We start from the raw sequence: 95821 nt of genomic DNA on the forward strand, positions 1-95821 counted from the left end.
CCTTGCCATTCGCTAGTAGTTAACGTTTAATAACAGCATGTTATTGAACGGTGACCTTCCTACAGAGGACTTTCACCTCATTAGTTCATGCCCATGCTGGGCGTACACAAGAATTTCAAGCGGGACAAAATACAGTTGGCTTTTTGTTCACTACGTTCACCTATTTTAGCCAACTGAATTTTGCCCCTTAAATGGGCGTTAGCGATATTGCAGGAGGCATAGTTGGGTAGATATCAATTTAAAAAGCATTATTATATTAGCCCCTTAAGTGAACCACTTTTATGTCTTCTTTTATGTATTCCATTTTTGTTTTTTAGAGAAAGTATTCCTGATAATCTCTGGGGAAAAGCTATTTTTCTTATAGGAGGTATACCGTTCCTATTAATTTGGCTAGTTGATCGTATTTATAAGGTAATTAAACACCCAAAATTATTTGTATTTGATTTAACTTCAAACAGTTTAATTATTGATGATGCTGTTTACTCCTTTGATGACTTAAAGTTTTTTTATATATCAGAAAATGATGATGCTTTTAAGATGGAGTTTGAGTTTCCTAGCCCTAAACAATTTGAAGCAGGATATAACCTTAAAACACTTGGTATGTATAAACTTGACTCATCACTACAAGAGTTTAATGATTCAATAAAAAACATGAAACATATAAAAACGTTCTCATAGGATTAAACATATTGCTAGAAAGGCAATTAAACGGAAAATTTACAGTTGGCTGTTTTTCGTTCACCAAACATTTTAACCAACTGTAATTTGCCCATTATTTGGGCGTTACCACATATCTGATTGCCATAGTTCCCTTAATAGCAGCAGTCATTTTCAGAGCTTTAACTCTAACCAATTTCTCTCCAAAACCGAGTTAGAGAACAATACTAGCACTGCAATAGCCATAGCCATAGCCATAGATAAGCTGCCATTGTTCATCCTCGTCTACAATATTTTCAACTTGGGTCGGTGACCCGCTTCAGGTTAAATCAATATGGGTAATATTGAGGGAATAGTCACTCTTAAAAGTAATCAAATACAGTACAATATCGACGGTTGTAGGCTACAAATTGTATTAGTGCCTACTAGGCTTTCTGTTAGTAAAATAACCTTTCTGTTAGCAACAGAATAGATGTGGCCGGTTAAATGTCTCCTTTGATGGCGAATACTTAAAGGCTGAGCAAACTCAATAGTCTGACAAATAACGATAATGTAAGCTAACGAAACCACAACCGACTAACTAGCTGATGATAAGCCAAGCAGTTTAAGCTTATGGTCACTTCCCTACTAAAACTATTCAATCAGAGTTGTAATATGCACGATATTCAAGAGTTAAGTGGACTTTATGAAAAGCAGGTAAGCCGATTAATTGAAGAAAATATCGAAGGCTTAACATTCTATGTTAAACAAGAAGCCTTCTCACACATGACTATCTCTGCAGCCTTTTGGCATGGCGATTTATACTGGAATATTTGGAATAAAGACGGCAGCAAGTTTGAGCCACACCCGAGACTCTCACATGATGAGTTTATTGTTGAAGACGTGTATTTTGATAACGATGAAGCAACGGTAAAGCTGCGAGCTGTTTATGCCAATTGGAATGAGGCCACTGCAAACGATGATGGTGAAGAAGACGATGAGGGTGAACATTTATTCTCACGGCTGATCAGACAGTCACATCAGGCATTGGCTACTGCATTTCAGAGCGATACTGTTACGCAGCAGCTAATGAGCATATTAGTGCAAAATCCATACTTTGAAGCGGCGCAGTTTAACCAAGCCGTCCGAGTTGAAGATCCAGATGGTCAATTTGAATTCAACTTTTTGGATGTAACCAATAAAGAGTAACGGATAAAAATAACAAATAACTATAAATAACTGTGACATCCATTTTTATTTACTTCAATACAGGCTAAAGCTCATCATTGAACTTGGTCGCTTCCGTCACATATAAACACCCCATGGATGTCGCATAAGCACGCTAGCAAGAACTGAACATGATTGACGAGGAAACTGTCGGTTACTAAAGGGAATTTCATACAGCTGAAATTCCAAACATTTGTTTGGTAATGTAAAAAGTGAACGAGAGTTTTAAATTAGACTAACTACAATCAAGCCAACGGTGACAATTCGCGACGCCCTGTCGTCGTTTACGTTCAAGGTGTTCACAATAAGTGGTTAACTCTTGTGTATTGCCCACTGGACCTTTGAATATTGTCGTGAACTCTGCAGTCATTTTAAGCCAATTTTGAGCGGGAATATTCAAACTATTTAACAATTGCTCTGAAGAGAGACTGATAGCCCCTCTTTTATCATGTCGTTGAATACAACCCGTATCATCAATCAGTTGAAGGTAACTTTTAGCATTAAACATCAGCTCTTCGGGCATGTCTTGATGTTCATTTCCCACAAAAGGCAGTAACGCTTCTGGTTGCTTCCCCTTAACCGCTGCTTTTATACGTAATTGAATATTCGTGAAGTCTGAGGATTCTGGTGAATTAGCCATCTTTGCTCAAATAGACCTCTCTACGAGTAAAGAATAATCAACATAGGCCATACAATCCAAGACTGCAGCCTCATCTAGCGATGCTGGAGACTTAAACCGACCTTCCCAAAACCGACCTTTACTCTGATCCTCCATATTAGCCTTTCGGGCTATGGGTTCGTTCAACGCCCACATAAACCATGATATATCCATCAATCTCAATCGGTACTCTTTTCTTCGTTTATTGATGATGGCTTGCAGATAGGACTCAAGTGGCTCGCCTTTAACAAAGTATTGATTCAAGCAGTCACCTTTAAACAGCTTTTGCCATTGCGCAACAACCTCGATATCAGACCAAGATTTCACTAATTCTGCATCAATCCGCAATACAAGATGCAAATGATTAATCATTACCGCAAACGCACAAATATCAATGGCAAACACCTTTTCAATCTTGGTATTGGCATAACAAACTCCTCTATTTAGCCTGAACTAAAGTCTAGTAAAGGAAACCTGCATTCACAATTCTGGGTGTCTCAATTAATTCTCCTAATTATCGAGGCTAGGTAATTCTTTATCCTTTTATTTACATACTTACTCACTCTGTTAAAGTTAACTCTTAGTATGGCCTTCGCAAAAAGAGTGTCTGTCATGTTATGTCAGCTCAACTTGCTACTCAAAATACTCCAGACGCAAAGAGGCTTCCGTGAACAAGGATGTAGAAGCAAAGAAAAGTAAGCAATTCGCTCATTACGTCGCCAGCATACTGTCCGGTATAGTGACTTATTTTGTAAAAAGCCGCTTAGAAACCGAACTTGCCATTTTGCAAGATTTAGCATTTTTGTTAGATTTAGGCTTTTACTTAACTCTATTTATCCCTTTTTACTTTTTCATATCTATGTTTACCCATTGGCTTTATTCTGGAAGTAGTAAACCCGATAGTTAACCCACACAAAAAACGATCAGCTTCAGCTGTTATCAATCATAAGGAAATGACATGAGAACATTTATTATCGCCGCAACACTCATATTTAGTGCAAGTACATTAGCTAACCCGTTTAAAAGTGAGGTTGTTGAAGTGTCAATTCTAGCCAACGACGAAACACGAACTTTTAAGTTAGTTTGCCAGCCTACAGTGCCTGTTGGAGAGCTTCCAAAAGACTGGGTTAATACTTGTAATGATATTGGTAAGAAGATCTTAGAATTGGCAGTCGATAAAGGAGTCAAGGTACCTAACATTGACAAAGCATTTGGTATGGCTGGCGAGTTCTCTCAAAATGCGACTGCAGCATTACCTGAAAACTTCATTCCTGAAAAAATTATTAGCCGTGAGTTTGGTGGTTAATGACTTCTAAAGAAGCCCTCAAACTAAAATGGATGATTAAAGGTTAGCTTGAAATAGCCTATACAGAGCCTGCTCACTTATACGAAAAACAAAGTTTATATGCTGAGAGCGAATATATTGATCGCGTAAACATTCCCCCTTAATGGTGCAATTGTGCAATTGTGCAATTGTGCAGCAAGTCAACTTTAATGACAGCGGTCTTAACCAAGGGCTATGTCAGAGTTTTTATAATAATGGTCAGCGGCCAAAAGAGTGTCATTACCTAGCAGACAAACCCCAAGGTGGAGTCTGGGTTGGTATCAACAAGATAGCAGCCCTTGATCAATCTTGGGAGATGCTTAAAAGTTAATCCCTGATAAACCCTAAACAAAAGCCATCAATAAATGATGGCTGTTTGCTTTATTAAATCTATTTTAAAAACAGCCTAAATCTGCAAAATACGCCTAAGAAAACGGCGCTAAGTCAGTGAGTTTACGCTATCCCCATCATCATTTTTCTGACTTTAACTATCTGGCTAAATTCACTCATCTCTTTTGAAGATAGCTTACTTGCCATTGGGATCTTAGCCTTCATAGAATCAACTGGGCGACCATTAATATGGAACTCATAATGTAAGTGAGGTCCAGTCACGCGACCAGTATTACCAGACAAACCAATCACTTGGCCACGAGAGACTCGCTGTCCTTTGTGAACAAGAAACTTAGATAAATGCAAGTAACGGGTACGATACTTATTACCATGGTCAATAACGATGTACTTGCCGGCAAATCGGTGGTTGGTCACCAAAGACACAACACCATCGCCCGGTGCCACAATTTTAGTACCGATAGGGATAGCAAAATCAGTACCGTTATGCGGTGAGTTTCGGCCTGTTACTGGATGGTGACGATGAGGATTAAAACGCGAACTAATACGGTAGTTTTTTTCTAAAGGAATACGCTGAAACGCTCTTGCTAAACTCTGACCTTGTTCATCATAAAAGTTACCATCAGAATGTTGGTAAGCATTAATACTGCTTGAGCCGCGATCGATAGTCACCCCAAGCACATGGCTGTTACCCGTTGCTTCACCATCAATATACTGATCGTTCATCAGTACTGAAAATTTATCGCCTGCACGCAGATCACGGGCAAAGTTAAGCTTCTCTTTTAATAACGATTCAACACGCTGGATTTCAGCAGCATTAAGCCCCATTTTTTGCGCTGATGAATAGAAAGAACCGTGGATCTGCCCCGATATTGCGCGGTCACGCCATATGCCTTCAATATTGATTTCATCGACATTAAACGAGCCATCGTCAAAACGACTAAAAATCACTTGCCTAGACGCATCAAAGTAAAGGCTAAGCTTTTGCAGTTCACCGGCATCATTTAACCAAAACTGAATGTTATTGCCCGGTTTTAGTGTATCAAGCGCGAGTACGTTTAAGTCAGCTTCTAACACCTTATACATGGTTTGTTGATCAACACCGCCTTGCTCGAATAAGCCGCTAAGCGTATCGCCTTTAACGATTCGTTTTTGAAAATCAGCAGCGGGTTCGAGTTTATCAGTGCTGGGAATGTCGATATTTTGAGAAAGAATGGCGTCAATATCGAGCTGAACCGGGATCCGTTGGGATAATAACTCGTGATTGTTAGGCATTAGCGTTGCAGCACCAATGATTAACACTGAGCCTATAAGCACTTTTCGATGAAAGGACGTTAACCCTACCAAACGGTTTTTCGACATATTTGAAAAAGAATATTTACTTGCGCGCAACCTATGCCTCGACTTTCATTATTATGATTATCTATTTGACTTAAAAACCCCATTAAAACGAGGTTTGATGCCAAGTTATATCAAAAATAATGCAATATACAAACTGATCTACGGCACAAAATAAGCAGATACTTGTAAATAAAAAGCCGTTTTAATGGCTAAGCCTCTTGTATCGACTCGCTTAATTAGCCAATACATTCGCCTTAGCCATTTTCAATACTAAGCTAACTTAAGGCAGCGTTATGCTTACTTCACTGCCATTAGCAGTTTTATTAATATCGATACGGGTGCCGATCTGCTCTTTCATCTCAGACACATGGGAGATAACACCAATCATGCGCCCAGAAGATTGCAAGTCCATCAAGGTTCTTACCGCTAGATCTAGCGAGTCTTGATCAAGACTACCAAAGCCTTCGTCTATAAACAGCGTATCAAGCTTAATGCCGCCCGCATAAGCCTGCACCACATCCGATAAACCCAGCGCCATCGACAGCGCCGCCATAAAGCTTTCACCACCACTAAGCGTTGCTACCGGGCGCACCTTAGAGGTGTAGGCATCTTCGACTTCTAACTCTAAACCTGAAGCCTTGTTGCCCTTCGCGCGTTCTTCTTTACGCTGCAACCGGTAACGGCCTTTACTCATCAACTGTAAACGGTGACTGGCTTCAAGTAACACATCATCAAGCAGCACACTGAGCACAAAGCGCTGTAGGCTGATTTTGTTACCCGTTTGCCCATTGGCAACGTCAGATAATGTGCCGATAACGGCGTATTCATCTTCAAGCTTTTTAGCTTTAGCATCAGCCTCTTTTAGTAGATTTTGGGTTTGAGTTAACTGCGTCACACGCCCTTGTAATGTTTGCCATTGATTATCTGCTGCCTGTTGCTGGCTCTGGATATTGTTAAGTTCGCTCTCTAGCCCTGCTAACTCAGGTTTAACTTGTTCGGCTAATTTTTCATTTAGCGCAGTTAATCGGGTGTCATTTGCGGTGCACGCTTGCTGATAATGACTAATTTCATCAGTTATCGCTTTAAGCTCGTCTTGAGATAACAAAGCTTGAGTCAGTGCTTGTTGGTCACTAAAGCCCGCGCTTAGCAACTGTTGAGTTAATTCTGTTAAGGCTGCATCGCTGTGGGCCGTTGCTTGAGTCAAACTCGCTTCACTTGCCGTCAAAGCCGAGGTATTAGCAGCATCTAACTCTGCCGCTTGGCTATGATGTTGACGCGTCGAATTAATCGTACTTTGCAAAGCAGCTATTTGCGCATTAACGTGTGCAATCGCGCCATTTAACGCATCCACGCTACGATATTGCTCTGGGATTGCCGCGAGTGCATGTTTAAGTTGACCTTGCAGCTCAGCAAGTTTGTTTTGTTGCTCAGAAAAATGCTCACGCTCTGTTTCAAGCTGCGTTTGTAACGCCTTTTCCTTCGTTTGCCATTCTTGCAGCTGGCCTCTAATTTGAGTTAATTGCTTAGCGGCATCATTCGCTTGCTGCAACTGTTGTTGCAGCAGAAGTAATTGTGATTGCAGATTTTCAAGCGATTGTTGGCTGGCCTCGCCAATTTTTTGCAATAGTTCAGCGGTACGCTTTAACTGCTCTTGATATTTAGTATTGAGGCTTGAGTATTCCGCCCTTGCTTGGTTAAGCGCCTCATTAGCCAACTCTTCAGCGTGCTGCGCCTGTTGCAGCTGCTCTTCTGTTGGCAGCGCTTCGGCGCTTTGCGCTGGATGAGGATGCTCTCCACTACCACATACTGGACAAGGCGAACCCGGGCTTAATTGCAAAGCTAAACTCGCCGCTTGGCCGCGGTGCCAAACTAACTGTAACTGCCTATGCTGAGTTTGCGCCTCGGTAAACTGATTACGTAGCTGGCCGCCCTTCTCTTTTGCCTGTGCTAACGCTTGCTCGGTGCGACTTGCGTCAAGGCTTGCTTGTTGCCAAAGCTGATAACGTTCAATCAAGTCGGTTTGAGTGCTCAATGCTTGCTGCGCGTTGACTTGCTCTGCAGCGAGTAACTCTAATTGCGGTAATTGCAGTTCAGCTTGCTGCTTTTGTGCTTGCAATGCCTGTAGCAGAGCTTTTTCGTTAATGCCTTTTTGTTTAGCTTGCTCTAACTGCACACTGGCTTGATTAACCTGATGTTGCAGTGCATCTAACCCTTGTAATTGCGGCAATAATTGATTTAATTGCTGCAATTCATTTTGAGCACTTTGCAGCTTTTGCTCATGTTCAGGCAAGGCATCGACTTTTGCTTGGCTCTGGGCTAACGCCTGCGTGCTTTGTGCTTTGGCCGCTTGTGCATTAACGCAGGCGCTTTGTGCTTGTGCAACTTCTGCGCTGCGGGCAAGCGACACATCTAACACAGGTTTGAGTTGCAGCGCCTGTTGACCACTTGCAAGCTTTGCTTGCTGCTGCGTGATGATTGGTTTTTTATCATCAAGTAATGCGGCGGTTTGCTTAAGCGTATCTAGGGCTGCAAAGTCGCTGTTGAGGAACTTAGCTGACTCAAACTGTTTATTCGCCTCAATTAGCGCCTGCTGACTTTGCTGCTTTAGTGCCGCGGCATCGTTAAGCTTAGGTTCTAGCTCGGTCAGCTCTTGAGCAAGTTGTTCATCAGATCCAAGACCTATGTTGGCGAGCATGCCGTCACGCTTATTACGATGGTCGCGCACTTCAGCTTTAATCGCCGAGGCTTGAAACTTGAGTTTATCTTCAATTTTGCGGTAAATTTGCGTCTGAAACAGCTGGCTAAAGATCTTTTCTCTGTCTTTAGAGTCTGCCATTAATAGCTCGCGGAATTTGCCTTGTGGCAACACCATAACCTGACGGAATTGATCGGCATCTAAACCGGTTAATGTTTCAATTTCAGCTGTCGCTTCTGAGACTTTACTCGCCACCAGCAAATGCTCTTCGCCATCGCTATCAATGTAATATAACTGGGCTTCTGGCTTTTGGACCGTGTAGCCGTCACCACTTTTTTTCGCCCGTTGCTGCTCAGGGACGCGGCGAATACGATACTGTTTATCGCCGAGGGCAAAGCTGAAAGTCACTTCCGTTAATAAGCTGTCTGGCGCTAAGTCGCAGCGCATTTGGCTGCCCTCACGCTCATCGCCTGTGGTTTTACCATACAGCGCAAAACAGATGGCATCTAACAGGCTGGTTTTACCCGCGCCAGTTGGACCATTGATTAAAAATAGTGGATTAGAGCCCAGCGCCGTAAAGTCGGTAACTTGGGTTGAGGCAAATGGGCCAAAAGCACACATCTCAAGCGTTAATGGTCTCATGCTGTGCGCTCCACTTTATGTAACTCTTCTATCGCAGCGGTCATTGCTTGTTGCTGCTCATCTGTCATCGGCTCACCTGAGACTTGAGCGAAAAAGTCGCTGAACATATCAAGCTCACCCTTTTTAATATGATCGCGGCTCAGCTCTACTTTAGTGTTGTCGCTCATCAGTCCGGTGCGCTCCAAATGCAAGACGTTGGGATATACATCCCTTAGCTTGCCCATAGCATCTAAAATAGCGTTTTTATCGGTCAGTCTAACCATCAAATAGTCTTGATTGTGAGCATCGGTTTTACCCTGCTCTAATAAGTCTGCCATTAACCCCTCGATAATGCGCACATCGCGCATGGCGGTTAACGGTAATAGTTCAAAACTGGCGGTGCAATCTTCAGCGATGTCCACTAAGGTGACCGACTTATTTTGGTGTTGCTCACTAAAGGAGTACTTGAGCATTGAGCCGCTGTAACGCACATGCTCTGCGCCCTTATATTGCGGCCCATGTAAATGTCCGAGTGCGGTGTAATTAAAGGGCGTAAATAACGTCGGGGAGATCTTATCTGCGCCGCCAATACTCAATGGCCTTTCAGATTCAGACTCACTACCACCATCGAGGAAACAATGGCTCACCACAATTTTGGGCAAGCCGTGACTATCGTGCTCATGCACTTGCTCTAGCAACTTCGCCATCGCCTCTTCATGGGTACTCACTTCACAGTCAAAGACATGGCGCACAGTCGCAGGGTCGGCATAAGGCAAACCGTAAAATACAGCATTTCCTTGTTTACCCTTTAGCTCAATGCTTCTAACATCTTTATTCAATGGTCCAATAATATGCAGACCACTGTCATTCATCTGCCTTGCAGCAAAACCTAAGCGCTCATGACCATCGTGATTACCCGCAATCATAATCAGCGCAATGTTTAACTCATTGACCAAGCGATTAACTACCTCATCCAATAGCGCTACCGCATTAGCGGGCGGAATTGAACGATCATATATATCACCGGCAACCACCACGGCATCAACATCATGCAGGGCTGCAAGTTCAACGATTTGATCTAAAACAAAGCGCTGATCATCAAGCAAGCTTTGATTATGCAGCTGCCTGCCAATATGCCAGTCAGAGGTATGGATAAATTTCATGTTGTCTCGTTTTACAATGAGGAGATATGGCAGTGCGTTAGTTAAGGCTTAGCGCGCTAACTTTCCGTTTGAACTGTTCATTTTAGTAAGGTAAATAGTAAGAAAACTCAGCCTATTACACAATAGGTCATTCGGTGCAGCGAAATCGACTGTATTATCCATCAGCAATCAAACCTATGTTCAACGGCACCCTGTTGATTAAAACTACGTAATTGAACAAAAAATTTACGATTTATTCAGCAAAACATGATGAATGCCAAATTAGTCACTAAAAATTAAAAAAATGAGTGCACTTTATTCTGACTCTTGTTACTACAAGCATACTTAGGCAATAGTGGTACGAGATAGATGCAGTTTTCAAAGTTTGGTGAAAAATTTAATCGTTACTCCGGCATTACCCAATTAATGGATGATCTTAATGATGGCTTGAACACACCTGGCGCTATCATGCTTGGTGGTGGTAACCCTGCAGCCATTCCAGCAATGCAGGATTATTTTCACCAAGCCGCTGCGGATATGCTTGCTAAAGGCGAGTTAGTCGCAGCACTCGGCAACTATGATGGGCCTCAAGGCAAAGACAGTTTTTTAAGCGCCTTGGCTAACTTGCTCAAACAAACCTATGGCTGGGATATCAGCGAAAAAAATATCAGTTTAACCAACGGCAGCCAAAGCGCCTTTTTTTATCTGTTTAACTTGTTAGCTGGTAAACAAACTGATGGTAGTCACAAGAAAATATTGCTGCCATTAGCACCTGAATATATCGGTTATAACGACGCTGGTCTTGATGATGATATTTTTGTCTCTTATCGTCCTGAAATTGAGATGCTCGATAACCGCATGTTTAAATATCATGTGGACTTTGACAAATTAGCTATTGATGACTCCGTGGCGGCAATTTGTGTGTCTCGGCCGACAAACCCAACAGGGAATGTGCTGACCGACGCCGAGGTAGCCAAGCTGGATGAACTCGCTCGCGCCAACAACATACCGCTTATCATTGATAACGCTTATGGTACGCCATTTCCTAATATCATTTTTGAAGAAGTCACGCCGTTTTGGAACAGCAATACGATTTTATGTATGAGCCTGTCGAAACTTGGTTTGCCGGGCGTGCGCTGCGGCATTGTGATTGCCAGCGAAGAAATCACCGCAGCACTATCTAACCTCAATGCGATTATCAGTTTAGCCCCAGGCGGATTTGGCCCTGCCATTGCCAAACATATGATTGAGTCCGGTGACTTACTTAAATTAAGCGAAACCGTCATTAAGCCGTTTTACCAGCAAAAATCTGCTTTTGCCGTTGAGCTGCTACAGCAATCGATTAGTGATAACCGCTTTAAGATCCACAAGCCTGAAGGCGCCATGTTCCTTTGGCTATGGTTTGATGAATTACCGATTACCACCATGGAGCTTTATCAGCGTTTAAAAGAGCGCGGGGTATTAATTGTGCCAGGTGAGTATTTCTTCTTTGGACTCGAAAATGATTGGGAGCATGCAAGCCAATGTTTGCGCATGAACTATGTGCAAGATGAAGCAAAAATGCGTGCGGGTATCGCCATAATCAGTGAAGAGGTCACTAAGGTTTACGCCGGTAAATAATCTATTATCAAGAGGCTGCTTAATAATATTGATATGCAGCCTCGACTTCTTTTATATCCTCAGCGCAAATTTCAAGTCTCGATGCTACCACTCACTAGAATATGCGTTTAATACCAAGCTAATTGAACTGACTTCTCATCAGCAAATCATCACGCTTAAACAAATACAGTAAGTTTAAGTGCTCAACCAAAGTACGACTAACAACCCACTTAATGGTCAAGAAACATACTTAATAAAAAATTATATTTTTAGTATTTTTATTGAGATAATAGAACCACTTATTTGTATATTTTTCAGCTAAAGATTTCATTTTGAAACCTTCCTGTCGCCTTTATTCATAATCCACATTGCTATTTATTAACGCTACAAACTGACTGTTAACACTTATTAAATTTTTAGATCCAAATTTACCGTTCCAAATTAAAAGCCATGTTCTCTAAGACCTAATTGCGGATAGGTTTTAAAGAAAGCACCTTTGCTTTTGGTAATGAGAATATAGAATGAAAAAACTAATACTTGCTGTAGTTATAGGCAATCTATTGACTGCTTGTGGAGACGGCTCAGATGGGGCAATAAGCCCTTCTCTCCCTTCTTTTGACATCATTAATGACAAACTTTGCGAAGATACTTTTAAGCAGACACTATCCACCAGTGAACACTTTTTCTGTAGCACTGAATCAAAAGAGCAAATTAGTGACAGTAATGCACTAAAAGCGAACGCTTACCCAAGTCTCGAAGCTTGCCAAGCTGCGCTCACCAACTTAGTTACGGAACAAGACACTTATACCAACAAGCAATGCTTTAGTGGAACGATTGAAACCATTCCACCGACAGAGATTTTACCTGCAATAAAGACCTATCAAGGCAGCTTATTACTTAATGGTAAAACCTTATCTGGTCACATTACCTGTAATGACCAAATCTTAGGTAATACTGGCCATTTTACTTTTAAAGATGGTGATAACGTTAGCTGCTCTTACGGTTCATTAGAATTGTTAGACCAGGATATTCCATTACCTGAAGGCTGGACTCGCGATACCCATAACGCAATGGCGTTAGACATGAAAGATGAATGGTCACACGCCATCAGCATATCTGATGGTGCAAAAGTCCTGTCAAAAATCAGCACCTGCCCAGCTATCACAACAGAGCTCTGTTTAGACGAATTAGATAGTTTTGATGTTGCACCGCTGTTCTCTAGCGGAAATAACCAAGACATTGATGCATTTTTAAATCCACCAGCGGCAGAAGAAACAGACGAAGTCGATAAAGCGCCGAGTTCCCATGTCGATAGCGCATTAACTCCTGAAGTTACACCAGGTGCTAAGCCAGATATTAATGCCGACTTTGTCTCAGCATCAGCAGAAGACGCTTATACCTATAAACCGAGTGCAGATGCTCAAGTCTTAACCGAAAGCGTATTGAGCGACGTAAACGGCAAACCTATTGCGGGTATCAACTACTACACCAAATCCTCGCGGGGGATCACTGACTCTACCGGCACAATATCTTATGTATGGGGAGAGACTATTACATTTGGCCTAGACACTTTTACCTTTGGTTCGGTCAAAGGTAATCAAGTTGAATACAAGCTATCTGATGTTTCTGAAAATGAAATCGTTAAACAAAACGTTGATGCACTAACCGCTCGTTATGCTAACACTACAAGTGACTCTGTGACTTTTAGTGACAACGTACACAGTGTTTTTGCTCAATACCCTAACGTTATTAACGAGATCATTAATCTTAATTTGCCAAATGGTGCAGAGATTGAAAACAGTGGCTATTTCGTACCTAACGAATTTAACGCCCAGTTTGCTACAGGTTTAGCACAAATTGTCGATAGCGAATTAAACCAGAACCCTAATGCAGCGCGTCTACAAGCATCGCCACTACTGCAAAAGGGGCAATATGTAACCAACACTCTGACTCAACTTTATACTGACGTTGACCAATTCCATGTATTCCATGACAACTCAGCATTCTACGGTGAAGTGGGTTATGCACGTTTTATGCGTTCAATGAATACATCAAACACCGCATTCCCGCTATTGATGCCGCGTAATGACGTGAACTATTGGTTACCATTTGGCTCAGAGCAAGCTTACCGACGTGATGACGGCTTCCCGCATGTAACCGACGCAACAATTATTGATGCAGAGTCTGACGTTACACTTAAGCGACCTGAGAAGGTAGGTAAAGACACCGCCACATATAATTTACCCGTGGTGACAGCAGGTGAAATTGGTCAAGGTAACGTAGTGTTTATGGGTAACAGCATGTACCCTAACATTTTAAGCACACCTGAAAGCTACTGGGCTGGTAAGGAAGATGCAGGCAAAGACAACGGCAGTATGCCGCGATTCTTTAGCAATATGTTTACTTGGTTTACACCTGAATATGCTAACGGTAAAACCAGCATAAATGTTGGTTCAAATATTGGTAAAGTTTGGCAGTCTAACGTTAACTCAAACAAACAATATGACTTTTATATTGATGAGTCATACCAACTCAATATGGAAGCTATTGCGTCTGGTAGTTACGATGCCATCGATCCAAAAACAACCCCAATCTTAATTCTACAAGCTTATGAAACAGGCCTTTTTGGCGACGGCATGAGTGTTAAGGTGCTTGCCGATATAACTAAGCCATTACTGACAGAAACAGATATCACAGCATTAATAAAGTACATTAACGCCGGTGGTAATGTTTTATTCATGGATGGTATTGAGCAACTAAACCCTGAGCCTATTGCACGTTTAGCCGATACAGCTGGTATATCATTGGGTGGTGCAAACCTTGCTCGTACCCGCCAAGCATACTGCGGTGAAAGTTATTATTGCCAGGCACCTTATCCTAATGCACGCTCTAGCTTTACCGATATGCTAGTGACCTATGAAAAGTTCGATGATATGTCTAAGTTCATAGTGAACCAAGATGGCACAGTGACTTTTCCATCCCCTATCGATAAGCCTGAGTTTGGTGTAGCCCAATACAAAACGACGAATTCTGAAGGTATTGAGCAAAATAATTTTGCCTTTTTTAGCGCCAAAACAGAAACTGAACGCTTAGAAGCCGTAGCCAAAATTAAGTCTGCTTTCCCGAAGGTTAAAGAGTGTACTGATCCTAACTACGATTATGAAATTGGCTGTATTGAAACGCGTAAAGGCCATGGTTTTACCACTGGACAAAGATATTACCGTCCTAGATTTACGCGTTATGAAATGAGCCCAGATGTTGTTGCAACTATGGTTAAGGCCGCTAATTTAGGCGCGAATGTTGAAAAGCTTTATCAACACGAAATCTATTACCGCAGTAAAGGCAAAGAAGGTAGCCGTTTATCACTTAATGAGCTAAACCAAACCTACGACAACTTATCAATCTGGTTCTGGAATGACGAGCAATATAGCTATAACGCTGATGTACAAGACGAGTTAGGCTTTAAAAAAGCCACCGAGTTTTTGAACTGTTATACCTCTGATGCACATCAACCTGACAATGCTTGTGCAGCAGACACTTTTGCAAAAATGCAAAGTTATAACATGCTGACAGAAACCGGAGAACTAAACCCAAGTTATCCGTTGAACTACCAAGAAAAGCCGCTTACTCGTATTATGCTTGGTCGCTCATACTGGGATAATGACATTAGCGTCGATACCAGTATCTACCCTGGTAATACAGCTGCAACTGGCAGTAACGCTAGCGTTAAAATTGAAACCTTTAATAATGCAGTAGTTGGCACAGCTAACAACATGCAATCAACGGGTTTATGGGCCATTAAGCGCACGCCAGTAACGGTAACGGGTGATCATGATGCCACGATAACCATTGCTCTTGTTGATGATGTTACAGGTAAGCACCAGCATGAACTCGCGTTAAAGCGTCCTTCTCGCGTGCAAAAATCGTGGACTCATAAAGCCGGAACAAGCACTGAAATTCTTGCACCATATGGTGGTCTGATTTATATCAAACCAGCTAAAACTGACAGCTTAAATACTGCTGAGTTTAGCTTTAATGGCGTTTTAGAAGCATCAATGTGGAAAGCTGGTCAGTGGGTAAACCAGGTGAATACAGGTGTACCACTTGCAGAAATCATAACTGGACACTTTGTTTATACAACCCCGGTTAACAACGTAAGTAACACTGATATGGCGACATTTAGCCAAGGCATGAATGACTTTGCAGAAAAAGCCAGTAACTTCCACGCACGCGACAACACAATCGGTAATATGCGCTTTACTGGAGATTTATTGCCTGAGCACAGCCACCGTTTTGTTAATGACGCGCAGATTTCAATTGGTGCAGCCCATTCTGGTTATCCAGTAATGAGCACCACCTACAACCGTAGCCACGACACTATTCCTACTAATCCAGTGAATGACTGGTTGTTATGGCATGAAGTGGGTCACAATCTAGCTGCTGCTCCTTTTAACGTAAAAGGTGCTACTGAAGTTGCTAACAATATCCTTGCACTTTATATGCAGGAACAACGTGATAACGGTATGGGCGAAATGGATAGAATTAAGACTGATATTCAAAAAGCGCCTATGATGATTAACCGCGAGCACGGCCATGTGTGGAGTCACGGTGATGCTGGTTCACGCTTAGTGATGTTTGCGCAATTAAAAATCTGGGGCGAAAGCCACTTTAAGGTTGCAGAGCACTTTAATACTGGAGAAGTACCATCGTATTTCGGCGCTGATGAAGGCTGGAACATGATTAAGATGATGCATCGTGAAGCGCGTAACATCGAAAACCAAGCTTGTTCAGCACAAAACTCTTTAGATCTACGTGAAGGTAATTTGCTAATGGCCTGCGCATCTCAAGTATCTGGTTATGATCTAACTAGCTTCTTTGAAGCATGGAACCCAAGCGAAGTATCTGTTGTAACTGCTGACGGCACACGTGATTATGAAGGTGGTATCACCACCAACGGCGTTGCTTATATTAAGTCGTTAAACCTAGCAACGCCTGCGATCAAGCCAGAAACCATTAGCTCAATTAACTAATTTGACAAAAAGCTGAACTGATACGAATAAGTAAATTAGCTTTCTATCTGAATAGAAAAAGCCCCTTAGATTAGCATTTAAGGGGCTTTTTTATGCCAAACCTAGTCAACACCTACCTCTGCTATTGAGGTAAATCAGCCTGATGAGCGCTGATAAATCGCGCCATTTCACTTTGTGCTCGTTGCTGAGCACTTGCCAAACTATCTTGGTCAGTCATTAATTCAACCACTTCGTAATAGCATTTAATTTTTGGCTCAGTACCTGATGGTCTAACAATCACTCGAGCACCATTTTGCAAACGATAAATTAATACATCACTCGCAGGCAGCGCTATCTCCTCGCTGGAACCGTCGGCAAACAGACGCTTGCCAATACTGATATCATCGGTCGAGACAACATCATGTCCGGCAATTTTTACGGGCGGGTTTTGACGTAAATAAGCACCAATATTCGGCGTTGTTGGTTTAAGTGCAATGCTAACCTGTGCGTTCAAATGGAAGCCATGCTCGCGATAAATCGCTTCTAAGCGGTCCCAAATAGTTTCGCCTTGACTGGCAAGTTCAGCTGTTAACTGAGCAAAGGCCACTAAAGCTGATAAACCGTCTTTATCCCACACCATTGAGCCCACTGTGTAGCCTAAAGCTTCTTCATAGGCAAACAAGAAACGATTGTCATCAGTCTCTTCGCTCATACCGACATTCGTTAGCCACTTAAATCCAGTAAGTGTGGTGCGGCAATTTGCCTGTAAGCTTTGAGCCACTTTTGACAATAAGCTCGACGAGACAATGGTAGTGCAAGTTAAGCGCTCATTTTCATTAGCGTGCGTCAATAAGTAATGGCCGAACAGCACACCGACCTGATCACCCGTTAGCATTTGGTAGTCGCCTATATCAGAACGCACAGCAACGGCAAAACGATCGGCATCAGGATCATTGGCACAAGCTAGCATAGCGCCGTGCTTTTTCGCTTCTGCAATCACCATATCCATGGCGCCCTTCTCTTCTGGATTAGGGAAATTCACCGTTGGAAAGTCGCCATCAGGCTGCGCTTGCTCGGCAACCGAGTAAACCTTGGTAAAACCAGCATCTTTTAGCACATTGAGCGCCATCTCATTACCCACACCATGCATTGCGGTATAAGCTAAACTGACCGAGTCTGGTTGGGTGTTATTTTGCAATACTGCCGCTTGATTAACGCCTTGCCGATAAGCTTGATAAAACTCATCGTCAAGCATCACTAGCAAATTTGCCGCTTGTGCTTTGCTTGCATCTAGTAAGGTAAGCGTTTCGGTCGCGGCTTTATCTATACAGGCGGCAATACCACTATCATGAGGCGGAATAATCTGCGCACCATTACCCCAATAAACTTTGTAACCGTTATATTGTGGTGGATTATGGCTTGCGGTCACCACAATGCCTGCCGCGGCGCCTAAGTGTAATACCCCAAAGGCCACCAGCGGTGTAGCAGCAACATTAGCGGTAAGATAAACCTTTATACCCATCGCAGTTAATACACCTGCTGCGTCCTGAGCAAACTGTTTTGAGTCATGGCGGCCGTCATAACCAATAATAACGCCTCGGGTGGAGACATCGCTAATTTGCCCTTTTAGATATGCGCCAAGACCTGCAGAGGTTTGTTGTACAACTAAACGGTTCATACGTGTAGGACCAGCCCCAACTACACCACGCAGCCCTGCGGTCCCAAATGCTAGCCTACCTGCAAAACGCGCTTCAAGTTCGTTGGTATTATCTGCGTCGACTAACTGCTGCAACTCATGCTGCATTAGGGGATCGGGGTCGCTTTCAATCCAATGCTTTACTCTCAATGCCAACTGCGTGTCCATAACTCACTCCATTTGCTATCTACTCGGTAACGCTTTACTCATCACTAGAATAATCAGCTGAATAACAAACTCAGCACAGCATCACCGCAACCTTAATTAACTAAACACTAAGCCTAGCAGCAACCTAGAACAAGACAATTTGCATTAAATTTTTATCATCACGACTTGTTAGGCTTTGATTTTGCTCAAACGATGCACTGCAATAAACATGTTTAGCCAGCGAGAGATAACTTACCCGCTTCAGAGGTAAGCAAATTCATAGATAATCATGTAAAATCGAGCTAAAGCTTACCTAATACCTTGTTGTCATAGTCAAACATGAACCCGTTGAAAATAGAAACCCATATCAAAGTCGAGTCGAACGAAGTTGATGCAGCGACTTTACTTGCTAATCAAACCCGTTTATCAAAGCAAGTGATTAAGCAGGCGATGCAAAAAGGCGCGGTATGGCATAGCCACGGTAAACAGACTAACCGCCTACGCCGAGCAAAAAAGCCATTAAAGGTCGGTGATGAACTGCACCTTTATTACAACCAAGCCGTGTTAGAAGAAACTATTACCGCACCCGAATTGTTATTTGATCAGGGGCAATACAGTATTTGGTATAAGCCATTTGGCGTACGTTGCCAAGGATCAAAATGGAGCGACCATACGACCATCAATCGCTTTGCAGAAACTCAACTTGAACCAGCACGCAGCGCTTATATCATTCATCGTCTTGATTTAGCAGCAACTGGACTTATCGTGCTCGGGCACAGTAAAAAGGTCACAGCTGCCATTGCACACTTATTTGAAACTCGCGCACTGGATAAATTTTACCAGGTCATTGTTGAGGGGCTGTTTCCTGAAGGCAATATCAGCATTGATAGTGATGTTGATAATAAATCGGCGTTATCCCATGCGCATATACTTGAGTACAACAGCGAGCTAAATCAGTCTAAGGTGCAAGTTAAAATCGAGTCTGGTCGTAAACACCAAATCCGCATTCATATGGCGAGTTTAGGCCACCCTGTTGTCGGTGATAGGCAACATGGTAATGGCGGCGACAACACGCCTAACCTGCAATTAACCTCATGCCATTTAAGTTTTATTTGCCCCTTAACTGGCGAGCACAAAGTCTTTGAACTACCGCAAAGCTATCGCCCTGAGTTTCAACTCAATTAAGTTCGATAGCTATTAGCGGTGTTACTCAAAGCCCACATAGTTTTGTGGGCTTTAAGTTGTAGCTTCAGACCTTATATACCGCCAAATACACTATCGCCATTACCCTCTAACCATAAAGGGTATTGCGCCATAACTTTGCTGAACATTGGGCTCTGTAAAAAGCCGTCCAGCCAGCTTCTTACTTTAGGGTAAGGTGATTGCAGGTACCATTGCCGCTCAACCCTAGCCATTTGTCGAATAAAAGGCATGATCGCAAGATCGGCAACACTAGCGGTATTGGCACATAAATATAGATTGCAGCTAAGTCTATCCTCTAGCATTTGCAAATAAACTTGGCACGAATTGCGATGCAGAACTAACTGGGTATCATGGTAGCGCTTAGCGCTACGGTATTGCTCTAAGCAAGTTTTAAACTCAGTATCAAACAGCGCCACTAGGCTATGCATGTCAGTCTGCTGACTATTATTTATAGCGTTGCTTTTATGTTGCTCGGTGTTAGCAACACTTAAAGCCTTAGCATTACGGCGAAGTAAATAATTACTTGAATCACTTTGCTCAAAAGACCACTGCATGATCTCCAAGCTTTGCTCTAATACCTGCTTATTTTCCAGAACTAAAACAGGTACCGTACCTTTGGGCGAAGCCCGCAGCATTTGCGCAGGTTTTTGGCTCAATACAACTTCACGTAATCGCACCTTTTGTCCTGATGCAGCAATAGCTAAACGCGCACGCATCGCATATGGACAGTTTCTAAGCGAATACAAAATGGGCAAAGCAGAGAGGTTATGCATAGAGGATTGACTCATTTATGAAAGTAATTGAGTTAACGGACTATTTATACCAAACCTTTACAAAATAAAGAAGTGTTCCGTTTGAAAGCTCATTCAACGTTCATCCATTTTACAAACAAGTTGTTTAAAAATAGCCATACTGCAAAAAAGAACATTGAGTAGAAATAAACAAGTTTAAGAGTTTAACGAACAAGGTCCGCGCTAATTAGGAGCTTGGCTTGTTTTTTGATTATGATAACTTTAGAGTGGCTTTACCCTGGTTAGCGCAGTAAACACCTTATGTCGTTAACCGGAAATTATAATAAGAGTTAGCAGAGGATTTTGTGGAACATCTAACCATTGCCGTCGATTTTTTATTAAACCATAAGCTATTGCTTACCGTGTTAATCATTGTTCTTATTTCGTTGATTAAACGCTTAGTGATCTCAAGAATTCGTGGTGATGTCGCTTTTTTAACTGAAGTGCAGCGTAAATGGATGTCGCGTACTAAAAACGGCACCTTTATTTTAATCATTGTGATTTTATTTATGCTCTGGCAAACAGAGATCAGTAAATTTGCTTTATCGGTAACGGCTATCGCCATCGCCTTTGTTGTTGCCTCGAAAGAAATCATCTTGTGCTTTACCGGCTCGATACAAAGAGCAAGCTCACGTTCATTTGTGATTGGAGACTGGATTGAGGTGGGTAAAATATGTGGCGAGGTGATTGAACACAACCTAATGGCAACGGTTATTCAAGAAATTGACTTACACCACGGCCAATACCACTTCACCGGTAAAACAGCCACCCTACCAAACAGCATGTTCTTTAGTTATGCGGTAAAAAACCTTAATTTTATGAAGCGCTATGTTTACCATGACTTCAACATCACAGTGGTTGAGTTTGTTAACTTGTATCCGCTATTTGCTGAGCTATATGAAAAAATAGAAGCACATTGTGAAGAGTTTAGTGAAGTTGCCAAGCGCTATAACAGCGTGATAGAAAAACATGCTGGTGTCGACTTACCAGGCGCAGAGCCGCACATCCACATTACCAGTGGCATTAACGGTGAGCAGTTTGTACATATTATGATTTTCTGCCCAACAGAACAGGCCATTCATTTAGAACAGTTGATCAGAGAAGACTTTATGATTGCCTACCATGAAGCTTTTGGCAAAGATGAGCGGGCTTAATTAGCTCGAATGAGTCACATCGAGCACTCGCTTGGGCATAACGGATATTATTCAAAAATGGAAACTCCAGAGTATGCCAAAGCCTTTCATAGCAGACTCTTATGAACCACCGAAGAGCTTCGACAATCCTGTTTTTCACTTTAGAGTGCTTGAAGAGCAAGTTGCTGAATTAGATTTTGAAGCCGTAATGTCTAGCCAACAAAGACTGCAAGGTATTTTTGGTTCAGGCTCACCATGGCCCAAAAGTGATATGACTCTTGAAGAAAATATCGCTAGCCGAAAAGTCCATAAGCAAGAATTTGCATTACGACAAGCTTTTGCTTATTCGGTGTTTAATAAGACAAAAAATAAATGCTTAGGCTCTGTTTATATTGACCCAAGCGATTCACCTAATTACCAATGTGTCGTCCATTTATGGATCCGTGATGATAGTATCGAGCTAGATCATGAGCTTTATCAAACGGTACGTAAATGGCTATTGGAGGAATGGCAATTTTCTAATGTAGCCTTTCCCGGACGATATTTTGAGTAGCAAAAATCAACTAAAAAGGTTAGATCAACTGTCAGGTGTTAGTTACCAAGGAAGGATTGGTTCATGTTTGCTAGTTTTATCAATAAGTTTGGTTCTACGCTATACGTCCAAATATGGGAGAATCGGATTAGAGTTATCGATGTAGAAACAAATAAGTGCTTTGATGAAAAACCGCTACTGCAAATTGACATTCAAAAAAATGGCAAAAGGCAGGTCACTGCTTTTGGCAATGATGCTTACGTTAATCCGCTAAATCCTTTTACTCATCCAAGAGCGTTACTCAATGATTTTTTTATTGGGGAGCGCTTGCTTCAAGAGATCGTTAAAAAGCTTATTGGTAAAAAGTTCATCTCACTCGCCCCCGCAATCATTATTCACCCAATGGAAAAAACGGAAGGAGGTCTCACCATGATTGAAATCAGAGCCTTTCGAGAAATGGCTTTGGGAGCTGGCGCAAGAGAAGTTGCAATCCACCAAGGTAAGGCGACATTAGCAGCAGGTTCAATAAATTTCAAAGATGTAGCAAAGCAAGAGCAAAACTTGGCTAGAAGTAGTTTGGTAATAAACAAACCTTTGCAGTAACAGACTTTTACAGTTTCAGTTGCCCCTATCAATTAGCAAGCTATTGACGAATTAAGTAGCGATGATAAAAAAACGCAGTGCTAAATTGGCACTGCGCTTTATCTGTTTTAAATCTAATGTATTAGTTTGACCACTTGATTTGAAACTCAATCTCTTCTTCTGAGTCGCCGCGTTCATGCTCGATACTGTAAACTGCACGCACTGGCACGTATATACGCTCACCAGCGATTTGAATTTCAAATTTTTCACCAGACTCAATCGTATCCGCTAGGCGCCTAAGCTTAGCCACGAACTCTTCATTACTATAAGTTTTCTCTATGTCTCTATCTGCTTTATCACTCATTTAAATATTCCCTATCGACTTGCTAATTAATACACTGAAAACAAAAAACACCCGCTTTCAATCCAGCTTCTGCCACACTTCAACCTCTTTAAGCTCACCCTCTTCAGTGCGCTCACTGTGCCACTTATCGCCCACAATACTATAGGTGAAAGCAAATGATACACCCGGTTTAACGCCAAAAGAATTGAGTTCAGGGTATTCGACATAGTCTTTAGCAGTAAAGGTATAACTCCCCGCCCCTGCGGCCCAAAATTCGCTAACAGGCTTAGCATCTGTGCCAGTATTTTTCACCGTAGTGAAACTAAAATGCTGCGCAGATATTACTTTGATGGCACTTAGCTTTAAATCACTGTAATCAACCCATTGACCTTTTCCATCTAAGTACTTACCTGAAATAAGCTGCCAACTTCCAATAAATGGGTTTTCGCTAGCAATAGCCATTACCGTCATGACTGACAGCAGTGAGAACCCAGCAATGATATTAATCAATATCCTGTTCAACAAAATGCAAATTCCTTTTAATTTTAAATAATTTAAAGCCCAAACTTTATCGCAGAGTCTAAGCTAATGGCAAATTAGTTTGACCTTAGTAAACCGCTTTTCCAATTAGCTGTTACCAACAACTCCACCACACAAATAACCTGTTGATTATGTTTAAATTCAATTCGATTATGCTATCTATGAACTTGACTCCAAGAGTTGTTCTAAATAAAAGTTGAATCATCTTTTTCTTTCTAGCTGTTATATCAATTGATATCACTACAGAAATAACACTTTTCATTATTTAATATTAGGATTAACGTAACTAACATTACTAAGCTATCTGAATAACACAATGGCTATTCGCTGGCGACGGCCATTTAAAGGAGTTCATTATGATGACACTGCTCTTTGTTTTGTTTTTAATTGCGATGATATTCGCAGTTAACAATAAACGTACCCTAGGATTTTATAGCTTTGCGATATCTCTCGTTGCCAGTATTTTTTGGTTTTTCCATCATGCTAGCGATACGTTAGCCATTTTATTATAGGTGATGACATGACAGAGCAACTATCAAGACAATTGAATGCACTCGGTGCCATTGCTATCTCTTTAGTTCTGGGGTTTGGATTTTATGCGCAATTTGCAGCTGGAGAGCTGCCCTGCCCACTATGTCTATTGCAGCGCGTAGGGTTTGTCGCAGTGATGTTTGGACTTATCTGTAATGTGATCTTTGGCCCTAGACCGGTTCATTATGCCATCATGATCTTTGCCGCTTTATTTGGCGCAGCTGTGGCGCTAAGGCAAGTGGCTTTGCATGTTATCCCAGGAACGCCTTTCTACGGCGATGCATTCTTCGCCTACCACTTTTACACTTGGGCTTTTATCACCTTTAGTATTATTGTCTTTGGTACAACGGTGATGTTGTCATTTTCATCTCAATATCAACCCACACGCTTTCAACCATTAAGATCTATGCCATTGTTAAACCGAATCGCCGTCTTTTCTGTATTGGCTGTAACGGCGCTTAATGCGGTGAGTACTTTTGCGGAATGTGGGCCATTTCAATGCCCCGATAACCCTGTGAGTTATTGGCTATTTAGTTAACTGTCACCACTATACCGGCATATATAAACGAAAAAGACAGCAATTAATTGCTGTCTTTTTTATCACAAGCCATCGTTAAGCCTGTGAAACTAAACCTCAGCTAATTCGGTTTGTTAAGGCTTGCCTTTAAATATTGCATCCCATCAGCAATACTCACTAACGCGCTATAACCAAGCTCTTGCTTAGCCGCGCTAATATCGAAATAGTGACTGGTTGACAGCTGACGCGCGACAAAGCGTGTCATGATTGGCTCATCTTTTTTACCTAATAAACGATATACCGACTCAAGCACACAACCTGCGATATACGCCACCTGAGTTGGCACGCGTTTGCTTACAGGTGGCAAATTCTTGCACCCGAGGATTTTATTTAGCATTGCCGCCATTGTTATAGGCTCATCATTACTGAGGTAATACGCTTTGCCCGCGCAAACCGCTTGAGTTGCCTTGTCACTTTCACTAAGCCTTAGTGCTGCCAATATGTGCGCATAAGCGGCGTTACCGACATAAATCGTGTCGACCAGCTTATCTTGCTTTCCCACAAGCTTTAACCTACCTTTTGCTGCTCGCTCTAACACTCGCGGCACAAGATGAGGATCATTCGGCCCCCAAATCAGATGCGGCCTTAATGCTGTAGTGCCAAGCTGCTTACCATTACTCAGTAAATCCCCATTAGCAGCTAACATCATTTGTTCAGCTATCGCTTTAGACTCACCATAAAAATTTAAAAAATTAGCGGCATAAGGCGCCGACTCATCATTGCCATTCTCGTCTACGCCAGCAAAGGTAACACTCGGTGTGCTGGTATAAACTAGATGAGCGATATTCGCTTGTTTACAAGCACTAATAATAAAGCGCGCGCCGTCAACATTGGGTGAATAATAGCTTTGCTTACAGCCCCACACTCCGGCTTTCGAAGCGACATGAAACACCAAATCGCAGCCTTGCATTGCGTTGCATAATGATTGCTCATCGGCGATATCACCTTTAAGCATATTAACGCCCATCGTGCTCAATGCAGGATAATCACCACGGGCAAAACCGGTGACCTTAATGCCGGCAGCCAGCAAGCGCTCACAAATAGCTTGCCCTAAAAAGCCGCCTGCACCGGTAACAAACGCATGACTGATATTTTGCTTAAGCGCGGTTAATGCCACTTGCTCTTGAGGTAGAAAGTCATTAAGCGCTTTAGGCATAATAACCTCATCGGTTTGAACTGAAGCAGACAAGATAATTTATTCCTTAATTTGCTTTTGCGCCCAAACTGCCAGTTTTTCTCTAAAAATCTTAGCGTTATGACGAATATCAACGGGAAAATCGGGGTGAATTAAGAATCGCTCAATCCCTTGGGTTTGCGGGTGTTGCTCGGCAATCGCTTTAAGTTCGCTATAAAGCACACCTGATAGTGAACAAGCAACTGACTGCTTAAGTTCAATGCAAATTAATGGCGTGACTTTGCCAGCAACCACCACACCAACTAATGCGCTGCGCTTAACATCGCTATGGGTATTAAAGATCCGCTCACAAGGAATGGAGTAGTAACGCTTTGGCTGGTTATAAGTAGTCGGTATCGCATCGGCATCAACCCTGTGAGCTTTACGGCCGCACATCCACAATAAACCGTTATTATCTAGGTAGCCTAGATCACCCATTCGATGTCGAACACTGCCATTATCTGCAATTTTAGCCACCTTAGTAGCACAATCACGTTGATAATAACTTGCACTCACCATCGGGCCTTTCACCACGATTTCGCCAATTTGATTAATGGGCAAACATAGCTCGCTCTGCCACGTATTAATGGCTTGCTCGTCGATATCAATGATAGCGATTTCAACGCCATTAATAGCTCGGCCTACACAAATACCGCCGCCGTTATCCGTTATCGCCGTGGTGTCGAACAGTTCACTACTGGCCATTTTACTGATAGGTAGCGATTCAGTCGCGCCGTAAGAGTTAAGCACTTCAACATCGGCATTTAGCATTTTGCTAAAGCGTTGAATTGACGAAATTGTTGCTGGTGCTCCGGCTGAAATAACCCGTTTTATAAAAGGTAGCTTGTGAGACTGTTGTTCACCCGCTTGGCCGAGACGCTCGATAAGCGCAGGGTTTACAAACATATTGCTGCATTGATATTTATCGATTGCGGCAAAGATAAACTCGGGGTTTGCGGTGATAGGCTTACTGGCATCCATATCTGGCACAATTGACGCCATGCCTAGTGCGGGGCCAAACAGTGAAAACAACGGGAATGTCGCTAAGTCGCGCTCGCCCGATCTGATTTGATAATCGTTTTTAAGCGCGCTAATTTGCGCTTCAAACATCTTATGTGAATACACCACACCTTTGGGTGTGCCAGTGCTACCGCTGGTAAATAAGATGGCTGCCATTGCATCGCTATCGAGCCATTGCATGGCAAATGCTTGATTATCACCAGCTGAATTGGCCGCCAATACGTGCTCTAAACTGGTTGCGCCAGTTAATGCGCCAACAAGTTTACCGCCACCGACATTAATCTGGAATTTAACGCTGGACTTACCCCAGCCAAATAAACGTCTAGCAATATGGGCTTTAGGGATCCCGATAAATGCATCGGGTTTAGCCCCAGCAAAACATTGCTTTAGGTTTTTAACTCCCATGCCGGGATCAACTAAAATGGGGATAATGCCAGCTTTAAACAATGCAAAGGTGAGACAGAAAAAGTCAATACTCGGCGTAACCATCAACACGGCTTTCATACCCGGTCTAAGACCATGATGCACCAGCGCTGCAGCAAGAGTGTCGCTCTTAGTATGCAGGGTTTGAAAGTCCATCTCTTGGTATTGCAGACTACTTACCGAATGGCCGTTCGATTGCTGGACAGCAACCGCGAGTGATGTAGGGATCGTTTCTGCGGCACTAACTAAATGACGGCACAAATTTGCGCCGTCATTTTTTATATTGCTCTGACTTACCATCGCGATTAGGCTACCGATTCTTGCTTAGCATCTGTCGTTGACGCTTCGGTTTCTGCGATAAAATCTTTGATATGACCAATCACTTCATCACTGGCATCTTCAAGAATGTAGTGACCGCAATCGCTAAACTCATGCACCTTGGCATGCGGCATTCTTTGTTTCCACTCGGTTAAGAAGTGCTTATCGAACACGAAGTCTTGTAAGCCCCAACAGATCACCGTTGGTACATCTTGAAACTCAACTAAGCTCGCCGCAATATCTGATACCAAATCATAATTACGGTCACCCGGCTTTAACGGAATATCTTGTACAAAACGTAATGTCGAAATACGATTTGCCCATGAGTTAAATGGTGCAACATAGGCTTCACGAATATCTTTATGCATAGCTTTACGTTTTACACCCACATAAGATGCAGCCGATGAAAATGCATTAAACCCACGCACTAAGAATGTACCTAGCAAGGTATTACGACAAATAGACAGCGCCCATGGGAATGGCTTGCTAACTGGCAAATGGAATGCGCCAGTATTCAGAATAACCAAACGCTTAATGCGATCAGGATAGCGCGCAGCGTAACCCATACCAATCATTCCGCCCCAATCGTGAACCACTAAAGTGATGTTTTGTTTAACATCTAGGTGCTCAAGTAGCGCTTCTAAATCGTCAATACGGTTTTTAAGGGTGTAATCATAACCACTGTCATCAGGCTTATCAGATAAACCACAGCCAATGTGATCAGGCACAATACATTGATGCTTATCGCTCAATTCGCTGATCAAATTGCGGTAATAGAAAGACCAGCTTGGATTGCCATGTACCATAACAACTGGCTCGCCTTGACCTTCGTTAACGTACTGAAGCTTATTGCCGTTTCTATCTAAATAATTGCGTTTAAAAGGGTGCAGAGTGTCTAGCATGACGTTTCCTATCTTTCTTATACTTGTCGTACGTTGTGTAAGCTCAGTGGCAAACCTAAGGTTTGAGGGAAATAACACGAGCATTTCTGCTCGCGTTAAACATGCCTTACCACTTAAGGCCTAACATCATGCAGTTCAAACCACTGCCTATACCTAAAAAGCTCACTTGATCGCCGCTCTTTAAGAAGCCTTGATCGTGTGCCATAGCTGCTGTCACAGGTAATGAAACCGTGCCCATGTTGCCCAGCAACTTATAGGTTGGAAACTCTTTTTCTTCCGGAATATTTAATGCACTAAGTACGTTACGACGGTTTGATGCACCTACTTGATGACAAATCACTTTATCGACTTGTTCAACTAGCCAGTTGCGTTGCTCTAGGAAATGACTCCAAGTATGACGAGCGAGCTCAACACCTTCTTTAAGCAGTGCAACACCGTTAGTACGCATAAATTCGCGGTACAACTGAGGACCCGCTTCTTCAAGACCCCATTGGCATAAATCATAATGTTCTGGCGCCGATAGATGGCTAGCACCTAATAGCTGGTGTTGACGATTGCCTTTAAGGTTTAAACTGCCGTCGGTCAACAAGACTGCCACGGCGCCTGAGCCACCAGTTAGCGTTGCTAATGACTGCGCATAATTTTGCATTGTCGGTTCAGCCAGCATTTTATCGATAGTGATATCGACAATATGACGCGCTGATTCACAAGACACCACAAGGCCGGCTTTAATTTGACCAAGCTCAATGCGGTTAGCGATATCTAAAATGCCCGAAAGCACGCCCAAACAAGCATTACTGATATCGTAAATAGCCGTGTCTTTAGAGACGCCAAGCTCGGCAGCAATACGGCATGCTGTTGCAGGCTCATGTTGATCGCGGCAAACACCGGTATAAACCACTGCGCCTAAATCGCTAATCTGTACGCCTGTTTCAGCAATGGTCTTATGAGCCGCTGCTAACGCTCCATCAGATAAACGATGGCCCTTTGGCCACCAGCGTCTTTCATGTATTCCGGTTAACGTGGCAAGTTGCCCCATTGGAATACGAAACTTTTGGTATAACGGCGCTAAACGAGACTCAAGCTCTGAAGTCGACACAACTTCTGGCGCTAGCTCGTAGGCCATACTATTAATAAAAACGCGGGAATATTTCATGAAACTGCTTTTAGTCGCTCACAAGATTGGCGGATAAACAGCCTATCAAGATTGTTATTTATTATTAACCAGCCATTTGAGCAAGAAAATCCCAATGATTCAATAAAAAACCGCATTACTGAGATCTTTTAATCAGATTATTCTTAGCCTTCACTGTATAAATGGCATCACTTTTCGCGCGGATTCAATCACAGCTAACTTAATTACAACTTAATAAACAATTTGTTACAGCAAGATTAAATTAAGCCAGCCCGATTTTTCTATTTAAATGCGTGAATTAACGCATTTCGTGGTGTAATACTGTTTGCACAAAATTCACTCAAATTTACCTGATAGCCCTGCTCTTCTAAGAAGCAAACTCTGTCAAGCAATAACCATTGTTCGAGAACGGCCCTAAAAAGATGAGCAACCAAATCAATTCTGCGAGTGAGTCTTTGACGCTGCTCACCGAGCATCAGATAAAGCTCAAAATCGATATTTACAGGTAAGCTTAGCGCTTTAGCCTTTGCAGCCCAGTGACAGAAGTCACTAAAGTCGCCATTTAACTGACTTTGCTTAATCGATGGCACAGGCAGGTATTCGTCACACTCACGTACATTACGCTGCAGCGCATCAAACCCTAAACGCCAGGCCATTTCTTGTAAGCGATAATTATTATGCTTGTCATTGGCAATGACACTTTGCTGTAAGGGGAGCTGCAGATCGGCGCGGCTTAACTTAAGTTCACTGGCTTGGGCAGCTTTGGATAGTGGTTGATATTGTTTATCTCTGATTAAATGATAACAACACGGTGAGACCACTAATTGTTTAGTGCCAGCATCCGTTGCATGCTTAAGTAGCTGCACATGTAAGTCTCCACAAGCATGCAGGGCTACTGCTAACTGCTCACGATGAAGTTGCTCACTTTGGCCCGCAAAGGCATCAGCGCAAATAAAGCGCTGGGGTAACAGCCATTTCTCTGCAAATTCCTCACCCGCACTGCATAAGCTTTGCTGCCACTCAAGACTCACAACTTCTCTATGCTGCGCTTTAGCAATTAACCTACCTAGATGACCTTTACCCGCGCACCACTCAAGCACTGGAGTGCTATCTAGCGGTAATTGTGCCACAAAGGCATTAATTTGTTGCCACTTACGTCCTTTAATATGGGCGCTAAAGTGCGGCTCATCGGTATCATGAAGTAGCTGAGTATACTTATGACTTGCTACATCCTTAAGACTTAAAGTGGCATCCGTACCAATCGCCGACTGCGAAAATAGCGCTAATGGCCAGCTTAAGCCCTTATCCGCTAGGTCGGCTGCAAGTGCACCAAGCAAAGTCTCATTTAGACTGATTTGGCAGGCATCGATGCTATCAAGCTTATCATCGTCTAATTGCCATACCGTTTCTGCAAGCTTGGGAAAATCACACTGCCAAGGTAGCGCTTGGCAATCAAAGCTACGGCTGCGCCACAACTGCTGACTCTGCGTGAGTAAGCCGTCCAGTTGTTGCAATTTTTGCTCTGCACTTTGAGGCTCAGCGCAATCAACAGAATCTTGAGTTAAAAAAGGGCTCATATGAAATGAGGTTTTCCTGCATTCGGGTTTAGAAATAAAACGGGCACCATAAAAGGTGCCCGAGAGTGTAGCATGAATAGGACTTATCGACGCTATTTCGCGGGCTCAGCTTTAGTGGCAGGTTTTAGCACTGGCTTAGATAGCTTTTTAACTTGCATACGTTTACCAAGCCAAACACCTATACCTAACGGAGCAAAAAACACCACAACTAAGAACAGTACAAAGTACAAAATTAAGCTTTTAAGGGTTTTAGTGATCTCTTGAAAAACCACTTCTACTGCATTTTGCGAAATTTGCTCTAAATCGACTGCCGCAGCCGCACGTTCACGCGCAACCATGGCTTCTAATGCTTGACGTTCATTTTTCACCATTAGCTCTAACGCTTGGCGCTCGACAGATAGCTGTTTCAACTTGTCGTCAGTGTCAGCGCTAAGCTGAGCTAACAATGGCGTTAACTCTTTACGCATATCGACTGCCAATGACTGCATCATTTCAGGGCTTTGCGCCATTAATTGCTGAAACTTAGCTGACGTGTCACTAATACTGGTTAACGTGCGCTGGATTTCATCAGCATTGATATTTGAGTGCAGCGCGTAAAGCTCTGCTTTCCAGCCCAATATTTTAGGCATTTGCTCGGCAATCATTGCCATTCGGTCAGAAATATCACTCATGACCTCTGGTACGGTACCAAAGGTGGTAACTGCATCAAATTCACTAATTTGATGAAACTCAAGCCAGTCGGTAAACGCCGACTCTCGGGCGAACGCCATATCCTTAATCGGATGGCTAGCGACATATTGCTTCACAAACTCTTTATTTTTCTTGAAGTTTGTCCCACCGAGCTTTTGTACTGTCCGCTCAAACTGGTCGCGTAAATTTTTACTTGTTTCAACTGCAGCTGATTGCTGCTCTGCAAACAAATTTTTGCCCGCGCCAGTATCAAAGAACTGCGCCATCTGCTCCGTGAACACCCAGGTATCAACCATAGCTGCTGTAGGCGACGCTTGGAAAATCGTATGTTGCAGGTTTTGCTCAGCATTAATCTTCCACATCAAGGTGTTAGATTGTACTGGAATACTGTCAGTATTACGCTCAATCAGATCTGCCGCACTTTCTACTTGGCTATAGAAAACCGTACTAAAGTCACGGCTAAACACGCGCATATTAAGTTGATCTTTAGGCAATGGTTCAATACCACTTTCCAATTTTACTTCTAATAACGAACACGCGTTAAGCAGCACTGCTGCAACAGCAACCACACAAAAGCGAAACATCGCTTTCATAACTCCTCCAATAAACATACAAAATACTGAAATTTAAGGTTAAAAATACCTTTTAACTCAATTCTACCATCGGTTTATTTCGTTACCTATTGCTAACTCAATTATGGACTAATAACAGTGGTTATGAATACTACATGGTAAGATTATAATAGCCGTACTAAAGATAAAGCATTTATAAAGGCTAGCAGTTTAACTTGTAAGATAATTGCCACTCCCCTATCATCCGCTGCAAATTCGAACAAAAATGAATATCAGTAAATGAAACAATCTCCGTGTGTAGCCAAATGTGGCCTAAATGATGAAGATTACTGTATGGGCTGCTACCGGCATATCGATGAGATCGTTGGCTGGGCTCAAGCGAGTGATGAACGTAAAACGGTAATTTGGCAAAACGTCAATCAACGTAAAGCCAGCATGCAAGGCGGAGAAAACAGCGCTATCTTAAGTCGTGATAAGTGGTTGGAAGCCGAAAGCAGACTGGAAAAAACGGACCAATAATGTTTTTATTCTGGCAATAAAAAAGCCGCTGATAGCGGCTTTTACTAGATTAAACAGAGTTACTTCTTCAACATACTTTTTAAATCAGCAAACGGATTGTATGTCGCTGCTTCAACTTTGGTTTCAGTGGTTGAACCATATTGAATCAACTCTTCAAACTTAGAATGCTCATTGTCATGACAATAAAGACAAAGTAGCTCCCAGTTAGACCCATCTGATGGATTATTATCGTGATTATGATCGCGATGATGCACCGTCAACTCTCTTAGGTTGGCATTGTTAAATTCACGAGTACAACGACCACAAACCCAAGGATAAAGCTTCAACGCTTGTTCGCGATAACCACCTTCACGCTTGGCTTTATAATCTCTTGCTTCGGCCAATACTCGATCTAACTTACTCTGCCCTTGATTTGTCGACATTACATTTCTCAATTAAAGTTTGTTACCTAGAGCCAATTATATCACTGACTCTAGGGAAGTTTCACCGCAAATTACTGACTAACCTTTTGCCAATAATGGCAGGCTAAGCGTTAGTTTCACTGCTTAAATACTCTGAGCTTGATAAGTGTAAGTAATGTAAGTATTTCTCATACTGAGTCACTACATCCGCCAAGATCTGTTCTTGAGTAAAGCCCATTACGTCATAGTGCTGACCACCGTGCTCTAGGAACACTTCCACGCGGTAGTAGAAGTTATCACCATCATCATTGCTAACATCACTGTCTAACGGATTAGAGATGGTATAAGCACGAATACGCAGGCCGTAGACAAAGTCATTATGCTCTTCACTATGAACCACAAAACGGACGCGATTATCGAAGTTTAAGATCTCTGCCGAAATCGACCGACTTAAGAAACTTTCACATACTTTTGATAATGCAGGCTGCGCCACATCATCCAAGAAGTCTTGCGCTTCTTGCTGGCTAGGGTGAGACAGCAATACATCAATATGTGACTCCCAACTAACGTTGGTCTTAGTAAACTGCACACTAGTGTTGTGAGACTGGACGCTGTTGATCTTAAGCCAGTCATCTTTAAGCGCAATATACAGGCCAAAGCACATCAATAACATTACGATTAAGAATGGTAATGCACTGGCTATTGCTGCTGTTTGTAACGCTTGTAAGCCACCCGCGAGCAATAGAACCGATGCCACAACACCTTGCATTAACGCCCAGAAAATACGTTGCCATACTGGTGCATTATGGTCGCCACCTGATGTCAGGTTATCAATAACCAATGAACCTGAGTCAGACGAAGTAACAAAGAAAGTCACGACTAAACACAGAGCGATTGACGAAAGTAATGTAGAGAATGGCATATGCTCAAAAAACACAAATAGTGCAACTGAGACATCTTTTGAAACGGCATCAGATAGATACGTCGCACCACCAGAAATCGCTTCAATCGCGCTGTTACCAAAACCAGTCATCCACATGAATGTCAATGCTGATGGCACGAACAGCACACCCACTAAGAATTCTCGAATAGTACGGCCACGAGAAACTCGGGCAATAAAGGTACCAACAAATGGTGACCATGAGATCCACCAGCCCCAATAAAGTAGAGTCCAACCACCAATCCAGTCATTCTTCTGCTCGTAAGCATACAAGTTAAATGTTTTACCTACGATATCGCTAAGATAGGCACCGGTGTTTTGTACAAACGCCTGCATTAACTCTACTGTTGGGCCAAAGATAAATACAAACACTAGCAATAAAACAGCGAGAAGAAGGTTTAGCTCACTTAAACGCTTAACGCCTTTATCTAAGCCAGAGAAAACCGATATTGTAGCAATGCTACAGACACCAATAATCAAAAAGACTTGAACCGTCGTACTGACAGGTACATCTAACAAATAATTAAGACCAGAGTTAAGCTGTAATACACCAAAACCTAGTGATGTCGCCACACCAAACATAGTACCTAATACTGCGAAGGTATCGACAGCATGGCCAATCGGGCCATAAATCTTGTCACCAATAAGCGGGTAAAGTGCACTTCTTGGTAATAATGGCAGCTTATGACGATATGCGAAGTACGCCAAACTAAGCGCGACTACTGCATAAATGGCCCAAGCATGGATCCCCCAATGGAAGAAGGTGATCTTCATTGCATCTTTTGCTGCTTGAATTGTCATAGGATCAGCATCAGGCGGCGCCATATAATGCATCACGGGTTCTGCAACTCCAAAGAACATAAGACCAATACCCATACCAGCTGAGAACAACATAGAGATCCAGCTTTTATAGGTGTAATCGGGTTCGGAATGGTCAGGGCCGAGTTTAATGTCGCCGAAACGACTGACCATGACAAAAATAATAAATATTAAAAAGACTGCCACGCCTAAGATGTAAAGCCAGCCAGCTTTAAGTTCAAACCAGGATTGAGCGGTTTTAAAAACATCTTGGGATTGAGTCGGCCAAATAGCACAAACGGCTACCATTAAGGTGATTAAAATAACTGATGAAAAAAAGACGGGTGGATTAATGCTCGATTTTATCGACATAGAATTACCGGGGTTGATGAAGTACACGCAATTGTTCTAACTTTGCGTGACGAGGCCGCCAGAAATTTAAGCGTATTGATTAGTAATACACTGGCGGAGTTATTCATGTGCAGTTCTACTCGCAAATGGTACTCAGCTAAAGTCTGTTTTATAAGCAAAAGTGAGTCCTTTATTATAGAAAATACTTCTGATTAATTAACATCTTATACCCATCAACAAAATAGCACTTAAGCCCTAGTAGCTAGCGCAAGCTAAAGAAATAAGCACTTACTTACCTTGAAAGGCATAACAAATCACATTGAATAACCAAACCTAAATAAACCAGCTTACTGGCGCGCTCAGCTATTAAATGGGATTTCATTTACGGGAAGCAACAACACAAAATTCACTTACACTATACATTATTTATCGTACTAAGGATTTCGTCTATAGCTCAAAAACAAAAAAAGCAGCTTATCGCTGCTTTTTTGTATCGCTAAAGTCAACAATTACCCAAAACTGTGAGGTTAATCGCATTGCGTTTTATTAACAATCGCGCGAGCACAGAAAACAACTGCTTATAAACTTTAAAATTTAAGGTCTTTTTCCATCTCTTCATATGAGATATGGCGTACATCTTTACCTTTCACATAGTAAATGATGTACTCACAAATATTCTGACAGCGATCTCCGACACGCTCTACTGCGCGAGCCGCCCATAATACGTCCAGCACTTCAGGAATTGAACGAGGATCGGCCATCATATAAGTCATCAATTGACGAATAATACCTTCGTATTCTTTATCGAGTTTAGTGTCTTCTTTATGCAACTCAAAAGCGACATCAGCATCCATACGCGCTAATGCATCGAGGGTTGAGTGCAATGTACGGGTCGCATGACGTCCCATATTTTCAATGCTCACCAGTAGCGGTTGCTGATTCTTAGAACGCTTATCCATAGCAGCTTTAGCAATTTTTACGCAGGCATCGCCAATACGTTCTAGATCGGTAATGGTCTTTGAAATGGCCAACACTAAGCGTAAATCACTGGCTGCGGGCTGGCGCTTAGCGATAATACGGGTGCATTCCTCGTCAATGGCGACTTCCATACCATTAACTTTATGATCGCCATCAATAACCTTTTGTGCAAGTTCAGCATCTAAAGCACCTAACGCATCTAACGATTGTTCAAGTTGGCGTTCAACCAGGCCACCCATAGCTAAAACACGGTTACGAATATCGTCTAGTTCAGCATTAAACTGACCTGAGATATGTTTATTTAAATTCATGTTTTCCATTGCATTAATATCCTATCTCAATTAACCGTAACGACCGGTAATGTAGTCTTCGGTCTTTTTCTTTTTCGGCGTGGTAAAAATGGTGTTAGTGTCTGCATATTCAATCAATTCACCCATATACATAAATGCAGTTTGATCAGACACACGTGCCGCTTGTTGCATGTTATGCGTTACGATAACAACCGTATATTTCGATTTAAGGTCGGTAATCAACTCTTCAATCGTCAGTGTTGAGATAGGATCCAGCGCAGATGTTGGTTCATCAAGCAGCAATACTTCTGGCTCGATAGCAATGGCGCGAGCAATCACCAAACGTTGCTGCTGACCACCCGATAAGCCAAAAGCGTTATCATGTAATCTGTCTTTTACTTCATCCCAAATCGCTGCGCCGCGCAGTGAACGCTCAGCGGCATCATCGAGATCACGACGGTTATTTACCCCTTGTAAGCGAAGACCATAAACCACGTTCTCGTAAATCGATTTAGGGAATGGGTTTGGACGCTGGAATACCATGCCTACATTACGGCGCAGCGCTGCTACATCAACTTTCTTATCGTAAATATTTTGCCCATGCAGCATGATCTCACCACCAATATGGCAGTTATCGACTAAGTCGTTCATGCGGTTAATACAGCGAAGTAGTGTGGACTTACCACAACCACTTGGGCCGATGAAAGCCGTGACTTTTTTCTTAGGGATCTTCATCGACACATCAAAAAGTGCCTGCTTATCGCCATATTTAAGATCTAAGTTACGGATCTCTAAGGCTGTTTGTTCTTGAGTTAAGTTTTCTAGGTCTAGCATATCAGTCTTCATTACCGATTGATCTATTGAAATCATGTTCTGTCCTACTGCTTAGGATAATCGTCAATTAATGCTCAAGCGAACGATATTTTTCGCGTAAGTGGTTTCGTACACCAATGGCAGTTAAGTTAAGCGCCACAATTACCGAGACCAAAAGGAATGAAGTAGCGTATACCAAAGGACGCGCTGCTTCGACGTTAGGGCTTTGGAAACCAACATCGTAGATGTGGAAACCTAAGTGCATGAACTTTCGCTCTAGATGCACAAATGGGAAATTCATATCAATCGGTAGTGTTGGCGCAAGCTTTACCACACCCACTAACATCAATGGTGCAACCTCACCCGCCGCACGAGCAACCGCTAAAATTAAGCCAGTCATAATCGCAGGACTTGCCATTGGAATAATAATTCGCCATAGGGTTTCTGCTTTGGTTGCACCAAGCGCTAAGCTACCTTGGCGCACAGAGCTTGGAATGCGGCTTAATCCCTCTTCTGTTGATACAATCACCACAGGCAGAGTTAAAATCGCCAAAGTTAAGGCGGACCAAATCACACCTGGCGATCCAAAGGTTGGAGCAGGTAAAGCCTCAGGGTAGAACAACTGATCCAACGTGCCACCAAACATATAAACAAAGAAACCTAAACCAAATACACCGTAAACAATTGAAGGTACACCGGCTAAGTTAATCACCGCAATACGGATCATCTTAGTCACAGGGCCTTTCTTAGCGTATTCATGTAAGTAAATAGCAGCGATAACCCCAAACGGCGTGACAATCACAGCCATCAGCATGACCATAAATACGGTACCAAAAATTGCCGGGAATACACCGCCTTCAGTGTTGGCCTCACGTGGGTCGTCGCTTACAAATTTACCAACACCAATAAACCAATGGCCGATTTTTCCCATCACACCTAAACGGTTGGCGTAAGTCACATCTAAAATACTGTCTAGCTTTAAAGTCACTTCTTCACCGCGCATATCACGGATAACAACTGCGTCTCTGCCCGCTGCCGTTTTTAGTGCGAAGAACTCTTTCTCTACAACTTGGTATTCAGCATTAAGTTTGGCACGTGCCGCATCAATCTCGGCTTTTCGAGTGTCTGTTAGCGCGTTGTCTAGTTCGTAACGACGCGACTTCAAACGTAAGTTCTCTAACTCGTAGTTAATTGAGCCTATTACGCCTTTTTGCAGGTCAAGCGCTTGATCATTAAGCTCTACAGCGCGATCAATATGAGATTCAAAATCCGCCTCGATATTTTGCGAGGTTGAACGCTTACCATCTTCTATGATCGCTACAGGGTAGCCATAAAAATCGCCATTCTTACTGCGTTCAATCACGGCAATATCGTTGGGCTTAGAGCGTGAAATAATATCTGTCGCTAAAATCCAGCGGAAATCTAAGCCGACAAACTCACGGTTACCCGTTTTAACCAAATAACGAGTAATGTTCTCACCCACTTCAGATTCAAACTTATGTCCAGCAGCTATTAAACGCTCTGTAGGCACTTCTTCTTTATCGTAAACTTCACCAATCAAGGTATAACGCTCGCCTTGCTGACTTTTCATCTCCCACTGATAAATATCAGCAGGCCAAAAGTAACTGAGACCACGCCACGCTATCAGCAGCAACAAACCCAGAACTGCAATCAAACAGACGCTAACTGCGCCGCTGGTCATCCAAATCCAAGGTGACCCCGATTTAAACCACTTACCCATTAGCTAAACCTCTTAAGGCATTTGCCGAAATTGTATTTAGTGAAATTTTATTCAACATCATTTTCTTATCATCCATAACAATGGGGTTAAAGTGAGCTATAACGTTCACGCAAACGCTGTCTCACCACTTCCGCAATCGTGTTGAAGAAGAAAGTAAAGATAAACAATACAAAGGCCGCTAAGAACAGCACTCGGTAATGCGAGCTGCCAATGGCAGATTCTGGCATTTCAACCGCAATATTCGCAGCGAGCGTACGCATACCTTCAAACACACTCCACTCCATTATCGCCGTATTACCCGTAGCCATAAGTACAATCATGGTCTCACCGACAGCACGGCCAAGTCCCATCATCACCGCCGAGAAAATACCTGGGCTGGCCGTTAGCAACACTACCCGAGTCAAAGTCTGCCAAGTCGTTGCACCGAGTGCCAAACTACCGTTTGATAAATGACGTGGCACTGAAAATACGGCATCTTCGGCAATAGAGAAAATAGTAGGAATAACCGCAAAGCCCATCGCAATACCGACCACTAAAGCGTTACGTTGGTCGAACGTAATACCTAGCTCGTTAGTGATAAACATACGTGTATCACCATCAAACAGGGCTAACTCTAGTGTTGGGCTAATAGCAAATGAGAACCAACCGATAAAGATAATCACTGGCAGTAACATTAGTTCTTGATACGTTTCAGGTAGACGCAGCTTCCACGTCGCTGGCAGTTTATGCCAAGCAAATGCGGTGCTTAATATCGATATGGGCAGTAAAACTAACAAGGTTAATATGCCGGGCAAGTTGTCTTCAATTAACGGCGCTAACCAAAGACCCGCTAAGAAACCTAAAATCACCGTTGGCAGTGCTTCCATGATTTCAATGGTTGGTTTAACGATTGCGCGCACTTTAGGTGACATGAAGTAAGCGGTATACACCGCACCAGCAATAGCTAAAGGTGTCGCAAACAGCATGGCGTAAAGTGCGGCTTTCATGGTACCAAACGCCAATGGCATTAAGCTTAGTTTAGCTTCAAAGTCATCTGAGCCCGAGGTTGACTGCCATACATATTTAGGCTCTGGGTAGCCTTCGTACCATACCTTTTCCCACATCGCACTCCAAGAAACCTCTGGGTGAGTGTTTGATACGCTAAAGAGATTGAGTTTGCCATCAGCCTCAACAACCAAAGCATTTGAGCGAGGGCTAAATCCTAGGGTTCCTGGGTTATTTAGCTGAAAGTTTTCTGAAAACAACTCTCTTTCACTAGTGGTATATAACAGGCTTAATTTACCCGTTTCAGTAATAGTGACAAAGCTTTTGCGATAAAACTCTGAGGCTACACTGGCGATATCACCTTCAACTTCAAAGCTGCGGATCTCTTGATATTGACGGCCTTGCTCACCATTTACTTGGAAGTATTGCTGTACCAGCCCAGTGTCATAGCTCACAAGTAATGAACTCGCTCCTGCCAATAGAGTGACGTTGGTGACTTTGGCGTTAGCACGAGCCAGCGATAAAACTTGACTTAGCTGAACCGCTTCCGCATCGCGAATGTCGTAAATGAATAGTTTATTGTCTGAGCTTAAGATCAACTGGCGTTGATCAGGCGTCATTAGCTGTTGCTGCACATTAACCGGTGAGTCAGGAATGATGCTGTTATATGCCACCCACTCCACTTCTTCGGTCATCATGTTTTCCTCACCCTCTTGGCGAGAAAGATGCCAAATCTTGTCATCGGTTTGATAAACAAAACTCATTTTGTCGCTGCTGTAATCAAATACCAGCCTGTCTAATGCTCTACCTAACGGATCGACCGTTAAGGCTTCATTACCATTAGCAAAACGAATTCTAGGTGTGATCAGTCGCTTGTCATTTGGGTAAGTCACCCCAAACTCCACCCCTGCAATAATTACCTGACCATTATTTAAGCCAAGAGCAAAACGTTGCTCGCTAGGCATAGCCGCAGAGCTACTTACTACATGAGTCCCTGCTGGTGTATTAATTTGCTCACTTCTTAATAGTTGTGATGTATGCGTATCATAAAAATCAACTTTACCAAGTTGCGATACTCGATACATGATTTCATTTTGCTCATCACTACCCACCATTAATGCTGGCTGGCTATCATGAAACTCAGCACTAACGACTGGAGCGACTTCAGCACTATCGAAGATTGGCTTTACCACATAAAGTAGATAAAAGAAGATCAATAGCAGCGCCACAAATACCATGGTACCACCTACGGTGACACCAATTTGGGCTGCTTTATCCTTGATTGCTCTGCGTGAACTACCGTTGTTTATCAACAGGTTTTTCGCAGCAGGTCCAGGTTGAGTTACCTGAGTTTCCATTAAGAACCTCGATTATTCTAAAGCCAGTCAAACTTTAACTGGGATTGTATTAACGACTATGCTAACACTAGGGATATGTCGCGTTTAAAATCAAAATCTACATACGCATATTTTAATGTGGTGCATTATATGACGCAAAAATGACACTAGTGTTACAGCCGTGAACTAAAACCTGATCAACATTCAATAAGATCACCAAATAAAATGCTCAGAAAAATTGAGCTATCTATTTAAATTTTTACAAGAATATACGGATTGATGCGATAAATAATGGAGTAATATTAAATGTTAAGATATCTAGTTACCCTGCAAGCAAAAGACCGTGAAGGCTTAGTAGAACAAATAGCCCATTCAGTCAGCCGTCATGGCGGTCATTGGTTAGACTCTGAACTGCGCCATATTGATGGAATTTTTGCTGCAATTTTGCTTCTAGAGGTACCATCAGGTCAGTGGGATGAGCTGATTGAAACTCTGGAGCTTCTAGAGGGGGTTTCCCTTACTTACTCTAAAACGAGTAAGCCTTTACCTAAAAATAAGCATGTCAGCTACTCACTCGTAGCCTATGACAGGCCCGGCTTAGTACATGAGATATCTAACAAAATCAGTGCTCTTGGGATTAATATTGAGCATATGAGTACCCGCTATGAAAGCGCCAGTCACACCGGTATTGCACTGTTTAGAGCCGACTTTAACGTCAGTATGCGAGATCTTAACGATGAAGAACGGCTAACCCAAGCTTTACACGATATGGGTGATGATGTTGTTCTTGATAACTTGTCACAAGATGGTGCCGCTTAAATAAAATCATAAGCCTAGCGACTTAGCTAGGCTTTGCTACACAGCAATCCAGCCGCTTAGCAGCTACTTTACGTAAAGCCTCGGGTTAGTTTGTCCCCATTGGGTATAGATTTCAGGAAAAATAACCTCTGCGTTCTTTTCAAACTCCGGCGCTAAAATACTTTCCTGCCCTTGATAACCAAACAGAACCACTTCATCTCCTTCCTTAACACCAGCCAAGTCAGTAACATCAATCATTGCTGTATTCATTGAAATGACACCGGTGACTTTAGCACGCTGACCATTAACCAACACATCGGCTGTATTGCCCATTTTACGTGGAAATGAATCACTATATCCCACGGGTAAGTTTGCAAGAATTGAATCACGTTTAAGCGTCACAGTAGAGTCATAACCGACTGTTGCACCTTTTGGTAAATCCATCAGTGCTGCGATACGGGTTTTGAAAGTAAAAATAGGCGGAAACTCTGGATTAGTAGGTTGGTCACCAAAAAGCACACCACCTGGACGCACCATGTCAAAATGCGCTTCTGGTACATTTAAAGCAACATAAGAGTTGCCTGCATGAATCGTGATTTCATTACGCTCAAGCCCCGATTTTTCAATGACCTGTAACGCACTATCGTAAAATGATTTTGACTTAGCTAACACTTCATCACGGTTATAGTTGGGGAAATGCGTCATGATGCCAACGACTTCAAGATTGCTTGTAGCTGCAATAGTCAATGCTTCATCAAGCCCCGCATCAGTGCTTACATCAACACCATTTCTTCCCATACCACCGCTATTGAGCACTAAATGTACCTTCAAAGGGTTCCCAAGTTCAGCGGCCATTGCAGACAAAAGCTGTGCTTGATTAACATCACCGACAAACTCTTCAACACCATATTGAAGTGATTCACGGATCTCCGCAATTGACGCTGAGCGCACTCGCATCAATTCACCTCTAAAGCCAGCATCACGAACGATTCTAATTTCTTCATTACTAGTAACGCCAATACAAGGAATGTTATTAGCTAATATTGTTGGCATTAATCCAGCAATGCCATTGCCGTAGGCATCGGCTTTCATGATTGCACACACTTTCACATTCGATTTAATGTGATTTTTTAGCTCTTTAATATTGGTGTCAAATTGGGTGAGATTAATTTCAAGCCAGCTATTAGCAGTTTGAGTCATATTTACTGACGCTGCGCCATCGGCAGCTAAAAAGGGAGCTGCCATTGTAGAAAAAGAACACGAGGATGCAATTAACATAGCAATAATGGTGTATTTGGTATTCATAAGTGTTTGATTAGTAGGTTTATAAATTATAATTACGCCGTTTTTTAGCACACTCGCGGCTTTATCCATACTTTATAAAAATCACTATGCAATCTAAGTCACATTATCTGAATAAACAACATTGTTAAGCGATAAACTATTTACACAATTACGGCTAACAAGCCTTACTTGTCAGCATGTTAGGTGACATTATTATCGAGTGAATTCTAAGTGACTAATTAGAAAAATCGCGGAAAGAGTAGCGCTGTTAGCCAGTTATCAATGACAACTGGCTATTTTGACAAGTCTTATATTTATATGCCTTGCAACATAAAAGGTTTCACTTACTGAGCTCTGCTGCGGTATCAACAAAAATACCTTGAATATCTTTTGCTTCTCGTTCTGTTTGGCCGCCATGCTTTAAGAAAGCACTAATGATAGCCTGCGTTTTTTGCTCTTTTGCACGCTCTAAGAAATAACGTAGTTCGAGTTCAGCACCTGCTTCTTCATCGATAATTGAGCGATGAATAATCTCTTTATACATCACAATATCACGCACTTCCAGACCAGAAATAACGGCTAGTATTTGTGTTAAAAATGCCTCTATCTCTGCACTTGGTACAAACTGAGTGATGATATTGAGCGCTTCTGCTTGCTGAGCTGTAAAATCATTGCCCAACAGCAATGCCTGTAATGCTTTACCTTTACCTAGACGTCTAGCAAACTGCACCGCACCTTGACCACCGGTTGGAATATTGACGTGCACCTCAGGCTGAGCAAAAGCAGAGTTTTCCGTGCCATACGCTAAGTCACATGCCATCACAAACTCATTACCGCCGCCGCGTGCTACGCCATCAACAACTGCAACCGATAACTGCTTCATTGCCTTGATGTTAGCAATCATGTGATTAAACTCAATTGATGCAGCTTGACCGCCTTGTGTGCCATTAATGACATTCAAATCTAAATGCGCTAAAAAGAATTGCTCATGCAATGACTTAAACACTACGACTTTAACGTCACGATTGTCTTTTAGTGAAAGAACATAAGCATTAATTTCATTGATAAGATCAATAGTTAATACATTTACCGGAGGGTTGTTAATCGTAACTGTTGCAATGTAATTTTCAGTGCTAATAGATAGTGTTTTCATGTGTAACCTCATTCAATTCATAATTGTATTCAGAAAGACAAAAGATGATTAAGTGTAGAAGACCTTTGCTGCAATTAATCCTTTTGTTCTTGGTATGGAGTGACTATAGAATTGTTATTGATGATTAAAAATACTAATATAAGCACATCATTGATGCTATTTTTGCACCAATTGAAGTTTATAGGTGCTTATGGACATTTCAAGTCGATTATTATTGCTATTAGAAGTCGTTGAACTCGGTTCTTTTACTAAGGTTGCTGAGCAGCGGAATTTAGATAGATCTGTTATTTCAAAGCAAATTAGCCGCTTAGAAGAGGAGCTCGGTGTTAGGCTACTCAACCGCACCACCCGTTCACTGGCGTTAACAGCTGCTGGCGATGAGATGTTAAATCAAGCCAAAAGCCTGCGAACACTGCTAAACAATAGTTATCTCATTGCACAAAACTATCATTCGCAACCAAAAGGTTTATTGCGGATCACAAGTTCAAGTCTATTTGGCAGGCAATATGTGCAGCAAGCCGCCTTGTTGTTTCAGCAGCAACATTCAGAAGCCGAAGTAGAATTGCGCCTAGAAGATAGATTAATCGATATGATTGGTGAGCGGTTCGATATTGGTTTTAGAGTCGGTAAGCCAAAGACATCGAATTTAATTAGTCAAAAAATTGCCCGTAACCGGTTATTAATTGTCGCCTCTCCAGCCTTTATTGAGCGTCATGGAACAATCACAACTTTAGAGCAACTTGAAAACTTACCCGCTGCAGTGTTTGCTGCGCCCGGGTTATTACTTGATAAATTTACTTATATTGACAACAAGCAGCAAAAGCAATTCAAGCTCAATGCCGCTTATAAAGTCAACGATTTAGAAATGCTAACTCAAACTGCGATTGCAGGAAATATGCTAGCAGTCGTTACCGCACAAATGATTGGCGATGAGATTATCTCTGGTCAATTAATCCCCATAATGACCCATCTGCAATTAGAGGATTTTGGTACAATATACGCAGTCTATCCCCATAGAGATGCACCAATAAAAACCCGCTTATTTATCGATACACTAAAATCAATTGTCGGCACAGGCATCCCAACTTGGGAACTGCGAATTCCCGGTTTTGATAATATGTACGGTAATAAAAAGGCTAAATAGACAATTAAAGACGGAGTGATTGGTGTTGTTCCACTGTTTGATCTTCAACAATAATGAGCCCACCAATAAGCTAATGCCTAAGATTTAACTGGCGGGTAAAGCCTGAATCGAGCTTAACACTGCACGCGTGATCGCTTGGCGCTTATAAAGATCTTGAAAACGATTTGGCGTATCGATATTTAAAGCAAAGAAAACTGGCCCCGTAGGCCATTCAACCCAACCGACCCACCAGCCATAGCGGCCTTGCCAACCTGTTTTTGCATGCAAAATCCAATCTTTACCAGTTTCATTTATCATCAAGTCTTTAACCAGTAATTGATCTGCTTGCTTAAAAGGAAGTTGGTTTTGATATAAGGCTTGCAGAAACTTAACCTGCTCTGTGGCCGAAATAGCTAACTTACCATCAACCCAATAACTGCCGTTACTTGCTATGCTCGGATCGGCATTGCCGTAGTTAATTTTAGTTAAATACTGCTGCGCCTTAGCTTCACCTAACTGCTTAGCAAAAATATCAAATACCCACAGTGCCGAATATTGCATGGCAGAGCGCAGTGTTTGGTCTTGATTATGCGGTGCAAAACTACGCTCAATGCCATCCCACTTAAAAACCTGTAACTCATCAGTCACTATATTTGCATCCAATGCAAACAAACTATGGGGAACTTTGTAGGTAGATGCAGGCGAGAAACGTTGCTCAGCCCTATCTGCGTTATAAAGCCAATATTGCTCTTTTTCCGCTCGCTGATCGACCACTATGATTGTGCCTTTAGCGTCATATTGATCAAAGTAATCTTGCCAATCCGTGCGCTCAATAGGTTTAGCCACAACGATAGAAGAGTGCAGCGTAAAACACATCAATACTAGAATGACTCGCCACTGTGATTGGCTTAGCAGTGATCTTATTGTTGTGTTCTGTGTAAACAATGTTGCCCCTTTCACGATAATCTCTTCAATGATAACTATCTTAGTATCATTTATAGCCAAGCAAATAGATCGTACTGACTCGATAACAGCTTAACACTCATAGCAATCGACATAACCACCACTAAAGGCTTAATAATTTTAGTGCCTTTAGTGAGCACTAATCGAGAGCCTAACGTAGCACCTATAGCTTGCCCAATTAACATCACACCACCGAGCATCCAAAAGACCTTTCCACCTATTGCAAAGAAAATGAGCGAGGCGATATTGGTGGAGAAATTTAAGATTTTTGCATGTGCGGTGGCCTTAGCTAAACCATAACCAGCTAGGGATACAAAGGCTAACGCAAAGAAACTACCGGTACCGGGACCAAAGAAACCATCATAAAATCCAACAGCTAAAGCGGCAGTAAATGCAAAAGTTGTTGGCGCGAATACTTGTTGTTTATCGTTTTCGCTGATGCTCTTGGAAAATAAAAAGTAACCACCAATACCTAACATTAAAAAAGGCAAAAAGACTTCTAAAAAAGCGGTATCAATCATCTGCACTGCAATTGTCCCGAGTGCGGCGCCTATAAATGCACACCCTATACTGAGCTTCATATCACTTAGTTTTACCATGCCCTTACGCACAAAATAGAAACTGGCAAAGAAACTACCACCACAAGCTTGTAGCTTATTGGTTGCTAACGCTACCGTTGGTGGCAACCCTGCCCACATAAGTGCAGGTATCGTTAACAGCCCGCCCCCACCAGCAATAGCGTCGATAAAACCCGCTAACATGGCAACAAAAAACAACAGTGCAATAATCTCGAAAGTAAGGTCTAAAGTCATGATGTACTAATAATTAATTTTAATGGCGCTATTAAACGTCGTTTGCAGTAAAAACTCAAAGGAGTTATTGTTTGGCTTAGGTGAGTTTATCTCACACAAATAAAAATAAGGGCGAACTAATGTACTCACACCTCCCCCCTTTAAATGCACTAAGAGCATTTGAAGCTGCGGCTCGATTAATGAGTTTTACGCTTGCAGGAAAGGAGCTATTTGTCACTCATGGGGCAATAAGTAAACAAGTTAAACAATTAGAAGATTTTGTTGGTATCGCCTTGTTTATCAGGCAACATCGCAGCCTAAAGCTTACCGACGAAGGCGAGCGCTATTTCGTGCATGCCCAGGCTGCGCTACAAACTATTAATAATGCTACTAGTGACTTAATCACCCAACCGCTTAGAACACAAACATTAGCGATTAATGTATTACCTAGCCTTACGATAAGCTGGCTTATTCCGCGAATGGAAGAGTTTAAGTCGCGCTACCCTCACCTTTATGTCGACCTTTCCATTGGTGATTTTGAGGTGGATTTTAACAAAGTCAATTACGACATCGCAATTCGTAGCGCCACTACAGTACCTAAAGCTGCCAACGTATTAACGTTAATGGATGAGGATTTATGTCTAGTTTGCTCACCGGAGTTAGCTCCTAACCTCAACAGCCTTAATGACATAAATCAAATGACATTATTGCAGCACACAACTAGGCCAGGTTTATGGCAACTGTGGGCTAAAAGCGTTGGCCTTGAACTAACCACAGAGAAAAAGTTTGGCGTGGAGCATTTTTATATGCTCAGCCAAGCTGCTGTCAGTGGCATGGGAGTTGCGTTAATCCCACGTTTTTTTATTGAAGATGAGCTTAAAAATGGCAAACTGGTGCTCCCATTTAAAGCTGATTTCACCAGCCCTTATCGCTATTACTTATTAACACCAAAATCGAGCAACCTTCCTTTAAAAGTACAATCTTTTATAGACTGGCTGCTCGAGTTATTTAGCCCTTATAGACAGTGAAGATGTTGATTTTTTTTGATAATTATAATGTTAAGACACGAGATCATTATCAGCTAAATCAAACATCTCTAAGTAATTCATACCTGCATGAACACTTAGATCAAAGTTAAGAACTTTGTGGCATACATCATACAGTTTTTCGCCAAACCACTCTCTATCAAACGCCTCAAGAGCATTAATGATCCCAGCTTTGCATAAGTCTCCTTTCAGACTCTCTGGTGCCATAGCATCAATAAAGCTGGCAACTAGGCCATATAGGTCCCTTTCAGCATCACCTTCTACTTCCCACAGCGTTGGATCAGCGTACTGGCAAGCATAATGACTCGCAGCAATATCCAATCCAATACCAAAGTTGACTAAAATAGCCTTATTCGGATTACAGATGATATTTTTAGGGCAAATAGCACCATGGTAAATATCCATTTGGTGCATGTACTGCAGGCCTGTAAGCAACTGAGTGAACCACATTAACGGTTGACCAAGACGAATATCCTTCACTTCATCAATCGACTCACCATATTCCCATGCCCGTGCAATAAACAAGTTTTCGCTTTGGGGCAACTGACCAAAAGCCAAGACCTTTTCAATATGAGGATGATAAACCTTAGCCAAAGTTCGATAAATACTGCTAAGCATTGGCCAATTAGCTTCAACTTTGCTGTAAATAGACACACCGCACTGATACTGCCCTTGTAAATGAGTGGCTCTCCAAAACTGGCTAGTTTCTTTAGCGGCGATAAACTGCTCGAGTTTAAAGTGATGATCGATAATTGCCCCAGCAGCGATTTCAATCTTTTCAGGCACAGCGTCACATACACCATGGTCAATCAATGCTGATAAATCGCTACGTAATGCATCTAGATCTGTTGTCGTTCCAGCGACGGCTTCTCGGTACCACTGATAAACCCGCGGTTGGTTAGTTTGCTCTGCAATGGCTAAAAATCCCTCGGCATAAGCCTTAATATCTTCGCTGCGACTAACGTTGTCTTTAATGTCGATAAACTCAACATCGCCCATATCTGACACAAAGATACAATTACTTGTCCAGCCACCAACGGTAAAGCCACGGCGATGAATTTGCTGCAAACCAGTAACGCTTCGGCGTAATATTTCAAGCAATTGGTAAGTGGTCATCTGCTTAGAATCTAGCACATTAAGCGGCACACCTCGTGGCATACGAATTGGCAATACGAGTTGCTCACCATCTTGAATAAGCGGTGCACAATAAGGGACACCACAACATCCAGATAAAGATTGTAAACGTTGAAACTCACTTCTTAATTGGATCTCATGGGTTTCAGACTGATCGCTATCGGCAAACTGAGTCGGTATAAGCACTTTTAAAAGCCAAGGTGCAGTCCATTCGCCAGGGTTATACTCAGCTTGCCAAACCTCAAGCCCACTTTGAATAAACAGGCAGCGCAGCTTAGTAAAGTCTTGAATTTGATTATTGCGCTTTTCAACGATAGCTACTTGGCCAATCGTTTCTAGTACCAACTCTTTTTGAGTATCGGTAACTTGGTGCTTCTTAGGCGCAGTAAGACCCCATTCTTTGGTAAGGGCTTCAACAATTTGTTTAGGCGTATAGATACTAAGTGAGCCTTGCTGTTTTTCCAGCTCAATTTCTTCACCTTTACGACCAGTAACAAACACCATTCCTTGGCACCAAGGTGCATATACGCCTACCGGAATTTTGTGTTTGACGTTACCTGCAAGCACTCGGGCAACATAGTTGGCTTTGGCTAAACTGTTATCAACTTCCCTTCCATCCAAGGACCAGGCGTGTAGGCCTGCATCTAACCTACCAATGTAACCTTTAACATCGACAACATATACGCCCCACTCTCCTATCACTAATGCATCGACTTCCATGGCTTGGCCAGACTTTGTCGGGATTTCAACGTTGGTAAGTAGGATATAATCTTCTGGTAATTCATCGGCTAACAAGGAAAATGCCCAACGTTCAGCATCGTTAACCGGCGTCCCAAAACTAATCATTCTTGCCATTCTTTTCTCCTTCGGTGGCAATTAATACTTATATTGGACTCTCCGTATTCTTAACTTTTGGGCACAAAAAAGCCACTAATATAAGTGGCTTATTACAAAATGGGTCAAGCGATTGATTTAGTGCTTACAATCGTCGCCACACTCGTGTGCGTCGTCAGCGAAATCATCATCGCCTTCTTGGTGTTGCATTACGCCCCAACCGTCAGTCACGCCGCCAAACTCTTGTGCAAACTCATGTAGACTAATTTCTTGCTCAACGATAGCGTCATAGTCTGGCACCATGTTTAAACAAACAATCAGCTCCCATTTACCTGACTCGTCATTAAGAAGTAGTTCAATTTCACCTTCTAGATCTGATTTGCCTAGCTCTTCAAGGGCTGACTCTGCGTCACGCTGATCTTCAAATACTAAGAAAAAATCGACATCAAGTGCTTTAGACAGATCAATACCTGCATCAGCCATGGCTTCAAGCATTTTGCCATTGTCATCATCTGGAAATTGCATGTTAATCCTCTTTTGTCACTTACTAAGCAATAATTTTAACGCTTTCGCCGTTAAAACTAACCACTTCACCAGCAACCACTTTCTTGCGTTTGCGGGTTTCAACTTCACCATTTACGGTAACTTGTCCTTCAGAAATAACGTGCTTGGCTTCGCCACCGGCACTCATCATTCCTTGAACTTTCAATACTTTGTATAACTCGATGTATTCTTCACCTGACTTTAATGTCAGTGTTGGAGTATCTGCACTCACTGTATTTCGCCTTAAATAACTAAATCTGACGGCATTATAGCACTCAATTAATCATGCGAGTGCATGCTTTCTAACACCTTTGAGCAGCCAATAGTCCATAAAGACAATCATCAAACCATTGGTCGCCTATTTTGCAGTTTTCACGTAACAAGCCTTCGCGCACAAAGCCACACTTTTCCAGCACTTTTGCTGACGCAATATTTTGCTCAATACAATAGGCTATAAACTTATGCGGTGTATAGGATAAGCAAGCCCAATCGACAATGGCCTGTAAACTTTCACAGGCAAAGCCTTGACCTTGGGCATCGGGATGAAGCATATATCCTACCTGCATTTGTCCCATTTCGACGTCGCTATTTTGCAGACCAATAAAGCCAACAAAATCTTGCGTATGGGCATCCTCAATAATAGTGAGTAACCACTCGCCTTCAACAAATTCACGATGTTCTAACGCACGCTCGAACTTCTGTCGTATATCGGATTCGGGTTGAGGTTTACGTACAAACTCATTGAGTTGTTCATCTGAGTGCATATATAAAAAGCTATTCCAATCACTTGAAATAACCGTTCTTAACCTAAGTCTATCGGTATACAGTTCGAGCATGTTTATTCCTTACATAGAAATAAAAACAGGTTAACCTCTGCTTGTTACTTCTAACAGGTGGTAACCAAATTGTGTTTTAACAGGACCTTGAACTTCGTTAAGGGGCGCACTGAAAACGACTTCGTCAAACTCTTTAACCATCATACCTGGGCCAAATGAGCCTAAATCACCGCCTTGGGCTGAAGATGGGCAAGAAGAGTTAGCTTTCGCTACATCACCAAAATCAGCACCATCAAGGATCTGTTGCTTAAGTTCTAGACACTGTGCTTCTGAATCAACTAGTAGGTGTCTTGCTGTTGCTTGTACCATGGTTTACTCCCATAAAATAATTGTTATTGCCTGTTAGGCAAAATAAAACCCTGCCAGTATATACCAAATTTCACAGTACATCCCAGCAGGGTTATTACTGATTGATTAAGTTACTTTTGCTTTGCAATCCAATCGTTCACTTTTAACTCCATCACTTCCATTGGCAATGAACCTGAAGTCAAAATTTGGTCGTGGTACGCTTTTAGATCAAACTTATCACCCAGCTCTTTTTCAGCTTTTGCGCGAAGAGCTAAAATCTGTAATTGTCCCACTTTATAACTTAATGCTTGGCCAGGAATTGCCATATAGCGCTCTACTTCAGCAATAATGTCAGACTCAGCCATTGGCGAGTTATCTTTCATATACTGAATGGCTTGCTCACGAGTCCACCCTTTAGCATGCAGGCCTGTATCAACCACTAAACGCATCGCTCGCAGCATTTCGTCAGACAATTTACCGAAATACTGATAAGGGTCTTCAAACAGTCCCATTTCAATACCTAAGTATTCCGCGTATAACGCCCAACCTTCTTCAAACGCAGTATACCCCCCAAAACGCTGAAACTCTGGTACACCAGTAAGCTCTTGCTTAATCGCAATCTGGAAGTGGTGCCCTGGCGCTGCTTCATGCAAAGATAAGGTAGTCATTCCCCACTTTGGTTGCGCTTTTAGGTTGTAGGTATTGATGTAAAATACACCTGGACGTGAGCCATCAACCGCTGGAGATTGATACGAAGCGCCTGCGGCTGACTTTTCTCGAAAACTCTCTACAGGTTTAACTACGTAATCCGCTTTTGGCATAACGTTAAAGTATTTCGGTAGCTCTATATTAATCTTATCTTTAAGCTCCATATAGCCATCAACTAACCCTTGGCGTTCAGTAAAGAAATACTGTGGTTCGGATGATAGTGACGCGAAAAATGCAGTTAAGTCACCTTCAAAACCGACTTGAACACGTACTTTATCCATCTCTGATAAAATGCGTGCCACTTCCTCAAGCCCCACTTTATGGATCTCATCTACTGGCATTGTCGTGGTGGTATGGGTATTAGCTAAATGCTGATACCAAACTTTACCGTTAGGTAGCCCCCACCAACCGTCTGTTGCACGAGACGACTTAAGGTAGGTGTTTTGAAAATAATCACGCAGCCCTGTCAACTCAGGCAGTAACTGTTCACCAATTAACTGGCTATACTCTTGAGTTAGTGCTTGCTTATCAGCTTCTGAAAATGAATCGGGCATCAGCGTTATCGGCGTATAAAATAAGCTATCACTTACGTTATCAACTAACTGCGCACTAAGCTGAGGAATGATCCGCTCAACGAGTACTCGTGGCAGTACCACTTTGCTCTCGATACCTTCGTCCATACGCACTTGTGCAAGCTTAAGCCACTCAATGAAGCCCTGTAGACGCTTTTCCCAGTTACGATAATCATCAACTGTTTTAAAAGGTTGTGCGCTTTCACCGCTGCCAAGCTGCACCATGCTGATCACTGTGCTATAAAACTGGTTCATCGGCATAAAGTGATTTGGGAACGTTTCGTCCGCTAAAGCAACATTACGATCATAGGTGAACATGTCATAACTCAGCTTTAAAGCATCAGGTAGCTGGTCCCTGTTTATATTCTTAACTTCTTTTAAGTAGCGAGTATTGAGATCGTGACGTTGCTTAAGATAAGCATCTGATAATCCATCGCCAAACTGGTCGTTATAATCATTAACCCCAACATAAGTGGCATAGATAGGCTCTAGCTTTAACTTATCATTAAAGTAGTTATCAACCAGTGCTAAGTATGTTTCTTCAGCCGACAGTTTTTGTCCTACTTGTGTTTGCGAAGTTTCGCTGGCTTGAACTTTCTGTGCTGCCTGTTGAGTCTCGTTGTCTCCACAAGCTGTAAGACCTATTATTGCGCCAATTGATAGCGCTAGTACCGCCTTCCTCATTCTGTTATTCCTTTTATTTATTGTTCTATACTTATACCGATATACATTAAACCTGAGCAGCACAAGGAGCCTTTAATGATATATTCATTCAGCAACTCAGGTTTTAGAGATCCTGAAACAGGTGTTTATAACCAAACCTATTTTATGGAGGTGTTTAATCGTGAGTGGCACCGCCATATCCGAGATCAGCAAGGCTTGGCATTATTGTATCTATGCCCACACATTCATGAAACTATTTATCAACCTCAATTGTTAGAATTATTCATGAAGCAAGTACAACAAGCGCTGTTAAGAACAACTGATCTACTGGCAAGACTTGATAGCCAAGCCTTTGCCTTGGGAATATTTGATGTTGATAGCACTGGAGCTAGGGTTGTACTAAAGCGACTAGAAACAAAGATTAATGAATTTAATCAGAACCTTGTATCACAGAAGCATAATCCAATCGATTATGAACTTGGCGGTTGTTCATGCTTGCCAAGTAAAGAGCTCTATTTAGAAAACCTTTTTGAAACAGTTGAGAAACATACTCAACAGATGAAAATACGCCAGCCAATGACACCTAATTTGATAAAATTCTAATAGAATAAAAAATCAACTGCTTAGTTTTTTTGTATAAAATTAGTATTTTCCAGCAATAAAAAAGCCCCTAGCTAGGGGCTTTTAAACTTTCACTTATATTAAAGAGTAACGTTATGTACACGTGCCTTTTCTTTAATGTAAGCAATATAGCTTTTAGCTGAACGAGCTGTCTTCTTATCATTAGTAGCAAGTTTTGCATACTTATATGCTGACTTATACTGCTTCTGATTTAAGTATGCTAGCGCAAGCTCAAACTGTGCTTCACCAGGACTCTTAACACCTGCATCCAGTGCCTTCTTAAGTGCGACAATGGCAGATTGATGCTCACCATCAAGCGCCAAAATACGACCCTGTCTTAGGTATAGTTTGCCTGAGTTGTTGATAGCAGCAGCTTTACCATATGTTTTAGCAGCATCTTTCAACTGCTTAGCATTATGGTAAAAACCCGCTAGAGTCGTTAAGGTTTTTTCATCTTCCTTAATTAACCCTGACTTCATGTGCTTTGCATAGATCTGCGATGCATTATATGGCGAACCATTTTGAGCAAGCAGTTGGGACAGACGCGTAATGTTACCCGCTGTTTCCAAGAATCCATTTTTATAAGCTAAGTCATATGTAGCTAGTGACTTAGTGAAGTCTTCAGTCATCAGATAAAACTGAGCAAGCTGAACCCAAAGTCGCTTATCGTCTTGGAATAATGGCACCATTACTTCAAGTACTTTTACGGCTTCTTTATACTTCTTTTGATTGAAGTAAGCCGTTAGCTTCATTTGGTACAAGCCTTTGTCTGGCTCTTTAGATAAAGATAAACCTTTATCTGCAGCTTCTAGAACCTTATCCCACTGCTTCTGCTCAGAGTACGCAATACCGATACGACGGTATACTTGCGGATCTTCTTTACAGGTAAACTCCATCCACTTGTAATACATTGGGATAGACTCTTTAAACTTTTTATCTCCAATAAGAAGATCAGCATAGAGTCTTAGAGTTTGTGCGTGGTCAACACCGCCTAAGATATCCGCTTCTACTGCAGACTTAAGGTACTTAGTCGCTGTACCCATCTGTCCTTTTTCCGCATAAAAGTTACCTAACATACGGTCAATATAAGCTTTATCGAAATCGTTTTTAGCGTTGGCTTCTAGAAGAATCGCAATTGCTTCATCTACATTGCCTTCAGTGTAAGCTTCAAAAGACTTTTGTACTTTTTTAGCTGCACTTTGGCCAACAGCTTTGGACTTACGCTTTTCAATTGGACATTTTTCTTCAGCATAAGCTGCTGGAGCAATGGCAACACTTCCACCTAAACAAAGTAATAAAGCGGCAGCAATAGAGTTAAGTTTAGTCATAATTATCTGCCTCCTTTGTCTAGAGTGAAATCTAGTTGTACAGTCATACCTGGTTGTTTAAGGGCTTTGCCGTCAACAATCTTTGGCTTGTACTTCCACTTTTTAAGCGCACGACGTGCTTCTTTATTAAATAAACGCTTAGGTTCAGCTTTAATAACCTTAACGTCTTCAACACCACCTAGCTCGTTAATCGTAAAGCTTAGTTGTACCCAACCTTCTTTACCATCACGTGCTGCTGCAATTGGATACTGAGGCTCGATTCGTACGATAGGTGTAGCATCACCGTCTCGCGTCATCATATTGCCTAGTTTAAATCCAGTGTTTGCACCACCAGCTTCAACTCCACCCATGTTAAATGACATATTTGTATCAATGTCAGATGAACTATCTGGTGGCGTAGTATCCGGTTTTGGCGGTTGCTCTGGGGGTGTAGGCGGTTTAGGCTTAACCCTTGGCTTTTTCTGCGCTGATGCATCATCTTTGTTCATGGTGATTTCAATGACAGGTGTTTCTGTCGAGGAATCGTGGCGGGTTGGACCGCCACCTACCAAGAAAGCCATGAAGACAAACAAAGCAAAAGTCACAGCAGCACCAATTATCAGTGATACTATTCCTCTCAGCATATTATTCGTTCCCCGCCGATACAGATATCTTATCGATACCCGCAGCTTTAACGTTATCAAGAACCTTAACCACTAAACCGTGTCTAGCTTCTTGGTCTGCTTGAATTAATACTGCAGCCTCTGGTGCTTCTGCAAGCATACGTTCTACGTTTGCAGTTACACGTTCGATATCAACTTGACGGTTTTCCATCATGATGACACCCGTCTTGCTCACACCAATAAAGATGTTAGCTGAAGGCTTCTTAGTCGCTTGTGATGCTTCAGGCTTGTTATAGTCAAGGCCTGATGGCTTTACAAACGATGTTGTTACAATAAAGAAGATAAGCATGATGAACACGATGTCGAGCATCGGGGTCATATCAATCTCAGCTTCTTCTTCTACGCTTGAATGCTTTCTACGTGCCATGTTCAATCTCTCTCTAGTGGTGAGGCATGCTGTCTTTTAGCTTTGCTAAACTGATTTTCATTTTTGCATCTAGACGTGTACTAAAGAATACGCCTGATAATGCTGCAACCATTCCCGCCATTGTCGGCATGGTCGCCATTGAAATACCAGCTGCCATCATACGAGCATTACTCGTCCCATGAACTGCCATCACATCGAATACTGAAATCATACCAGTTACGGTACCTAGTAGACCAATCATAGGACAGATTGCTACTAAGGTTTTGATAATCAGCATACGTGCTGTTAAATCTTGCTTCGCTTGGGATACCCAAGCTTCACGGATGCGGTGTGCATACCAAGAGGTTGAATCCTCTCGTGCTTCCCATGCGCTAATGATTGCTTTGTGCTGTTTTGGTGATACCCAATTTAGATACCAGTAGCGTTCAAGCATCAATACCCACATAACAAACAATACACCAGCCACTAACCAGAGGATGTCTCCCCCGGCGGCCATGAAGCCCCTGACGGAATCCCAGATATCCATCAGGAATAACATTAGGCTTTCCTCTTCTCAGCGTGCGCAGCGACGATACCAGCACTTTGTTCTTCAAGTACTTGTACGATTGATTTACTACGTGCAATAACAACAGCGTGCATAAGCATTAATGGTAGAGCAGCAACTAGACCTTGAACCGTAGTCATAAGTGCCATTGAGATACCACCAGCCATTAGCTTAGGATCACCTGTACCGAACAACTGGATGCTTTGGAACGTTGCAATCATACCGGTTACAGTACCTAGTAGACCCATCATAGGTGCGATAGCTGCAAGAACCTTAATGATAGAGATACGAGACTCAAGAGCTGGAGTTTCTTTCAGAATTGCTTCATCAAGTTTTAGCTCAAGTGTTTCAACATCAACATCTTTATTGTCTTGGTAAGCTTTAAGTACACGACCTAATGCGTTGTTACCTGGGTTATCAAGGTTCTTACGCTGTGCCTTAACTTTAGCACCTACAACACCTAGAGTGATTAGACGCTCGATAGAGATAAGTGCACCCAGTGCTAGTAATGCCATAATGATGTAACCAATAGTACCACCAGCTTCAATACGCTCTTCGATAGTCGCTTTCTGCGTGAAGATGTTTAGTAGCACACCTTTAACTGGGTCAATATAAAGCTTAGCGGCACCAGTAGTAGCTGATTCAAACGCTGCAATTGGCTTAGTTTGGTAACCATCAGGTTGCTGAGATAGCTCTTTAATAAGACCAAGCTCTGGGCTGTAAACAACATAGCGACCATCTGCAACAAGGTTGAATGGACCTACACGAGTAATTGTCGTGTTAGTTACATTGCCATCGATACCAGTAACTGAACCGTCAAACTTAACAACTTTTCCAGACTCAGCCATTTCAAACAGCTGCTCTTCCCAGAAACGCTCTAGTTCGTCAATTTTTGGAAGTTGCTTACGTGCACCAAGGTCAGCAATAAATACATCGCGACCTGGATACTGTGCAGAGATGTTAGACGCCGCTAGCTTACCAGCGAAATCACCCGCATCACCTTTAACAACACCAAACATTTCACCCAAGTCACCTTGAGCTGTTTTTAAGTCTTCTTCTAACTGACCGATTTTACGCTCGTTATCCAAAAACGCTTGGTTTAGATCTTTACCGCGTTGACGTTCTGCTGCTAAAGCATTTTTCTCACGCTTTAGAAGTGCAGCTTTATCGCCACGCTCATTTTTAAATTCTTGCTCACGCTTTGCGTTAGTCTTAGATGCATTAGCACGATCGACTTTTACTTGGTTAAGTAGTTGGTCAATTGTTTTAGGTGCATCTGCAGCGCTAGCAATACCGGCCGATAATGACAGGGTCGCAGCAACGATTGCTGTAGTGATAAACTTCTTCATTATTGTGCAGCCTCCGCAGCAGGGATTGGTAACGAGAATAGATCCGGTGCGCCCTGTTTACGAGCAATACGGATACCTTTAGTTAGTTCGCGTAGGTAGCTATCGTCTAGCGGATCCCAGCCTTTAGTCTCATCGTTATACATCCAAGCAGACTTACCGTCTAAGCTTTGTGCGTAAAGAGCAACACGACCTAAGTTGAAGAAGTCTACAAGAACTTCTTTACCATTAAGTTCTAGCTGACCAGTCTTAACAGCAACAAAACTACCGTATTCACGCTCGATTGAGTATGCATCTAGGATTAGACGGTATTTTTCAGCAAGGGTTACTTCTGCACTGTTAAGTAGGTTCTTTAGGTTTTCAACACGCTCAACACGTGTTTCAGTGTTAAATGGAAGGTCAAGAGCAACGAACTGCTCTAGTGCATCAACCATTTTAAACATCAATGGCACTACGCCTTGACGTAATGCATCAACGCCGTTGATGTCATTTTGAATTGATTTCATTGTAGCTTCTTGGTCTGCAACCAAGCCTGCTACGTAGTCGTTATAAGATTTTAGTGATTCACGTTCATCAGCAACTGACCCGTACTCGAACAACATGTCCTGAGCCTGGTCAAAATACTTATCAACTTTCTTCTGAGACGATGCTGCTTCAGCGTGAATTTTACTGTCAGCTTTCTGAACGTCAGAAAAGAGGATCGGCAATCACTAAGTTGCTGCCTGCTAAGGCTAGTGCGCCAATGAGCGCTGTAGCGATTTTTGTTTTATTGCTTACCTTGGACATAGTTCCCAACCAATTTGAAGTGATTAAAAAAGCTTTAACTTATCAACAACAGGGTGCATGCGCTTATTTTGCTTTAGTTCCCTATTGCCTAAGCCTGTCTTTCTATTGTGATTGTTAATTATTATCTTCCCTTTTCTACATCTTCGAGGATGTAGACCCGCTGGCATCATTTCACAAAATGTTGACCTGTGTCAACATTCGAAAACGCCTAAAACTGTCAGAAAAAGAGCTTACAGGATGAAAAACACCCAAAAGGGAGTTTTTAAAAATATTGTGTAAACAAGATTGAGATTTAGATAATAAAAACACTGAATGGAAAATCTTAAGTGCATGATAAAGAAATATATATAAGCCACAAACCACAAACTGAGTATTTAACAAATCATTAACACGAACTGGTATAACCAGTCACTTGCAGACAAAAATATATCAGCTAATAGCCTAATTCATAAAAGATACTTAAGAGAAACATGAATCTTGTTGCCAGATATTGATGAGTCAGAGCATTAACGGCTTTTAATTAACTTATGCTTATCATAATGAAATCTGTCTGCAAAACGCCATTAAATCGATGTCTTGGTAACCAAGAATATGCTCCATGTTTAACTACATTATTTCAGTCAAATAAGACACATAAGATCTACATCTATCTGGCCACTTCTAATGCTACAAAAATTCACAAAACAGCTTCATATGAAATATGGCCTAGATGGAAAAACATGCTCCTATTCTAATGCTTACAAAGAACCACTTTCCAAGCTAAGATCTCATCGAACTCAGATGTTCTAATGACTTTAATTTCTTCTAATTTTGATGTTTTAGCCGTGCTATTAATGATTGAAGCCAAGTCGTCTTGTGTCACTGACGCATTTACAAGCTCTGTTAACCTTTGCTCTAATGTTAATAACTCAGAGGTAATAAATCTAAGGTATTCCTTTTTCTTACTTACGCTCCAAAAAATACCTGTTTTGAAAAGTGTTGCAACATAAGTCATTAAATCGCTGTCTTTTAATGCATCTTCGTCTAGCTTGACTAACTCTCCAATTAATCGATTTAGTTCGAGTCTATTTTGTTCGCTTTGTGGATTGTCTTTAATTCGTGCTAAATCAATATTAGAACGTAACTCCCCCATCTGTTCAGTCATAACTCCAAGAAGGTTTAAAACCTGCTCAACCAAACTACCCGATATGAGATTAACAATCCTACGATTTCTTCTAATCACCATAGACTCACTATGATGAACAATTAGCTGCAATCGACCTTTTGCTTTTAAAACTCTTAAAGCTTCTACTAGCGCGACATTCAAGGGAGCATATTCAATACCGAATTGCGACGTTACTACATCGAACGTTTCTGCTTCAAAGGGCAGATCACAGCAGTTAATATTTGAGAGGAGCTCAATACTGATACTTGAACTATCATTTTCAGGTTGATTAACTTGTGCGAGGTCAACTCCAATAATTTGGCCTGACTTTCCTAGAGGTAAGAGAGACTCTTTGAGCAATAAAGGAATAGCACCATTACCCGTTGCAATATCTAATACATCAAACTGCTCAGGAAGCATCTCTACCGCCTCAGTCCACGCTTGATGTAACACACCGGTATAATTCCCCTCGAAACTATCGCCAAAGGAAGTTAAATGCCCCTGTTTCCAATATTGATCCCAGTGCTTACTCATATATCACCTTAAAAAGTCAACGTTATTGCGATTATCATACATAAAAAAGGGCCCTCTAGGGGCCCTTTTACTTACTTAAATAATACTAATATTTTATATATTTAACAGCTTAGAACTTAAGAGTGTAGCTTGCGCGGTACTCACGTCCGTAGTTGTTATAAAGGCTTGGATCTTCATACTTACCATCTGAGCTTAGTACTGGATCTTCATCTGTTAAGTTATTAACACTTAGACGAATTGTACCAAAGCTACCAATGTCGTAACCGTAAGAGATGTTGTGGATTAACCAGTCATCCAACTTACCTTCTTCTTTAGTCTCATATGTAGAGCTAATATAGTTAGCGTTCCAGCTGAAGCTGTGATCTGAGATTGTATAGATTGTGGTGAAGTTTGAACGGTAATCAGGTTGACCTGCCCAGCCTGATGTATTTACTGCATCGCCACCAGCAGCATCTTCAACAATGTATTTAGTGATGAAGCTGTTCTGCCAGTTAATACGGAAGTCACCAACGCTAGTTTCGAAATTGCTGTTAAATGCAACGTCCACACCTTCAATTTCTAGCTTGTCACCGTTTGCATAACCAGTACCAACTTCAAGAGCTTTACCTAACTTTCCGTTAGTTGTAGGTGCACGGTCTACATAGAAAGTGCTATCTGGAGTTAGTGAACCGTCAGCAATACCTTCCATAACACTTGTACTACTACGCTGGCTAATTACGTTATCAATGTTCAGGTTGAAGTAATCAACTTTTACACCAAACTCATCGATAATATCCCAAGCAAGACCTAAGTTAGTGTACTTAGAAGTTTCAGGGCCTAAGTTATCATTTGCTGAGATATATGTGTCTACCTGGCCACTTGGACAATCTGCAATACCATTTGATTCACAGAAAGCATAATCCGTTGCGGTTTCAGCACTAAATGTTGTAGCAGCATATAGTTGATCAAGAGCTGGAGCACGGAACGCTTCAGAGTAAGAACCACGTACAACTAGGTTCTCAAGCGCTTGCCAACGAACAGACGCTTTAGGTGCTGTATTGCCACCAAAATCACTGTAATCATCGTAACGAACCGCTAAGTTTACTTCTACACTATCAATTACTGGCAATACTACTTCATAGAATGCTGCCCAAACTTGACGGTCGCCACCAGCAGAGTTACCAGCTGAACCACCAATTAGACCAGCTTCTGACTGAGCGTCATATACTTCGCTAAAGTCTTGATCAAAGTACTCCATACCGAAGTAGTGACCAGCTTCACCGCCAGGTAGTTCAAATACATCGAAGTTAATACCAGCGTTATATTGGTTAAAGATAGCCTTACCCTGAGTTAGAGTAGTGGCTTTCATGTTATTAACGCCCTGCTCTGAACCTAGATCGATACCATTCTTTTCATTGTACGCAAGACCAGCATAGCTTAGGTAGTACTCACCCATAGACTTATTGTCTGCTTGGTTGTAGTGGTAGTAGAACTCCCAGCTCGCATCGTTCCAAGCACTGATAGTACCACGAAGACCTGTTAGGTAATCTTGGTTGTAGTCATCTACGTTACCATCACGAGTACCAATATCTACCCAACGGAATAGACCTAGAACTTCTTCACCATATGGGTTATGTGGGTTATCTGCAGCCATGTTCTGCCATTGTGCCGCTGGCGGAGCATAACGACCGAATGATTTATTCTGAGTAACCATGATGCGACCAAACCATTCTACGTCTTCAGCGACTTCATAGTTTGAATCAACATATACAGTGTTACGGTCAATAGATGCTTTGTTATAAGATACGTTACCGTATGCATACATACAATACTCAGAGCCAGGACCCCAGTGCGTATCAGCTTTAACTTTACGGAAAGTGTCTGAACCGTACTCTGCAACTAAGTCATCACATAACAATGAAGCTGACGCTGTAGAATAGTCTGGAGACAGAACTGTAGCACCGTAGTACGACCAACCATCAGTATCAATATACGCCTGAGCTGTGTCGTAATCGCCATTAATTTTTGCTTTAGTGTAGTCACGGTCAGCATCAGAGATGCCTTTACGATCTTGGTGGTCAAATGCAAAAGTAATGTTACCTTTATCCATTTCATAACCAGCAACTACCGAGAACTCTTTACTTGTTAAGCCGCCATCACGTTCACGACTACCGCCGCCTACGTTAAACTCAAGACCTTGGAAGTTCTTCTTCATGATGATGTTAACAACACCAGCAATCGCATCTGAACCGTAAGTTGAAGATGCACCATCTGTTAGGATTTCAATACGTTCAACTGCCGCCATTGGAATGGCGTTAAGGTTAGCCGAAGCACCACCAAGAGTAGGTGAACCAGGGAAACGCTTACCATCAATCAATACTAGAGTACGGCTAGAGCCCGCACCACGTAGGTTAATAGTTGCTTGAGACTGTGCAGAACTACCTGAACGCTCTGAGAATGAACCAAACGAGTTAAGGTTACTGTTACGTAGTGCATCGGCAACGGTAAAGTTACCTTCAACTTGCATGTCTTCTGCAGTAATTGTAGTTACTGGCGAAGCACCTTCTAAATCACTTCTTTTAATACGTGAACCTGTTACTTCAATACGTTCAACGCTATCTGCTGATTCTTCTTCGGCTGCAAATACTGCTGGAGCTGTAAAAGCTGTAGCCATTGCACCACTAACAAGTGCTAAACGCACTGAGTTAGCTAGTAAGTTATTCTTATACATTGTAAATCTCCCTGGACTCTCTTATATTTTTTTTAGCAAAATGAGTATTTAATTAACATGTGTTACTCAAAAAGCATTTCGCAAACAAATAAAAACACAATAGAAACATTTTTACAACACATGAAACCAACTGAGTACAGGTTTGGATTTTTAACAGAGAAGCTACTATCAATCTAAATTAGTGAATACTTAGATTTAATCACCCAAGCGAATGATGCAGGCACTATCAAAGATATTAACACCCAGCGAAAAGCAGTGGCGCATGATTAACAACAAGCCGCCAAACAGCTGATATATAAGGAGATGTAGGGTAAACCTCCGATATAGAAAGGGTCGCGCAAATTTAAAAATGACTGGCTATCCCCTATAATATTGCTCATTTCAAACTGGCAATAACAAAGAAAACAGAGCCGATTATTTTGTTAAACCCTCACAAAGTATGTACTTATTACTGCCAAGGCAGGATACAAAATGCAACATGTGTAAACCATACGATACAGCAAAAATAACACCCAAGTCATTGATACTACTTGCAAAAATAGAATAAGCAGTAATTAAAAACATTTTTTTTGACAAACATTGCAACCGAACACTTTTTAACCTAACGGTGTTAATAACATAACAATTGTTATTTTTAGGTGGATATTTCTATCTTTAGTCCGTCACAATTCGATAATTTTTAAAAGTTTTAAGAGAGCGAATTAAAAAGCATAAAAAAAAGCGCCACTTGGGCGCTTTTTATGTAATAGCTTAATATTACATGTAGTATCTGATACCGATAGAGATACCGTCGTCTTCAGAGAATTCCATAGCAGCTTGCTGTGCTTTATTGGTACTAGTGAAATCGCTAAAGTCTTTACGGCCTTCTAGGTAAAGCATTGTGTTGTTGTCCCATACATAGTGTAAACCCACTAGTAGGAATTGACGCTTAAACACATCACCGTTGTATGCTGCTGCATAGTCATCATTTGCTTCAAGAATGTTATATCCGATTAGCGGACGTAAACCATTATCGAAGTGGTAAGATGCTAGAGACTCTAAGCCCCAAGCTTCAGGGATGTAACGGTTTAGATTATCTGTATCGTGATATTCTTGCTTGTTAACGTTAACCGCGCCGTAAAAACCTTTCGCGTTAAACTCACCCCAAGTTGCACCAGCACCGAAGATTAGATCGGTTTCTTGTACAGACTTACCAGTAGTGTAAGTTGCATCGAACTCACCAACGTTCAAACCTGCGGTTAGAATTAAGTTATCAGTTGCGTTATATGTAGCTGACGCACCGTAAGTATAATCGTACTCAACAGTACCAATTACGTTGCTATTAGCAACTGTAGCATCTGGAACACCTGGGAAAGCATCGCCTTCATAAAGGTCAAAACTATCTTGCTTTAGCTGTGCTTGTACTGCGAAGCTGAAGTCACCAAACGCATTACGGTATTGAACAGTCTTGTCGCCACGACCAGTACCGTTGATTGCACCGTCAGCTTTGTTAAGTGTGTAAGTACCAGATGTGTTACCGTCCCAAGTGTTAACTAGGTTAGTGTTATGAACCACATCGTACCAAGCGCCCCACTGCTTACCGATTGTCAATGAACCGTATGTGTCGTGAGCAAGACCAACATAGCCTAAACGAGTACTGATAAAGTCATTTGAATCAGAAGTGTATCCATTAATAGTCTCACCATCAATTTCAACACTATTTCTTTCGATCGAGCTATTACCTACTAGGTTTAGACCTAGCTCAACTTTGGCAAACGTTTTCCAACCTTGGCCCATGTCTCTGGTAAAACCAAAGTTAATACGAGATGAACCGTTTTCAACTTTTGTAGCACCTTGAGTATTAATTACTCGAGCATCAATCCAACCACCAATTTCTACTGCATTTTTGTCATCTTTATATACTTCAATTGCTGATGCTGTTGGCACAAAAATAACCGCTGCCAAAGCTGATGCTACTAGAGTCTTTTTCATTTAATTTGCCTAACCTTAATATTGTTCAGTCTGCTTCATTCAAATCGTCATCCATTCCGTTGTTTTCTTTCTATCCTGATTGCAAATGAGATTATCAAAAGATTAGCAACCACTCAAAGACGAACATCACACTATTTGCTAGATTTTGCACCTAATTAACTAGCAAATACAGAACTGACGAAGGTTTGAACCATCTGTTAACATTTATTTAGCAGGTTATTAATCCAGCGCAAACTAAATTAACGACATTTGATTTGTAGTAACTTCAGTGAAACTGGTTTTCAAAATTGAAAGTATCGGCGCTGCGATAGGTTCTAACTGTTTAGTGAGATAATAATCGTAATCAATTTGACTTAAGCGTTGAGCAACAGGTTCGGCGCCATTTAAAGTCATCACATATTCGATTCTTGCGCCCCGTTTTGCATATTGCTGATCTCCCGTAGCATCGCATAATTTACGCGCAGCTTTTAAATGTGGAGCGGACTTTGCTGTGTAGTCTTCAAGGTTTCTTCTGAGTTGTTTGGTAAAGATCAGTTCATTATCAAGTAACCCACTATTCAACCCCGCTATTATCTCTTTAAGGTAAGAGGGAATATCTTGTTCACTAAACAAACGATCATATAATTCATATTGCACTCTTCTAGCTAAGGGAGACCAATCACTTCGAACTTGCTCCATACCTTTAAATATTAATTGTTTTTCCCCGGTTTGATTACGCTTAGTTCCTACATAGCGCTTTTTAGAACCCTCGACCGAGCCTCTCAAAGTTGGCATAAAAAATTGCTCAAAATGAGTTTCAAATTCAAGCTCGAGAAAACTCGTTAACTGATATTCTTTTTGTAGTTTACTTCGCCATAAGACATTGATCCTTTCGGCTAGTTCTCTGCCAGTTTTTTGTACCAGTTCAGGTGAAAAATCATTACCAAGCCAAACAAAAGTCGAGTCGGTATCCCCATAAATCACTTCAAAACCTTCATTTTCAATCCAGCTTCTAGTTTGCTTCATTATTTCATGGCCACGCATTGTGATTGAGCTGGCAAGACGAGCGTCATGAAATACACAGCCTCGAGAGCCGAGGACGCCATACAAAGAGTTCATAATAATCTTAATTGCTTGGGATAAAGGCGCGTTGTGCTGCGACTTTGCTAACTCTCTTTCTTCAGAAAGCTTTTTAATCAGCATAGGTAAAATAGGCGTTTCACGACTAAATTGCGCGCCAAGAAACCCTGGCACTGCATCACTTACATTGGACGAGCCTTGTACAAGTCCCTTTGGATCAATTAGAAATGTACGAATAATTGAAGGATATAGACTCTTAAAATCTAACACTAAGATATGTTGATAAAGACCTGGTACCGAGTCCATTACATAACCGCCAGGACTTTCTATGCCATCACTTGCAGGTTTACTCGGTGCGACAAAACCAGCCCGATGAAGATGTGGTAAATATAAGTTATTAAATGCCGCTACCGATGCGCCCACTCGTCCAAGCTCTAGCCCAGTTAGCTTAGCTCGCTCAATCACAAAATCGAATAACTGGGTTTTTTCGAAAATATCCCACACCAAGCGACTATCTGTTAAGTTGTAATGCGCTAAAGCAAGTTTATCATTTAAAAATAAGTCATTGATCTCATCCATACGATTATCAACGCTATGGATAGCTTTTCCTTCATCAAGCAGTGCCTGCGCCACAAACTCTAATGAATAACGATCGAACTGATAAAATGCAGCTTTTAACCAATCAATACCATCAAGTACCACTCTACCAGGTAAAGACAAGGTTTCTGGTCGATATTTCTCCTCGACTTTCCAATCAAGCGCTTGGCCATCGCGGCCAATATTTAGCGGTATTTGATGCAACTTCGCTCTACGGTAGAGTAAGGCTAAATCAAACGTTACAACGGACCAACCAATAATAATGTCCGGATCATATTCACTAAACCAAGAGATTAAACGGTGGATCAAATCGACTTCATCGATGGCCCATTCGACGTAATTAATAGATTCACCATCAGGTGAACATGGCTGAGTATCGAGCTCTTCCCCAACCATAATGACTTTTTGATAAACAATACCGTTGGCTGATTGTCCATATAAGGCAACAGAATAAAGTTCCCCCGCAAAACTACACTCAAAATCTAAAGAAATTGCGTTAAGTTCAATTTTGCTATCAAACTGCCTTGCCCTACTAGCAATAAATACAGGTTGCGATGAATTACCATTTTGTTCAATAAAGTGCCCATAAAACTCACCATCTAAGGCTATAAAGCGTTCAATTAAAAATCGGTGCTCCGTTTTAACGTCTGATTCGAATAATTCAATATCAAGATCTTTAGCTACGCGCATTAAATGCCGTAACTGTCTGCCATCGTTGCAATACAATGCAGTTATTGGCTCATAATTAAAGCTTTTCAGGGCGATGGCGTTAGCCCTTGCACCTCTTAATCCATCGCTAGCAAGTAATAGTGACTCGTCATTACTTTTTATAAAACACACATGCTCTTGATTGAGGATTTCGACAGTCACGGGGCCTGTCGCAGTTTGCACAAAGTACTGTAAAATTAGGCTGCCTTGTCGATGAATGGCGTGGCGAGTTAATACTCTACCTTGAAGAAGTTGCAGCTCACTGGCACCTGAATTCATACTTTATACTCAATTAAATACACTAATAATCACTAAACGCTTCTTAGGCTAAGTAATCACTGTTATTATGTACAGCACTATTTATTAGCTTAGTGCATTCATGTTATCCGCAGACGTTAAAACCCAAATTCGTACAATATATAAAGGCATTTCGACCTCATTGCCTAACTTTCGCCCGCGCCGCGAGCAAAATTATATTGTCGCGGAAATATCAAAAACGCTTGCAGGCGAATATGACAAGCAACGCCGTATTATTGTGGTCGAAGCTGGCACAGGTATCGGTAAATCTTTAGCTTATATACTTGGCACTATTCCATTAGCACTCGCCTCCAAGAAAAAAGTCTGTATTGCAACTGCTACCGTCGCATTGCAAGAGCAGTTGTTGCATAAAGATTTACCTTTCTTTTTACAACAATCAGGCCTCGATTTTACTTTTGGCTTAGTCAAAGGTCGCCAACGTTATGTTTGTTTATCCAAGCTTGAAATGATGGTTGGGCCAGACAACAGTAGCCAAATGGCCATGTGGCAAACAAAACCTGATCAAAGCCAAGTTGATATGCTGGAAGGTTTACTCAAAGACTATCAAGCCGGTACTTGGAATGGTGAACGCGACACACTAACTAAGCCTCTACCCGATCATCTATGGCAACAAATTGCGTGTGACAAACACAGCTGTCACCGACAATTGGCAAGCCACCGTAACTGTCCGTTCCATAAAGCACGTGAAGATATTGATAACTGGGACGTTCTCATTGCCAACCATAGCTTGTTATTTGCCGATCTAGAGCTAGGGGGTGGCGTTATTTTGCCCGATCCAGAAGAGCTTTATTATGTTATTGATGAAGCTCATCACTTACCAATAGTTGCACGAGATTTTAGTAGCGCTCAGTCCACAGTTCGTGGGGCTAACGACTGGTTAGAAAAGCTCACTAAAACCTGCGGCAAGCTACAAAATCAAATTAAGAGTAATTATATTATTGCGCCAACGCAGTCGATGCTAGATCACATAGGTGATATTGCTGGGATGCTTAATCAAGTAGCGCAATTTTGTGATGCTCAATCGGCCAAGTTTGATAACCCAGAGAATCGCTTTCGTTTTGAGCACGGAAAACTGCCACCAGCTTTAATGGTGTTAGCAGAGAACCTCGGCACAGCGACAAACTTGGCATTAAAGCAATTTAACAAAATGCTGTCTTTGTTAAACGAAGCGATAAAGGATGGAGAGATCCCGAAACATCAATCAGAATCATTACTATCTGAAACAGGCTTTATGCTGCAACGCCTAGAGAACCTGCAAAAGCTATGGAAGATGATGGCTAAAGAGGACAGTCCTAAAGGTGCGCCAATGGCACGTTGGATTGAACAATTAACCGGAAAACAGCCCGATTACTTATTCAATGCATCCCCCATAGAAGTCGGCTTTATGCTTGAAAACTTATTATGGAATAAAGCTGCTGGCGTCGTACTTTGTAGCGCAACACTGCGTGCATTGAATAACTTTAATCACTTTACCCATCAAGTTGGCTTATCCGTAAACGATGGAAGTCGCTATTTAGCCTTGGATTCGCCATTCGATTTTGAACAGAACGCGACACTTTTTTTGCCAAAAATGGACTGTGAACCAACTGATGATAAATATACCGACGAATTAGCTAAACATATTGTCGCTCTGATTGAAGATGAAATGGCAAGCTTAGTACTATTTGCTTCTTATTGGCAGATGGAGAAAGTCGCAGATTTAGTTGAGAGTAAAATTAAAACCGGTTTACTCATTCAAGGCACAATGCCAAGACAAGAAATACTCAAGATACATAAAGATCGCTGCGATGAAGGCAAACCAAGTATCATTTTTGGTACCGGCAGTTTTTCAGAAGGTTTAGATTTACCTGGCGAATATCTAACTAACTTAATCATTACTAAGTTGCCTTTTGCTGTACCAACATCACCTGTAGAGCAGGCACACTCGGAATACATTAAGATTAAGGGCGGAAACCCATTTTTACAGCTGACAATCCCAGATGCATCGCGCAAATTGGTACAAAGTTGTGGTAGATTACTGCGTAAAGAGCAAGACTATGGGCGGATCTCAATATTAGATAGACGCTTGGTGACGAAACGTTATGGCAAGTCTTTACTCGATGCCTTGCCGCCTTTTCGTCGTGTAATAGAATAGGACAGGCATTGGATTTACTTCTAGACCCAAGTAGTTGGGCCATACTCGCACTAGTGGGTTTTATTGCAGGATTTATTGACGCGGTCTCTGGTGGCGGTGGACTATTGTCCATCCCAGCACTGTTGACTATGGGCGTATCGCCCCATATGGCGTTAGGAACTAATAAACTCGCAGCCAGCTTCGGTTCCTCAATGGCAGCTTATACCTATTACAAGCAGCGCCTATTCTCTCCTTCATTGTGGTACCACACATTTATTGCCACCTTTATCGGTGCTGTAATAGGTACTTTCATCGTCTATTTAATTGATAATCAATGGCTAGAAAAATGGCTACCAATTATGATTATTGCCATTGCGCTCTATACGTTATTTAAACCAAATGCCATGGGCAGCAATAATCATAAAATTCCCACGAAAGCTAAAAGCAAAGTAAAACAATGGCTGCAAGGTTTACCATTAGGCTTTTATGATGGTTTTGCAGGCCCTGGTATTGGTGCCTTTTGGACCGTATCCAGTACAGGCCTACATCAGTTACCACTGCTTTATAGTTGCGGTTTAGCCAGAGCAATGACCTTTACTAGTAACCTAACCTCATTAATTATTTTTATCATGTTAGGTAAAGTACATATACTAATAGGTCTATGTATGGGAGTTTGTATGATGGTTGGCTCCTATTTAGGAGCGCATTCAGCAATTAAATTTGGCCTGCCTTTTATTCGCCCTATCTTTATCACCGTTATACTATTAATAGCAGCACAGTTAGTGTGGAGCGCCTGGTTATGACGACCGACGAACTAGTTCGTAAACTCAGATTGCAACTCAAACAGTTAGAACAAGAAGTACTGCAACATGACTCGCGATTGCCGCCCAGTCAGCGCAAAATGATGCAAGATGTCGAGCGTTTCAATAGTGAGCTTTTCATTCAAGTAGGCGGCCAACTGCAACCTTGTATTGAACAATTATCAAAAAACATCGCTCAATTAGAACAGTTAGTAAAAGCTAAGCGTTCGCCATACACCATCGTCTCTAGTTGCGAAAAAATCCAAGATAGATTTAGTGCATTAAGACGTGCGTTAACAACGACAGGCATTAATGTTAAGTCGATTGAGCAACAAAAGCGCAGTCGCAGAGCTTTTGCTATTAAGCGTGGAAATCAATCTCATGCAGATAGTGGCTTTAGCTGGATAGCTTCAAATGTGATGCAAAATAGTCATCAACTTTATGAAGAACTTAATAAACATTTGAACTGGGCTAAAATTATCGAACAAAAAATTGAAAATTTGCAATCTTCACTTGAAAACTGTCATAGTGCTGACAAAATCAAACTGCAGAATGAAATACTTTCGCTGCATAGTCGACTAGGAAAGTGTCGGCAAGCTACTAGCTATATTGAAGATCGCATCCAATTATTCGAGCGACCCTTTAAGAGTCAAAATCGTTAAGGAACAAACATGAAACCACGTTTAACTATCACTGCACTGCTCGCTCTTTGTGCTTCTTCAGCCGCTTTCGCCGCAGACTTCAATATCCCGATGTCATTTGAATATATTGCAGTTGATGGTAAAGAAATTAAAACAAGTTTATTTAGTCATACCTCTGAAATTGAACTTGATAAAGGCACTCATAAAATCGCTATTCGCTATAATGATCTCGTCGAAGATGACTTTAGTGATAGCGAAACCAATGTAAAGTCAAATGCCTTCATCGTTACCATCAACGTTGACGGCGATTACAGCTACCAACTTTCTCCAGCTGATGGCGAGTTTGTAAAAAACCCAAAGAGCTTTGCAAAATCACCACAAGTAGTAGTTACACGTGAAGACAAAGGTGAAGTTAGCTACAAAGTCACTCAAAGCAATATTACTGAAGAGTCTTTCGTATCACGTTTATTCAGTGGCAATGATGCCACTGACGTTGATGCTGAAGCTGCAGTTGCTACAGGCGCCGCTGTGGCAGTTGCTTCAACACCAACTGCACCAGTAAGTAAACCCTCACCAGCTGCAGCCGCAACAATGCCTGCAATTGCAGCAGAAACGGCACCTGTTACATCGACTGATGACGCAGCTAAAGCTGAGCAAATGCTACAGTATTGGTGGTTACATGCTGATGAGCAGACTCGTAAAGAATTTATGAGCTGGGCTATTAAACAGCTATAACTATAAGCGCGTTCATTAGTTAAAGTGATCCCTTTGATATACCACGCCAGCTACTCCAAGCTGGCGTTACCCGCCACACATCAATTCCCAACTACTAAATACCGCTATTTATATAACTACCTGCTGCAGCAAGGTATTGCAAAGCCATCGCAATTTATCACCCCAGAAAAAGCTACTGCGCAATATCTAAGCCAATTACACTGCGCCAGTTATGTTGATAACTTTATAACCGGAACCATAGATGCTAGAGCTTTACGTCGTATAGGGTTTCCTTGGAGCGAAGCATTAGTTGAACGAACATTGTATTCAGTAGCAGGTACAGCCCTCGCTTGTGACCAAGCGATTAAATATGGCTGCGCCATTCATTTAAGCGGAGGCTATCATCATGCACACCATGATTTTGGCAGTGGTTACTGTATTTTCAATGATCTCGCGCTCGCAGCACTTAATAGTTTGCAAAACAAGAATATTGATACTGTGCTTATTTTTGATTGCGACGTACATCAAGGAGATGGCACAGCAACCATTAGTCAGAGCATCCCGCAGATTATTAGCTGCTCTATTCATTGCCAAGAGAACTTTCCCGCGCGCAAACAACATTCGGATTACGATATTGAACTCGCTCGTGGTACTGGAGATAAAGCATATCTTGAAACTGTAAACCAAACTTTAGCCTACTTAATTCGCCTTCATAAGCCAGACCTTATCATCTACGATGCGGGTGTTGATATTCACAATGACGACCGTCTGGGTCACCTCGCGATTAGTGATGACGGGATCTACGCCCGTGACGCACTGGTTATTCAACAAGCCAAATCAGCCGAGATTCCCATTGCTTGTGTGATCGGAGGCGGCTACAGTAAAGACACACCACAACTAAACTATCGTCACAGTCAGCTTTTCATTGCCGCTAAAGCAATATGGCCAATAACCACTAACTCGACATCTTAATTGATTCCAGCTGCTATTGCTTGCAGTCATAAAGCGATAGCTGCCCCATTTAATACAAGGAGCGTAAAATGCAGTTAGAAATTAGAAACTATTATGAAGTCTTATTGCTAGAACTTTTATCAGATGAAGGTTTGTTAGATGAGTTACCCGCCGATTACCTAGCCGATCTCTGCTGTATCACCCTTAACCAACTGCCCGTGCGTTACATTCGTCATTTAGTCGATACCTATTTTTTTGAAGATTATAACGAACTGCAGCAGATGAAAGATGAGATCCAAACGGCACTGGAAAAATCTAGGGCATTTTTAAAAAAAAATTCAAATTAATTTAACTAAAAAGGTTAAACAAGTAAGTTTTTCAATTAATAATTGCTTAGATTAAAAAGAGTTTATACCAATTGAAGTAAACTCTTTTTCTTTTAAAAACACAAAAATGCAATTCAAAAATAAAAACCACTAAACAAATAAATCTACATTTGAATACAATATTATTAATAAAACCAAACAATAACTCTCTCATCCACATTTAAAGCAACACCCCCAAACTTGAAGTTGAATTTAGTTTAAAGCAAACTAACAATCCCTAATGGATTAAAAGTAGTTTTGAAAACCAAAGGAGTGAATCATGTCTAAATATTGCAAATTCCCTTTATTAATATTAACTTACTTTATAACTGTATCAAATGTATGGAGTGCCACATGGAAAACAATTGAAGATGGATTAACAACAACTTTATTACCTAATACACAAACAATAGAAATAGAAGATAAAGAACAATTAACTATTTATTTTTCAAAGAATATCTTTAAAAATGAAAAATACAAACTTAAAGAAGTAAAACGCTTTAGGTTAAATAGCAACACAACCCAAATACGTTACCTTCAGGAGTATTTAGGGATCCCTGTAATAGGAAGTAACATTGTTATCGAACAGTCACACTCTTCAGTTAGTAATAACAATAGAAAATTTCGAATTCGGTACGGTCAATACCTAGATAACATCCCCTCCTTTTCTATAAAAGAGGGGCTAATCTCACCTGAAGATGCTCATGAAATTTTAATTAGAGAGTTTAATATAGTTGAAAGAATCAGAAGCAAAGATAGCAAGTTATACCTGTTTCAAGAAAAAAATACTATCCACCCAACTATTACTTATCTAACGTCAGCATTGCTAGAAAAAAATAATCCTAGTAGACCTTTTGCATTGATAAATGCAACAACCGGAGAGGTAATAAAAAAGTGGGATAGTATAAGAAATATTGTAGCGAGGATTGGAACTGGTCCCGGTGGCAATAAAAAAACAGGTAAATATTTCTATGGTATTAAGTATGAGAAATTATTAGTTACGAAATCTAAAAACAATATTTGTATGATGGAAAATAATTATATCAAGACCATAAACCTTGAAAATAAATACACAGGTAACAATCCATTTAGTTATACATGCCCTAAAAATACTGTTAAATCAATTAATGGCGCATATTCCCCTATCAATGATGCTCACTTTTTTGCAACCGAAACAATAAAAATGTTTCAAGATTGGTATGGAGTAAAAGCAACAACGAAAAAACTGCCTGTAAAGGTACATTATGGTATAAATTATGATGGTGCATTTTGGAACGGGAAGGAGGTTACGTTCGGAGATGGGGATCAAAATGACTACCCAGCGACAGTTTTGGATATTATTGCACATGAGATAGGCCACGCATTTACAAGTCGTCACTCGCGCTTATTATACTCCAGTGAAAGTGGCGCCATTGACGAGGCCTTCGCTGATATGACAGGCGAGACAGCTGAATATTTTGTGAAAAAGAAAAATGACTGGTTGATTGGGTATGAATCAACTAAAGGAAGTGAAGCTTTACGTAATATGAAGGCTCCAGATAAAGATGGTAAGGGAATTAAACACTACAGAGATTATAACCGAAACATGGATAAATATAAGGCATCAGGTATTTTTAACTATGCTTTTTATTTACTCGCTACCAAACACGGTTGGAATATCCGTAAAGCATTCTCCCTAATGGTGCATGCTAATATAATCTATTGGAGAATGGATACCAATTTTGAAGACGCTGCATGTTATCTCACTTATTCAGCTAAAGACAAAGGCTTTAACCATTTAGATGTTGTCACAGTATTTTCAAAGGTAGGAGTAAATGCAACATGCAGCAATGGTACTGAAATCGAGGTTGGTCGCTCAGTTAAAGGTATATCCGGAGAAAAGAATAGTAAGCATTTATTTTATTTAAATGTGCCTCGAGGCGCGAAAAACCTCACATTTAAAACCAGCAAAGGCAGAGGTAACGTAGATATTTACATAAGTAAAAAGCCGCTTTCTACAAACCAAGAATGCGGGTCGTTTCAATCTGGGAATGAAGAACTGTGCCGAATAGCTAATCCGGACATAGGTCGGTATTACTTCACTTTATATGGAGCAAGTAACTTTAGCGAAATAACCATGGTTGGAGATTATGAAAAAGATGGCGGGATATACAGAACAAGTAAAAGTTACATAATACCCGATAATAACCGCAGTGGGGTGTACTCTCCCAATTGGGTTACGTCTGTTCAAGATTATAAAACAGCCATAGTTTCAATCGATATAGAGCATAGTGATACTTCAGATCTAATTGTACAACTAATACCGCCAATCGGAGAGTCATACCTCTTGCATAATAGAGGCGTGTATCGTCCAAGCAGGATAAAAAGAACTTATATAATTAAGTTGAACGATAGAAAGGTACGTGGGATCTGGACCTTAAAAGCGATAGATAAGAGTCTTTTAGATGAGGGGAAAATATTGCCATGGAGCATTTACTTTGAAAAGTGATTACTGGTCAAACTTAAACCATATATCAACCCCTTAATGTTGAACTTATGCACATTGAACCGCTTCTAATCTCTATAACGGCGACGGGCTCCAGAGCAAATGAAAAAATAATACTAACAAGTTAACGCTTTCTTGCTAGCTAGTCGGTACACACGAATTGTACAAGTAGGCCGATTTACAGGTTAAAACTGAAAAGGTCAGTTAAAATATTATGTAAAATCAGAGAGTTATTTCTAAACGGGGGAGTTTTGGAGGCTCCCCTAGAGCCGCACTCCGGCACATGAGTCACTTGCTGCGGTTGCTCCCTTCCAGGCCTGGCCGAGTTCACAAGTTATCATTGCGCCTGAGTCACTGAGTGAGCGACTACTAACTAGTTCAGAAATAACCTAAAGTAGATTAAGTTGTTAATGTACCACCGAGTGTACCACCTCTTTTGCCTAGTCTCCATAACATCCATAGGACTACGTTTCGAGTTCCTTACAGATGTGACCGCCCTAATTCAACTTGTGCAACAAACCCACAAACCTTAGTAAAGTATAGAGCTTCAAACAAAAGGCCACCAAAAGGCAGCCTTATAGAGAAACACTTTCACGAAAACGTCATACATAAACTCTAAGATAGTAAAATCTCATCGCTGTATATTCTACACTCCGAAATAGCCCCTTAACCTATTTAGAAACCATGAACATTACTCATAACGTTATGAACATCACGGTAGAACTCAGGTGAACCGAAAGAAGACATCGTGTACCCTAAATACTTGTCGCCTAGCCACGCCTGAATATTAGGTGACATACTCGTTACATTTTCTAGTCTATCGATAGTTAGAGTATCTTCCTCGTTATTATTCATATAGAGGATAACGCCCTCCTCCGTAGGCGTGTTGGTATGTCTAGGTCGGTTATCTACCTGAATATTGCAATATCCATCTTTCCATAGCTTACACTCATACCATAGGAAGTCGCCAACACCGTACCGTACCCCTAGGTCATGGTAATCAGGTTCGCTTAGGGATACTCTAGGAGTTATATCCCCGTTATCTACCTTCTCCTGCGATACGATGAAAGTAAGTAAGTGTTCCTCGCTACTATTTGCCGCTATTCCTATTTCGAAGGTATCTTTAGTCCCATCCCACGAACAAACCACTAGTTGCTTAAAGCAAATATCTGATAGCGTTTCGGCAGGTATTCCCCATCTAGCCTCAACCTCATATAGCCATTGTGGATCCTTTACTACCTCAATCATCTTTAGCACTTCTTCACGTGTTTCAGTAGCTTTGTAGAGGCTATCACCTTCATCCACTAGAGTACTAAGATCTAGCTTATAGTTATTACCTTCATAGTCGCATGAACTAATAGAACAGTTAAGCTCAACATCTCCCACGTTCCCGTAGGTCAGTAGGCTAGCAAAGCTCCCGTCCTCGTTGTAATCAGCTTGGTAAGACGTATAAACGCTCTCCCCGCCTACATAAAAACTGTACCTAGTAGGCTTACCTGTATGGCTGTCCTTAGTATGCTTATTTCGCTCACTACCGTTTTCATCTAGAAACATTTCGGTTTCTGAATAAATAGCTATACTTCCCATCCGAATTAGTGACCACTGGGTATAATTGCTAACGCCTGTTAGATCACGCTCCCCTGTACATTCGTTCTGTAACTGCTTAGTGTTAGTTCCGGTCTCGACCCACTTCACCTCGCAAGGTAGCCCAGGTTCAATAGGTGTCCCAGGAATATCAGGTTCAGGTTCAGGTTCAGGTTCAGGTTCAGGTTCAGGTTCAGGTTCAGGAACTATAGGGTCACTTGGCTCAATAGGTGTCCACGGGATTTCGGGAGTATCATCCTTCGGAGAATCATCTCCACCGCCACAAGCAGTGAGAATCGTTAACGCACTAACTAGAAATAACTTCTTCATTATCTACCTTTTATTAATTGCTGTAGTACCACTGAAAACCCTGTTTGCAACGATTAAACCGGATATATGGCCTAACTTATTCGTTGGATTAACCCTTTTTTATGTCGTGACTTTCGTAATCTGATACTGTGGTAATTTCATCATAATTCAGCCTCTGTAATTTACCTCTCAACGGGTCACTAATAACGATAGCTACGCCTATAGAGCACACTTCGTTAAATCGTCCCTATACTCTCCTAGATAATATTGACTAAATTCCAGCTATTGAGCGACACTTCAACTCAGTAGCATAACTTCTGGCTTTGCTCTTATGCTTTCGTAAAGCAGCTTTAAACTCACTAAATTGGTTTGTATAGAGAGCAATGTAATTCTGACCATCAGCTCTAAATTCAGAAGCAGCCTTACGCTCCCCCGCTAGTGTCATTTTTTCAGCGCATAAATAAGCTATTGATGCTCGGTAAGCATCTGTTTCTATATCTGCGGCAATTGCAGGTAAAGTTGAGCAAGTTACAAGTGTTGCTAATATTAATCTTTTCATTACTTCCCTCTTTTCTAAAACCTAGCTATTAAGCAATTTTTTGCTCTATCCTATTTCTGTATCAACGTGTTCGTTTGTTGCTTGTGTCATAACTTAATTGTCACTATTAATCGTCTAAAAAATTGGGGGAATAGTCTGGTAGACTGCCGACTTTTTCGAGAGGGGTTATAAAGTTCTCTCTAGTTCACGCCTTTAGTACAGTAAAATGCGGTATTTACATCATTTGAGAAGTGTCTGGCATGTTCCATCAAAGCCAGCACGACCTTTTGCTGTCGCACCTTCTTCAATTCGAGCCATCACCGCATCACTCATATACCCGCCAAGTCGATACCCGTTCATCGTGTTTATTATTCGGTTAAACGTGCTCTTACTGACCTTACCTCTGTCGATGCAGATCGTAGCTATAACTGCCTGTTCTGCCGCCGCCTCATACTTGCTTGTTACAGCGCTATACGAAAAGCCGTCATCTCGTAGTTCACGGCATTCAGCTATGTCTATAGCGATAATACAGCGTCTGAATTTGGTATCTGTCGAATCTTGATTACTGTAATCAAGATTGTACTCATTGCCGTTTGAGTAGCCGTCATCAGCATCATAATCAGAGCAAACATTGTAGCTATCGCCAAGATATCGGCACTTCCCGTTGTAGTCATCATTACATGCTGCCCAGGCTGCTGCAGTTGAGTCGTAACAGAAGCCGTTTAGTGCATAGTCAATGCTACTGAGTATCCCGGCGTTGGTGCTGAACGATGCAAGTAGTACCGATGCTAGAATAAGTTGTTTCATTACTACTCTCATTTGTTATAAAAATGCTCCCCTACGGGAACCTACCTAAAGTTTGTCAGCTAACTTCTTGCACTTATTGAGTGATAGTTTCCAAGCTTTCTTCTTCTCTTTATCAAAGTGAACCAAATAGCCATCGCCAATCTTATTACGAGTGATACGCTTAGATTCCGCTCTAAGCTTTAGCGCTCTCAGGGGCATGCTGTTGTTGTCTAATCGCTTGGCACACACGTGATATTTTGCGGCAAATGACGCTGCAACCCTTTCATCAAAGCCCGCATCAGCTCCGAATGAGGCTAATAGAATAACTGGCAGAATTATTTTCAATTTTCTAGTTCCTTGGTTAATCATGATTATTACAATGTTGACGAAACCACCATCTCAATAGTTAAAGGTTTCACAATTCAATCCTATTTAGCTTTAAGAACGCAAAGCCAATAAGGCCAACTAAGAAACATGAGATAGCCATTACTTTTCCTTAGCGCTTTCTTGCGCCTGAAACTCTCCACAAACAAGGATGGGCATAACCCACCATGACAAACCTATCCACCCAACTATCGGGATGAGTGACAAAACAACGCCAGAAGCAAAAACAATGCCTCTCTGTTTGGAGTTTTTTGCTTTGTACCAGCCTATGAACTTAGTAATTGGATTGTTCATTTTTTGCGCCCCTTTATTACGGTAACGAATGAATAAAGCGTTAACTCCGCTTAAAAACAAGCTCCCTATAATCAGTAATAATCCAGTTATGATTACTTGAGCTAGCCAAATCACAATAACCTCGTAGTTAACAATTAATGCCGGATCTGAGTAAACCTTGCCAAGCCTCATAGCGATGAACACGAAGTGAAGAAATACGGCAATTATTACTCGACTCTTAAACCCTTTACTTGTGTACTTGCCAAGCGCATAGATTAGAACAATCAAGGTTACTGACATGTGCATTACTAGCCCAACCTTTGAGCGACAGTTTGATGAAGTTGTACAGCACCTGTGATCCAGTGCTCACTTCCTTCTGATTGAGTGTCCATAAACTCAGAAAAACGCTCTCTTGCTGCGGATTCACTCTCGGCAGTGACAATTTCTATGTAGGAGTCTTCATCACCATAGTGGCCTACCACAATCCACATGTTCTCAATAACATCAGTTACTGATTCACAGGATTGACGAACAGGAAGTCCATTAACTTCTAGATGTAGTAGGCCGACCTTGCAGATAGAACAAGATGGTAAGGTACATACACTTTCGTTAAACATTTCACTCTCACTTAATAGGTTTTATCTTAATCGTCTTGTAAGTGCTGCCCGATAGAAGTGCAAAGGCCGTTAAATATCCGCTCAACTATTTACTTGTAAGCATTATACGTGCTACTAGCGTTATCGAGATGTTTACAAGATGAGCATTCTACACACAACAAAGAGGGTATCAACACAAAAGCCCTCCATAAAGAGCTTAAATCACATAAAAACCCTACAAATTTGATATGAGTCATATTTTCGACCGACAAGAAAAAATGGAGGGAGTAAGATTGAATTCCCTCCGAAATGATTGTAGTCTTGCCCTAATAACACTTCGGAGATAAGTTTTTGGATAAGTTAGATGATATTGGCGATATAGATGAACGCGAAGTCATGGAAAGCTTCAGAAAGATGAAACGACATGTTGGGATAGTTTATTTCATGAACCCTACAAGACTCGATTCATATAGAAATATCGATGATCCGAACTATCGTGAACCTACCAATGCCGAAGTTTCAGAAGTAATAGAAACCATGATTTTTATTGGTCACTGCAAGACTGACATAGCAAGAATGCTTGGCCTCAAAACCGCAAGCAAAGATAAGACCAAAGTGCTTAGGAAGTGGTGCGATGGCGAACCGAATGATGTCTCTAGTATTCCTCATTCGTCTTGGGTACACCTATTAGTATTAAGTGGAAAAACTTGCTTATACAATGTAGTGCCCGATGAAGGCTGGACTCGAGGATAAATAGAATAATATCAAAGGATATTTTCATAACCACTTCAATCTAAAATATCAAATCTAGTCGAGACCAATGAATTTTAGTCCGCATTAATAAATACAGATTACAAACAGCCTACTGAACCAATGGGAAATCAAATGGTTCAGTGGGTTAAAGTTAAACACTCCCTTGAACAAAAGCCAAAACTTGACTAATCAACCAGGCAATACTTGCAAATACGCTAGCAACTTGAAAAAACCAGTCAAATTAGTGATATTGAAAATACTCTTTTAAACATTTACTACACTTGGAGATCTTGTCTGAATCAGAGGTGTTTATGAATAATAGCAGTAACCCAAGAGACATTAGATTGCAGGAGCGACTATCCTTGCAATTAGGAGCAGCAAGCCGTCCTGCGGACGTAGAATCCAGCATTGGACAACAACTGAATGGTGACCCTGTTATTTTTGGTGCTAAATACAAAATCAAGTCAGAAGGTAAGGCATACCTGCTATATATTAGTTTTGATGCTTGGGAAGCTGAAGGGGTAAGCTCAGCAATAATCAAAGCCATCGAGCTAATGAGAGGTAACCCAAATCAATGGGTCACCATCCCAGCAGACCTAAATCCATACTTAGGAGAACTACCTAATGAAGCTCTCTGGTGAAAAGAGCAATTAACTAGGTACTTCAGCGACCATATTCTCAAGCAGCGTAGCAATTACACTCGCATGTTTTGACGGGAAAATGATACCGTCATCTATCGCACTTAAGTTATGACAAGATGTCGTTACCATCATATAGCCCTGAGCAGCGACTCGAATAACCTTCAAATCTGCTGAACAGTTCGCTTCAATAGATTGATTTGAATATTCATTAAAGACATATGCACCAACGCTGTCTCTCGGTATAACAACGATCTCACCATCCCTGCCGTTCTGATTCATCCCCCTGATTGTTCTAGCCAAATTTCTCACATCATTTAAGCTCCGTATCTGCAAACCATAAGCAATACCTAGCGGTGCACCTTTATCACTAGCCTCCCTGTCCTCCTCCGTATAATCAGAAACAACCAAGTTGACCCAGCCATTACTTGCTAGGCGAAGAACCATTCTCTTTGCAACTCTGCGCTCATTTTGAGCCATCGGCATCAAATGTTGCACGATGATATTTTCTCTTAAAGCCTCAGCTACAATTGTCACCTCTTCAGCCTTATTCTCATCTTTAATTTCCGACACGACGCTAGAGATACCTGAAGTTTGTGCCGGAGTTTGATTGTTATCGCTGCACGCTGCCATCGTTGAAGTAACGACCATTGCTATTAATAATTTTTTCATTGTGCTTCCTTTAAAAATGGCCAACTCGTTATGGCCTAAACATCATGCCCCTCAGCAGAAAGGCATGATTTATTGTCTGAACTAATCTGTATGATTAAATCTCTGAGTCCTGCAAAAAGGTCAGAGCCTGAGAAACTAGCCACGCAATACTTGCAAATACGCTAGCAACACTTGCTGCTACTCCAGCTGCATGACTAATCGATGGTGAAACAACCGCTAAGGTTTGCTCAATCCACTCCAGTAGTGACATCACTCCCCCTTAAGCTGCAATATCGACCTGAGGTTCAAAGACAAACAGCCCCTTGCCCCAAATGAGAAGCTGCTTTGCTTTCTTAACTACGTAATTTTTTGCCTCTATCAACTTCGCCATTGCGATACAACCAAAGCCGTTCAAAGCCACCAGCAATAGGCTAGCCTTTTCAATGACGACCTCTCTCGCCATCATGAGTACTTCCTTCACTTTCTTTGCACCTTGGATAACTGCGCCAATTACGCCCTGTCCTTTTATCGCTGCCACTGAAGCTACGACTATCGAACCGCCTGTAGCGACATATGCCGCGCCTGCAACTGCAGCTGCTGCAACAATTACTTTCACCTGTTGTTTTTTCGTCGAGAAAAACTGAGTAACACTGCTAACAACCTTCTTAAAGGTGAGGACAATTTTCATACCCAATGACACTGATTCTTGATTTTTCATAGTTGATTCCTGCTCAAAATAATTAATAAATAAGTTAACGCTCGTTGGGATTGATTTGACTGAGGCACAAGTCTGATGAAGCAATTCGAGAAATGCTTGTGGGTTAGTCTTCAGTAAATGCCTAAGCTGTTTTGCTGATTGCTTACTGTGCTGCTGCACAAAGTCGATGGTTTTCTTTAAGTGTGTTGGTTTCATGCTTTAACTCTTTAGCCACTGCAGCAATGGTCATCCGGCTGGCACCGGTAATTTGCTGTATGGCGGTATAGGTGTGTGAAGTTCTAAGTAGTTTGCCAATTGAATCCCAAAGTACTTGGTTTCGTTTTCGTCCTTGATAAGCATCAGGTCTTTCAGTTTGTGCTTTAGCGATACCTTCAAGGGTACGCTTACGCCTGAGGTCATAATCCTTCCTGGCTGTAGCAGCTAAGATATCGAGCAGCATGCCATTCACTGCCCGAAGAACTGACTTAACAAACTCATCGCCAGTATCCGCTTGCCTAAGAGCGATATGACTTGTTGGTAAATCAAGAGCCACAATTGAAATCCCCTTAGATTCAATCGTATTTTTGAGCGCTATCCAGTCATCGTTCTTGAGGCGACTAATACGGTCAACTGACTCAATTAAGATGATGTCACCAGCTGAAGCCTCAGCTAGCAAACGTGATAACTCAGGCCGATTAAGTGAAGTACCTGTGAATTTCTCAAAGTAGAAAGATGCGACTTGCTGGCTATAGCTTTTAGCAAATTCTGCTATCTCCTCTTTGGCACGCATGACGTCTTGGCCAACAGTACTGACGCGCAGGTATGCTCGGATAAATCCCATATGGGCCTCCATAGGTAAACTTAGGGTGGTATTACTGTACTGGTAAGGTTTGGGGTTACTGGCGGGTCTAAACTGTACCGCTTTGCGTAGTACAGTTACGGTATAGGCTTAGTGGACTAATGTTGTGACAATGGCAAGACCATGCTGTGGCTTGATGGCCCTTGCTATATCGATTATGAAACGCTTGAGTTTTAAGTGGAATGGTATGCCCTGCTGTTCAAGTAACATCAAAAGATAAGCCCGCTTACTCCCCTGAATGCTCCTATCACTGTATATCCTTTGGTACTCACTGCTGCGATTCTCAGCAGTAATTGCCTCCACCACCAGCTTGGCTTGTTGAATATTTACTGGCGAGATGTCAGGCAGTACCTGGAACACCACTTTCAACACTCTTTTAACTATTTTGTAGAGCCGTACAACTAGCTCAATCACGAGACCTCCTGAATTTCAGACAAAGAAAAAGCTCGCAAGATGCGAGCTTCAAAGTGGGCGTGCACTCCCATAGTACTTATAACAAGGGATGCTTAGAGTGTTGAATTTTAGTCATCATAATAATGAAATTGATAGTTATCTTTGTAAGGCATGGCACTTTCACATTTATAATGCCTGATGAAGTCACTTAGCTTCATTCTGTTCAGATCTTCAGTTCTCAACTCTCTCTTGTAGAGGGTATAGTACAGTTCTTTCACACGAGCTAGCAGTAATGCACTATGCTCTTCTGCTAGCTTTTGACCATAGACAAAGGAAATATCGCTATTTTTCACCACCTGTTGCTCAGGTAGAACTATTCCATTTTTTTCTGTATAAAGTCGCTTTTTATTTTCCCTATTATATTCCCAATATCCTCTTATCATTGTTAGCACATGGTGCTTAAAAATCAGATCCACTTCATGCTGTTTATCTACGGCTCTTGAAGGAGATTTAATTAATTTCAAAAAAGATGTATATGTATGATCCTGTTCTGCATAGGCAATGCAATCGACTAAAAAATATGACAACGCCTTAGGTATGGGAGCATTGTTATCTTTAGCCTTTACAGCAAATGAGTACAAGGCTCTAACAGCAAGCCTAATTTTAATGCCCTGCTCTTCAGTGTCTTCTGATAACAAACCTTCTAACTCTTCAAGAGTTTCTGCTACCCATAAGTACTCCCTACAATCAAAAAACCAATTATAAGCCAATCTAAACCCCTACATTTTAATAACAAAAAATCAAAGACGGCTATCCATAACTCTCGGCGGCTACTTTCTTAAAAATATATTGTTTAATGGCCTTTAATCCGTAACGGCATTCGGCTAAACGGCTACAAGAAAGGAGAAACAATGGAAACTTACCCAGAGCCAACTACCAGCTCACCAGAAGGCAACCAACATCTTGGGATGTTATTCGACAAACACCCTGCAGAGATTTCACTCAATGATCCTGATTCTCAACGGTACCTTAAGAAGGTCTACCCTAACGCCAGTATCAATACCATAACGAGGGTAAGGTTTATGTGGGAGGGGGTCATTAATGAGGACTACTTCGCAATTTTTCAGTCGAACAGCGCAATGATGGCTATTCATGTTGATAGCTCAGGCTCCGCTATCCTCAACTTCCCAATTGGGTTCTGGACTGAGGATGAACATGCAGGTCACACCCCACGCAGTTGTATCTCAGCATTCCAGGCTGAACTATCAGAAATCTCAGACTGGAACCCTGCACCGTTCAATCAGTTACGTCAGCGTGCCTGTTCACTTCTATCATGGTGGCAAGACGAAGCCTTTATCCGTGAAGCCGAACAGCTAAAGCTGAACCATACCACTTCAGACCTCGAACACTAGTAAGGAGCGCACTATGAGCATTAATGCACTAGACCTGGTTGATTCTAGCCAACCTGTAGTAAACCCAGACTTGAAGCTACATGAGATCATAAGCATTATCGAACCGTTAATGAAGCTAGGCGGCTTGCTGCCTAAAGACTCACCCGGTGGATTAGCGAGCATAGTCAAACAAATGGCTATCTTAGCTGATGAGGCGATCTACACCTGCCAGCTTTCTACTGCTGTAGACTTAGTTGAAGCAGCGACTTTACATGCTTCGATCTGGGATAGTGAGTTTACCAAAAATATAGTTTGGAGCTGTCGTAGCCTTTTAGGCGATGTAAGCCAAGAACATTGATGTTCAGCAGTTAAGTATTTGGTGCACCTTATATCGGGTGCACTCTATCGTTCACCGTCAAGGGAGAAAACTAATATGGATATTGACTACCTAATCACGATGATCTCATGCGCCGTTGGAATTGAGCATGAACTCGACGATGATGTTCCCTATGAACTATTCGAAGAAGCTGAAGAGCTCAGTGCACTGGCAAATCGAGTAATTTACCTGTTGGAAGATGAAATGTAAGCACACTGCTTACGACCACTTCTAACCTCTTTTATCTTAACAAGGTCTACTAGTTGATACATCTAGTAGACCTCTACCAAAGCGCTACTTCACCTGAGTACAGTCTGAGTACCCTAGTCCACCGAACTGATACAAGGTAGTTAGGCCACAAGCTTTACCCGTTTCATTACCAAAGCAGCCCCATGCCTGAGTAGCATCATGACCACTATCAGGATCTTTCACCTGATTAATGATGAACTCTGTTTCCTCCTGAGAAAAGCCAGTATTATGCATTGCAGCACCCAGTTTAAAGCATTCCAGGTGCCTGAGCTGCTGATAGTTACGCCTGATAAGTCTAAGAAAAAACTCTCGGTCTAAGCTACTCCGTGCAGTCTCAATAAGGCTAAGCGAAGCCTGAACTTCAGCTAGTTCATCACCCTCTAGTCTGGTTAGCATTTCCCTAAGTTCATGAACTGTTGCTTGAGGTTTACTGCCTAGTAGTTCAGGAGCGACCAATTTTGCTCTCCCCCTCTGCTTCACAGTGAATATCCGTTGATTAACAGGATCATCTTGTCCCTCATAGATAGGTGCAGCAGTATAATGCACTTGTGCGTCACTAAATAATGCCTTATCTACTAATTCGCACTTCCTAAAAATAGCCTTTAATCCACGACTACTGAGTGGAGTTTCATTTAAAAACCAAATGTGGGCCTTCAACACAGGACTCTCAGGCGTGTAGCTTGCGCTCAGTTGAACCACATAATCAGCACTTCTCACTGGAACGGGTAATTGAGCAACAACTTCTGCAACGGCTTCAAGCGGTTCTTTGTCAGTCTTATAGTCATCCACATCAAGCATGAACCAGTTCCTAGCCTTACTTTGGATTGTGGGCTGGGTACCATCTTTCTGTGGGTTGAGTAACCGCTGTTTGTTCTGCACAGTGGGGTCTATCTGCTCTCCTCTAATAACAGCCATCATATGCTCATTGCTAAGCTCAGTGATGAGTTCAGCTAGTTCGTCAATAGAGTTGACTTCACGCTCGATAAAGTTAAAACGATACTGACGGCCATAGCTTATCTTCTCGCCATCAATGAAGCGTTTGGTAAATGGTTTGGTCCTATCGACCGTCTCGATGATAGTGATTTTGTTCATCTGCATTCCTTTGCATTGGTTGGGGCTGACAATCTTGATAATCTTGATTACCAATGATTATTGTCAGCTTAAAAAACATCAGTAATGGTGCCCTAGTATGACAATCTTGACTATCCTGATAATAATTATAGAAATTAGATATAGTCAGAGAAGATACTTAGACAATAATCGCGGAGGTTTCTTTAAAAACATCATTATTGTCAAATCATCAAGGGGGTACTCGTCAACACTTGTAAATTCAACGACTTATAGCCACTGACAATAATTGGTGATCCTGACAATAATTACTCGCCAATATTCATCATCTCTTGTGCTTCACTACTGTCCCTATCAATACTGTATGACCAGGTTTTATCAGCCAATCGCTGATGCGAAACAAAACTACTCACTGCATCACCTCTTAGGAATGAACCAAACGACTTAGATGACATCTCCTTCGAGTTACTGGCATTCGCAAGTCGCCAGCCTTTATAGTCATCATATAGCCAACTTTGAGGTTCGTTACTACATACTTTTCGTGCCATGAGATCACACAACCAATCTTCCACAGGCTCTCTTCTACGTTGCTCGTTAAACGAACGCTTTAATAAGCGTTCACGATGGGGTTCTATCGGATTCTGGCCACTCTCGTCAACTCCACGCCACATTGCGGTAAAGTCGACATCAAGCGCTGCAAACAGTGGCCTATTGAGGTCAATTTGCCAAACGCGACGACTGCCTGTGGTGTCCCATAAAATCTCACTTAGTACCTTGTTGCTACTGCCTATACCTTGCGTAATGTTCTTCGTTTCTAGGAAACTTTGAGAGTACATAACACGCGAGAACTCACTAGATGAAGTACACCAGGACTTCAGTTTGTTGATATCACTCTTATCCATCCCAGCCATCTCATCAAAATCTGCGACGAGTAATTTTGCGTAGATAGGTTGAGCACTGGCATCACCTAGCTTCTTGAAATCATATTGCTGACTCAGCTCTGCCACAGGTGAGTACAACGCTCGGCAAAAGGTGCTTTTGCCTTGTTGCTGCCCAGAGCTAAAAAACATCGGCATAGGAACCTGTTCGGGCTCTCGACCTGCCATTATCTGCTTAAGATTCCACACCCAAGCTTTAAGGATAATGATTGAATCATCATCAAAGCCTGATAGCTCCTGAAGCCTCGACCACTCCGACACGCTTCCTGGCTGAAATGACAGCTCATCGACCTTTTCATCGATGTAACTGTAATACCAGTCTTCACTCATCATGCCGTAGGCTGCCTGCAACTGGCGTTCTCCCATCAGACGGCTCTTAGTTTCCTTACTGATCTGATGCTCCTGGGACCAAATGATTAACTCATTCATCATAGTATCCAGCCCCGCCATTCCACGCCTGTTATACAACTTACAGAATCCAAGTCGATATCCCTTTTCACGGAAGAAGAGGCTCAATAACTCAGTTGAGGTTCTGCAATTAGCAGCTTGACTACTGATGTCATTGGCAGCACGCCCAGCCTCTTGCGCTGCAAGTAGTTCAGGATGCTCCGGTGCTGCCATTAATCCCATAAGAGCATCATTTGCCGCTTGGTTAGTTTGCTCTAGTTGTTCTTGTTCCATTGGTTAATTCCTTTTTGATGTCCTGAAGCGATCCTTCGCCCAGTGTTGCTACTACTAAATCATGCACGAAACGAGCTGCAGGCATATCACATGCCTGAGCTGATTCGATAAGTCGTTTATACTCCGAACGAGTGAACTCTAACTTCATCGAGTATAAGATCCTCCTTCATTTTCATCGTACCGCCTTCCTCTTATTAATCATTTGAATCGAACGGGTTGTCAGTGACTTAAGCGACATGAAAGCCTGTACGTCATTAGGTGAATAACCTGATGCAACCAGGGCTTTAATCATGCGATTTCGTTTAGATAGGGTCATTGTTGTTACCTCCTAAACTTATTTTAAGGTGACGAAATATGTCCGAAGCAAAATAATGAGAAATAGGCGATATATCTGAATTGTTAGTGGGCAACAAGTGAAGGATTAACGAAGCTAAGCAATGGTGACTTAAAGATAAATAGGTATATATTTAGTATCTATAACCTCGCTACTTCCTCAAAATGGTTACCTTTTAGTTTTGGATAATCTTTCTTATATAAAAGGTCACCATTTTTGACCTGGCATTCTCGTCTAACCAAGTTAGCTGGCACCCGCAGCCGTTCGCTAATGACGTCGATATCTATGTCTGCCCCTAACGCTTGATGAACCAATGCCTTCTGCTCCTCACTTAGCTTACATCGTGGGTTGTTAGCACCTGAGAAATCATATTGAACAGCCCCTAATTCCCGAGACAGGCTATTGACTTCGCTTAATCGTAAACTGTGAACATAAAGCGGCTTACCACCACCGAGGATATCCAGCAGATTAACAATTTGAAGCATGGCAGCCTTAATCTTATTGCCGGATAAGTCCTCACCCATGATGTTCAAACGGGCAACCGCTTTGGCACCACCATCTAGAAAGGTCTGATTGATGTGCGCTAAGGTCAACGACCCACTGCCACAACAGATATCGGCAAAATTCTCAAGACCCGTGCTGCCGCCCATCATTTTCGCCATAAGCGTACTGAGTGCTGGAGGCGTCCTGAAGAACGACAAGTGGCCGGAGCCGCCACACTCCTCTATCACGTGGCCAATAAAATCCTCTCCTGGACACGTTTCCCAAGCTCTTCGAATAACATGCGATAACTGATGGGCACTCTTACTTTTCGCCTCACTCAGAGGCTTAGCGGGCGCGTATAAGCCTGTTTGACGGTACGCCCAGTCATCTATGAACTCTGAGAAGAACCGACCATGACCGCTATACCGGTCACCCTCTTGCACTAACTTAACCGCTTGCTGTAAATGTGACACTTAATAAACTCCAGATAGCAAAAAGGCTTCCGAAGAAGCCTTGATGGTGTGAATGTTGATTTAGCTGAACAGTGCCCGTAGGCGAGACTCAATAAGCGCATCGGTGATGTACCAGGGCTTGTCCGTCACGTTCACTTCAATGCCCTTATGTACTACTCGATAGTCTGCGACACGCTTTCCTTTATAATGAACATGAGTGCCAATTAGACTCACATCAGGGTTACCGATAGCTGCGCGGCTAATCCGTCGCTCTGCATCAGAAGGGTTGGTTAGAATTGTGATTTTCATATCGGCCTTTATAGCAGGTCTGACAAGGCGGAATATTGAAGATATGACCACTCGATACACTCTGTCTTATCAAGCCAAAGCACCCGCTTCCCGTCGATATAATCAGTGTCGTAATCCATGCCGCCTGTGATGAACTCATCAACGGAGTCAGGACTAATCCAAACAAAGTTCTCTGCAAACCGGGCCAGTTGTCGCAAGTCATAACGACCTCGACTGTCGATACGCAGGTTCTCGGCACAGCCTTCGAGCTCAACATAACGGTGGCGGATAGCGGGTGATTGATAACTTAAGGTTGAGGTAGGTGTTAGCGCGTTAGACCGCGTATTGGTTGGGGTGTGGGTTTTACTTTGAGACTCTTTAGATACTGCACTGTCAATGGCCTTGAAGATACTCCAGATCTCCCTAAGCCATGACAGTAGTTTTTTGAACAGGTGTCGAAACATAGATTTTCCTTTGTTATGAGGTTTACTCTATGTTTCTTATAACTAATTAAAAATGATAAATTGAATTACAGGCTTGGTATTCCCCGCTTAAACTGTATTAATAAAGAGGCTCACCTGACGCATTTTGTTAAAAATGCAATTGTTAAGCCAAGAGAATCTCATTCTTCGACAATAAACATCAGAGTTTACTCGCTTATACTCAGGTTAAGTGCCTCACACCATTTGATCCTATCGAATTAACTAGATACTAGTATCAATAGCACCACTCTAACTTGAGATAGCAATTTGGCTGTATATGCTTCTCACTGTCCACAAACAATATCTGTGTTCTACGTACATAAATAGTTCTTAAGCTATTGACCATTGAGATCAATAGCTTAAACTAGTTCAAAATATGAACCTTAACAATGTGAAACTATGGTAGATACTTGTATAGAAGTACTCTCTACTGAACAACTAATGGCAGTATACGCCCGTCAAGCCTCAGGCTTGATGGCTGAAACATATGCCTGCGGTATTAAGTGGAATGGTGGTAAAGAAACTAAAGCGTACGTTAAACGATTTAGCCACATCCGTACATTAGCATTAGTAAACGAAGTGACTGGTTATATCATTGCAAAACACTTGGACTTGCCAGTTCCCAGTTTCGCAGGGCTCATACATACTTCTGCAAACCAATTTGATAACACACCTACACGGTACAATGACTGGGCATTTGTTGTAAGTAGTCTTGAAGGTGCAACACCTGGCAGTTTTTATGATGTAAAAGACATGCCTTCATGCAAAACCCTCATGAATCTCGTTGCAGGGTGGGATAAAGTAACTGATGCAATAGCATTTGATGATTGGGTCGCGAACGAAGATCGTCACCTGGGTAACATTATGGTAGCAGGTAAAAACAGAATTTATCTTTTTGACCATAGCAACTTACCCATTACTTTAAACTGGCAGGCGCAACAACTTGATCCGAACTATATAGCTAAAAATGTCTTATCAGAAAATCTCTATGCTCTAAACTGTACTCCTTTACCAGTAAAATCAATGATTGCCCATGCCACCAATACTCATGAGGATGTTTATAACCAGATAAAAAAAGAGCTATGCTATTGGTGGGATCTCTTGTTGGAAGGAGATACGGAGCGTAGGACTGCACTTGAAAGGTTTATGGAATCTAGAGCAATTTTAGGTAATAGTCGTGTTTGCGACAGTTTGAGAATGTTGGCATAGAAGATGAAAACATTAGACGATATTTTAAACTCTACAACTAGAACCACAAACGTGTCTGGTAATTGGTATCAATTTCAGTGGACCCCTGACATTACAACAGGTGAGAAATTAAACATTGGTGTTGGCTTTAGGGACAAGTCCGGCGAATTCGGAGTACTAATGCTGGATTACTATGAACGTATAAATTGCTTTTACGGTCAAGAAATGCAGTTTCAACTTGAACTTGCTTGTAATGTGGCTAGAGAGCTCGTGTTTCGAAAAGAATTAAATGACTCAAATGAACTAACCCCTCAAATACACCTTGTAAAAAAAGGATTTGCACAAGGGAAAAACACTACCGATATCCTAAATAACCTGTATAAGAATACGATATCCTTAGGAAAAAAAGTTAGAAAGGTTAGTAGCAATAGATTTTCTTCAACATCGAGAGATGCGGTATATATTACTTTGAAGGAAAAGTTAAAGCTAAACTTAGGTATTGATTACTCTTACCATGTACCAGAAAACCCATATCAAACAGTCAGCGAAGATAACATAATAAATAACTTATACTTACCATATAAAAAGCAACATGGAGTCGCCACACTGGTGTCGACTGCATATGCTGATATTCAGAGAGTTAAGTGTAATTTGTTTGATGGTTATAGAGATATTGATATAGCTTCCAACCAAATAAACACTAAAGAAAACGCCATCTTTTTAATGCTCCCTGATGAGAGCCTAAAACGTGAAACGCAAATAGAGATTGAGAACGAATTGGAAAAATTCATTTGGTTATTAAAACCGCATAACTTTCATGTTGGATCACATGTTAACACCGAAGGTTTAGCTGAAGAGATTACTGAGTGGTGTCAAAGCGCTGCTTGAGTTGTATGATAGCTGAGCTGATAATAGATACAACTGAGGGTTAGTGGATTCATTAGATGAACCTTATTTTTAATTAAATAAATCCACTAATTCTTTTCTCTGTTTAGCATATAATCGACACTCAAAAAACTGAACTACACATATACTAAATCACGGCGGCCCTATAAAATTTCTTCAATTTTCACTACAGAAATATTCCGGATACCCAAACTAGAAAGAGTGTCAAAATGATTATTTTTGTCAGTTTCTGAATAGTATGTCGCAATCCAAGTAGCATCTGGATCAGTCGATTTAACTAACTCTTCGAAATATGGCAGATCAACATCAGCAAGTGAATGCCCGAGAACAAACACTTCTTCTACGTTTTTCAGATCATTGAAAAAATCTGTATGCTTCTCTATTATTGCTCTTGTACCTTTAAACGTCTCGGTAAAATAACTCATAATAGTATCTTTCCCTAGCTCCAATGAATAATCATACTGCTCAGCCATGTCCTGCCGCCATTGCTCGTACTGTTCAGCAGTAAGTCCTAAAGGAGGCTTCTCTGGCTGTTCTTCAAAGTTCTTTGGGTCAACACCATGACCAAGAACTAATTCACCACCATTAATTTCAGCCTTCTCATGAATGAACAATACGTTGTTATCAGGGATTTCGTAGTACTTTTTTAATGTATCTGTGTAGTTAAAACTTAGATATTTAGCATCTCTATCGATATTAATTATTTTGTTTGATTCAATACCTGAAAACTGCACAGATAGAATAAACTCTTTAAAAGCTTTATACAGATCTACTGTTAGTTTTTTCAAGACCATTTCCATATCAATTTGAAAGGTATTCCAATCTCTATCTCTGAATTCTGCTGCACCAGGAACTGCTATGGAGTCAATATGTGCTTCCAATACTGTTGTGATATCTAATAACGATAAGTTGGTTTCGAACTCAGACCATAGAGGATCTTTCATTGTGTCCCAATTTAATGGGTTTAAATCATCAAATCCATAGTAATCGAGCAATAGCTCATACACTTCGTTGTAGTGCTTCTTAAGATAAAGTCCAAATGATGTGTAACTTGTATTTAATCCGTGGTGGATGTCAAACCCATTGCCTATGATATACAGTTTCATTTTATTATACCGATTAGTGAAAAAGAGACTACAACTAGTAGTCTAATAGATAAAAGTTACTCACCGTTAATATCTAGCGCTTTGAAACTCAAGTTCTTAGCTCCTGCATCACAAAGCTCAAAATAACCATCTTCATAATCTATTTCTACAATTTCAGCATTTTCTCTGACTGGTAAGCCCCTAGAACAGTAGACACTTCATAGAGTTATAATGAACCAAAAAATATGAGGTGTTACATGCGCGGAAAACGTTATCCCGATGAGTTCAAAATTGAAGCTGT

At 41.7% G+C, this 95821-nt stretch carries 88 protein-coding genes, 1 other RNA gene and 2 pseudogenes; 32 read left to right on the forward strand and 59 right to left on the reverse strand.

Going from position 1 to position 95821, the window contains the following annotated elements; translation table 11 throughout:
- Positions 1-222 precede the first annotated feature (222 nt).
- Together L2747_RS18430 and L2747_RS18435 are read left to right on the forward strand one after the other, a co-directional pair.
- A complete protein-coding gene (locus L2747_RS18430) occupies positions 223-678 on the forward strand; it encodes a hypothetical protein (protein ID WP_249000466.1) in 456 nt (151 codons plus the stop codon).
- Between the two features lie 633 nt (positions 679-1311).
- The gene (locus tag L2747_RS18435) at positions 1312-1845 is read left to right on the forward strand and encodes a hypothetical protein (protein ID WP_249000467.1); all 534 of its coding nucleotides are present in this window, start codon (positions 1312-1314) and stop codon (positions 1843-1845) included.
- Positions 1846-2098: 253 nt separating this feature from the next.
- On the opposite strand, the pseudogene L2747_RS18440 reads toward L2747_RS18435, so the two are convergent.
- Positions 2099-2938: pseudogene (locus tag L2747_RS18440) on the reverse strand (transposase); the annotation flags it as partial.
- A 250-nt stretch (positions 2939-3188) separates the two neighbouring features.
- Here L2747_RS18440 and L2747_RS18445 point away from each other — a divergent pair.
- The 3 genes from L2747_RS18445 to L2747_RS18455 all read left to right on the forward strand — a co-directional run bounded on the left by L2747_RS18445 (position 3189) and on the right by L2747_RS18455 (position 4176).
- Complete coding sequence (locus L2747_RS18445; protein WP_249000468.1) at positions 3189-3428, forward strand: hypothetical protein; 240 nt, start codon at positions 3189-3191, stop codon at positions 3426-3428.
- A 51-nt stretch (positions 3429-3479) separates the two neighbouring features.
- Positions 3480-3827, forward strand: coding sequence for a hypothetical protein (locus L2747_RS18450; RefSeq protein WP_249000469.1), 348 nt, complete (start codon positions 3480-3482; stop codon positions 3825-3827).
- Between the two features lie 169 nt (positions 3828-3996).
- Positions 3997-4176 (forward strand): hypothetical protein, encoded by a 180-nt coding sequence (locus tag L2747_RS18455; RefSeq protein WP_249000470.1) that lies wholly within the window; start codon positions 3997-3999, stop codon positions 4174-4176.
- Positions 4177-4298: 122 nt separating this feature from the next.
- Here the strand turns inward: L2747_RS18455 and L2747_RS18460 are convergent, their stop codons facing one another.
- From L2747_RS18460 to L2747_RS18470, 3 genes are all read right to left on the reverse strand, one after another.
- Complete coding sequence (locus L2747_RS18460) at positions 4299-5585, reverse strand: peptidoglycan DD-metalloendopeptidase family protein (protein WP_428848542.1); 1287 nt, start codon at positions 5583-5585, stop codon at positions 4299-4301.
- Positions 5586-5814: 229 nt separating this feature from the next.
- The gene (locus tag L2747_RS18465; RefSeq protein WP_249000472.1) at positions 5815-8871 is read right to left on the reverse strand and encodes an AAA family ATPase; all 3057 of its coding nucleotides are present in this window, start codon (positions 8869-8871) and stop codon (positions 5815-5817) included.
- A complete protein-coding gene (locus tag L2747_RS18470) occupies positions 8868-10013 on the reverse strand; it encodes an exonuclease SbcCD subunit D (RefSeq protein WP_249000473.1) in 1146 nt (381 codons plus the stop codon). The genes L2747_RS18465 and L2747_RS18470 overlap by 4 nt, the downstream gene beginning before the upstream one ends.
- A 348-nt stretch (positions 10014-10361) precedes the next feature.
- Here L2747_RS18470 and L2747_RS18475 point away from each other — a divergent pair, with 348 nt between their 5' ends.
- Together L2747_RS18475 and L2747_RS18480 are read left to right on the forward strand one after the other, a co-directional pair.
- Entirely contained in the window at positions 10362-11612 is a 1251-nt protein-coding gene (locus L2747_RS18475; RefSeq protein ID WP_249000474.1) for a valine--pyruvate transaminase, read from the forward strand.
- A 500-nt stretch (positions 11613-12112) separates the two neighbouring features.
- Positions 12113-16621 carry an SslE/AcfD family lipoprotein zinc metalloprotease gene (locus tag L2747_RS18480; protein WP_249000475.1) on the forward strand — a complete coding sequence of 1503 codons (4509 nt, stop codon included), beginning with the start codon at positions 12113-12115 and terminating at the stop codon, positions 16619-16621.
- Positions 16622-16742: 121 nt separating this feature from the next.
- On the opposite strand, the gene L2747_RS18485 is transcribed toward L2747_RS18480, so the two are convergent.
- A complete protein-coding gene (locus L2747_RS18485) occupies positions 16743-18464 on the reverse strand; it encodes a phospho-sugar mutase (RefSeq protein WP_249000476.1) in 1722 nt (573 codons plus the stop codon).
- A 318-nt stretch (positions 18465-18782) separates the two neighbouring features.
- Here L2747_RS18485 and L2747_RS18490 point away from each other — a divergent pair, with 318 nt between their 5' ends.
- Positions 18783-19628 (forward strand): pseudouridine synthase family protein, encoded by an 846-nt coding sequence (locus L2747_RS18490; protein ID WP_249000477.1) that lies wholly within the window; start codon positions 18783-18785, stop codon positions 19626-19628.
- A gap of 71 nt (positions 19629-19699) precedes the next feature.
- Here the strand turns inward: L2747_RS18490 and L2747_RS18495 are convergent, their stop codons facing one another.
- Positions 19700-20419 carry a glutathione S-transferase gene (locus L2747_RS18495; protein WP_249000478.1) on the reverse strand — a complete coding sequence of 240 codons (720 nt, stop codon included), beginning with the start codon at positions 20417-20419 and terminating at the stop codon, positions 19700-19702.
- Positions 20420-20742: 323 nt separating this feature from the next.
- Here L2747_RS18495 and L2747_RS18500 point away from each other — a divergent pair, with 323 nt between their 5' ends.
- From L2747_RS18500 to L2747_RS18510, 3 genes are all read left to right on the forward strand, one after another.
- Complete coding sequence (locus tag L2747_RS18500) at positions 20743-21591, forward strand: mechanosensitive ion channel family protein (RefSeq protein ID WP_249000479.1); 849 nt, start codon at positions 20743-20745, stop codon at positions 21589-21591.
- Between the two features lie 73 nt (positions 21592-21664).
- Entirely contained in the window at positions 21665-22123 is a 459-nt protein-coding gene (locus L2747_RS18505) for a hypothetical protein (RefSeq protein ID WP_249000480.1), read from the forward strand.
- A gap of 63 nt (positions 22124-22186) precedes the next feature.
- The gene (locus L2747_RS18510) at positions 22187-22705 is read left to right on the forward strand and encodes a rod shape-determining protein (protein ID WP_249000481.1); all 519 of its coding nucleotides are present in this window, start codon (positions 22187-22189) and stop codon (positions 22703-22705) included.
- Positions 22706-22826: 121 nt separating this feature from the next.
- Here L2747_RS18510 and L2747_RS18515 read toward each other — a convergent pair whose 3' ends face one another.
- Together L2747_RS18515 and L2747_RS18520 are read right to left on the reverse strand one after the other, a co-directional pair.
- Positions 22827-23048 (reverse strand): amphi-Trp domain-containing protein, encoded by a 222-nt coding sequence (locus tag L2747_RS18515; RefSeq protein ID WP_249000482.1) that lies wholly within the window; start codon positions 23046-23048, stop codon positions 22827-22829.
- Between the two features lie 57 nt (positions 23049-23105).
- On the reverse strand, positions 23106-23552 hold the full coding sequence (locus tag L2747_RS18520) for a hypothetical protein (protein WP_249000483.1): 447 nt from the start codon (positions 23550-23552) through the stop codon (positions 23106-23108).
- 371 nt (positions 23553-23923) lie between these two features.
- Between L2747_RS18520 and L2747_RS18525 the strand changes: the two genes are divergently transcribed.
- Positions 23924-24079, forward strand: coding sequence for a DUF5993 family protein (locus tag L2747_RS18525; protein WP_249000484.1), 156 nt, complete (start codon positions 23924-23926; stop codon positions 24077-24079).
- 8 nt (positions 24080-24087) lie between these two features.
- Positions 24088-24636 (forward strand): disulfide bond formation protein B, encoded by a 549-nt coding sequence (locus L2747_RS18530; RefSeq protein WP_249000485.1) that lies wholly within the window; start codon positions 24088-24090, stop codon positions 24634-24636.
- A 100-nt stretch (positions 24637-24736) separates the two neighbouring features.
- Here the strand turns inward: L2747_RS18530 and oleD are convergent, their stop codons facing one another.
- The 6 genes from oleD to L2747_RS18560 all read right to left on the reverse strand — a co-directional run bounded on the left by oleD (position 24737) and on the right by L2747_RS18560 (position 32507).
- A complete protein-coding gene (gene oleD, locus L2747_RS18535; protein ID WP_249000548.1) occupies positions 24737-25831 on the reverse strand; it encodes a 2-alkyl-3-oxoalkanoate reductase in 1095 nt (364 codons plus the stop codon).
- Positions 25832-25870: 39 nt separating this feature from the next.
- Positions 25871-27592 (reverse strand): olefin beta-lactone synthetase, encoded by a 1722-nt coding sequence (gene oleC / locus L2747_RS18540; RefSeq protein ID WP_249000486.1) that lies wholly within the window; start codon positions 27590-27592, stop codon positions 25871-25873.
- A 5-nt stretch (positions 27593-27597) separates the two neighbouring features.
- A complete protein-coding gene (locus tag L2747_RS18545; RefSeq protein ID WP_249000487.1) occupies positions 27598-28512 on the reverse strand; it encodes an alpha/beta fold hydrolase in 915 nt (304 codons plus the stop codon).
- 106 nt (positions 28513-28618) lie between these two features.
- Positions 28619-29668: a 3-oxoacyl-ACP synthase III gene (locus L2747_RS18550; RefSeq protein WP_249000488.1), complete on the reverse strand. Its 1050-nt coding sequence runs from the start codon at positions 29666-29668 to the stop codon at positions 28619-28621.
- A 260-nt stretch (positions 29669-29928) separates the two neighbouring features.
- Complete coding sequence (locus L2747_RS18555; RefSeq protein WP_249000489.1) at positions 29929-31224, reverse strand: methyltransferase; 1296 nt, start codon at positions 31222-31224, stop codon at positions 29929-29931.
- A 92-nt stretch (positions 31225-31316) separates the two neighbouring features.
- Positions 31317-32507 carry a chemotaxis protein gene (locus L2747_RS18560; RefSeq protein WP_249000490.1) on the reverse strand — a complete coding sequence of 397 codons (1191 nt, stop codon included), beginning with the start codon at positions 32505-32507 and terminating at the stop codon, positions 31317-31319.
- 258 nt (positions 32508-32765) lie between these two features.
- Here L2747_RS18560 and L2747_RS18565 point away from each other — a divergent pair, with 258 nt between their 5' ends.
- Positions 32766-33005, forward strand: a complete 240-nt coding sequence (locus L2747_RS18565; protein ID WP_249000491.1) for a DUF1289 domain-containing protein — start codon at positions 32766-32768, stop codon at positions 33003-33005.
- Between the two features lie 59 nt (positions 33006-33064).
- Here the strand turns inward: L2747_RS18565 and L2747_RS18570 are convergent, their stop codons facing one another.
- From L2747_RS18570 to L2747_RS18595, 6 genes are all read right to left on the reverse strand, one after another.
- Positions 33065-33427 carry a YajD family HNH nuclease gene (locus tag L2747_RS18570; protein WP_249000492.1) on the reverse strand — a complete coding sequence of 121 codons (363 nt, stop codon included), beginning with the start codon at positions 33425-33427 and terminating at the stop codon, positions 33065-33067.
- 103 nt (positions 33428-33530) lie between these two features.
- Positions 33531-35516, reverse strand: coding sequence for a BCCT family transporter (locus L2747_RS18575; RefSeq protein ID WP_249000493.1), 1986 nt, complete (start codon positions 35514-35516; stop codon positions 33531-33533).
- A 566-nt stretch (positions 35517-36082) separates the two neighbouring features.
- Positions 36083-36793: a phosphate signaling complex protein PhoU gene (gene phoU / locus L2747_RS18580; protein WP_249000494.1), complete on the reverse strand. Its 711-nt coding sequence runs from the start codon at positions 36791-36793 to the stop codon at positions 36083-36085.
- A gap of 21 nt (positions 36794-36814) precedes the next feature.
- Positions 36815-37633 (reverse strand): phosphate ABC transporter ATP-binding protein PstB, encoded by an 819-nt coding sequence (gene pstB, locus L2747_RS18585; protein WP_249000495.1) that lies wholly within the window; start codon positions 37631-37633, stop codon positions 36815-36817.
- 31 nt (positions 37634-37664) lie between these two features.
- Positions 37665-39317: a phosphate ABC transporter permease PstA gene (gene pstA / locus L2747_RS18590; RefSeq protein WP_249000496.1), complete on the reverse strand. Its 1653-nt coding sequence runs from the start codon at positions 39315-39317 to the stop codon at positions 37665-37667.
- A gap of 86 nt (positions 39318-39403) precedes the next feature.
- Positions 39404-41659: an ABC transporter permease subunit gene (locus L2747_RS18595; RefSeq protein WP_249000497.1), complete on the reverse strand. Its 2256-nt coding sequence runs from the start codon at positions 41657-41659 to the stop codon at positions 39404-39406.
- 285 nt (positions 41660-41944) lie between these two features.
- Between L2747_RS18595 and L2747_RS18600 the strand changes: the two genes are divergently transcribed.
- On the forward strand, positions 41945-42457 hold the full coding sequence (locus tag L2747_RS18600) for a glycine cleavage system transcriptional repressor (RefSeq protein WP_249000498.1): 513 nt from the start codon (positions 41945-41947) through the stop codon (positions 42455-42457).
- Between the two features lie 63 nt (positions 42458-42520).
- Here the strand turns inward: L2747_RS18600 and alr are convergent, their stop codons facing one another.
- Together alr and L2747_RS18610 are read right to left on the reverse strand one after the other, a co-directional pair.
- Positions 42521-43741 (reverse strand): alanine racemase, encoded by a 1221-nt coding sequence (alr, locus tag L2747_RS18605; protein ID WP_249000499.1) that lies wholly within the window; start codon positions 43739-43741, stop codon positions 42521-42523.
- Positions 43742-44060: 319 nt separating this feature from the next.
- A complete protein-coding gene (locus tag L2747_RS18610; RefSeq protein ID WP_249000500.1) occupies positions 44061-44873 on the reverse strand; it encodes an enoyl-CoA hydratase/isomerase family protein in 813 nt (270 codons plus the stop codon).
- Between the two features lie 190 nt (positions 44874-45063).
- Between L2747_RS18610 and L2747_RS18615 the strand changes: the two genes are divergently transcribed.
- Positions 45064-46017 (forward strand): LysR family transcriptional regulator, encoded by a 954-nt coding sequence (locus L2747_RS18615; RefSeq protein ID WP_249000501.1) that lies wholly within the window; start codon positions 45064-45066, stop codon positions 46015-46017.
- Between the two features lie 84 nt (positions 46018-46101).
- On the opposite strand, the gene blaOXA is transcribed toward L2747_RS18615, so the two are convergent.
- Both blaOXA and L2747_RS18625 read right to left on the reverse strand, forming a co-directional pair.
- The gene (gene blaOXA, locus L2747_RS18620) at positions 46102-46872 is read right to left on the reverse strand and encodes a class D beta-lactamase (protein ID WP_428848544.1); all 771 of its coding nucleotides are present in this window, start codon (positions 46870-46872) and stop codon (positions 46102-46104) included.
- A gap of 119 nt (positions 46873-46991) precedes the next feature.
- A complete protein-coding gene (locus L2747_RS18625; protein ID WP_249000502.1) occupies positions 46992-47771 on the reverse strand; it encodes a TSUP family transporter in 780 nt (259 codons plus the stop codon).
- Positions 47772-47890: 119 nt separating this feature from the next.
- Between L2747_RS18625 and gcvA the strand changes: the two genes are divergently transcribed.
- A complete protein-coding gene (gene gcvA, locus L2747_RS18630) occupies positions 47891-48778 on the forward strand; it encodes a transcriptional regulator GcvA (protein WP_249000503.1) in 888 nt (295 codons plus the stop codon).
- A gap of 30 nt (positions 48779-48808) precedes the next feature.
- Here gcvA and L2747_RS18635 read toward each other — a convergent pair whose 3' ends face one another.
- The 6 genes from L2747_RS18635 to L2747_RS18660 form a co-directional block, all read right to left on the reverse strand.
- Positions 48809-50785, reverse strand: coding sequence for a nuclease-related domain-containing protein (locus tag L2747_RS18635; RefSeq protein ID WP_249000504.1), 1977 nt, complete (start codon positions 50783-50785; stop codon positions 48809-48811).
- A 117-nt stretch (positions 50786-50902) separates the two neighbouring features.
- Positions 50903-51289 (reverse strand): ribonuclease E inhibitor RraB, encoded by a 387-nt coding sequence (locus tag L2747_RS18640; RefSeq protein ID WP_249000505.1) that lies wholly within the window; start codon positions 51287-51289, stop codon positions 50903-50905.
- A 22-nt stretch (positions 51290-51311) separates the two neighbouring features.
- Positions 51312-51539, reverse strand: a complete 228-nt coding sequence (locus tag L2747_RS18645) for an RNA-binding S4 domain-containing protein (protein ID WP_249000506.1) — start codon at positions 51537-51539, stop codon at positions 51312-51314.
- 70 nt (positions 51540-51609) lie between these two features.
- Positions 51610-52143 (reverse strand): GNAT family N-acetyltransferase, encoded by a 534-nt coding sequence (locus L2747_RS18650; protein ID WP_249000507.1) that lies wholly within the window; start codon positions 52141-52143, stop codon positions 51610-51612.
- Between the two features lie 30 nt (positions 52144-52173).
- A complete protein-coding gene (locus tag L2747_RS18655) occupies positions 52174-52452 on the reverse strand; it encodes a peptidylprolyl isomerase (RefSeq protein ID WP_220780756.1) in 279 nt (92 codons plus the stop codon).
- A 110-nt stretch (positions 52453-52562) separates the two neighbouring features.
- Positions 52563-54395, reverse strand: a complete 1833-nt coding sequence (locus L2747_RS18660; RefSeq protein ID WP_249000508.1) for a DUF885 domain-containing protein — start codon at positions 54393-54395, stop codon at positions 52563-52565.
- 75 nt (positions 54396-54470) lie between these two features.
- Between L2747_RS18660 and L2747_RS18665 the strand changes: the two genes are divergently transcribed.
- Positions 54471-54977, forward strand: a complete 507-nt coding sequence (locus L2747_RS18665; RefSeq protein WP_249000509.1) for a diguanylate cyclase domain-containing protein — start codon at positions 54471-54473, stop codon at positions 54975-54977.
- A 98-nt stretch (positions 54978-55075) separates the two neighbouring features.
- Here L2747_RS18665 and L2747_RS18670 read toward each other — a convergent pair whose 3' ends face one another.
- From L2747_RS18670 to L2747_RS18715, 10 genes and pseudogenes are all read right to left on the reverse strand, one after another.
- Positions 55076-56323, reverse strand: a complete 1248-nt coding sequence (locus tag L2747_RS18670) for a tetratricopeptide repeat protein (RefSeq protein ID WP_249000510.1) — start codon at positions 56321-56323, stop codon at positions 55076-55078.
- Between the two features lie 2 nt (positions 56324-56325).
- Positions 56326-56946, reverse strand: coding sequence for an energy transducer TonB (locus L2747_RS18675; RefSeq protein WP_249000511.1), 621 nt, complete (start codon positions 56944-56946; stop codon positions 56326-56328).
- A 1-nt stretch (position 56947) separates the two neighbouring features.
- Positions 56948-57352, reverse strand: a complete 405-nt coding sequence (locus tag L2747_RS18680; RefSeq protein WP_220759443.1) for an ExbD/TolR family protein — start codon at positions 57350-57352, stop codon at positions 56948-56950.
- Between the two features lie 13 nt (positions 57353-57365).
- Positions 57366-57890 carry a MotA/TolQ/ExbB proton channel family protein gene (locus tag L2747_RS18685; protein WP_220780762.1) on the reverse strand — a complete coding sequence of 175 codons (525 nt, stop codon included), beginning with the start codon at positions 57888-57890 and terminating at the stop codon, positions 57366-57368.
- Positions 57890-59245, reverse strand: coding sequence for a MotA/TolQ/ExbB proton channel family protein (locus tag L2747_RS18690; protein WP_249000512.1), 1356 nt, complete (start codon positions 59243-59245; stop codon positions 57890-57892). Before L2747_RS18690 ends, L2747_RS18685 begins: the two co-directional genes overlap by 1 nt.
- Positions 59245-60028, reverse strand: a pseudogene (locus tag L2747_RS18695) (DUF3450 domain-containing protein). Before L2747_RS18695 ends, L2747_RS18690 begins: the two are co-directional and overlap by 1 nt.
- A 730-nt stretch (positions 60029-60758) precedes the next feature.
- A complete protein-coding gene (locus tag L2747_RS18700) occupies positions 60759-61706 on the reverse strand; it encodes a class I SAM-dependent methyltransferase (protein WP_249000513.1) in 948 nt (315 codons plus the stop codon).
- 109 nt (positions 61707-61815) lie between these two features.
- On the reverse strand, positions 61816-64416 hold the full coding sequence (locus L2747_RS18705; protein WP_249000514.1) for a TonB-dependent receptor: 2601 nt from the start codon (positions 64414-64416) through the stop codon (positions 61816-61818).
- A 756-nt stretch (positions 64417-65172) separates the two neighbouring features.
- Positions 65173-66387, reverse strand: a complete 1215-nt coding sequence (locus tag L2747_RS18710) for a porin (protein WP_249000515.1) — start codon at positions 66385-66387, stop codon at positions 65173-65175.
- A gap of 234 nt (positions 66388-66621) precedes the next feature.
- A complete protein-coding gene (locus L2747_RS18715) occupies positions 66622-69030 on the reverse strand; it encodes a DNA polymerase II (RefSeq protein WP_249000516.1) in 2409 nt (802 codons plus the stop codon).
- Positions 69031-69130: 100 nt separating this feature from the next.
- On the opposite strand from L2747_RS18715, the gene dinG reads away from it, so the two are divergent.
- The 7 genes from dinG to L2747_RS18750 all read left to right on the forward strand — a co-directional run bounded on the left by dinG (position 69131) and on the right by L2747_RS18750 (position 77141).
- Positions 69131-71203 carry an ATP-dependent DNA helicase DinG gene (gene dinG / locus L2747_RS18720; RefSeq protein ID WP_249000517.1) on the forward strand — a complete coding sequence of 691 codons (2073 nt, stop codon included), beginning with the start codon at positions 69131-69133 and terminating at the stop codon, positions 71201-71203.
- Between the two features lie 8 nt (positions 71204-71211).
- A complete protein-coding gene (locus L2747_RS18725; RefSeq protein WP_249000518.1) occupies positions 71212-71985 on the forward strand; it encodes a sulfite exporter TauE/SafE family protein in 774 nt (257 codons plus the stop codon).
- Positions 71982-72644, forward strand: coding sequence for a primosomal replication protein (locus tag L2747_RS18730; RefSeq protein WP_249000519.1), 663 nt, complete (start codon positions 71982-71984; stop codon positions 72642-72644). Before L2747_RS18725 ends, L2747_RS18730 begins: the two co-directional genes overlap by 4 nt.
- Before the next feature lie 9 nt (positions 72645-72653).
- Positions 72654-73358, forward strand: coding sequence for a DUF2057 domain-containing protein (locus L2747_RS18735; protein ID WP_249000520.1), 705 nt, complete (start codon positions 72654-72656; stop codon positions 73356-73358).
- A gap of 24 nt (positions 73359-73382) precedes the next feature.
- Entirely contained in the window at positions 73383-74309 is a 927-nt protein-coding gene (locus tag L2747_RS18740) for a histone deacetylase family protein (RefSeq protein ID WP_249000521.1), read from the forward strand.
- Between the two features lie 68 nt (positions 74310-74377).
- Positions 74378-74635 (forward strand): late competence development ComFB family protein, encoded by a 258-nt coding sequence (locus L2747_RS18745; protein ID WP_249000522.1) that lies wholly within the window; start codon positions 74378-74380, stop codon positions 74633-74635.
- A 298-nt stretch (positions 74636-74933) separates the two neighbouring features.
- Positions 74934-77141 (forward strand): M4 family metallopeptidase, encoded by a 2208-nt coding sequence (locus tag L2747_RS18750; RefSeq protein WP_249000523.1) that lies wholly within the window; start codon positions 74934-74936, stop codon positions 77139-77141.
- Positions 77142-77415: 274 nt separating this feature from the next.
- Here L2747_RS18750 and ffs read toward each other — a convergent pair.
- The 7 genes from ffs to L2747_RS18785 form a co-directional block, all read right to left on the reverse strand.
- Positions 77416-77483, reverse strand: an RNA gene (gene ffs, locus L2747_RS18755) — signal recognition particle sRNA small type.
- A gap of 330 nt (positions 77484-77813) precedes the next feature.
- On the reverse strand, positions 77814-79052 hold the full coding sequence (locus L2747_RS18760) for a hypothetical protein (protein WP_249000524.1): 1239 nt from the start codon (positions 79050-79052) through the stop codon (positions 77814-77816).
- A 250-nt stretch (positions 79053-79302) separates the two neighbouring features.
- Positions 79303-79590, reverse strand: a complete 288-nt coding sequence (locus L2747_RS18765; RefSeq protein WP_249000525.1) for a hypothetical protein — start codon at positions 79588-79590, stop codon at positions 79303-79305.
- Positions 79591-79809: 219 nt separating this feature from the next.
- Positions 79810-80376, reverse strand: coding sequence for a hypothetical protein (locus tag L2747_RS18770; protein WP_249000526.1), 567 nt, complete (start codon positions 80374-80376; stop codon positions 79810-79812).
- Positions 80377-80421: 45 nt separating this feature from the next.
- Positions 80422-80700 carry a hypothetical protein gene (locus L2747_RS18775; RefSeq protein ID WP_249000527.1) on the reverse strand — a complete coding sequence of 93 codons (279 nt, stop codon included), beginning with the start codon at positions 80698-80700 and terminating at the stop codon, positions 80422-80424.
- Positions 80701-80841: 141 nt separating this feature from the next.
- Positions 80842-81312 (reverse strand): hypothetical protein, encoded by a 471-nt coding sequence (locus L2747_RS18780; protein ID WP_249000528.1) that lies wholly within the window; start codon positions 81310-81312, stop codon positions 80842-80844.
- 8 nt (positions 81313-81320) lie between these two features.
- Positions 81321-81629 carry a hypothetical protein gene (locus L2747_RS18785; protein WP_249000529.1) on the reverse strand — a complete coding sequence of 103 codons (309 nt, stop codon included), beginning with the start codon at positions 81627-81629 and terminating at the stop codon, positions 81321-81323.
- A gap of 423 nt (positions 81630-82052) precedes the next feature.
- On the opposite strand from L2747_RS18785, the gene L2747_RS18790 reads away from it, so the two are divergent.
- On the forward strand, positions 82053-82361 hold the full coding sequence (locus L2747_RS18790; RefSeq protein WP_249000530.1) for a hypothetical protein: 309 nt from the start codon (positions 82053-82055) through the stop codon (positions 82359-82361).
- 311 nt (positions 82362-82672) lie between these two features.
- Positions 82673-83002, forward strand: a complete 330-nt coding sequence (locus tag L2747_RS18795) for a hypothetical protein (protein ID WP_249000531.1) — start codon at positions 82673-82675, stop codon at positions 83000-83002.
- A gap of 9 nt (positions 83003-83011) precedes the next feature.
- Here the strand turns inward: L2747_RS18795 and L2747_RS18800 are convergent, their stop codons facing one another.
- The 6 genes from L2747_RS18800 to L2747_RS18825 form a co-directional block, all read right to left on the reverse strand.
- The gene (locus L2747_RS18800) at positions 83012-83671 is read right to left on the reverse strand and encodes a hypothetical protein (protein WP_249000532.1); all 660 of its coding nucleotides are present in this window, start codon (positions 83669-83671) and stop codon (positions 83012-83014) included.
- Between the two features lie 94 nt (positions 83672-83765).
- Positions 83766-83921 (reverse strand): hypothetical protein, encoded by a 156-nt coding sequence (locus tag L2747_RS18805; RefSeq protein ID WP_249000533.1) that lies wholly within the window; start codon positions 83919-83921, stop codon positions 83766-83768.
- A 9-nt stretch (positions 83922-83930) separates the two neighbouring features.
- Positions 83931-84563, reverse strand: coding sequence for a hypothetical protein (locus tag L2747_RS18810; RefSeq protein WP_249000549.1), 633 nt, complete (start codon positions 84561-84563; stop codon positions 83931-83933).
- Positions 84511-85188, reverse strand: a complete 678-nt coding sequence (locus tag L2747_RS18815) for a recombinase family protein (protein ID WP_249000534.1) — start codon at positions 85186-85188, stop codon at positions 84511-84513. The genes L2747_RS18810 and L2747_RS18815 overlap by 53 nt, the downstream gene beginning before the upstream one ends.
- A gap of 108 nt (positions 85189-85296) precedes the next feature.
- Entirely contained in the window at positions 85297-85620 is a 324-nt protein-coding gene (locus L2747_RS18820) for a hypothetical protein (RefSeq protein ID WP_249000535.1), read from the reverse strand.
- 107 nt (positions 85621-85727) lie between these two features.
- Complete coding sequence (locus L2747_RS18825) at positions 85728-86369, reverse strand: hypothetical protein (protein WP_249000536.1); 642 nt, start codon at positions 86367-86369, stop codon at positions 85728-85730.
- 141 nt (positions 86370-86510) lie between these two features.
- On the opposite strand from L2747_RS18825, the gene L2747_RS18830 reads away from it, so the two are divergent.
- The 3 genes from L2747_RS18830 (at position 86511) to L2747_RS18840 (ending at position 87576) form a co-directional block, all read left to right on the forward strand.
- A complete protein-coding gene (locus L2747_RS18830) occupies positions 86511-87011 on the forward strand; it encodes a hypothetical protein (protein ID WP_249000537.1) in 501 nt (166 codons plus the stop codon).
- Between the two features lie 13 nt (positions 87012-87024).
- Positions 87025-87348, forward strand: a complete 324-nt coding sequence (locus L2747_RS18835) for a hypothetical protein (RefSeq protein WP_249000538.1) — start codon at positions 87025-87027, stop codon at positions 87346-87348.
- Positions 87349-87423: 75 nt separating this feature from the next.
- Complete coding sequence (locus L2747_RS18840) at positions 87424-87576, forward strand: hypothetical protein (RefSeq protein ID WP_249000539.1); 153 nt, start codon at positions 87424-87426, stop codon at positions 87574-87576.
- 84 nt (positions 87577-87660) lie between these two features.
- Here the strand turns inward: L2747_RS18840 and L2747_RS18845 are convergent, their stop codons facing one another.
- The 5 genes from L2747_RS18845 to L2747_RS18865 all read right to left on the reverse strand — a co-directional run bounded on the left by L2747_RS18845 (position 87661) and on the right by L2747_RS18865 (position 92323).
- Entirely contained in the window at positions 87661-88707 is a 1047-nt protein-coding gene (locus L2747_RS18845; RefSeq protein WP_249000540.1) for a hypothetical protein, read from the reverse strand.
- A gap of 284 nt (positions 88708-88991) precedes the next feature.
- Positions 88992-90302: a virulence-associated E family protein gene (locus tag L2747_RS18850; RefSeq protein ID WP_249000541.1), complete on the reverse strand. Its 1311-nt coding sequence runs from the start codon at positions 90300-90302 to the stop codon at positions 88992-88994.
- A 474-nt stretch (positions 90303-90776) separates the two neighbouring features.
- A complete protein-coding gene (locus L2747_RS18855) occupies positions 90777-91592 on the reverse strand; it encodes a DNA methyltransferase family protein (RefSeq protein WP_249000542.1) in 816 nt (271 codons plus the stop codon).
- A 60-nt stretch (positions 91593-91652) separates the two neighbouring features.
- On the reverse strand, positions 91653-91880 hold the full coding sequence (locus L2747_RS18860; protein ID WP_249000543.1) for a hypothetical protein: 228 nt from the start codon (positions 91878-91880) through the stop codon (positions 91653-91655).
- 8 nt (positions 91881-91888) lie between these two features.
- The gene (locus tag L2747_RS18865; protein WP_249000544.1) at positions 91889-92323 is read right to left on the reverse strand and encodes a hypothetical protein; all 435 of its coding nucleotides are present in this window, start codon (positions 92321-92323) and stop codon (positions 91889-91891) included.
- A gap of 459 nt (positions 92324-92782) precedes the next feature.
- Between L2747_RS18865 and L2747_RS18870 the strand changes: the two genes are divergently transcribed.
- Together L2747_RS18870 and L2747_RS18875 are read left to right on the forward strand one after the other, a co-directional pair.
- Entirely contained in the window at positions 92783-93550 is a 768-nt protein-coding gene (locus tag L2747_RS18870) for a hypothetical protein (protein ID WP_249000545.1), read from the forward strand.
- Between the two features lie 3 nt (positions 93551-93553).
- The gene (locus tag L2747_RS18875; RefSeq protein ID WP_249000546.1) at positions 93554-94417 is read left to right on the forward strand and encodes a hypothetical protein; all 864 of its coding nucleotides are present in this window, start codon (positions 93554-93556) and stop codon (positions 94415-94417) included.
- 161 nt (positions 94418-94578) lie between these two features.
- Here the strand turns inward: L2747_RS18875 and L2747_RS18880 are convergent, their stop codons facing one another.
- On the reverse strand, positions 94579-95541 hold the full coding sequence (locus L2747_RS18880; RefSeq protein WP_249000547.1) for a bacteriophage abortive infection AbiH family protein: 963 nt from the start codon (positions 95539-95541) through the stop codon (positions 94579-94581).
- Positions 95542-95821 lie beyond the last annotated feature (280 nt).

This window comes from Shewanella marinintestina (genome assembly GCF_023283845.1).
GTDB classification, from domain to species: domain Bacteria; phylum Pseudomonadota; class Gammaproteobacteria; order Enterobacterales; family Shewanellaceae; genus Shewanella; species Shewanella marinintestina.

Excerpts from the sequence above, each read along its gene's own strand:
- L2747_RS18435 (WP_249000467.1), top strand. The coding sequence starts at position 1,312 with ATGCACGATATTCAAGAGTTAAGTGGACTTTATGAAAAGCAGGTAAGC.
- L2747_RS18450 (WP_249000469.1), top strand. The coding sequence starts at position 3,480 with ATGAGAACATTTATTATCGCCGCAACACTCATATTTAGTGCAAGTACA.
- L2747_RS18465 (WP_249000472.1), bottom strand. The coding sequence starts at position 8,871 with ATGAGACCATTAACGCTTGAGATGTGTGCTTTTGGCCCATTTGCCTCA.
- L2747_RS18470 (WP_249000473.1), bottom strand. The coding sequence starts at position 10,013 with ATGAAATTTATCCATACCTCTGACTGGCATATTGGCAGGCAGCTGCAT.
- L2747_RS18475 (WP_249000474.1), top strand. The coding sequence starts at position 10,362 with ATGCAGTTTTCAAAGTTTGGTGAAAAATTTAATCGTTACTCCGGCATT.
- L2747_RS18480 (WP_249000475.1), top strand. The coding sequence starts at position 12,113 with ATGAAAAAACTAATACTTGCTGTAGTTATAGGCAATCTATTGACTGCT.
- L2747_RS18485 (WP_249000476.1), bottom strand. The coding sequence starts at position 18,464 with ATGGACACGCAGTTGGCATTGAGAGTAAAGCATTGGATTGAAAGCGAC.
- L2747_RS18490 (WP_249000477.1), top strand. The coding sequence starts at position 18,783 with ATGAACCCGTTGAAAATAGAAACCCATATCAAAGTCGAGTCGAACGAA.
- L2747_RS18495 (WP_249000478.1), bottom strand. The coding sequence starts at position 20,419 with ATGCATAACCTCTCTGCTTTGCCCATTTTGTATTCGCTTAGAAACTGT.
- L2747_RS18505 (WP_249000480.1), top strand. The coding sequence starts at position 21,665 with ATGCCAAAGCCTTTCATAGCAGACTCTTATGAACCACCGAAGAGCTTC.
- L2747_RS18510 (WP_249000481.1), top strand. The coding sequence starts at position 22,187 with ATGTTTGCTAGTTTTATCAATAAGTTTGGTTCTACGCTATACGTCCAA.
- L2747_RS18515 (WP_249000482.1), bottom strand. The coding sequence starts at position 23,048 with ATGAGTGATAAAGCAGATAGAGACATAGAGAAAACTTATAGTAATGAA.
- L2747_RS18525 (WP_249000484.1), top strand. The coding sequence starts at position 23,924 with ATGATGACACTGCTCTTTGTTTTGTTTTTAATTGCGATGATATTCGCA.
- L2747_RS18530 (WP_249000485.1), top strand. The coding sequence starts at position 24,088 with ATGACAGAGCAACTATCAAGACAATTGAATGCACTCGGTGCCATTGCT.
- oleD (WP_249000548.1), bottom strand. The coding sequence starts at position 25,831 with ATGCCTAAAGCGCTTAATGACTTTCTACCTCAAGAGCAAGTGGCATTA.
- oleC (WP_249000486.1), bottom strand. The coding sequence starts at position 27,592 with ATGGTAAGTCAGAGCAATATAAAAAATGACGGCGCAAATTTGTGCCGT.
- L2747_RS18545 (WP_249000487.1), bottom strand. The coding sequence starts at position 28,512 with ATGCTAGACACTCTGCACCCTTTTAAACGCAATTATTTAGATAGAAAC.
- L2747_RS18550 (WP_249000488.1), bottom strand. The coding sequence starts at position 29,668 with ATGAAATATTCCCGCGTTTTTATTAATAGTATGGCCTACGAGCTAGCG.
- L2747_RS18555 (WP_249000489.1), bottom strand. The coding sequence starts at position 31,224 with ATGAGCCCTTTTTTAACTCAAGATTCTGTTGATTGCGCTGAGCCTCAA.
- L2747_RS18560 (WP_249000490.1), bottom strand. The coding sequence starts at position 32,507 with ATGAAAGCGATGTTTCGCTTTTGTGTGGTTGCTGTTGCAGCAGTGCTG.
- L2747_RS18565 (WP_249000491.1), top strand. The coding sequence starts at position 32,766 with ATGAAACAATCTCCGTGTGTAGCCAAATGTGGCCTAAATGATGAAGAT.
- L2747_RS18570 (WP_249000492.1), bottom strand. The coding sequence starts at position 33,427 with ATGTCGACAAATCAAGGGCAGAGTAAGTTAGATCGAGTATTGGCCGAA.
- L2747_RS18575 (WP_249000493.1), bottom strand. The coding sequence starts at position 35,516 with ATGTCGATAAAATCGAGCATTAATCCACCCGTCTTTTTTTCATCAGTT.
- phoU (WP_249000494.1), bottom strand. The coding sequence starts at position 36,793 with ATGGAAAACATGAATTTAAATAAACATATCTCAGGTCAGTTTAATGCT.
- pstB (WP_249000495.1), bottom strand. The coding sequence starts at position 37,633 with ATGATTTCAATAGATCAATCGGTAATGAAGACTGATATGCTAGACCTA.
- pstA (WP_249000496.1), bottom strand. The coding sequence starts at position 39,317 with ATGGGTAAGTGGTTTAAATCGGGGTCACCTTGGATTTGGATGACCAGC.
- L2747_RS18595 (WP_249000497.1), bottom strand. The coding sequence starts at position 41,659 with ATGGAAACTCAGGTAACTCAACCTGGACCTGCTGCGAAAAACCTGTTG.
- L2747_RS18600 (WP_249000498.1), top strand. The coding sequence starts at position 41,945 with ATGTTAAGATATCTAGTTACCCTGCAAGCAAAAGACCGTGAAGGCTTA.
- alr (WP_249000499.1), bottom strand. The coding sequence starts at position 43,741 with ATGAATACCAAATACACCATTATTGCTATGTTAATTGCATCCTCGTGT.
- L2747_RS18610 (WP_249000500.1), bottom strand. The coding sequence starts at position 44,873 with ATGAAAACACTATCTATTAGCACTGAAAATTACATTGCAACAGTTACG.
- L2747_RS18615 (WP_249000501.1), top strand. The coding sequence starts at position 45,064 with ATGGACATTTCAAGTCGATTATTATTGCTATTAGAAGTCGTTGAACTC.
- blaOXA (WP_428848544.1), bottom strand. The coding sequence starts at position 46,872 with ATGTGTTTTACGCTGCACTCTTCTATCGTTGTGGCTAAACCTATTGAG.
- L2747_RS18625 (WP_249000502.1), bottom strand. The coding sequence starts at position 47,771 with ATGACTTTAGACCTTACTTTCGAGATTATTGCACTGTTGTTTTTTGTT.
- gcvA (WP_249000503.1), top strand. The coding sequence starts at position 47,891 with ATGTACTCACACCTCCCCCCTTTAAATGCACTAAGAGCATTTGAAGCT.
- L2747_RS18635 (WP_249000504.1), bottom strand. The coding sequence starts at position 50,785 with ATGGCAAGAATGATTAGTTTTGGGACGCCGGTTAACGATGCTGAACGT.
- L2747_RS18640 (WP_249000505.1), bottom strand. The coding sequence starts at position 51,289 with ATGCAATTTCCAGATGATGACAATGGCAAAATGCTTGAAGCCATGGCT.
- L2747_RS18650 (WP_249000507.1), bottom strand. The coding sequence starts at position 52,143 with ATGCTCGAACTGTATACCGATAGACTTAGGTTAAGAACGGTTATTTCA.
- L2747_RS18655 (WP_220780756.1), bottom strand. The coding sequence starts at position 52,452 with ATGGTACAAGCAACAGCAAGACACCTACTAGTTGATTCAGAAGCACAG.
- L2747_RS18660 (WP_249000508.1), bottom strand. The coding sequence starts at position 54,395 with ATGAGGAAGGCGGTACTAGCGCTATCAATTGGCGCAATAATAGGTCTT.
- L2747_RS18665 (WP_249000509.1), top strand. The coding sequence starts at position 54,471 with ATGATATATTCATTCAGCAACTCAGGTTTTAGAGATCCTGAAACAGGT.
- L2747_RS18670 (WP_249000510.1), bottom strand. The coding sequence starts at position 56,323 with ATGACTAAACTTAACTCTATTGCTGCCGCTTTATTACTTTGTTTAGGT.
- L2747_RS18675 (WP_249000511.1), bottom strand. The coding sequence starts at position 56,946 with ATGCTGAGAGGAATAGTATCACTGATAATTGGTGCTGCTGTGACTTTT.
- L2747_RS18680 (WP_220759443.1), bottom strand. The coding sequence starts at position 57,352 with ATGGCACGTAGAAAGCATTCAAGCGTAGAAGAAGAAGCTGAGATTGAT.
- L2747_RS18685 (WP_220780762.1), bottom strand. The coding sequence starts at position 57,890 with ATGTTATTCCTGATGGATATCTGGGATTCCGTCAGGGGCTTCATGGCC.
- L2747_RS18690 (WP_249000512.1), bottom strand. The coding sequence starts at position 59,245 with ATGAAGAAGTTTATCACTACAGCAATCGTTGCTGCGACCCTGTCATTA.
- L2747_RS18700 (WP_249000513.1), bottom strand. The coding sequence starts at position 61,706 with ATGAGTAAGCACTGGGATCAATATTGGAAACAGGGGCATTTAACTTCC.
- L2747_RS18705 (WP_249000514.1), bottom strand. The coding sequence starts at position 64,416 with ATGTATAAGAATAACTTACTAGCTAACTCAGTGCGTTTAGCACTTGTT.
- L2747_RS18710 (WP_249000515.1), bottom strand. The coding sequence starts at position 66,387 with ATGAAAAAGACTCTAGTAGCATCAGCTTTGGCAGCGGTTATTTTTGTG.
- L2747_RS18715 (WP_249000516.1), bottom strand. The coding sequence starts at position 69,030 with ATGAATTCAGGTGCCAGTGAGCTGCAACTTCTTCAAGGTAGAGTATTA.
- dinG (WP_249000517.1), top strand. The coding sequence starts at position 69,131 with ATGTTATCCGCAGACGTTAAAACCCAAATTCGTACAATATATAAAGGC.
- L2747_RS18730 (WP_249000519.1), top strand. The coding sequence starts at position 71,982 with ATGACGACCGACGAACTAGTTCGTAAACTCAGATTGCAACTCAAACAG.
- L2747_RS18735 (WP_249000520.1), top strand. The coding sequence starts at position 72,654 with ATGAAACCACGTTTAACTATCACTGCACTGCTCGCTCTTTGTGCTTCT.
- L2747_RS18745 (WP_249000522.1), top strand. The coding sequence starts at position 74,378 with ATGCAGTTAGAAATTAGAAACTATTATGAAGTCTTATTGCTAGAACTT.
- L2747_RS18750 (WP_249000523.1), top strand. The coding sequence starts at position 74,934 with ATGTCTAAATATTGCAAATTCCCTTTATTAATATTAACTTACTTTATA.
- L2747_RS18760 (WP_249000524.1), bottom strand. The coding sequence starts at position 79,052 with ATGAAGAAGTTATTTCTAGTTAGTGCGTTAACGATTCTCACTGCTTGT.
- L2747_RS18765 (WP_249000525.1), bottom strand. The coding sequence starts at position 79,590 with ATGAAAAGATTAATATTAGCAACACTTGTAACTTGCTCAACTTTACCT.
- L2747_RS18770 (WP_249000526.1), bottom strand. The coding sequence starts at position 80,376 with ATGAAACAACTTATTCTAGCATCGGTACTACTTGCATCGTTCAGCACC.
- L2747_RS18780 (WP_249000528.1), bottom strand. The coding sequence starts at position 81,312 with ATGTCAGTAACCTTGATTGTTCTAATCTATGCGCTTGGCAAGTACACA.
- L2747_RS18785 (WP_249000529.1), bottom strand. The coding sequence starts at position 81,629 with ATGTTTAACGAAAGTGTATGTACCTTACCATCTTGTTCTATCTGCAAG.
- L2747_RS18790 (WP_249000530.1), top strand. The coding sequence starts at position 82,053 with ATGAACCCTACAAGACTCGATTCATATAGAAATATCGATGATCCGAAC.
- L2747_RS18795 (WP_249000531.1), top strand. The coding sequence starts at position 82,673 with ATGAATAATAGCAGTAACCCAAGAGACATTAGATTGCAGGAGCGACTA.
- L2747_RS18800 (WP_249000532.1), bottom strand. The coding sequence starts at position 83,671 with ATGAAAAAATTATTAATAGCAATGGTCGTTACTTCAACGATGGCAGCG.
- L2747_RS18805 (WP_249000533.1), bottom strand. The coding sequence starts at position 83,921 with ATGTCACTACTGGAGTGGATTGAGCAAACCTTAGCGGTTGTTTCACCA.
- L2747_RS18810 (WP_249000549.1), bottom strand. The coding sequence starts at position 84,563 with ATGAAACCAACACACTTAAAGAAAACCATCGACTTTGTGCAGCAGCAC.
- L2747_RS18815 (WP_249000534.1), bottom strand. The coding sequence starts at position 85,188 with ATGGGATTTATCCGAGCATACCTGCGCGTCAGTACTGTTGGCCAAGAC.
- L2747_RS18830 (WP_249000537.1), top strand. The coding sequence starts at position 86,511 with ATGGAAACTTACCCAGAGCCAACTACCAGCTCACCAGAAGGCAACCAA.
- L2747_RS18835 (WP_249000538.1), top strand. The coding sequence starts at position 87,025 with ATGAGCATTAATGCACTAGACCTGGTTGATTCTAGCCAACCTGTAGTA.
- L2747_RS18840 (WP_249000539.1), top strand. The coding sequence starts at position 87,424 with ATGGATATTGACTACCTAATCACGATGATCTCATGCGCCGTTGGAATT.
- L2747_RS18845 (WP_249000540.1), bottom strand. The coding sequence starts at position 88,707 with ATGAACAAAATCACTATCATCGAGACGGTCGATAGGACCAAACCATTT.
- L2747_RS18850 (WP_249000541.1), bottom strand. The coding sequence starts at position 90,302 with ATGGAACAAGAACAACTAGAGCAAACTAACCAAGCGGCAAATGATGCT.
- L2747_RS18860 (WP_249000543.1), bottom strand. The coding sequence starts at position 91,880 with ATGAAAATCACAATTCTAACCAACCCTTCTGATGCAGAGCGACGGATT.
- L2747_RS18865 (WP_249000544.1), bottom strand. The coding sequence starts at position 92,323 with ATGTTTCGACACCTGTTCAAAAAACTACTGTCATGGCTTAGGGAGATC.
- L2747_RS18870 (WP_249000545.1), top strand. The coding sequence starts at position 92,783 with ATGGCAGTATACGCCCGTCAAGCCTCAGGCTTGATGGCTGAAACATAT.
- L2747_RS18875 (WP_249000546.1), top strand. The coding sequence starts at position 93,554 with ATGAAAACATTAGACGATATTTTAAACTCTACAACTAGAACCACAAAC.
- L2747_RS18880 (WP_249000547.1), bottom strand. The coding sequence starts at position 95,541 with ATGAAACTGTATATCATAGGCAATGGGTTTGACATCCACCACGGATTA.